Origin of the sequence: Methyloligella halotolerans, from assembly GCF_001708935.1 — a bacterium.
Classification (GTDB): domain Bacteria; phylum Pseudomonadota; class Alphaproteobacteria; order Rhizobiales; family Methyloligellaceae; genus Methyloligella; species Methyloligella halotolerans.
The window spans coordinates 225,147-336,910 of sequence record NZ_MASI01000002.1 but is presented as its reverse complement, the minus strand read 5'-3'; the positions used below and the strand labels follow the sequence as shown (position 1 = coordinate 336,910).

The following is a 111,764-nucleotide window of genomic DNA, read 5'->3' as shown; positions in this document are numbered from 1 at the left end:
AGCCGATCGTTCCCCCAGAACAGCTCCTCGCCGATGGTGAAGGACGGCGCGCCGAAGATTCCGAGGCGGCAGGCTTCGTCGGTGTCCGCACGGAGATGCGCCTTGTTCAGATCGGTGCAGGACTCCGCCATCACCGCCTCCGCATCAAGGCCGAGCTTTTCCAGGATCTCCGCCAGCACGTGATCCATGCTGATGCATTTCTTCTCCACGAAGTTCGCCGTGAAGACTGCCCGCGTGAAGTCCGGCGTCCAGCCGTCCTCCTTGCCCGCCCGCGCGATCCGGGCCGCTTTCAGACCGTTTTGCGGAAACGCCACCGGGGGCAAGGTCAGCGGCAGATCTTCCGCTTCGCAGATCCGCTCCAGATCCCGCCACATATAGCGACCCTTCGTGGGGTAGAGATTGAAGGGCGAATCCGCCCAGCCGTGGTTCGCGAAGATCGGACCGAGCAGAAACGGCCGCCAGTTCACCGTGACGCCCACGTCTTCGGCCAGCGGCGCAATCCGCATCACGGCCGGATAGGAATATGTGCTTGCAAATTCGTACCAGAAATCGAGGCTTGGCATCGTCAATCCACCTATGTCATGCCCGGTCAGAGTTGCCGGAGACGCCCCGCCTGCCAAGCCGGCGAAGCGACGCGCCCATATCGTTGCAGCGACAGTCTAGAGCCGAATCGAGACCGAGCCGACCATGATTACCCGCACCGTCTTCCGCATTCTTTGGGTGGTCGTTTCGTTCCTCTTCGCCTCGGGGATTGCGCTCGCCGTTCTGTTGCTGCTCGGCGCGCTCTGGGTCGGCGACGAGCTTCGCCAGGCCGCGCCCCACGATTCGATGATGCAGCAAGGCGGCGAGGTCTTCGGCCTGGTGATGTTCACCGCAGCCATCGCCCCCACCCTCACCGTATTACCGGCCCTGATCGCCGTGGTGATCGGTGAGGTGCTGAAATTCCGCAGCTGGATGTACTATGTGATCGCGGGCGGCATCTCGCTTCTGGCCGTACCGCTTCTCGTGGGCACGCCCGGCGAACTGTCGACTCTCCCGCCTCCCCAGGCGACCGCCATCTTCGCCACGGCCGGTTTCACCGGCGGCTTTGTCTACTGGCTCATCTGCGGCCGGGGGGCGTGACGCGGCTTGCCATAGTCCCCGGCCGTCATTGCCGGGCTTGACCCGGCAATCCAGGGGCATCGTCTCCGAATCCGCCGCTCTGGATGCCCGGCTCAAAGCCGGGCATGACGCAGAGAACGCGGATCGCTTGCCCCGCCCGCCCAGTTTCCTATAAGTCCCGCATCTCATTCCGCGACGAATTTCAGAAAGCGTGTCCATGGCCGATCAAGACATCAAGAAGGTGGTGCTCGCCTATTCCGGCGGCCTCGACACCTCCATCATCCTCAAATGGCTGCAGGAGACCTACGGCTGCGAGGTGGTGACCTTCACCGCCGATCTCGGCCAGGGCGAGGAGCTGGAGCCGGCACGCAAGAAGGCGGAGATGTTCGGCATCAAGGAGATCTTCGTCGACGATCTTCGCGAGGAATTCGTCCGCGACTACGTCTTCCCCATGTTCCGGGCGAACGCGGTCTATGAAGGCGTCTACCTGCTCGGCACCTCCATCGCCCGGCCTCTGATCGCAAAGCGCCAGATCGAGATCGCCCGGGAGACCGGCGCCGATGCCGTGGCTCATGGCGCGACCGGCAAGGGCAACGACCAGGTGCGCTTCGAGCTCGCCTATTACGCCCTCAACCCCGACATCAAGGTGATCGCACCCTGGCGGGAATGGGATTTCGTCTCCCGCTCGGACCTGATCGAGTTCGCCGAGAAGCACCAGATTCCGGTCTCCAAGGACAAGCGGGGCGAGGCGCCCTTCTCGGTCGATGCAAACCTTCTCCATTCGTCGTCGGAAGGAAAGGTGCTCGAGGATCCGTTCGAGGCGCCGCCGGAATATGTCTTCCAGCGCACGGTGTCGCCGGAGGACGCCCCCGACAAGGCGACCGAGATCACGATTGGGTTCGAGAAAGGCGACGCCGTCTCCATCGACGGCAAGCGCATGAGTCCGGCTGAGATCCTGACCAAGCTCAATGCGCTCGGCCGCGACAACGGCATCGGCCGCGTCGATCTCGTGGAGAACCGTTTCGTCGGCATGAAGTCCCGCGGCATCTACGAGACCCCGGGCGGCACCATCCTGCTGCCGGCCCACCGCGCCATCGAGAGCCTGACATTGGATCGCGAAGCTGCCCATCTGAAGGACCAGCTCATGCCGCGCTACGCGGAGCTGATCTATAACGGCTTCTGGTTCTCGCCAGAGCGCGAGATGCTGCAGGCCCTGATCGACAAGAGCCAGGAGCATGTCGAGGGCGAAGTCCGGCTGAAGCTCTATAAGGGCAATGTCATCGTCACCGGCCGGCGGAGCGACAAGTCGCTCTACGCCGACGACCTCGTGACATTCGAGGACGATGCCGGCGCCTACGACCAGATCGACGCCAAGGGCTTCATCCGCCTCAACGCGCTGCGGCTGCGCACGCTGGGCAAGCTGCGGGATAAATAGACCTGCGCCAGTTCAAGGCGCGCCCGCCCCAACTTCTGTGTCATCACCGGGCTTGTCCCGGTGATCCACGAACACGGAATGATGGATTGAGCACAGGGGTCATGGATGCCCGTCACAAGGGCGGGCATGATGCTGATGGTTGGACCGCCTCAGCAACCTCGGCAGCTACGGCAAACTTGGTGAACTACTCCGCCGCCGCGACGGCTTCGGCCAATCGGCCCTCGCTGTGCTTGCAGGCGACCGGGTTCATATCGACTTCCGGAAGTTCGCAGAGCCCGCCGCCGAGATAGAGGTGATGCCAGAGCTGGGTGGCGACCACGCCGCCGAGCCCGAGGCTGGCGAAGGTGGCGAGCTTTTCGTCCCCCTTGGCCAGAAGCTCCTGGTCCCGCAGCACCCGGGCCGCATTGAAATAGCCGGTGCGCCGCAGACTCTCCGGGCTCAAGAGGTCCCGCACGAAAACCGGCGGATCGGCCAGGAAAGTCTCCGCCAGCGGCGCCCGGAACATGTTCTTCGGCCGATGGGCGATCTGCTGGGGTAGAATGCGCTCCGCCGCCTTGCGCAGCACGTATTTGTCGCCCCGGAGCCCGTGCAGCTTCCATTTCGGATGCAGCTTCGAGATATAGGCGATGACGTCCTCGTCGAGGAACGGGTAGCGGACCTCCACGCTGTTCGCCATGGCCACCCGGTCGCCCTTCTGGCTGAGCAGCAGCCCCGGCAGATGCACCTTGTAGCCGAAATAGAGTGAGCGGTTCAGAGGATGCCAGCGCTTCATCCGCTCCAGGTCGAGATCGATATCCTCATAGGCCACATGCCCATCGAGCCGGTCCCACATGTCGCCGCTGTAATAGCGGTCCCGCGCAGTCGAAACGAGATTGTAGAGCAGCGACTGAGCATGTGGGCCGCCGATCATGGAATCGATATGAGCAAACTCGGAAAAGCTGTGGTCTGGGGACTGGATCTTGCGGGCAATCCGGCCCAGCAGCACGCTGGGGCGAAAGCCGTCGCCGATATCGAGTCTCCGGCCCGCCTCGCGGATCTTGAACCAGACATAGCCGGCGAGCCCTTCGTCGGACCCTTCCCCCGCGACCACCGTCTTGTAGCCCTGCTCGCGCACACCGTGCGACAGGGCCACCAGGGCCGCGCAGGATGTATCGAGCACCGGCGCCTCGGCCCCGGTCACAAGCCCGGCATAGTTCTCCGAAAGCACGTTGGCTCCGGTCTCGACGATGGTCTGCTTGCCGCCGATCGCCGCGACGGCCTCGGCCGCCTTGTCGCTTTCGTCGAGCTCCGTCCCCGGCACCTGCACTGTAAAGCTCGGCAGCGGGCGCCCAAGCACCTTCGCCGCCATGGCCATCACGTAGGCTGAATCCACCCCGCCGCTGAGATAGCCGACCACCGGAACGTCCGCCCGCAGCCGAAGATCGACCGCACGCTCGAAAGCCGCTTCGAACCCATCCACGGCGGCGGTCTCGCCCGGGTCGTACTCGTCGCCCCAATCGGGGAAATCAAAATCCCAATAGCGCCGGATCTGCGGCTCCGCGGCCCGGCCGCTTCCGTCGAGGGCGATCCGCAGATACTTGCCGGGCGGCACCGATTGGACGCCGGCGAACGCCGTGCGCGGGGACGTCAGCGCGAAGAAGGTGAACATGTGGTCCAGGCCGCGCACATCGGCTTCCGCAGGAACCTCGCCGGAGGCGAGCAGCGCCTTGATCTCGGAACCGAAATAGACGGTGTCGCCCTGGCGGGTCCAGAACAGCGGGCAAATGCCCACCCGGTCACGCGCCATCAGCACCACGCGCTTCCGGAAATCGACCAGGGCGAAGGCGAACTGCCCCTTGAGGAACTGGAAGAAATCCTCGCCATACTCCTCGTAGAGATGGACGATGATCTCGCTATCCGTATGGGTGCGGAAGACGTGGCCCTTGGCCTCGAGTTCGGCTCGCCGCTCCCGGAAATCGAACAGCTCGCCATTGCAGATCACGGCGATCTCGCCGTCTTCGCTGAACAGCGGCTGGCGACCGTCCTCCAGCCCCACGATGCTTAGCCGGCGATGGCCCAGCCCCACGCCGGGCGCGAAATGGAAGCCGCTATCGTCGGGGCCGCGATGGGTAAGCATCGCTGCCATTCGGGCGACTTGATCGCGATCGATCTGCCGCCGCCCCTTAAGGTCGATAATTCCAGTTATGCCGCACATAGAAACACGCTCAAAAAATTGCGCCGTGGAGCCGGTCGCTCCGCGACGCGCAATACAAAGTCGTCCATGAAATTCCGGCTGGCCAACCGTATTCGCCACCCGCTGTCGTAAGCCGCCAGCATGCCCGACTTGGCGAGGCAATTCTACGGTCACAGCATCGAATCGAGCGCGTTTAGTGGAAAACAAAAAGGGCGAGCGTAAGGCTCATTTCGCGAAATGAATCAATGGGCCCGCCAGCTCATCCCTCAGTCCATTTCGACTGTGGATTTCAGGTTTTCGCCGAGCTTGGGAGGCTCGCCTGTCGCGCGCGCCTTTTTGAATTCGTAGGCCGCCACGGCGGAGCTCTTCGGCCCGTCCCAAAGCTCAGCCCGCTCCGGCTCGAAGCGGATCACCCTGACATTGGGATCGCTTGGGCCGCCGGGCCACCAGGCGGTCTGCTCCTTGTTCCAGAGCTCTTCGGCCTTCCTAGTGTCACGAAGGGTTTCGGCCCGGCCGGTGATCGACAGATAGGCCTTGTCCTCCTCCGACACGAAGGTCAGGCAGATCTCGTGATGCGCCGCGATCTCATCGTCCTTATGGCCGCGGACATCGGTGAGGAACCAGATAAGCCCCGCATCCTTGTCCGGCCGCGCCTCCAGCGGCCGGCCCCGGAGCCCGTGGTCGAAGCGGGTCACCATCATGCAGATGAAGGCCTTGCCGACGATCTCCCAGACGCGGTCGTCGTGCTTGTCCTGTTCGCTCATATCGCCTGAACACCTCGGCGCAGCCTTTGGTTTCAAGCCGGGCGCGACGCTGCGCAGGAGACACTGGCTTCGCTCCCCTCGGCGTGACGGTGGGAAATCAACCTGCGATAGCAACCCGGGAGGTTGAGACGCCGCATTGCATGCTCGCGCCACCCTCTATATATGGCTGGCAAAGACAGGCGCGGGTCCGGCAAGCGGGCCCGCTTTTTGGTTTAGGGCCTCATGCAGCTACGCAACATCGCCATCATCGCCCATGTCGACCACGGCAAGACGACCCTGGTCGACAAGCTCCTCCAGCAATCCGGCTCGTTCCGCGAGAACCAGCGCGTCGCCGAACGCGTGATGGACTCCAACGATCTGGAGAAGGAGCGCGGCATCACGATCCTCGCCAAGGCCACCTCGGTGGTTTGGAACGACACGCGGGTCAATATCGTCGATACGCCGGGCCACGCCGATTTCGGCGGCGAGGTCGAGCGCATCCTCAACATGGTGGATGGCGCCATCGTCCTGGTCGATGCCGCCGAAGGCCCCATGCCCCAGACCAAGTTCGTGGTCGGCAAGGCCTTGCAGGTCGGCCTCAAGCCCATCGTCGCCATCAATAAGGTGGACAAGCCCGACGCCCGCGTCGACGAGGTGGTCAACGAGGTCTTCGACCTGTTCGCCGCCCTCGACGCATCCGACGAGCAGCTCGACTTTCCCATCATCTACGGCTCCGCCAAGGAAGGCTGGATGGCCGAGAGCGAGGAAGGACCGAAGGATCAGGGCATGGGCCCGCTCTTCGACCTGGTGCTGCGCCACGTGTCTCCGCCGCAAGTGGAGGACGGCCCCTTCCGCATGATCGGCACCCTGCTCGAAGCCGACCCCTATCTCGGCCGGATCATCACCGGCCGCATATCCGCCGGTACCCTGAAGCCGAACCAGAACGTTCACGTCCTCAATGCGGACGGTCGTGTCGTCGATCAGGGCCGCGTCTCGAAGATCCTGGCCTTCCGCGGTATCGAGCGGCAGCCCGTTGAGGAGGGGGTCGCCGGCGATATCGTCGCCATCGCGGGTCTCACCAAAGGCACCGTCGCCGACACCTTCTGCGATCCGCAGGTCACCGAGCCGATCCAGGCCCAGCCCATCGATCCGCCGACCGTCTCCATGACCTTCATGGTCAATGACAGCCCGCTCGCCGGCACTGAGGGCGATAAGGTCACCAGCCGCGTGATCCGCGATCGTCTCATGAAGGAGGCCGAGGGCAACGTCGCGCTCCGCATCTCCGACACCACCGAGAAGGACAGCTTCATCGTCTCCGGCCGTGGCGAGCTGCAGCTCGCAATTCTCATCGAGAACATGCGCCGCGAGGGTTACGAGCTCGGCGTATCGCGCCCGCGCGTGGTGCTGCGGAAGGACGATTCCGGTCAGGTGCTCGAACCGATCGAAGAGGTCATCATCGACGTCGACGAGGAGCATTCCGGCGCCGTCGTCCAGAAGCTATCCGAGCGCAAGGCCGAGATGTCGGAGATGAAGCCCTCCGGCGGCGGACGCCTCCGCCTCGTCTTCCACGCCCCCACCCGCGGCCTCATCGGCTACCAGGGCGAGCTTCTCACCGATACCCGCGGCACCGCGATCATGAACCGTCTGTTCCACGGCTATCAGCCCTTCCGCGGCGACATCCCGGGCCGCCGCACCGGCGTGCTGATCTCCACCGAGAACGGCGAGGCCGTCGCCTACGCCCTGTGGAACCTGGAAGATCGCGGACCGATGATGATCGAGCCGGGCTGGAAGGTCTATCAGGGCATGATCGTCGGCGAGCACACACGGGATAACGATCTCGAGGTGAACGTGCTGAAGGGCAAGAAGCTCACCAACATCCGCACCACTTCCAAGGACGAGGCCGTGAAGCTGACCCCGCCCATCCGGATGACCCTGGAGCGGGCGCTGGCCTGGATCGCCGACGACGAACTGGTCGAGGTCACGCCGAAATCGATTCGCTTGCGGAAGCAGCATCTCGATCCGAACGTCCGCAAACGGGCCGAGCGCGCCAAGGAAGCCGGGACGGTCCCTGCGTAATTACGCCTCACCCGGAGCCGATATGGTAAATCGGTTGCCGGATTATCCCGAAAATCGTTGCTTGGTTTTCACCAGTTGACCGGGACCATCTCCCAGCCGTTCGGGATCTTCGCTCTTATGGGTTGGCAAATTGATGCCGCGATTTACCTGCGGCCCCGATTGCCGAACCAACCCATAAGAGGACTTCCAATGTTCAAGATCACGACCTTCTCCGCGATCCTGGCTATCGCCGGCACGCTCTCCTTCTCCCATGCCGCCCTTGCCGACGAGGACATTCCGCCGTCCGACGAGGCGGTGAAGAAGATCGAAGAGACCCTCGCCAAGATCGGCTGCAAGGGCGGCGACTACGATGCCGAGAAGTCCGGCATCTACGAGATCGATGACGCGGAATGCGATATCGGCCCGTACGACATCAAGCTGGATGAGGACTTCAATATCCTGGTGATGTCCCGCGACTGAGGAACGAATTCATCGATATTTTCGATGATGCGGAGGGCCGGGCAGCCGATGTCCGGCCCTTTTGCGTGAGAGCGCCTCCTGCGCGCAAGTCAAGCACGCATTGTCTTTGCGAATCGTCGAAGCAGTGGCTAATCTTCACTTATGGAGACGAAGGTCGCGCAGATCCGAAGAGGGCGTCCTGACGATTCGCCCAAGCTCGCGGAAGTCTATGCAGACGCATGGCGCGGCGCCTATCAGGGCATCATTCCCCATAAGCAGCTCGAACGCATGATCGCTTTGCGCGGCCCCGGATGGTGGGACACCGCCGTGGTCCGCAAGAACGCAATGCTGGTCCTCGACTTCGGTGGCGAGGCCTTGGGCTATGCAACTTATGGACGCAGCCGGCTTCGCCGCTCGGCCTTCCAGGGCGAGATCTACGAGCTTTACATCCATCCCATTTACCAGGGTCTCGGCTTCGGCGAGCAGCTGTTCTCCGGCGCGCGGAAATGCCTGGCAAATGCGGGCGTGAAAGGGCTTGTCGTTTGGGCTCTCGCGGACAACGACGCGGCTTGCAGCTTCTACCTGAACCGCGGCGGGGAGCCTGTGGCGGAAGGCACCGAGCATTTCGGCGACGCTACCTTGCGAAAGATTGCCTTCGCTTGGAGGTAATTTTTTAACCAGCCGCTAACTGCCTCAATTGGTCTGGTCTTAACACAACGCCTCTATAAGCGCTCATTGGCTTGCGGCTATGGGAGCGCTTCGTAAATGCCTGACTTTGCTGGACGTGACCGGCTGATAATGATCGGCCTTGTCATCCTCGGCCTGCTGACGGTCGTGGCGGGCGTTTTGACCGGACGGACGACTCTTCAGCACGTCCTCCAGACGGATGCGCGCGACGCGACCATCAGCTGGACGAAGGTGGTCGACACAAGCCTTTCGAAAAGCGGCAAGCTCGACAACGAGGTTCTGGGGCTTCAGACCCGCGTCTTGGCCCCCGATGCCTTGGCTCAGCACGCCAATTCGGTCGCCAGCGCCGACGTCTACGATCTTCATAAGACCGACCCTCGCGGCGGTGGTCTTGAAAACCTCATGCTCGACTGGATCGGCAATAACGGCGCCAGCAACCCCGACGATTACGTGAGCCGCCTCGACGGCTTCGCCATTCTGTCGCCCAACCGCAAGTTGCTGGCCACAGGCGGGAACTTCGACGGCAAGTCCTTCGCCGAGGCCTTGAAGGACCCGGCCGCGCAAGCCGGGCTCGATCAGGCGATCGAAACCGGACATCTGCAATTCTCGGACGGTTTCGACAGCGGCCCGGCCGAACCCCTCGCCTTCGTTCCGGTGCGCTCCCAGGACGGCAGCCTGGATCGGGTCTACGCGTTCCGGATCGATCAGCGCGCCGCGGCGGATATGACCGACACCGCCCTCACCGTCGTGAGCTTCGCCACCAGCCTGCTGATCGTCATGGGCTTCTCCGTTCCGGCCGCTATCGCCTCCCGGCGCATTCGCGAGCGCTGGAAGGCTGAGGACCAGATCCGCTTCCTTGCCCTGCACGATTCCCTCACCGGACTGCCGAACAGGCTCCAGCTGCGGCAAACCCTTGATCGCGCCGTCAGCCGGTGCGCCCGCCATGGGACCTATATGGCGGTCCTCTGTCTCGACCTGGACCGGTTCAAGGATATCAACGACACCCTCGGTCACCCCACCGGCGATCTGCTGCTGCAAGAGGTTTCCGCGCGCTGCGCACCAATGTCCGTGAGGTCGATCTCGTGGGGCGCCTCGGCGGCGACGAGTTCGCCATCGTTGCCGAACAGCTCGAGACGCCGGAGGACATCCTCCCCATGGCGCGGCGGATCACCACCGCCCTGAGCGAGACCTACGATCTCGATGGCCACGAAATCGTCAGCTCCGGCAGCATCGGCATCGCGATCGGGCCCGACGACGGCACCACCGGCGACGAGCTGCTCAAGAACGCCGACCTCGCCCTTTACCGGGCGAAACAGGACGGCCGGAACACCTTCCGCTTCTTCGAACCCTCCATGGATGCGGCCCTTCAGAAGCGCCGTCGCCTCGAGAACGATCTCCGGGTCGCCGTTCGAAAAGGCGAGCTGCGCGTCGAGTATCAGCCCCAGTTCGATCTCCAGTCCGGCGAACTGACCGGATACGAGGCGCTCGCCCGCTGGCGGCACCCGACCGACGGCGACGTTCCCCCATCCGTCTTCCTTCCACTTGCCGAGGAGACCGGGCTCATCGCGCCTATCGGCGAATGGATCCTGCGGACCGCGTGCCACTACGCCACCACCTGGGACGACGACGCAAAGCTCGCGGTCAATCTCTCGCCGGCGCAGTTCAAGGTCCAGAACGTCGTCGCCATGGTGAAGCGTGTGCTTGAGGAAACCGGTCTCGACCCGTCCCGCCTCGAGCTGGAGATCACCGAGAAGCTGCTCCTTCAGAACACAGATTCCGTTGTCGCCATGCTGGAGGCCCTCGACCAGCTCGGCGTCTCCATCGCCATGGACGATTTCGGCACCGGCTATTCGAGCCTCAGCTATCTCACCCGCTTCCCCCTCAAGAAGATCAAGATCGACAAATCCTTCGTCGAGTCCCTGGGCCAGAATGCCGAAGCGGGCGCATCGTCAGCAGCATCGTGGGGCTGGGTAAGTCGCTCCACGTGACCATTACGGCGGAAGGCGTCGAGAACGCAGCCCAGGCCGAGACCCTGCGCCAATGGGGTTGCAATCAGGTTCAGGGCTTCTACTACGGCGCGCCGGAGGACGAGGTCCCGGAGCACGGCGCGCGGGAACCAAAATCCTCCCTGGTCGCTTGAAATAAGCGAACCTCGCATCCCCCGCCCACGGCCCGATCATGAATTCGCCTTCTGGACGGGAAACAATTCCCGCTCCGGGCTTGTGACCGGGCAAGTCAAGTCTTAGAACGGCGGTGGCGCCCTGCGCGCCGAGTGAATCTCTCCTCAAAGCAACGCGCTTTCGACAATGTCAGACCAAGATATGAAGATCGCGGTGCTCGGCGCTGGCGGACGCATGGGCCAAGCCCTGACCCGGGCTGTCGCCGAGACGCCCGGATGCACCGTCGCCGGCGGCGTCGAGCAGCCGGGTTCGGAGTTCATCGGCAAGGATATCGGCGAGGTGGCCGGCCTTGAGCCCCTCGGGGTCACCATCACGGACAACCCGGTTCCGCTCTTCGCCGAGGTCCAGGCCGTCCTCGATTTCACCAGCCCCAAGGCGACCGTAGAGTTTGCGGCACTGTCGGCTCAGGCTCGCATCGTGCACGTGATCGGAACGACGGGCCTCTCGGACGAGGACGTCGATGCCCTGAAGGCGGCGAGCCGTCACGCGACCATCATCCGGGCGGGCAATATGAGCATGGGTGTGAACCTGCTCGCGAACCTCACGGAGAAGGTGGCGAAGGCTTTGGACGAAAGCTTCGATATCGAGATCGTGGAGCTGCACCACCGGCACAAGAAAGATGCTCCGTCGGGCACGGCCCTGATGCTCGGCGAAGCGGCCGCGAAGGCGCGAGGCGTCTCTCTCAAGGAAAAGGGCGTGTTCGCTCGCGAAGGCCAGACCGGCGAGCGCGGCGAAGGCGATATCGGCTTTTCCTGCATGCGGGGCGGCGACGTGGTCGGTGAGCACAAGATCGTCTTCGTCGGTCCGGGCGAGCGCATAGAGCTCGGCCATATCGCCACCGACCGCGGCATCTTCTCCCGCGGCGCCGTGAAAGCCGCGTTATGGGGCTTCGGCAAACCGCCGGGCCTCTATTCGATGGCCGACGTTCTCGGATTGTGATGCGATGACGGAAAGGCTGAAAAGGACGCTGGTGCTGGTCCGCCACGGACAGAGCGAATGGAACGAAGCGAACCTTTTCACCGGTTGGCACGATGTCGCCCTCACGTCGCTAGGCATAAAGGAGGCCCAGCGGGCGGGGAAGGCGCTGAAGATCCACGGGTTCCGTTTCGATCTCGCCTTCACGAGCGCTCTACAGCGCGCGAAGAACACCTGCCGGCTGATCCTCGACGAGCTCGGCCAGCAGGATATTCCCGTCATCGAGGATGCTGCTCTGAACGAGCGCCACTACGGTGACCTCTGCGGTCTTAACAAGGCCGAAGCCGCCGAGCGCTGGGGCGAGGACCAGGTCCGCACCTGGCGCCGCAGCTTCGAGGCGACGCCGCCCGGGGGCGAAAGCCTCAAGACCACGGCGGAGCGGGTGATACCCTTCGTGGAGACGAGCATCCTGCCAGAGGTGGTCTCCGGAAAATCTGTGCTGGTCGCCGCCCATGGCAACTCGTTGCGGTCGCTCATCATGGAGCTGGAGGGAATGAGCCCCGAGCAGATCGAGGAGCTGAGCCTCGCCACCGCCGTTCCGCGTATCTATCGCCTCAACGAGGACGGCAGCATCGCCAAGCGTTACGACCTCAAGGACGAGGAATAGCTAGCGCGCCAGCCGCGCCGCTTCCCATCCCAACAAGACTCTCTTGCGCACCAGCCCCCAATGATAGCCGGTGAGCGACCCCCCATGGCCAAGCGCCCGGTGGCAGGGCACCACGAAGGACAGCGGATTGCGGCCGACCGCCCGACCCACCGCCCGCGCCGCGCCGGGGCGTCCGATCGCCTCGGCGATCCGCCCGTAGCTCGTCACCTCCCCCGTCGGCACCTGCATGAGCTGCCGCCAGACCCGCAGCTCGAAATCCGTCCCGATCAGGACGATCTGGAGCGGCTCTCGATCCGGCGAGGTTTCCCCGAACAGTCCCACCGCGGTGCGTGCGGTCGCGGATTGATCGTTCACATAGTCGGCACGTGGCCAGCGCCGCCGCATATCCTCGAAGGTCTCGGCACGGACGGCCGCGTTGTCGCAGAAGGCCAGGCCCACCAGCCCGTGGCGCGTCTGCATCAGAAGCGCTTCGCCAAAGGGCGAGGCGTGAAATCCGTAAGCGATGGTGAGCCCGGCGCCGGCGCGGCTATAAGCCCCCGGCGTCATCGCCTCCTGGGTCACGAAGAGGTCGTGCAGACGGCTGCCGCCGGAGAGCCCGACGGAATGCGCCGTCTCCAAGACGCTCGTTCGATCCCGCAGCATCTCCCGCGCGCGATCCAGAGTCAGGGCCTGCAGGAAGGTCTTCGGGCTGACACCCGCCCAGCGCTTGAAGAGCCGCTGAAAATGCGACGGGCTCAGCCCGACATGGCGTGCGACCTGCTCCAGAGACGGCTGCTCCTCCGCGTTTTCCGTGACGAAACGGACAGCGGCCGACACCCGCTCGTAATCCGACAGGCTGCCGGTGAGCGAATGCGGGGTCGTCTTTACCATTGGGATCGATTGGGGTTGGGTCAGCACGGCCATCTCCTGATGAGCGTGAAGCCTAGGAGCGGGAGGCCGGCGAAGCGACCCGAAACTTGCGCAGAGAATTCAGGGTGGAGGAATGGGTGGAGAGCTCCTAGGCGCGGGTCCCCTCGGCGATCGCCGAGCGGAGGGCTCGGGCGAATTCGTCCCGTTCCTCGTCCGTGAGGAAGGCGCCGAAGACGAGCTTCTCGCCATGGCTTGCCAGCGACATCTCGCTGCAGAGCCCCACCCGCGGCTCCACCGCGACCCGCACCCAATACGGATTGAAAGTCCAGGCCTGCGACCGGCCCGAAGGCTGCACCCGCGTCACCGTCAGGGCATCGTCGGTGAGATCCACGGTCTCATGCAGCGCCCGGCCTTATAACTGGCCCGGAAGGCGAAGTAGATCAGCGCTACGTCCAGGCCGAAGAAGCCCATGATCGGCCAGGCGCCCATGATCCAGAACATCAGCCCCGCGGAAAAGCTGATCCCGGACACGAAACACATCAGAACAAGAAACCCCATCGGGCCGAGCGACCGGTTGGGCGTCAGCAACGCCCGGAACCGAGACTCCTCTTGAGCCTCGAATTCCCCTTTTGGCGGGAATTCCTCTTGAGACGTCTGGGACGGGTCTGTCATAGCTCTTAGCTAGGCACCATAAGATGCCTCCTTGCCGAAATTAGGTAGAAGACCGAGCGTGGCGGTTCAACCCAAATCAAATCAGCAGGACGAGGCGAAATCGCCGCGGGAGGCTAGAAAAGCGCCGAAAAAGGCGAAATCCCGCCGGGCGAAAGTCTATCGGTCCAAACTAAGCAAGCTCCAAATCGAGGAGATGTTCCGCCGGTTTCAGGAGATCGATCCGGACCCGCGAAGCGAGCTCGAATATTCAGATCCCTTCACCTTGCTCATCGCCGTGGTGCTTTCGGCCCAGGCGACCGACGCCTCGGTCAACAAGGCGACGCCAGGCCTGTTCGCCATGGCCGACACGCCGGAAAAACTCGCCGGCCTCGACGTTGAGCAGGTGATCGACAAGATCAAGACCATCGGACTCTTCAGGAGCAAGGCCAAGAACATCGTCGCCCTGTCCAGAACCCTCGCCGAAAACTATGGCGGCGTGGTGCCTCAGGATCGGGAAGCGCTCGAAGCGCTCCCCGGCGTCGGCCGGAAGACGGCCAATGTGGTCCTCAACGTCGCCTTCGGACAGCCCACCCTCGCCGTGGACACTCATATCTTCCGCGTTTCCAACCGGACCGGTCTCGCGCCCGGCAAGACACCCCTTGATGTGGAGCTATGCCTGGAGAAGGTCGTGCCCGACCGATACAAGCTCCACGCCCATCACTGGCTGATCTTGCATGGCCGCTATATCTGCAAGGCCCGCAAGCCCGAATGCTGGCGCTGCGCGATCGCCGATATCTGCCTTTTCAAGCCGAAAACCCCCGCGCCAATCGCAAAATAAGGAAACTTGAATCGATCTTCCGAAAAGGATTTTCAGATTCCGCCCCTAGCCTGCGCGCAGCTGGATGTTTTGACCTTTCGGAGACGCTTCGATGTTCCCTTCCCTGCGCAATCTTCTGTGCGTAACTGCGGCGGCCTGCCTGGCTTTCGCCCCTACGGCCAATGCCTGCACGAGCTTCCTCATCAAGACCAAGGACGGTGACCCGATCTACGGCCGCACCATGGAGTTCGGCATCCCACTGAAGTCGAACCTCGCCGTCATTCCCCGCGGCATGACCTACGAAGCGAGCACCGCGCCCGGCAAGAAGGGCTGGAGTTGGACCGGCAAATATGCCGCCACCGGCATGAACTGGCTCGGCACCCCCGATCTCGTCGATGGCATCAACGAGAAGGGTCTCGCCGGCGGAATGCTCTACTTCCCCGGTTACGCCGGCTACGTGGATCCGAAAGAGGCAGACCTGCAGAAAGCCATTGGGCCCTGGCAAGTCCTGACCTGGGCGCTCACGAACTACGCAACCGTCGATGAGGTGAAGAAGGCTCTCGCCGATATTCAGCTCGCCAATTTCGCACCGCCTTTCGATCTGGGCGGCCTGAAATCGATCCCGCTTCACTTCACGCTGCACGATGCGAGCGGGAACTCCATCGTCGTCGAGCCGGTGAATGGCGAGCTCAAGGTTTACGATAATCCGCTGGGCGTTCTCACCAACTCGCCGACTTTCGATTGGCACCTGACCAATCTGCGCAACTACGTGAAGCTTACGCCCTATCCGGCCGAACCCCTGAAGATCAACGGTCAGACCATCTCATCGTTGGGCGTGGGCAGCGGCATGCTGGGCATTCCGGGCGATTCCACTCCCCCGTCGCGCTTCATCCGCGTGCTCGCCTACTCGATCTCCGCCGCGGTCCAGCCTGACGCCGAGAAAGCGGTCAATACGGCCGAGCACATCCTGAACAACTTCGATCTGATGGAAGGCTATTCCCGCCCCGACACCGCCGCGCCCGACGATATCACCCAGTGGAGCGTGATCGCCGACACGAAGAACAGGATCTACTACTTCAAGACCTACGAGGATCAGACCCTGCGCCAGATCAATATGGATGACTTCGATCTCGACGCCAAAAACCTGGTGGAGATCTCCATCGATCAGGTCAACAAGATCCCGACGGTCCAGCCGCCGAAGGACAAGGACTCCGCGAGCCTGCAGTAAACGCAGCCTCGTTGTGGACCGAAGAAGGGCCGTGCCGCGAGGCGCGGCCTTTTCCTTTTTGCCGGGTTTCGGAGCACCGCCGAGAGGGAAAAAAGTTCAATCGAGATAATTAGAGCGCTCGAAGCAGCAAAGATATTTACTATCATGTGGTTAGGTGGCGTCCGGTTTTATTATTCCCATGTCCGGAGCGACTGAAATGCGATCCACCTTTCGCAGCCTCGCGTGCCTCACGGCCGCTGTTTCCCTTGCCTTTGCGCCCGCCGCAAATGCCTGCACAAGCTTCCTGATCAAAACCAAGGATGGCGACCCGATCTACGGGCGCACCATGGAGTTCGCTGTCCCGCTCAACTCCGAGGTTGTCGTGGTCCCCCGGGGCTACGCCTACGAGGCGGCGACCGAGACCGGCAAGGGCGGCTGGACGTGGAAGGCGAAATACGCCGCCACCGGCATGAACGTGGTCGACACGCCCTTCATCGTCGATGGCATGAACGAGAAGGGCCTCACCGGCGGCATCCTCTATTTCCCGGGCTATGCCGGCTATACTCCCCCCGATAAGGCCCATGCCGAGAAGGCCATGGGTCCGTGGCAGTTTCTGAGCTGGGCGCTCACCAACTTCGCCACCACCGCCGAGGTCAAGGCAGCCCTCGCCGATGTTCAGCTTGCCGACTTCCCCCTTCCCTTCGATGTGGGCGGTATCAAGTCCCTGCCGCTGCACTACACGCTCCACGACACGGAGGGGAATTCCATCGTGATCGAGCCGGTCGACGGTGAGCTAAAGGTCTACGACAATCCGCTCGGCGTGATGACCAACTCGCCCGGCTTCGACTGGCATCTGACGAACCTGCGCAACTACGTGAAGCTCTCGCCGTTCAACGCACCGCCTCTGAAGATCGATGGCGAGTCCATCGCATCCTTCGGCCAGGGCAGCGGCATGCTCGGCGTGCCGGGCGACCCGACCCCGCCCTCGCGCTTTATCCGTGTCCTGGGCTACGCCATCTCGGCGGAAGTCCAGCCCGACACCGATAGCGGCGTCCGTATGGCCGAGCACATCGTCAACAACTTCGACATCCCGGCCGGCTTCGTCCGCGAAGGCGAAGGCGTCAACGAGATCACCGAGTGGTCCACGATCGCCGACATGACGGGCAAGCGCTACTTCTTCAAGACCGAGGATTTCCAGGCGCTCCGCCAGGTCGATCTGAACGATTTCGACCTCGACGCGAAGGAGATGGTCACGATCCCGATCGGACAGACCTACGAGATCCCGAAGCTTGACGCCCAGACGGGAAAAAAGGCCGCCAGCGCCCAGTAGCGGTACCGGATCGGGGGCCGTGCCATTCCGCGCGGCCCCTTTCCATGGCGTTTGTCCCGCTGGCTGCAGAATGCCTATGCCGCCGGCAATCCGATCCGCTTGCGCATCGCCATCTGCTTGAACACATGCACCATGAAGGCCGTGGCAAAGAGCGGCGTCAGCAGGTTCAGGAGCGGCACCGAGGCAATACCCGCGATCAGCAACCCGCACAGGAATACGTAGAAGCTGTTCTGCTTCCGGAAGGCTCTAGCCTCGGCGATGGGCATGTATCGCATGGCCACCATCTCGAAGAACTCTCGCCCGAGCAGATAGCCGTTGCCGACGAAGAAGGCGATCAGGTTCACCCCTGGTACGATCAAGAGCAGCAGTACGAGAATGTTCACGCCGATCACGACGAAGAAGAACTTTATCGCCAGCCAGATGGAAATCCCCACGGGGAGTTCGTCGCCGGGGGGCTGTTCCGGGTAGTGCTGCTTCTCCACCTCCGCGGCGATATCGTCGAGATAAAGCCCGACGATGAGAGACGAGACCGCCGGGATCAGGAACATCGACCCGACCACAAGGGCGAGCCCGCCCAGCACCTGGATGGAGTCCTCGATCCAGCTTGGCCATTCAACGAAATAGCCGAACACCCACTCCAATCCGACGATCATCAGCACGAGCAGCAGGATCGTCAGCCCGAGCACCTTCAGCGCGACGGTGCGAAAGGGCGGGGTGAGCAGGTCGCGAAAAGCTTCGAGTGCAGCGTTTATCATAAGCGGTTCCGTTTTCTTGGCGGGGGCGACTATAGTGCTGGCCGCTATCGGCACCACCCAATTAGCCGAACCATCCACCCGACAATTTAGGAAGGGAAAGCTCTGAATGGAGAACCGTGAGTATGATGTCGTCGGTATCGGCAACGCCGTGGTCGATGTGATCGCCCGTGTCGAGGACTCCTTCCTCTCCAAGCATGACCTTCAGAAGGGTTTCATGCAGCTGATCGAGGAAGACGCCATCGAGAACCTCTACAGCGACATGGGCCCCGCGACCGAACGGTCCGGCGGGTCCGTAGCCAACTCCATCGCGGGCCTTGCCTCGTTCGGTGCCAAGGTCGGCTTCATCGGCAAGGTCGGCCACGACCAGTTCGGCGAGGTGTTCCGCCACGACATCACCTCCCTCGGCGTGGCCTTCGAAACGCCCTCCGGCGATATCGGCACAGGCCGCTGCCTCGTCATGGTCACCCCCGACGGCGAGCGCACCATGAGCACCTTCATCGGCGCCGGCACCGGATTCACCGCCGCCGATCTCAGCAAGGACATGATCGGAAAGGCGAAGATCGTCTTCCTCGAAGGCTATCTGTTCGATCAGCCCGAGGCCAAGAAGGCCTTCCACGAGGCGGCCCGCATGACCCGCGAGGCCGGCGGCAAGGTCGCCCTGAGCCTGTCCGACGCCTTCTGCGTTGACCGCCATCGCGACGATTTCCTGAAGCTCGTGAAAGAGGGCGCCGACATCGTCTTCGCCAACGAGAAGGAGGCGACCGCGCTTTATGAGGTGAATGACTTCGACGATGCCGCAAAGAGCATGGCCGCCGATTGCGAGCTCGCCGTCCTCACGCGCTCCGAAGACGGCTCCATGGTCTTTGCCGACGGCAACCCCGTGACCATTCCGCCGGAGCATGTCGAGAAGGTCGTCGACGTGACCGGTGCGGGCGATCTCTACGCTGCGGGCTTTCTCTACGGCCTCTCCCGGGGCGAAACCTTGGAGAGCTGCGGCCGACTCGGCAGCCTCGCCGCGGCGGAGATCATTTCCCATCTCGGCGCCCGCCCCGAGATATCCCTCAGAACCTTGGTGAACCGCGCCTGATAACGCCCTCGGATCTTGTGGCGGAATTATCACTCTCAGCCGAAATTTGCGTTGTGCCAGTTACGTTTACCCGATCGCGCAGTTATTCTGACAGGCTAGATGGGCGAGGAGGGACGATTCATGCTGCGATTCGGGAAGATCATGGCTGGGCTGGCGGGCGTTGCCGCGCTGGCCGGGCTGGCGTATCCCGCCGCGGCCCAGGACTACAGCATGCCGGGCGTCGCCACCACGAAGGTGGGCGAGGCCGAGCTGTCAATCGGCGGCGGCCTGAGCAGGCTCGACCTGCCGGACATCCGTTTCGGCTATCGCTCTGGTCCTAGTGGCAACCGCGAATACGCGAACAGCAACGGTTTTGAGGACGAATTTGGCGGCTCGTTGACCGGCCAGCTCGTCATTCCGTGGGGCTCCACCACCGCCCTTGCCCTGGGCGGCTTCTGGAGCGGCATCGATCAGGATAAGGGCGTCCGCTGCGAGGCCAACGGCGTTCAGAGCTGCGAAGCCAGTAACCTGACGGGCGTGAATGCGAGCGCCCCGGTCGGCGTCGATCTTCGCGAGCGGGCCAAGCGGGATGTCGATCACTGGGGCACCCAGCTCGAAGGCCGCTATTACATGCAGGGCGCGCCGGGCAATGCCTTCGTCAATACGAGCTACGTCGCGCTCGGTGGCGATATCCGCCAGATCAATCAGGACACGCGCATCAATTTCAGCACCCTGAGCGGACTGGATGCCGGCTCCTACAAGGAATCGCTGGATACCGACTATTACGGTGCCTACGTCGCCATTGGCGGCGAGTATCACCTGCCGTTCTTCGAGAACTTCAAATCGGGGCTGGGGCTGGAATCCGGCTTTAAGGCCTATGCCGGCCTCTATGCCGTGGACAGCGATTACAACGGCCGCGTCCCGGGCAACAGCCTCGGGCTCTCCACCGACGATACTGCCTTCATCGGCGGTCTGACCCTGGAGACCCGCAAGCAGTTCACCCCGCGGACCAGCCTCTCCCTGGAAAGCACCTACGAGTACATCTCCTGGGTGCCGGAGATGCAGTACTCCAACTCGAACACCGGCCAGTCGACCACCATCGACGATACCGACGCCTTCGCCAGCCGCACCATGCTGCGCCTGAATGTCGGCCTCGGCCCGGACGGCCTGTACTACAAATAAGGCAAACGGAGAGGTGGCGCTTCTATAGCTTGCGGAGCGCCACCGTCTCGACCGCGTGATCGGCGCCCTTGGTGAGGATCAGATCGGCGCGCTGCCGGGTCGGCAGAACATTCTCCCGCAGATTGACGAGATTGATCTCCCGCCAGATCGACAGGCCGGTCTGACGCGCTTCCTCGTCGGAAATATCCGCGTAGCGATGGAAGTATGAGGCCGGATCCCGGAAGGCGGTCTGCCGGAGCCTCATGAAGCGCTCCATGTACCAGCTCTCGATGAGCTCCTCTTCCGCATCGATGAAGACCGAGAAATCGAAGAAATCCGAGACGAAGGGAATCGCCTCGCCGTCCGACGGCAGCTTCTTCGCCGGCTGGAGCACGTTCAGCCCCTCGACGATCACGATGTCGGGCCGCTCGATCTCGATCGCCTGATACGGCAGGAGATCGTAGATCAGGTGGGAATAGACGGGCGCCCGCACCTTCGACCGGCCGGATTTCACGTCGGCGAGAAAGGTCAGCAGCGAGGAGAGATCGTAGCTTTCCGGGAAGCCTTTACGGTTGAGGAGACCCTTCTCCTCCAGCACCCGGTTCGGATAGAGAAACCCGTCCGTCGGCACCAGATCCACCTTGGGATGGCTGGGCCAACGGGACAGAAGCGCTTGCAGCACGCGCGCCGTGGTGCTCTTACCCACCGCCACGCTCCCCGCCAGGCCGATGACGAAGGGCATCTTGTTCTGAGGCTTGCGCAAGAACTCGACACTCGCCCGATGCAGGGTCTGGGCTCCCTCGACATAGAGATTGAGCAGCCGGCTGAGGGGCAGGTAGATCTCGACCACCTCGTCGGCGGAAACCCGCTCGATCAGGCCGCTCAAGCCTTCCAGCTCGGCATCGCTCAGAGGCATCGGAGTGTCGGCCCTGAGCCCTGCCCACTCCTCGCGGGAATACTCAGCGAACGGCGAAAAATCGACTGTGGGACGCGGATTCATATAGCGGGAGCCGGATTAGCGGGTTGACCGCCGCTGCTTCTCTTCGATGCCGGAAGTGCCGACCCGCGCTTCCAGTTCCTTCAGCACGTCGGCCACGTCGATATTCCGGCACTCCAGCACCACGAGCAGATGATAGAGCAGATCGGCCGCCTCGCCCGTGAGCGCCTTGTCGCTTTCGGACATCGCGGCGATCACCGTCTCCACGGCCTCCTCGCCGAGCTTCTTCGCCGGCTTCAGCGGCGCGCCATCGATCAGCCGGCGCGTGTAGGACACGGCCGGATCGGCGCTGCGCCGCGACCGGATCGTTGCGGCGAGATCTTCGAGAATGCTGCTGCTCATGGGGCGCTCATACACCGGAATGGGGCGATGGGAAATGGGGTGCGGCGTCAAACGTCGAGCCGCATGGCAAGGCCGGCCTCGGCCATATGCTGCTTGGCTTCGCTTATCGAATACTCGCCGAAATGGAAGATCGACGCGGCAAGGACCGCGCTGGCGTGCCCGTCCCGCACGCCCGCGACCAGATGATCCAGATTGCCGACGCCGCCCGAGGCGATCACCGGCACCGAAACCGCATCTGCGATAGCCCGCGTCAGCTCCAGATCGAAGCCCGCGCGCGTACCGTCCCGGTCCATGGAGGTGAGAAGGATCTCGCCGGCGCCGAGAGCCACCACCTCGCACGCGTATTCGATCGCGTCGATGCCCGTGGGTTCGCGGCCACCATGGGTGAAGATTTCCCATCGCGGCGCCTCGCCATCGGCCGAAACACGCTTCGCATCGATGGCGACCACGATGCACTGGGCGCCGAACTTCTCGGCCGCTTCCTTCACGAAATGGCGGTTCCTCACCGCCGCCGTGTTAATCGAGACCTTGTCGGCGCCGGCTTCCAGCAGCTTGCGGATATCGTCGACCGTGCGCACCCCGCCCCCGACCGTGAGCGGCATGAAGCAGCGCTCCGCCGTCCGCTCGACCACGTCGAAGATGACGTCGCGATCCTCGTGACTGGCGGTGATATCGAGAAAGCAGAGCTCGTCCGCACCGGCCGCATCGTAGGCCGTTGCCGCCTCCACCGGATCGCCCGCATCCTGAAGATCGACGAAATTGACGCCCTTCACGACGCGCCCGTCCTTCACGTCCAGGCAGGGTATGACACGCACTTTCAGCATTCCGGGAGCATTACGACGAATGGGCGCGCCGATCTAGCGGCGATCGCGCAGAAACTTAAGGATCCAGGTCAACGCGAAGACCGCGCAGAGGATGCACAAGGCAGTGAAGCCGATCGGGACCGTCGCGATGCCGAACCAGCCCATCATCATCAGAGTGTAGAGGCCGTGCCCGTAATCCTCGCCGCCGATCATGCAGGGCTGGATGGAGCCTTCATTGAGGCTGCAGCCGTAGTAATCGGCGACAAGACCCGCGCCCATGGTGACCCATAGCGGCGCTCCCGCGATGAGCACGATCAGGAAGAACAGGATGAGGAACCATTTCAGGCTCATGCCGGCTAACCCGCTGCCCTGGAGATCAGGCCTTCCCAGATTTCTACACCGCGACCGTGGCGCGGCGTAGAAGACCATGACCCCCAGATCCCTGTTATCCCCAGCCCGGCCACTGCCGGACAGGGCTGGATCGACAGGGCTGAACGGACCGCCCTATGATTCCTCGAGAGGGCGAATCGATGGAATTGATCGACACCATCTTCGGTGTGACGGGGGATACGACCTGGCCGCAGGAATGCGCCCGGGCGGCCGTCATCTTCTTCTATGGGCTGCTTCTCATTCGTCTCGCCGGCCGCCGGACCTTCGGCCAATGGTCGGCCCTCGACGTCATCGTCTCCGTTACCGCCGGCTCCGCCTTGAGCCGCGCCCTGACAGGCAACGCGCCCTTGGGCGGCACCATGGCGGCCGTCACGGTTCTCATGGGGTTGCATTGGCTGCTGGCGCAGATCGTCTCCCGCAACAAGGCCGCTGCCAGCATCCTTGAGGGTAACCCGATCGTGTTGGCGAAGGGCGGCAAGTTGAGCCAGCCGGAATGCCATCGCCACGGCGTTTCCCACGCCGATATTTTGGAGGCGCTTCACGGCGCGGGGCTGGAGAGGGTCAATCAAGCCAGGCTCGTGACCCTTTCGCCCAACGGCGTGATCACCGTTATCCCTGGAAAGGCGGCCTAGGCGCGCTTCGCGTCCGCGGCGGCAATCAGCTCCAGCGCGCGGTCCACGTCGAGCCGGCCGTCATACAGCGCGCGGCCCGCGATGGCCCCCTCGAGCATCTCGAATTCCGGCTGAAGCAACCGCTCCACATCGTCCACCGAGGCGAGCCCGCCGCTGGCGATGATCGGAATGGAGGTCTGCTCGGCCAATTCCTTGCAGGCTTCCAGATTCAGACCCTTCAGCACGCCGTCCCGGGCAATATCCGTGTAGATGATCGCCGTCACGCCCGCGTCCTCGAACCGGCCTGCGAGCTCGGCCGCGGAAAGCTCGCTCGCCTCCGCCCAACCTTCGATAGCGACCTTGCCGTCGCGCGCATCGATCCCCACCGCAATTTGGCCGGGGAATTTCTTGCACGCCTCTTTCACCAGATCCGGATCGCGCACCGCCGCGGTCCCGAGAATGACCCGGGACACGCCCCGCTGGAGCCACATCTCGATGGTGGCGAGATCGCGGATGCCGCCGCCGAGCTGGGTCGGAATATGGATGGCGTTCAGGATCCCTTCCACCGCCTCGCCGTTCACCGGCTTGCCTTCGAAAGCGCCGTTCAGATCGACGATGTGCAGATAGCGGAAACCCTGCAGGGCGAATTGCTCGGCCTGGGCGATGGGGTCGGCATTGAACACCGTGGCCTTGTCCATCTCGCCCTGGACCAACCGCACGCATTCGCCGTCTTTGAGATCGATCGCGGGAAATAGGATCATGGCCGCCATTTCAGGAAATTCTTGATCAGGGAGAGGCCGAGCTTCTGGCTCTTCTCCGGGTGGAATTGGCTGCCGGCGATGTTGTCCTTCGCGACCAGCGCCGTGAGCGGCACACCGTAATCGGTCGTCGCCACCAGCGCATCCGCGTCGCTCGGCACGAAATGATAGGAATGCACGAAATAGGCGTGCAGCCCCTCCGGACCGGTCTCGATCCCTTCGAGCAGCGCATGGGGCTTCTGGGACTGCAGCGTATTCCAGCCCATATGAGGGATCTTCAGTTCCGGCTTGCCCGTATCGATGGCCCGCACCTCGCCGGAAAGCCAGTCGAGGCCCGGCGTATCGCCATGCTCAAGCCCGCGCGTGGCGAGCAGCTGCATGCCAACGCAAATACCCAGGAACGGCTTTCCGTCCGTGTGCACCGCCTCATCCAGCGCTTCCACCATGCCATCCACGGCCATGAGTCCGGCACGGCAATCGGCGAAGGCCCCGACACCCGGCAGCACCACACGCTCGGCTGAACGCACGTCGTCCGGATCCGACGTCACCTTGATGGCGAGATCGGAGCCGCTTTCCTTGGCGACCCGCTCGAACGCCTTGGCGGCCGAGTGGAGATTGCCGGAACCGTAATCGATGATCGCTAGATGCACGTGATGAACTCTTCGAACGTCAGGCGTTGGGGAAGGAGCCGATGATGCCGTCGTCGGCAGCGCCGCCGGACACGGGCTGGCCTTTCCCGCTCATCTTCGCCGCGGCCGCTCTCGCAGCGCTAGCTTTCCCGGCCGTGGTTGGCTTGCCCGTATCGACACTACGCCCGCGCGCCGCTGATCGGGTAGCCAATCCGAGAAGAACGCCGCTTCCGCGCGTTCCCGATTGCCGCCGATCACCATGCGAACGAGCTGATAGCCCTTCCGCTCCAACGAATAGCGGCGCAGACCGTTCGCCTCCAAAGCGAAGAAAATCATATAGCCGAAACCCGCCCAATCACTGATCGCGGTTCCGACATTGCTCATGGACAGCAACAGATCCAGGACAACGAAGCCGCCTAGATAGAGCACCAGCACGAGCCACATGCGATGGTAGATCAGCCAGAGCGGCGCCACGAAGAGCGCCGGCCAGCTGAACCCGTCCTTCACGAAGACGAGGCTGTCGGCCCGCTCCACCAGATCGGCGGCAGGTTCGTCGGGCTCGTATACGGAATAGAGCGCCACGCGCGCGGCTCCCTTTCGGTCGATGCGAAATCTCTAAAGCCGGCCCTTGGTCGAGGGCACGCGGCCGGCCTGCCGCTCGTCGATCGAGACGGCATCGCGAAGCGCCCGCGCCAACGCCTTATAGCAGGTCTCGGCGATGTGATGGTTGTTCTCGCCGTAGAGATTCGTCACATGCAGCGTGATCCCGGCGTTCTGGGCGAAGGCCTGGAACCACTCCCGGAACAGCTCCGTGTCCATCTCGCCGATCTTCGCGCGGGTGAACTCCACATCCCAGATGAGATAGGGACGCCCGGAGACGTCGAGCGCCACACGGGTCAACGTCTCGTCCATGGGCAGATAGCAGGACCCGTAGCGGGTGATGCCCGTCTTGTCGCCCAGGGCCTTGGCCACTGCCTGGCCCAGCGCGATACCGGAATCTTCCACCGTGTGATGCTGATCGATATGCAGGTCGCCCTTCGCCTTGAGGGTGATATCGATCAGGGAATGGCGAGCGAGCTGCTCGATCATGTGGTCGAAGAAACCCACCCCGGTCGCCACATCGTAGGCGCCGGTGCCGTCGAGATCGACGCGCACGGAAATCTCCGTCTCCTTGGTGGAGCGGTCGATCTCTGCACGGCGGGGCGTATCGCCCCCAATATCGTCTGCCGGTTTCTGCATAGTCGGAATGATAACCCAAACGTCTTAGCAAATTGGTATCCAGCCGCATTCGCTGGTACCCCTTTGCCGCATGGTCTAGGCCTTGAACCGAAAAATTGCCATCCCATATCGCGAGACATCATGACGAGTCCCACTGACTCCTCCCCCCAAATCTGGCACGGAACCACCATTCTCACCGTTCGGAAGGACGGCAAGGTGGTGATCGCCGGCGACGGACAGGTCTCCCTCGGGCAGACCGTGATCAAGGGGAACGCCCGCAAGGTGCGCCCCCTCGGCAACGGCCAGGTAATCGCTGGCTTCGCCGGGGCGACCGCGGATGCGTTCACCCTGTTCGAACGCCTCGAGAACAAGCTGGAGCGCTTTCCGGATCAGCTGAAGCGCGCCTGCGTCGAGCTCGCCAAGGATTGGCGGACCGACCGCTATCTGCGCCGCCTGGAGGCGATGATGATCGTCGCCGACAAGGAAGAATCCCTCGTGCTGACCGGCACCGGCGACGTGCTCGAACCCGACAATGCCGTCATGGGTATCGGCTCCGGCGGCAACTATGCCTATGCCGCGGCGTTGGCTCTTCTCGATACCGATCGAAGCGCCGAGGAGATTGCCCGCAAGGCCATGGAGATCGCTTCGCGCATCTGCGTCTACACCAACGACTCCGTTGTCGTCGAACAGCTGGACGCGGTTACCTGAGGACATTTCAGACCCCGCCATGCCGGCTCCGCCTAGGCACGGCGCAGTAGAGTAAGGCCGATATGAGCGACTTTTCACCCCGCGAGATCGTATCCGAGCTGGACCGGCACATCATCGGCCAGAAGGACGCCAAGCGCGCCGTGGCCATCGCCCTGCGCAATCGCTGGCGCCGCCAGCAGCTCGAAGGCGAGATGCGCGAGGAAGTGCTTCCCAAGAACATCCTGATGATCGGCCCGACCGGCGTCGGCAAGACGGAGATTTCCCGCCGCCTCGCCAAGCTCGCCAACGCCCCCTTCATCAAGGTGGAAGCGACCAAGTTCACCGAGGTCGGCTATGTCGGTCGCGACGTGGACCAGATCATCCGCGATCTGCTGGAAGCCGGCATCTCCGTGGTGAAGGACGTGAAGCGCAAGGAGGTCGAAGCCCGCGCCCAGCTCAATGCCGAAGAGCGGGTGATCGACGCTCTGGTCGGCCATGGCGCCAGCGCATCCACCAAGGAATCCTTCCGTCAGAAGCTGCGCTCCGGCGAGCTCGACAAGAAGGAGATCGACATCGAGGTCGCCGACAACAGCTCCGGCATGCCCTCCTTCGAGATCCCCGGCATGCCCGGAAGCCAGGTCGGCATGATCAATCTCAACGACATGCTGGGCAAGGCCATGGGCGGTCGCACCAAGTCCCGCCGGGTCACGGTCGAGAATAGTTTCGATCTCCTCATGGGCGAGGAATCCGACAAGCTCATCGACACCGAACAGATCCTCCAGGAAGCCATCAAGCTCGTGGAGAATGACGGCATCGTCTTCCTCGACGAGATCGACAAGATCTGCGCCCGCACCGAGCGCGCCGGCGCCGATGTCAGCCGCGAAGGCGTGCAGCGCGATCTGCTACCCCTGATCGAAGGCACCACCGTCGGCACGAAATACGGGCCCGTGAAGACAGACCATATCCTGTTCATTGCTTCAGGCGCCTTCCATGTCGCGAAGCCTTCGGACCTTCTGCCCGAGTTGCAAGGCCGCCTGCCCATCCGGGTGGAGCTGCGGGCGTCGACCGCGAGGATTTCCGTAAGATCCTCACCGAGACCAAAGCGTCGCTGGTGAAACAGTACGTGGCGCTCATGGCGACCGAAGGCCTGGAGCTTCAGTTCACCGACGATGCCATCGACGCCATCGCCGATATCGCGGTGGAGGTGAACACCAATGTGGAGAATATCGGCGCCCGCCGCCTCTCCACGGTCATGGAGCGCATCCTGGACGAGGTCTCCTTCACGGCCTCAGACCAGAGCAACCAGACCCTGGTGATCGACGCGGCTTACGTGAAGCAGCATATCGGCGATCTCGCCAAGAACGCCGACCTCTCGAAGTTTATTTTGTAGGGTCTGTGCTCTCGTCCAGCCTCTGAGTCATCACCGGGCTTGTCCCGGTGATCCATGAACACCGAGTCGAGATCGCTAACACAGAGGGCATGGATGCCCGCCACAAGGGCGGGCATGACACTCCACCAAGGAGCTGGAGCCTGTACTCGGCACGAGTGTCTCCTTACCGCACCCGCCGAAGCCGCACATAGAGCGCGCCGGCGCCGCCCAGGCGCTGGGGCGCTTCCGAGAAGCTGACCACGACGGATGCGAGATCCGGCTGGGTCAACCAGCCCGGCACCTGCTGGCGCAAGACGCCCCGCGGCTCTTCCATATAGAAATTCTCGGATGTCGATTTCGCCGTGCCCTTGCCGGTGATCACCAGAACATGACGAAACCCCTTGGCCTGGGACTCCATCAGGAACCGGCGCAAGGCCGAATGGGCATGGCGCTGCCGCATGCCGTGAAGATCGAGCTTCGCCTCGACGGGAAGCCTGCCCTTCTCCAACTTGCGCGCGGTGCCGCGGTCCAGCGCGATCGAGGCAGGTGCCGGCGGGCCGGGCTTTGCCGGAGGCTTCATGAGCGACGGCTTCGGGGCGGCCGGCGAATCTTCCGGGTCTTTGAGCGTCTTGGATGCACGGATCTTGGTGGGCGGCTTCGGCAGAGGGGCTGCGCGAACGTCCCGCTTCTTCAGCGGAACGACGGTCCCGGCGATCTTGTCCCAGAGCGAAGCGTCGTCGTCTTCGGTGTCGGGAAGGTCCGGGCCGCCTTTTGGTTTTTTGCCCATGGTCTTGCCCTCGGCGAATCGAACTCTCCGGGCGGCAAGGCCTTAATTGGCGGTCTGGGTCGCGACGAGCTTCCAGTTCGGATCGCGCGAAGAGATCTCGCGGGCGAAGGTCCAGATGTCGTTCACGTCGCGAACGGTCTCCGGATCGCCTTCGATGATGTCGCCGTCGGAATCCCGCACCAGGGTGATGAGCTCGCTGGTGAAGCGTACGGTGATCTGCTCGACCCCCTGCTTCACCTCGGCCTCGATGATATCGGCCTTGTTGATAGCGATTAGCGAGGTCTCGACCCGCTCGCCGCGCTCCTGGCGTTCGGACATGCTGCGGCGGAAGCTTTCGAACACCTCGTCGTCGACCAGCTGCTGCAGCGTGGCCTCGTCCCCTTCGGCGAAGGCGCCGATCACCATCTCATAGGCGACTTTGGCCCCCTCCAGGAACTGGTCCGGATCGAAGGTCGGGTCGGCCCGCATCACCTCGGTCAGAGCCTTGGCGAGTTCGCTGTCTTTCGGTGCATGGTCTTCCAAGCGTGCCTCGATATCGGCGGCCGAGGGCTGGGACTCGGCCTCTTGCGCAGGAGCCTGATTGCGGCTGCGCGGCAGATCCACGACGGTATCGCCCGGTTTCTGCGGTCCGACGGAATTCTCGCTCGGAGAATAGGGATCGTATGGCGGGCGCTCGTTCCCGGTGCGTCTTCCCAGAACGCTGCGGAGGCGCCAAAAGATCACCACCGCCAGCACGAGGAAGAGCAGGGTATAGATGTCGAAGACTTCACTCATCGTTTGCCGTTACCCGCTTGTGGGAAAGGAGCCCGCTCACTTCGCGAGAGGCATATCAACTGATATTGGAACTCACGTAAGCTTTTGCCAGCGGAACCTTAGAATTCCGTATCGATAAGACCGGCTGACAGGCATTTTTTGCAACTTACGGCATCGCTTCCCGCGCGCCAACCTCAATCGGGACTTCGTCGCACCCGTGGCGAGGCGGTGTCAAACCGCTCCGGACCTGCGCGGGATGTCATTTGCGGCCGTCTCGCGACCGTGCTAGCGACAGCGCAACGCGCCGCCGGGCGGGAATGCGACCCTCGGCTGCGACCCGAAGAAAGCGATTTGAGGCACTATCACCGATGGCAGACGAGACGCAAGCTGGCGAAGGCGCCAAAGAAGCAGGCCAAGGCAGCCAGCAGGTCACGCTCAACGTTCTGGCGCAATACATCAAGGACATGTCCTTCGAGAGCCCGAACGCGCCCAAGACCTTGCAGCCGGGCAAGACCCAGCCCCGGCTCGAAGTTTCCGTCAACGTGCAGGCCTCAGGCGTCGGCGAGGATCTCTACGAGGTGGTGCTGAGCCTCGAGGCCCACGCCAAGACCGACGACGACGTCGTCTACAATATCGAGCTGCTCTATGGCGGCATGTTCCGCGTCAAAGGCGCGAGCCAGGAAATGCTGCAGCCGATCCTGTTCATCGACTGCCCCGCGCTCCTGTTTCCATTCGCCAGGCGTGTCATGGCCGATGTCAGCCGCGATGGCGGCTTCCCGCCCCTGCTGCTCGATCCGATCGATTTCCGCACCCTCTACCGCCGGAATCTCGAGAACGCCCAGAAGGAAGCGGGCTCCGGCCCCAAGAACTGAGCCCCTGACTGCAAATCTGCGGCCGGTCGCGAGCGTCTCGCTTCGGAAGACCGGACTAGAGCCGGTTCCAGAGGGCGTTTTCGCCGAGCGTCTCGATAAAGGCGGCATGGGCCTGCGCTTCGCCTGCGCTGAGCCGCGACGGCAGCGGCGCAGGTCTTGCGGTCGCAACCGGTGCGATGCCGCCGATCGGACTCTCCTCACCGCTGCTCACGGCAAGCTCAAGCCTGGCCTGATGTCCGCCGACCAGCTCCACATAGACCGAGGCGAGCAGCTTGCAGTCGACGAGAGCACCGTGATGCTTCTCGCGGGCGGAGAGATCGACCCCGTAGCGCTTGCATAGCGCATCGAGGCTTGCCGGCGATCCGGGATGCCGCCGCCGCGCCAGGGCGAGCGAATCCACGACATTCTCCCACGCCAGCAGCATCCGCTCGCAGCGCTCGAACTCAGCGTTGAGAAAGGCGAAGTCGAACGGCGCGTTGTGCATGATCAGCCGGGCGCCTTCGACGAATTCGAGTAGCTCGTCCGCCACGTCGAGAAACAGCGGCTTGTCGGACAGGAAATCCGCCGAAAGCCCATGCACCCGATAGGCCTCGTCCGGCATGTCCCGCTCGGGGTTGATGAAGCGATGCCACTCGCGCCCCGTCGGGATGCAGTTCAGAAGCTCGATGCAGCCGACCTCGACGATCCTGTGCCCGTCCGCCGGCTTAAGACCCGTCGTTTCCGTATCGAGAATGATCTCGCGCATAAATCGTCCCGCTGAAAATCTAGCTCTCCAGCCGCCCCCGCAGCTTCTCCCAAACCGCGCCCTCGCGGCCGCGCAAATCGTCGATCACCTTATCGACCTGACGCGCCACGTCTTCCAGGCTACCGCCCGTGTCCACAACGAAGTCGGCCCGTGAGCGCTTTTCCGAATCGGGCATCTGCCTGGCGAGCAGCGCCTCAAACTTTTCCTCGCTCATGCCCGGCCGTGCAAGCACCCGTTCCCGCTGGGCCTCCGACGGCGCGCTGACCACAACCACCGCATCGACACGAACCTCCGCGCCGGCCTCGTAAAGAAGGGGAATTTCGAGCAGCACCATCTCGGCACCCCGCGCCTCCTCCTCGCGCAGAAACTCGAGTTCGCGCTTCACGACCAGCGGATGGATGATCGCCTCCAGCTCCCGCAGTTTTCCCGGGTTTCCGGAAACCTGCTTGGCCAGGAGCCCGCGATTGACCGTGCCCCCCGGCGCCACGCCGGGAAAGGCGGCCTCAATTTCGGCGACCGCTTCTCCCTCATAGAGATCGTGCACGATCCGGTCGGCATTGCAGACGGGAATGCCCCGCTCGGCGAAACAGGCCGCCGTCGTGGTCTTTCCCATACCGATAGAACCTGTCAGTCCGATCACCAGCATCAATTTTGCCCGGATTGCAGATCGGCGACCACCATCGCCCGGAGTTCCGGCGTCACCTCGGGCCGCACGCCGAACCAGCGTTCGAACCCCGGCACGGCCTGATGCAGCAGCATGCCGAGCCCATCGACCCCCACATTGCCCCTCCGGCGGGCCTCCGCCAGGAGCGGGGTCTCAAGCGGCGTATAGACAATGTCCGCTACGACCGCATGGCTCGGCAAGGCGTCGAGCGCGAGTTCGAGCGGCGGCTGTCCAATCATGCCAAGGCTCGTCGTGTTGACCAGAAGATCGCACGCCGCGATAGCGCTCGCTGCCTCGTCCCACGCAACCGTCTCGAGCATCTCGCCGAAGCTTTCCGCCAAGCTCCGGCGCGAGCTTTCGTGCGGTTGGCGATCACGATGTGCGCCACGCCCGCCTGCTGCAGCCCATATATAATGGCGCGGGCCGCACCGCCCGCTCCAAGGATGACGGCCGTCGCGCCCTTCAGCTTAAGCGCCGGTGCCGAAGCCTTGAGATGGGTCATGAATCCGTAGGCGTCCGTGTTGTCCGCCTGCAATCGCCCGTCGGAGGTGAACCACAACGTATTCGCCGCACCGATGGCCCGCGCCGCAGGATGGGCGTTTGCCGAAAGCCGAAGCGCCTCTTCCTTGTGGGGCAGCGTGACGTTGCATCCCGCAAAGCCCTGCGCCCTCAGCGTGGACAGGAACCGCTCCAGCTCCTCGGGCGGTACGGCGATCTTCTCGTAGTCGCCGTCGATGCGGTAGTCCTGCAGCCAATATCCGTGGATCATCGGTGAGCGGGAATGCTCGATTGGCCATCCGATAACGCAAGCTTTGATCATACCGGACCGGTCATCCCTCGATCACGTTGCGCGCGCGAAGCTCCGCCAGGAGAGGCAGCAGCGGCAGGCCGAGGATCGAGAAGTAATTCCCTTCGACCTTTTCGAACAGCTGAACGCCGAGGAACTCGAGCTGGTAAGCCCCCACCGATCCCAGCACCTGCTCGCCGGCCGCCGCCAGATACCGCCCGATGAATTCCGGGCTGAGGGTCCGCATCGTCAGCCGCGCCACATCCGTATAGGCCCAGACGGCTTCGCCGTCCTTGGCCAGCGCCACCGAAGTATGCAGCTCATGGGTTTTGCCCGAAAGATCGAGCAGAAGCCGGCGGGCGTCTTCCATATCGTCCGACTTGCCGATGATCTGATCGCCCAGCGCCAGCACCTGATCGCCGCCGATCACGTAGGCTTCCTTGGCCAGATCGCTGATCGCTTCCGCCTTCGCCCGCGCCAGGACCTCGGCCACGTCGCCCGGACGCAGCAATTCCTCGCCGCTGATAGCCTCGCGCATCGCCGCTTCGTCCAACCCCGGCGCCTGGAGAACGACATTCAGCCCCGCCGCCTCGATCAGCTTGGCGCGGGTCTGGCTGGAGGAGGCGAGAATGAGAGGCGGGCGATTATTCTGTAGGAAGGAGGTCATGCTTCGAGCACCGGATCTTCGCGGTCGTCATAAAGTCTCAGGATGGCCGCCGCGGTCTCTTCGATCGACCGCCGCGTCACATCGATGATGGGCCAGCGATGGCGCGCGCAGATCTGCTTGGTCTCGGCGATCTCTGCGGCGATCGCATCGCGGTCCACATAATCTTCTACATGGGATTTAAAATGCTCTAGCACCCGATTGTGACGGACTTGGGCGATCCGGTCGGCCGAGGCGATCAAACCGACCACCAGGGCACGTTTCACGCTCTCCAGCTGGGGCGGCAGGGGTATCCCGCGCACCAGCGGCACGTTCGCCGTCTTGAACCCGCGATTGGCGAGATAGATTGAGGTCGGCGTCTTCGACGTCCGGCTGATCCCCACCAGCACGATATCCGCATCGTCGAGCCGCGGCGGCAGATTGCCGTCGTCATGCATCATGGAGAAGTTCAGCGCCTCGATGCGGCGGAAGTAATCCGCATCGAGGGCGTGCTGCGCCCCCACCGACGGTGTCGACGGCGTGCCGAGATAGGATTCCAGAACCTGGAGAATGGGAAGCAGCGCCGGCACGCAGGGCACGTTTACTCGGCGGCAGGTTTCTTCGAGCGCATCGATATGCTCCCGGTTGACCAGGGTATAGAGCACGATACCGGGCATCGCCTCGATATCCCGCAACACCCTGTCGAGCTCGCGACGCGTCCGGACGAGGGAGTGCACATGCTCCACCGCCCGAAACTGGGAGTACTGCACCCGGGCCGCCTTCGAGATGGCGACCAGGGTCTCGCCGGTCGCGTCGGACACCATGTGGAGATGGAAGCGGGTCGGGATATCCGTGTTCATATCTTTGGATAACTGTCTAACGACTCCGGAACAATGAGCCGGTCGTCCGAAAGCGTCCAAACTCGCTCATCACTTGCCCGCAGATTTGTTCACAGATTCGCATACGTGGAAAATTTGTGTCGGTTTTCCCGAGTCTGAAAAAGCGATTTTCGCTCCCCATATCCCCACAGGACAGGTCCACATCCCGCACCGGGACTCTTCAACACCATCCTCAAGCCCCCGGAGGCTTGGCAAAGCGGCAATTTTCGTGCGAACACCGCCCCGCCTGTCCACAAGCGTCTTGCAGCCGTCACGGTTCGACCCGGCCGCTTGTGCAGCCTGGCGTTAATACTCCGGGGACGAAGCGGAATGTGCGCAACCCCCAGCCTAAAAGAAGAAGAAGCAATCTAAGAGAATCTTTCTCTCTCTTAGTTTAAGGAAAGCCATGCTCGACACCCAATCCACGAACAACCGGCTGCTCCGGGCCCTCAAGGGAGAGCTCACCGAGACTCCACCCCTCTGGCTCATGCGCCAGGCGGGACGCTATCTGCCGGAGTATCGTGAGATCCGGACGAAGGTCGGTTCCTTCCTGGAGCTCTGCGGAACGCCGGAGCTGGCTGCGGAGGTAACGCTCCAGCCTTTGCGCCGGTTCGACCTCGACGCAGCCATCATCTTCTCCGACATCCTCATCGTGCCGTTCGCCTTGGGCCAGCAGGTGGAGTTCGTGAAGGGGGAAGGGCCGAAGCTCGATCCCATCACCGACGGCAAGGCCATCGCCAAGCTTGAGCGGAAAGCTGCCGGCGACACCTTCGCGCCCGTCTACGAAGCGCTTCGGCGGGTGCGCGCGGAACTCGATCCCGACACCGCCCTCATCGGCTTCTGTGGGGCGCCCTGGACCGTCGCCACCTACATGATCGCCGGCGGCGGCAGCAAGGATCAGGCGGAAGCCAGGGCGCTCGCCTATTCCGATCCGGAGGCCTTCGCCGGCCTCATCGATCTTCTCGTGGACGTCTCGGCGGGTTATCTCATCGAGCAGGTCAAGGCCGGCGCCCAGGTCCTGCAGATTTTCGATAGCTGGTCGGGCAGCCTGGCCGAGGACGAGTTCGCCCGTTGGTCGATTGGCGCCACCAAGGCTCTCGTCGCCAAGGTGAAGGCGGAAGTCCCGGATGTTCCGATCATCGGATTTCCGAAAGGCGCCGGCCCGTCGGCGATTCCCTACGCCCGGCGAACGGGGATCGATGCGATCGGCTGCGACACCAGCCTTCCCCTCCGCTTCATCGCCGACAACCTGCAGAACCTCATGCCCGTCCAGGGCAATCTCGATCCGGTGCTGCTGATGGCCGGAGGCGAGCATCTCGATCGCCGCGTTGGTCAGATCCTCGAAGCACTGGGGGACCGGCCCTTCGTGTTCAACCTCGGCCACGGCATTTTGCCCCAGACGCCGCCGGAACATGTCAGCCGGCTTGTGAGCCTCGTCCGAAGCAAGTAAGCCTATGGCTCGCACGGCGGGGGAATCACGGTCTTCCGCTTCGTACGACCGACGGCAACAGCGACTGGGATCCCGATGCTGATCGCCTACATCAAGGCCTTCCACGTCATCGCCATCATCGCCTGGATGGCGGGGCTCCTCTATCTGCCCCGGCTCTTCGTCTATCACGCGGAGGCCGGCGCCGGCTCGCCCCAATCCGAGACCTTCAAGGTCATGGAGAAGCGGCTCTACCGCTACATCATCAATCCGGCGATGATCGCCTCGTGGATCCTCGGCCTCATCCTCGTCTACTACGTGATCGACTGGTCCCGGGATTACTGGTTTCACGCGAAGCTGACCCTGGTGATCCTGATGTCCGCCTACACGGGCATCCTGGGCAAGTGGACACGGCAGTTCGCCAATGACGAGAACACGCGCTCGCCGAAATTCTACCGGATCGCCAACGAGGTCCCGACCGTCCTCATGGTGCTGATCGTCATCTTGGTGATCGTGAAGCCGTTCTAGGGCGAAAATTGCAGCCCATCCGGGTCTTTTGAGGCCCTGCACGCCGCAAACCTGTTCCCGAATGGGATAAACTCTGCTATAACGCGACTCGCATCCGATCCGGGGCCACGTTATCCAACCCGGAAATTTCAAGAAAAATCGGGTTTTCCGGAGCGGTGCAGGCGCCAGACCTGCTTTTCCCGCTTAAGGTCAATTCCTTTCCTACCGCGACACTTGGGATCGAACTCGGATTCCTCCTTCCACAAGGTGTCACCTCCCAGAACCACTTACCGCTTCCCTTGGAGTTAGCAGCGCATGCAGGAAATGAAGCTGCAAGATTTGAAAGCAAAGACCCCCACCGAGCTTCTGAGCTTCGCTGAGGAGGTTGAGGTCGAAAACGCGAGCTCGATGCGTAAGCAGGAGCTGATGTTCGCGATCCTCAAGCAGCTCGCAGCCCGCGACGTGGACATCACCGGCACCGGCGTGGTCGAGGTCCTGCAGGACGGCTTCGGTTTCTTGCGCTCCCCGGACGTGAACTATCTTGCGGGCCCCGACGACATCTATGTCTCGCCCTCCCAGATCCGCCGGTTCGGCCTACGAACCGGCGACACGGTAGAAGGGCAGATCCGGAGCCCCAAGGAAGGCGAGCGTTATTTCGCGCTGCTCAAGGTCAACACGATCAATTTCGAGGAGCCCGACAAGCAGCGCCACAAGATCCACTTCGACAACCTGACCCCGCTCTATCCGGATGAGTGGCTGCAGATGGAAGTGGACGATCCCACCCGGAAAGACATGACGGGGCGCGTCACCGATATCGTGGCGCCCCTGGGGAAGGGCCAGCGCGGCCTCATCGTGGCTCAGCCGCGTACCGGTAAGACGGTGATCCTCCAGAACATCGCCCATTCGATCACCGCCAATCATCCGGAATGCTACCTGATCGTACTGCTCATCGACGAGCGGCCGGAAGAAGTGACCGACATGCAGCGGTCGGTGAACGGCGAGGTGGTCTCCTCCACCTTCGACGAGCCGGCATCCCGCCATGTCCAGGTCGCCGAGATGGTCATCGAGAAGGCGAAACGCCTGGTCGAGCACAAGCGGGACGTGGTGATCCTGCTGGATTCGATCACCCGCCTCGGCCGCGCCTACAACACCGTCGTTCCGTCTTCCGGCAAGGTGCTGACCGGCGGCGTCGATGCCAACGCCCTGCAGCGCCCGAAGCGCTTCTTCGGCGCGGCGCGCAATATCGAAGAGGGCGGATCGCTGACCATCATCGCGACGGCGCTGATCGATACCGGCAGCCGCATGGACGAAGTCATCTTCGAAGAGTTCAAGGGCACGGGTAACTCCGAAATCGTCCTCGACCGCAAGGTGGCCGACAAGCGCGTCTTCCCCGCCATCGATATCGCCCGCTCCGGCACCCGCAAGGAAGAGCTCCTCGTGCCGCCGCAGCAGCTCAAGAAGATGTATGTGCTTCGCCGCATCCTGAACCCCATGGGAACGCAGGACGCCATCGAGTTCCTGCTCGACAAGCTGAAGCAGACGAAGAGCAACGACGAGTTCTTCGATTCCATGAACACCTAATCCGGAATATTTCCTGCCCTCCCGCTATGCGGGGAAGGGCCTGGAACAACCGAGCGCAGAAGGCGGACGGCTTTGGGCCGACCCGCCTTTTTTCTTGCCAAAACGTCTCTTTCGACACGCCGACCCATGGAAAGTCAGGGTGAAATCCTGGTATTCGTGTGGTGTTTCGCCCGTTGAGGAACAGAATGTCGCAGTTTAATCTTGAGTACTATGGTGAAGATCACAGCGAATACGGAAGTGATCAAGAGATAGGCACGATTGATCAATATATAGTCAGTCGAAAGGGTACGGACGTAAGAACTCCGCAAGGTCTGGTGCACTAGCCTGTGCGTGACGCTATGGGAGAAAATATGCGTTACGACCTGCGAAGCGAGCGGCCGGGCTGGTGGATCCCGCTGCCGATCTTGGGAGCGGCGCTCGTCGCCGTGCTGGGCACCCAATCGGGCGGTATCGTCTTGGGATTTGTCGGCTCGGCCTCTGGCGCGCTGTTGGCCGGCTGGGCGATCAGCCGTCGCCTTAGGATCGTGGCGATGGCGACCGAAAGAGCGGCCGCCGGCGATCGCTATGCAGAAATTCCCAACCAGCCGCCCGGACCCCTCGACGACCTCTCGAAGGCCATCGCCAATCTCAGAGCGGCCGCTCACGAAGCGGACGCCCGCGTGGTCGATCAGCGGAGGCGGGAAGCGGAAGCACGCCTCCATTATGCGGGCCGCAGCTTCTTCACGCATCAGTTTCGCTCCACCGTCGATCAGGTCACCTTGGCGTTCAACCAGGGAATCGATCACATCGGCCACACCGCTGCCGAGCTCTCCACCCAGAACCGCCATATGCACGAGCAAGTGGAGGCCGCAACCCGTTCTGCCGCCACGGCGGGCGCGGACGTTCATGCTCTGGGCGTCGCGGCCCGGGAGATCCTCCACCGCATGCGGCTTTCGGCTGGAGACGTCGCCGAGTCCCGAGAGGTGAGCCAGCGCGCGGTAGGCGATATCGCGAAGGCGGACGAGACGGTACGCAGTCTTGCCCAGGCTGCAACCCGCATCGGGGAGGTCGTAGGTCTCATCCAGACCATTGCGCGGCAGACCTCGCTCCTGGCCCTGAACGCCTCCATCGAGGCGGTGCGCTCGGGCGAAGCGGGCAAGGGCTTCGCCGTGGTGGCCAACGACGTGAAGCGCCTCGCCACCCAGACCGCCCAGGCGACCAACGACATCTCCGCGCAAGTTCGTGACATCCAGGGCGCGGTGGAGGAGACCGCCGCGGCGCTGGGTCAGGTCACGGGAAGTGTCGGCCGTATCAACGATGCGAACGCGCTCCTCCGGGAGGTCCTCGAAGAGCAGACCGCCGAGCTTGACGAGGTTGCCAGTCACGCGAGCGGCGTGGCCCGCCAGATCGCAAATGCGCTTCCCGGGATCGGCGCCGCCGTCGGCCATGTCGACAATGCCAGCCAGAAGGTCATTGGAACGGCCAAGGATCTTATTGGACAGTCTCAAGGTCTGGTCTCGACCGTGGGCCGCTATTTCGCCGACCTGGAGAGCGGGGCCATCAAGATCGGCATTCTGCATTCCCTCTCCGGGACCATGACGGCCAGCGAGCGGCCGCTCCAGGAACTGCTCGTCATGATGATCGAGAAATGCAACGCCGAGGGCGGCGTGCTCGGCCGGCCTCTCGAGGCGGTGATCATGGACCCGCGCTCCGAGCCCAAGCGATATGCCGAGCAGGCCAAGACGCTCATCGAGGAACATGGCGTGGCGGCCATCTTCGGCTGCTGGACGTCGGCTTCGCGGAAAGAAGTTCTGCCGGTGGTCGAGTCCCTCGACAGCCTCCTCTTCTATCCGAGCCAGTATGAGGGCGAGGAGGAATCGTCCAACATCTTCTACACCGGCGCCACGCCGCAGCAGCAGGCGATCCCGGCCGTCGACTACCTCTTGTCCCAAGGCAAGCAGCGCTTCTTCCTGCTCGGTACCGAAACCATCTATCCGCGCACGACCAACGCGATCCTCACCGCCTATCTCCATTCGAAGGGCATCAAGCAGAGCGCCATCGCCGAGCACTACACGCCGTTCAATCATCGGAACTGGGAAGACACCGTCGCCTGGATCAAGTCCTTCGGTGCGGCGGGCGATGCGGCGATCGTGACGACGGTGAGCGGCGATGCGAACATCTATCTCTTCAGGGAGCTTGCCGAGCAGGGCGTGACGGCCGCGTCGATCCCCGCCATGACTCTGTCGATCGGCGAAGCGGAGCTGCCGGCTCTCGCGGGACCTGAGCTCTCCGGTCACCTCGCGGCATGGAATTACCTGCACGAGATCGACTCGGCCGAGAACCGGCGCTTCGTGAATGACTGGCGCCGCTTCTGCGGTGCGCCGAACGTCGTCACCGACGATCCCATGGAAGCGACCTGGATCGGCTTCCATCTCTGGACCAAGGCGGTCGAGAAAGCCGGCACGACCGACACGGCGTCCGTGCGCGATTCCCTTTCTGGAATGCGGCTCTTGGCGCCCAGCGGTTACGAGGTCGTCATGGACGAGACCAACCACCACCTCCACAAGCCGGGCTTCATCGGCCGCATGACGTCGGACGCCCGCATCGTTCCCGTCTGGCACAGCGAGGGCCTGTTGAACCCCCGCCCCTGGAGCCCATGGCTCCTGACCGATACGAGACGCACGCCCTCTCGAAAGACCGAAGCAGCTCCCCTGGCGCTGGCCGGCTGAACCTAGACCGGCCGCACTTCGCGAGCCGTCTTGATGGCCTCGACAAGCTTCGCAGGCTCCGTGACCAGCGGCGAGCAGAGCGGACCGACGCAGACATAGGCGGTCGGCTTTCCATCGACCGCCGTCTTTCCGTGGGCTGGCGAGCTCTCCGGCAGCGCGGCATCCTCGCCGACGGTTTGCACCACCGCACCTGGCAGAGAGACCGCCCGCAGCGCATCGCGAAAGCCACTTGCGCTCCCGGGCTCCGGCTCCACAAGGACAACATGCGCCGGCGCCATCGCATCGATCGTGGCCGTCAGAAGACCGGCATGGGCGACGGCGTTCTGGGCGGCGGCGCCGGAGAAGAAATTCAGGATCGCTTCCGCCCGCTCCCGGTAACGCTCCTCGCCGGTCCACAGATAGAGCGCCATGAGGTTTCCGATCATTGTCGGGTTGGCGTTCGGCGTCGCGTCGTCATGGGCGTTGAGCGGGCGCACGATCAGATCGGTCGTATCGTCTGCGGCGAAATAGTAACCGGCCATCTCGTCGGCCCAGTAGTGGCGGTCAAGCACATCGACCCACCCTCTCGCCCGGTCGAGATACTCGGTCTCGCCCGTCACTGACGCCAGCGCCAGAGCGGCGCCGATCATATTGGCGTAGTCGGTCGCCGCTGCCGGGGCCTTCGCCTTGCCGTCCCGATAGGCGTGCAGCAGACGCCCGTCGATCTCCATCTTCTCGCACACGAAATGAAAGGCTCGCTTGGCCGCATCGATCCAAGCATCCTTCCCGAACGCCTCTCCAGCCCGCGCTAGGCTCGCGATCATCAGTCCGTTCCAATCGGCGAGCACCTTATCGTCGAAGCCGGGCCGTACCCGCTCGGAGCGTTTGGCGAAGAGCTTTGCGCGTATCTCGGCGAGCTTCGCTTCCACGTCTCCTTCCATGGGCTCGATGGCGTCGAGGCGATTGAGGATCGATTTGCCCTCCCAGTTTCCGCCGACGCGGACATCGTACACGCCGCAAAACAGCACCGCCTCTTCCAGCTCCAGCGCCTCTTCGATTTCGTCCTTGGTCCAGACGTAGAACCTGCCCTCCTCGCCTTCGCTGTCCGCATCAAGCGAGGCGGCGAAACCGCCCCCGTCGACGGTCATCTCGCGCTGCAGCCAGCCGATCGTCTCGGCGATCCGCGCGGCATAGAGCGGCGACTTCGTTTCGCGCCAGGCTTCCGTCATGAGGTCGAGCAGGAGCGCGTTGTCGTACAGCATCTTTTCGAAATGCGGCACGAGCCATTTGTCGTCGACCGTGTAGCGAGCGAAGCCGCCGCCGAGATGATCGTAGATCCCGCCTTGCGCAATATGGTCGAGGGTAAGCCGGACGGCGGCGAGGGACTGGTCGTTGCCGTAGCGGAGACCCGTCCGCCAGAGGAATGAGAAGAACGAGACCTGCGGAAATTTCGGCGCGCCCTGCAACCCGCCATTCTCCGGATCCACCGCCTGCGCGAACCGGCTGGATAGGTCCTCCAGCAGCGGTTCGTTCGGCGCGCCCGCCTTCTGGGGCGCGGTCGGCTGCAGACGCTGTTTGAGGGCGTCGGCATTCTGCCGGATCTTATCGGGCTCCTCCGAATAGATGCGGGCGATTTCCTTCAGCACATGGGTGAAGCCGGGCCGGCCGAAACGCGGCTCCTTCGGAAAGTACGTTCCGCCCCAGAATGGCTCGCCGTCGGGTGTGAGGAACATCGTGAGTGGCCAGCCCCCCTGCTCGCCGAGCTGATGCAGCGCTGTCATGTAGACCGTATCGACGTCCGGCCGCTCCTCGCGGTCGACCTTGATGTTGACGAAGAGCTGGTTCATGACCGCGGCGACCTGGTCGTCCTCGAAGCTCTCATGGGCCATGACGTGGCACCAATGGCAGGCCGCGTAGCCGACCGACAGGAGGATGGGTTTGCCCGTCTCCTTGGCGTGAGTCAGCGCGTCGTCGCCCCACGGCCACCAGTGGACAGGATTGTCCTGATGCTGCAGCAGATACGGGCTGGTTTCCGCGCCAAGGCGGTTATGGGGTGTAGCGTCTGTCATGATGCTCCTGTCGTGAATGGATTGAGGACAGGGTAACCTCTGCCGCGCTTCAGTTGGGCTCTCGCGACGAAAATGAATTGCCGCTTCGAATGAAGACCACCGACACCATCATCGCCCTCGCCAGCGGCCAGGGCCGTTCGGCGATCGCCTTGCTGCGGATCTCCGGACCTGCCACCGGCGACGTGGTGACCGCGCTCTCGGGCGGCCTTCCCGAGCCGCGATACGCCGCCTTGAGGAGACTGACAGACCCCGCCACCGGTTCCTTGCTAGACCGCGGTTTGGTCCTCTGGTTTCCTGCGCCTGCGAGTTTCACCGGCGAAGATATGGCAGAGCTCCAAATCCATGGCGGGAGGGCGGTAACGGCGAACGTGGTTAATGCTTCGTTAACGTGGCCCGGTGTGCGGCTGGCGGAGCCTGGTGAGTTCGCGTCCCGTGCCTTCGAGAATGGCAAGCTCGATCTCAGCGCTGTGGAGGGATTGGCCGATCTCATCAACGCGGAAACGGCCGCCCAGGCGAAGCAAGCGCTGACCCAAGCGGAAGGGTCCCTGCGGACGCACGCGTCTGATTGGCGAATGCGTCTCCTCCGCGCTCAGGCCCTCGCCGAGGCGAGCATCGATTTTTCTGACGAGGACGATGTGGCGGGCGATGCGATGGCCCAGGCAAAGGGCGAGGCAGCCGCCCTTCTCGAGGAGCTGACAGGCGAGCTTCAGAAGCGTTCGGGGGAGCGCCTTCGTGACGGCTTCCGTATCGTCATTGCCGGACCGCCCAACGCTGGGAAGTCGAGCCTTCTGAATGCCATTGCCGCGAGGGACGTCGCCATCGTATCGGCCGAGGCGGGCACGACGCGGGATCTGGTGGAGGTCCATCTGGATCTCGACGGTTTGCCTGTGATCCTCACCGACACGGCCGGCCTTCGAGAAGGGGGTGGAGAGATCGAATCTGAAGGTATGCGGCGGGCCCGGTCCCGCGCTGCCGAGGCCGATCTGGTGATCTGGCTCATCGACGCCACCGACCCGCAGCCCGACCCGCCGAGCGATTTGGAAGCCCTCTCCCCCCTTCCCGTCCTGAACAAGATCGATCAGGCAGACGGCCCGGGTGGTTCGGATGCGATTGCTATCTCTGCCAAGTCCGGTACCGGCTTGGAGAGGCTACTGGACGTGTTGAAGGACCGCGCCGGTGAGGGTCTCGAAGCGGCCGGCGAGCCGCCGGCCATCACCCGCGCCCGCCACCGTACCGAGATCGAGGCCGCGGCGTCCGCCCTGGGGAGATTCATCGAGGAGGACTCTGCCGCGGAACTCGCTGCGGAAGAGCTTCGCGTTGCGGGGCGTCATATTGGCCGGCTCACGGGCTATATCGATGTTGAAGAGATCCTCGGCGCCATCTTCGGTGAGTTCTGCATCGGAAAATGATTCACGTGAAACAATCCGTGCAGACCGGTCCCGAATGATTCACGTGAAACATCGCCTCAGCTGGACGCCGGCGCCTTTTCCCGAAGCCGCTTCTCGATCTCAACCGCCTTCAGGGTTTCGATGCGCGCCGCGACCCACCATTCGTTTCCGAACGGATCTTTGAAACCGCCGCGACGGTCCCCGTCCCCGGCTTCCATCGGCGGTGCGATCTGCTCCGCCCCGTGGGCATAGGCGGTCGCGAACGTGCCCTCCAGATCGGCCACGTAGACATGCAACATGGTGTGACGCGCCGGGTCCTGCTCCGTTGCGCCGCCGACCATCACCCCCGAATTCCCGATGCGGACTTCGGCATGCATCACCGTCCCGTCCGGGCGATGGATGCGCATGGCCTCCGTCCCCCCGAAGACCGTGCGAATGAAGTTGATGAGGCGATCCGGATCGCTCACCACGAGATAGGGTTGAAGCACGGGTGTCCCCGGCGGCAGCGTATGTTTCACCATTCAGCGTTCCCCTTCCGACCGAAGCCTCCAGCTTAGCAACGGTCAGGCGAATGGCGCCTGCGAAAATTGCCGCAAACCCCGGCTGCAAACGGCGGCTGATTGTATCGGGTGCCGCAACGCGCTATCTCCTGCGCTAGATCCCTTGAGACAGACGAGATGGCGTTCGACCCATGATCCGGGACGACCAGCGAATGGACGAGAAGAGCAGCTTCGACGTCGTCGTTATCGGCGGCGGCCATGCCGGCTGTGAAGCCGCGGCCGCTGCCGCGCGCATGGGCGCGCATACCGCGCTGCTGACCCATAAGCACTCGACCATCGGAGAGATGTCCTGCAATCCTGCCATCGGCGGTTTGGGCAAGGGGCATTTGGTCCGTGAGATCGATGCGCTTGACGGCCTCATGGGCCGCGTCGCCGACAAGGCGGGCATCCAGTTCCGGCTCCTCAATCGGAGTAAGGGCGCCGCCGTGCAGGGCCCCCGTGCCCAGGCCGACCGCAGGCTCTATCGCGAGGCCATGCAGGCTGCGATCGCGGAGACGCAGAATCTCGAAGTGATCGAGGGCGCCGTCGATGACGTGATCGTCCAGGATGGCCGCATCGCCGGCGTCATCACCGAAGACGGTCGGACCTTCCGAGCGAAGGCCGTGGTCCTGACCACGGGCACCTTCCTGCGCGGGCTGATCCATATCGGCGAACAGAAGATCCCCGCCGGCCGTATGGGCGAGGCCCCTGCCCTCGGTCTGTCCGAGCGGCTCTACGGGCTCGGTCTTCAGATGGGCCGCCTGAAGACCGGCACTCCGCCCCGTCTCGACAGGGATACGATCGATTGGTCGAGGCTCGATGTTCAGGCAGGAGACGAGCCGCCCGTTCCATTCTCATTCCTGACCCAGTCCATCCAGACGCCCCAGACCGTTTGCCACATCACCTACACCACCGAAGAGACCCACAAGGTCATCGCCGCGAACCTAGATCGCTCCGCCGTCTATTCCGGTGATATCGAGAGCGTCGGACCGCGCTACTGTCCGTCCATTGAGGACAAGATCGTCCGCTTCAAAGACCGGGCCGCGCACCAGATCTTCCTCGAGCCCGAAGGTCTCGACGACGACACGATCTATCCGAATGGCATCTCGACGTCGCTTCCGGAGGAGGTGCAGCACGCCTTCCTGAGGACGATCCCGGGGCTCGAGAATGTTCACGTGAAACGGCCCGGCTACGCCATTGAGTACGACTATGTCGATCCGCGGGAGCTGCGCGCCAGTCTCGAAGTGAAGGCCGCGCCGGGTCTCTTCCTGGCCGGGCAGATCAACGGCACGACCGGATACGAGGAGGCGGGCGCGCAAGGCCTCGTCGCCGGCATCAACGCGGCGCTGACGGCGCGCGGACAGACCGAGCCCTTCATCGTCACCCGCGCCGACGGCTATCTCGGGGTGATGATCGACGACCTGGTGACCCGGGGTGTCAGCGAGCCCTATCGTATGTTCACCTCCCGCGCCGAATACCGCCTGGCCCTTCGCGCCGACAACGCCGATCAGCGCCTCACACCGATGGGCATCCGCATCGGCTGCGTCGGAGAAGAACGCGCCGCCGCGTTTGAGCAGAAGCGCATGGCGCTGACCGACGGCGAAGCTCTTCTGAAGTCCCTCGTCATCAGCCCAAGCGCGGCGACGAAGGCGGGACTGAAGCTCAATCAGGATGGCAAGAAGCGGAGCGCCTTTGATCTTCTGTCTTATCCGGACATCTCGTTCCGCGACCTCACCGCGCTTTGGCCGGAGCTGAATAGCCTCGATCAGACGATTGCCGAGCAGCTGGCCACTGACGCCCGGTATGCCGTCTATCTCGCTCGCCAGGAAGACGACATCGCCGCCTTCCGCAAGGATGAGGCTATCGCGATCCCGCCGGACTTCATGTACGAGACCATCAGCGGTCTCTCCAACGAACTGCGCGAGAAGCTGCAGAAACGCCGGCCGGAAAGCCTCGGACAGGCGGCGCGGCTCGACGGAATGACGCCCGCCGCGCTGATGCTGATCCTGGCCCATGTAAAGCGCCAGGCGAAGGCAGCGAAAAGCGCGCCCGCCGAAGCGAAATCCGCGTGAGCGAAGACATCTCTGCGGCTTCGGAATCCACAGCCGCTGTGGACGGTCCCGATGCCTTCGCGAAAGCCTTTGATGTTTCACGTGAAACTATCCACAGGCTGGAGCGCTATCTGGAGCTCCTCCACGAGTGGCAGAGCTGGACGAATCTCGTCGCAAAATCGACGCTTCCCGACGTCTGGACGCGGCATTTCGCCGACTCTGCCCAGTTAACTTCGCTTGCGCCGCAAGCCCGACTCTGGCTGGATTTGGGCTCTGGGGCGGGCTTCCCCGGACTCGTGGTGGCGATCCTGAAATCAGACGAGCCGGACTTCCAAATGCATCTGATCGAGAGCAATCAGCGGAAATGCCGCTTTCTTCAAGAAGTCGCCGATGCGACCGAGGCCCCTGTGGAGATCCATCCCGTGCGGATTGAAAATTTCCGCAGAAGCAGCCTATCTGAAGCACCCCAGGTCATCTCCGCCCGCGCGCTCGCGCCCCTGCCCAAATTGCTCGGGCTCGCTGAGCCGCTCTTCGGAGACGATACACGAGGGCTGTTCCTGAAAGGCCGGGATGCCGGCAAGGAAATTGAAGACGCAAAGGCCGAGTGGCGTTTCGAAAGCGAAACCCATCCGAGCCTCACATCCAAGGAGTCGAGCATCGTGGACGTGTCCGGTCTTCGAGCCATTAACCGGAAGGCGGCCCGCCGATGATCGGCTTTCCCAAATTCGGCGGCGGCGGAAACGGATCCGCACCGCGCACCCGCGTTCTGGCCCTCGCCAATCAGAAGGGCGGCGTCGGCAAGACGACGACGGCCATCAATCTTGGCACTGCCCTCGCCGCGGTCGGCGAACGCGTTCTCATCATCGACCTCGACCCTCAGGGCAATGCGTCCACGGGCGTCGGCGCCGAGGACCGCACCGTATCCACTTTCGAAGTCATGAGCGGGACCGGCACCCTGAAGGATGCGCGCTTCCAGACGACCGTTCCCGGACTGACAATCTCCCCGGCCACGATCGATCTGATGGCATTCGAACGCGAGACGGGCATGGCGAGCGGACGGCATTATCGTCTGCGCGACGCAATCGCGGCCATGACCGCCGCCGAGGATCCGGAGGAGCGCACCACCTATGTGCTGATCGACTGCCGCCGAGCTTGAACCTTCTCACGGTGAATGCGCTTGCCGCGGCAGACGCTGTGCTCGTGCCGCTCCAGTGCGAGTTCTTCGCTCTCGAAGGTCTGGCCCAGCTCCTGAGCACGGTGGAGGAGATCCGCGGGCGCCTGAACCCGAAGCTCCACATCCATGGCGTGGTGCTCACCATGTACGACCAGCGCACCGCACTCTCCGACCAAGTGGTCGACGACGTCCGCCGGGTGCTCGGCGACAAGGTCTATTCGACGGTCATTCCGCGCAATGTTCGGGTCGCGGAATCGCCCTCTCACGGTAAGCCGGTGCTGCTCTATGATTACCGCTGCGCCGGCAGCCAGCCTATATCAAGCTCGCCTCCGAGGTGATCGAGCGTGAGCGGCGGATGCGGGCGGCATGAGACGGCGGCAAGTGAAGTCAGTTGCGGCGTAGAGGATCGCCCCGGAAGAAGGTTCTCGGGGCAAGCGGAGGAGACGCCGGTTCGGCGGCAAGAAGATCATGACAGCGAGCACTCAGAAGAAGCGGCTGGGCCGGGGCCTGACCTCCCTGCTGGGCGACGGCGTCGAGGCCGATTTCACCAAGATCGAAGATCAGCGCATGCTGCCGCTCTCTTCTCTGAAGGCGAGCAAGTTTAACCCCCGCCGTCATTTCGACGACGAGCATCTCGCCGAGCTCACGGATTCGATCCGCGAGCGCGGCCTCGTGCAGCCGCTCATCGTGCGTCCGAAGGAAGGCAGCGACAGCTACGAGATCGTGGCGGGCGAGCGGCGCTGGCGCGCGGCACAGAAGGCGAACTTGCATGAGGTGCCGGTCGTCATTCGGTCGCTGACCGATCAGGAATCGGTCGAGCTTGCCATCATCGAGAACGTCCAGCGCGAGGACCTCAACGCCATCGAGGAGGCGGAGGGCTACCGCTCCCTCATGGACGGCCACGGCTATACCCAGGAGGATCTCTCGCGGGTCATCGGCAAGAGCCGCAGCCACCTCGCCAATACCCTGCGCCTGCTGAAGCTGCCGGAAGCCGTCCGCCGCTATGTCGCCAACGGCGACCTCTCCGCCGGCCACGCCCGCGCGCTCATCGGCCGCCCCGATGCGGAGCTGCTTGCCGCCCGGGTCGTGAAGGAAGGGCTGTCGGTCCGCCAGACCGAAGCGATGGTCCAGAATGCCGGCCAGTCTAAAGGCGGCTCAGGCAAAGCCGCAAAGGCGAAAGACCCCGACACCCGGGCCGCCGAAGAAGAGCTGAAGGAAGTTCTCGGCCTCAAGGTGGAGCTTAGGCCCGGCAAGGGCGAGAAGGGCGAGCTTCGCATCCGCTACGCCACCCTCGAGCAGCTGGAAGACGTACGATCGCGCCTTCTCCGATAGCTAAGTCGTTGATTTAAAACAATAAAGTCACTATCGCGCACGTAGCGCGAGGACCAGCCTCTCCGCGTGGGCCTGTTCCAGCGGTGGCGAAAGGCGTGCCTTCATCACCGCTTCCTGGATCCGCGGCAGCGCCGCCTGGAGCCGCTGCGCCCCCCAGCGGCGGCTATCTCGCACGAAAGCGTCCCGGCGCTTGAAATGTATGGGGGGCCGAATTTTCCGGAGCGCCGACTCGGCGGAGCCGCTGGACGATTCCGCAGCGGCGACCATGTGCAGCTTTGTGAAATGCCGTCCAAGCGCGGCCAGCGCCACCTGGGGCGGCGTCCCTGCCCCGGCCAGCCTGGAAAGCTGGCGGATGGCACCGCGGGAATCGCCCGCGCTCACGAGATAGACGAAATTCTCCACGGCCACTTCGGCGCTGTCGCCGACCACCGCGTCGATATCGTCGGGTCCGATCCGGTCCTTACCGCGAGCGTAGAGAATGAGCTTGTCGATCTCCGAGCGCGACAGAGCCTGATCGGCGCCGAGCCGGTCCATCAGGTAGCTGCGGGTCTCCCGATCGATATTGAGCTTGGCGGCCGACAATTCCTCATCGATCAGGGCGCCGAGATTTCTCTCTTCCGCATAACAGGGAAGCGCGGCGGCGTGCGGCAACTTCTCGAACAGCTTGCGAATCGCGGAGTCGGGACGAAGGTTGCCGGCTTCGATGATGAGCGCCGCTTCCGGGGGTTCGGCGAGAGCGGCCTTCAACTCGTCCGGATTGAGCCGCGCGCCGGCTGCCACGCGCACGACCTTCCGGTCGGAGAACATGGGCATTGTCCCGAGCTCGACCGAAAGACGTCCGTCCATCTCGGCGAAGTCGCGATCGTCCAGACGGATAACCTCCGCCTCGACGGCCCCATGTGCGAAATGCTTCTGCAGCGTTGCGGCCCGCTCCGAAACCAGCCCGGTGTCCGGTCCATAGACGAGCACTGCCCTGCAGGAAGGATCGGGCGATTTGAGAAACCGGGAAACGCCGGAAGATTTGACGGCGACCATGAAATGCGCCCCGGACTTCGGGATCAGGTCGAGGTGGCGAGATAAGCCGCGATCTGGGTGCGGATACTCTCCGCCACCGTGTTGGCGGCCCGGTCCTCGGCATTGTACTGGGCCCGGACGTGGAGAACGTCTTGTCGTAACGGTCGTAGGCGGCCCGCCCGATGGCGCTGCCGCGATGCATGACCTGATTGTCGGCGATGTTGATGAGCTCGTAGGAGGCCTGCAAGGTCACCACCTCACCCGTCGCATCGCCGCTCCGGAGCACCATCTCCTTGGTCACATTCTGACGGAGCACGATGTTGAGCTTGTACCGGCTCGGCGCCTTGTATCCGCCGCCCGTCGTATCGAAGATGAGCTCGTTGCGCACATGCTGCCCGACGCGGCCCGGAATCGGCGAGATCTCCACCGCCGCCATCATCGCTTTGGTGGATTCGCCGCTGGCGGAGGTGCCGTAGAGCGGGCGAACTCCGCCGCAGGCGCTCAAGGCGAGCCCGGCCCCGGCCAGCAAGGCAAGCGTCAGCGCCGTCCGGCCCAAAGCGCGAATGGACCGGCCGCGGATTTCGCGGGATGTATGGCGGTTACGCCACGACATTGACGATCCTCTGCGGCACGACAACGATCTTCTTGATTTCCCTGCCCCCGATGGCGCGCGCAACATTTTCCAGTTTAAGCGCTGCTGCCTCAATATCTTCTTTTGAGGCGTCTCGTGCAATCGTCAATTCGTCTCGCCTCTTGCCGTTGACCTGCACCGCGATGGTCACCTGGTCGTCGACGACCAGCGCCGGATCGGGCGACGGCCAGGATTCTTCGGTCAAAAGCCCGTGATGGCCGAGCATGGCCCAGCATTCTTCCGCAAGATGCGGCACCATTGGGGCAGCCAGTCGCGCGAGTGTCCTCGTTGCCTCGCCGAGCGCGAAATGCATCCCGGCATCAAGCGACTTGCCGGCCTTGTTCAAGGCGGCGGAGAGGGCGTTCGACAGCTCGTAGATCTGAGCCACCGCGGAATTGAAGCGGAGATTCTCGATCGAGGCTGTCACCGCCGCAATCGTCTTATGGGTCGTGCGCCGCAGCTCCGCCGCCGTCTCGCTGATGTCTTTCGGTACGTCGGACGGCGCATCGCCCAGGGCCGCCACCTCGCCGGTCATCCGCCATACGCGCTGCAGGAAGCGATAGCTGCCCTCGACGCCGGATTCCGTCCACTGGATGTCCCGCTCCGGCGGCGTGTCGGACAGCATGAACCAGCGGGCGGTATCGGCACCGTACTGGCCGACGATCTCCTCCGGACCAACCGTGTTCTTCTTGGATTTCGACATCTTCTCCAGGGCGCCGATGGCGATTTCCTCGCCGGTCTCGGCGTGGACCGCCTTGCGGTCGCCCTCGCTGTCCTCGATGCGCACCAAGCCGGGCTCGACCCACTGGCCGTCCTTCGTCCGGTAGGTTTCGTGGGTCACCATGCCTTGGGTGAACAGCCCGGCGAACGGCTCGTCGAGCCCCACATGTCCGGTGCGGTGCATGGCCCGGGTGAAGAAGCGGGCGTAGAGCAGATGCAGGATCGCGTGCTCGATGCCCCCGATATACTGGTCGACCGGCAGCCATTCGTCGGCCACCTCGGGCACGGTCGGCGTTTCCGCCCGCGGCGCGGTGAAGCGGGCGAAGTACCACGACGAATCCACGAACGTATCCATGGTGTCCGTCTCGCGCCGTGCATCGCCGCCGCAGGAGGGGCAGGTCACGATCTTCCAGCTCGGATGATGATCGAGCGGGTTGCCGGGCTTGTCGAACGAGACGTCGTTGGGCAGCTCCACCGGCAGAGTGTCCTTCGGCACCGGAACAATCCCGCACGTCTCGCAATGGATCATCGGTATCGGGCAGCCCCAATAGCGCTGCCGCGAAATGCCCCAGTCGCGTAGGCGGAACTGGATCTTGCGTTCGCCCTGTTGGATGTTGCGCACCGTCTGCTGCTCCAGCCGATCGCTCATCGCGGCTTTGGCGGCCGGCACATCCATCCCGTTCAGGAAGTCGGAATTGATCATGGTGCCGTCGCCCGTATAGGCCTCGTCGCCGATGGCGAAACTCCCCTCGTCCTCATTCGGCGGCAGCACAACGGGCGTGACCGGCAAGTCATATTTCCGGGCGAATTCTAGGTCGCGCTGGTCGTGGGCCGGACAGCCGAAGATCGCGCCGGTGCCGTATTCCGAGAGAATGAAGTTGGCGATGTAGACGGGCAGGGTGGCACCCTCGATCACCGGATGCGCCACGCGCACGCCCGTGTCGTAACCCTGCTTCTCCAAGGTCTCCAGCTCCGCCGCGCTCGTGCCGTGGCGCTGGCATTCGGCGATGAAGTCGGCCGCCGTCTTGTCGGCCTGGCCGACCGCGCTCGCGAGCGGATGGTCCGCGGCGATGGCGAGGAAGCTTGCCCCGAACAGCGTATCGGGCCGGGTGGTGAAGACCTGGATCGTGGGTACGTTTTCGGGCGCCGTTTCGGCGATCGTTTCGAACAGCACCAGCATGCCCTCGGACCGGCCGATCCAGTTCGACTGCATGAGCCGCACCTTCTCCGGCCAGCGCTCCAGGGACTCCAGCCCTTCAAGCAGCTCGTCGGCGAATTCGGTAATCTTGAAGAACCACTGGGCCAGCTCGCGCTGCTCGACCGGTGCGCCGGAGCGCCAGCCCTTGCCGTCGATCACCTGCTCGTTGGCGAGCACCGTCTGATCCACCGGATCCCAGTTCACCTTGCGCGTCTTCCGCTCCACCAGCCCGGCTTCGAGCAGATCGACAAACAGGCTCTGCTGCTGGGCGTAGTATTCGACGTCGCAGGTGGCGAGCTCGCGGGACCAGTCGATGGAGAACCCCATCAGCTTGAGCTGATCGCGCATGGTCGCGATATTGTCGTAGGTCCATTCGCCTGGATGGATGCCGCGTTCGATGGCCGCGTTCTCCGCCGGCATTCCGAACGCGTCCCAGCCCATGGGATGGAGCACGTTGTGGCCACGGGCGCGCATGAACCGAGCCACCACGTCGCCCATCGTGTAGTTGCGCGTATGGCCGATATGGATGCGCCCCGACGGATAGGGGAACATCTCCAGGACGTAATATTTCGGCCGCGGGTCCGCCTCATCGGCAGCAAAAACCGCAGATTCGTCCCACTTTTCCTGCCAATAGCGCTCCCGCGCCGCCGCGTCGTAACGCTCCGCTGCCATGCTATTTCTGTCCGTCGATCAGCATTGAGATTTGCCGGGCAATCGACCCTAAATGAGCCGGGCGGTCAAGCTGCGGCATCGCTCCGCGATAAGCGGAGTAGGTGTCTGGCCAATCTTCAGCCGTCATCCCGGCGGAAGCCGGGATCCAGTAGCCCTGCCTCCACCTATCAACCTTCTCTGTCGTCATTGCCGGGCTTGACCCGGCAATCCAGAGCTGCTTGCTCCATGCCAGACGCCCTGGAGCCCGGTTCGAGACCGGGCATGACGCCGAGTAGAACGAGACATGTCTTCCGCCTCATCGACACAGAGCACCATCGCCAGCCGCCTGGCTGAAGTCCGGGGCGACATCGCCACCGCTGCGAAGACGTGTGGCCGCGAACCGGAAAGCGTGAAGCTTATCGCGGTCTCAAAGACCCATCCGGCCGAAGCGGTCGAGGAAGCGATCGCCGCTGGCCAGCGCATCTTCGGCGAGAACCGCGTCCAGGAAGCGCAAGGCAAGTTCCCCGAACTCAAAGAGTGCCACCCAGACATCGAGCTCCACATCATCGGGCCGCTGCAATCTAATAAGGTGAAGGACGCCGTCGCCATCGCCGACTGCATCCAGAGCGTCGACCGGGAGAAGATCGCGAGGCACATTGCCAAGGAGATGGAGGAGCAGGGGCGGACCCCGAAGCTTCTCGTCCAGGTGAACACCGGGGAGGAGCCGCAGAAGGCGGGCATTCCGCCGGCCGAGGTGGCCGACTTCGTGAAGATGTGCCGCGACGAGCTGGGCCTGGAGATCGCCGGCCTGATGTGCATCCCGCCCCTGGATGAGGAGCCGGCATTGCACTTCGCCCTTCTCGACAAGCTCGCCAAGACCCTCGACCTGCCCGAGCTCAGCATGGGGATGAGCGGCGATTACGAGAAGGCCGTGCAGTTCGGCGCCACGTACGTACGCGTCGGCACCGCCATCTTCGGCGCCCGCGAGTACCCTTGATGACTGAGACTAGCCGCGGACTTCGATCCGGGTCCCCGGCCCGACTTCGCGGAGCAGCGCCAGAAAGTCACGTTTCGAAAGAGCGATACAACCCTCGGTAGGTGTGTATTCCGGCCGCGCGAGATGGATGAAGACCGCGCTGCCCCTGCCGCGCACCCGGGGACAGTCGTTGTAACCCATGACCAGAACCAGATCGTAGAGATGGTCCTCGCGTTTCAACGTCTCGGCGCTGCGGGGGCTGGGAAGAGCGATCATGCGATTGTAGTTCCGGTCGTCGGAGTCGTCGCTCCAGCCGTCGCTTGCCCGGATTGCATGAACGGGAATGAGGGTACGGGGCCGCATCACCCGGTCGTCGCGATAGAGCAGCTGGCGAAGCGGGAACACGCCGAGTGGGGTGAGGCCGTCGCCCTCCCGCTTCAATACGCCCAGACCTGATCCACCGAGCGCGCAAGGTCGTACACCGTTCGACAGATGAACCAGCCCCTTCGATTGCTCCCCAGGCGCGCGCGTCACCAGGATTCGCTTTTGAACCATTTGATTATCTGACCCCTAGTATCCCCAGTAAGGCGGTCCGCCGCGCTTGTTCCCGCGGTCCGCTCCGCTTACAACTCACAGGATACGTCAACGAAAACCGCAGAATCACATGAGCAATGCGCGCAGAATTCTGATCATCGACGATGACGAAGGCATGCGCGACTCGTTGAGCGAGCAATTCGCCCTCCACGACGAGTTCGAAAGCCTTCTCGCCGAGACCGCCACCGAAGGTCTCAAGCGCGCCAAGGAGGAGCATGTCGACCTGGTGCTTCTCGATGTCAATCTTCCCGATCTCGATGGCCGCGAGACCTGCAAGCTGCTGCGCCGCGGTGGCTTCAAGGGTCCCATCGTCATGCTGACGGGGCAGACCTCGGATGCCGACACGATCCTCGGCCTCGATGCCGGCGCCAACGATTACGTGACGAAGCCCTTCAAGCTCGCTGTGCTTCTGGCCCGCATCCGCGCCCAGCTCCGCCAGCACGAGCAGAGCGAGGATGCCGTCTTCACCATCGGCCCCTATAGCTTCAAGCCTGCCGCCAAGCTTCTCGTCGACGAGGGCGGCGACAAGATTAGGCTGACCGAGAAAGAAACCTCGATCCTGAAATATCTCTATCGTGCCGGTGAGCGGGTCGTCACACGAGATGTCCTGCTGCATGAGGTCTGGGGCTACAACGCAGGTGTCACCACCCATACCCTGGAGACCCATATCTATCGCCTGCGCCGCAAAATCGAGAAGGACCCGGCCCAGAGCGAGATCCTGGTGACGGAGACCGGCGGCTATAAGCTGGTGCCTTAGATGGCGCTGGCGATCGGCTTCCTCCTCTTCCCGGATGTACAGCAGCTCGACCTCACCGGGCCTTACGAGGTGTTTGCCTCCTTGCCCGGTGCTGAGCTCTATCTCGTCGCGAAGGATCCCTCCCCGGTCCGCACAGCCACCGGCCTCGTCCTCCAGCCGACCGTTTCGATGTCCGACAGTCCGCAGCTCGATATCGTCTGCGTGCCCGGCGGTCGCGGCGTGAATGCGCTCCTGACCGACGAACAGACTCTCGCCTTTTTGCGCGGCCAGGCGGACGGCGCGCGCTACGTCACTTCGGTCTGCACTGGGGCGCTCGTTCTCGGCGCCGCGGGATTGCTCGAGGGGAAACGGGCCACCACCCATTGGAACGCTCTCGATCTCCTGAGCGATTACGGCGCGGAGCCCGTGAATGCGCGCTACGTGATCGATGGCAATCTGGCGACCGGCGGCGGCGTCACGGCGGGGATCGATTTCGGCCTGGCGTTGGCGGAAGAGATCGCCGGCCGTGAAACAGCCGAAGCCATCCAGCTTCAGCTCGAATACGCGCCGGCCCCGCCCTTCGATTCGGGATCTCCGGAAACGGCGTCAAAGCCGGTGGTGGAGAAGGTCAAGCAGCAGACCGCCGCCATCCGCTCAGAACGAGAGGCCTTAGCAAAGGAATATGCTGAGCGCCGGTAGCCAATGAGATCGCCGATCTGCCGGGGCGCGCTCAGTCGATCGCGAAATCCGTGATCACCGGCACATGGTCCGACGGCTTCTCCCAATCGCGCGCCTCGCTCGCCACGGTCATCCCATGGGCGGCATCGCCCAGCGCAGGTGTTGTCCACACGTGGTCAAGCCGGCGCCCGCGATTGGATTTCCGCCAGTCCCGGTTGCGATAGCTCCACCAGGTGAACAGCTTCTCTTCCGGCGGAACGTGACGGCGCATCACGTCCACCCACTCGTGGGCGGCCAGCACCCGGTTCAGCCGATCCACCTCGGGCGGCGTATGGCTGACCACCTTCAGAAGCTGCTTGTGCGACCAGACATCGGTCTCAAGTGGCGCGACGTTCAGATCGCCCACCAGGATCATGCGGTTCCGGTCGCGGTTGCCCAGCCCTGAGAACCAGCTCTCCATCGCCTCGAGATAGTCCAGCTTGTGTTTGAACTTCTCGTTCACCGCCGGATCCGGGATATCGCCGCCCGCCGGCACATAGAGGTTATGCACCTCGACCGGCGAAGGTCCCGCCGGTCCGTCCAGCTTCACCGACAGGTGGCGCGCATGACCCCGGCCGCAGACATCGCGCATGTCGCCGGGGCTGAACGGGATCTTCGAGAGAATGGCCACGCCGTTATAGCCCTTCTGCCCACACACCGCGATGTGAGGAAAGCCCAGTGCCTCGATGGCCGCGCGCGGGAACTGCTCCTCCACGCATTTGATTTCCTGCAGGCACAGAATATCCGGAGCATAGGCGCGGTTAAGCCGCTCGATCAGGTCGAGCCGCAGCCGCACAGAATTGATGTTCCAGGTGGCGAGGCGAAACTGCATGATGAAGACGCTCCGGCGGGAAAGGCCCGACGTCTCTAGACCGGCGCAGCGGGTGCTGCCAACCCGAAGCCTATAATTCTGTGGATGATGTTGGGGAAAGCCGGTGGACTAAAACGCGCGAAAGCTCTTCAGCGCGCGCGAAACCAGCTGATTGCTATCGAATTCGCCAGCCGCGGCCAAGGCCATGATCTTTTCGCCCAGCAGAGAACGAAGATCGCCATCGGTCGCTTCGTCGGCAGTGAAGCCCGCTGCGCTCAGCTCCAGCCATGCAGCGTCGAAGGCCTGCTGAACGAGGTCGAGCTTGTCGGAGTCGAAAGCCTCCGAATAAGAAGCATCGTAAATGCTTCCGTCGGGGGGGAACGTGGAAGCCATTGCTCTTACCTGGTTGCGGCGCCGTGTTGGGCAAATCGCAGAGACGGGGGAACGGCAACCGCTGCCCCAAACCTTAACAGGTTGGGGCTCCTGAGTCTGCAAACCATTTGCGACACCCTGGCGCCCAGCAAAAGCAGGTGCGATATCTCTCGAGCCCGAAGCTGCAACGGCTTGTGAATGCACTTGAGTTTCGAGCGCCGGAGGGCAGTCAAATCCAGCACGGCGTCACCCAGGGCCGCCGGGCGGCACGCCACGACGAACACATCCACATCCAGCGCTGATTGGAAATTCGGCTTTGAAGGGTCCCCAAAAGGAAAGCGCCCGGCCGCTGCGCATGGCCGGGCGCTAGAAGCGCTTACTCAGCGCACGCACCGGGAGGGACGCCGGTGCGAGCGACCACATCTTCGGCTAGACGGGGGGGCACTACCGATTTGACGACGTGGTCGCTTCTTCGGCAGAAATAATGGGCGTTGCGCCGTTTTTCAACGCGTACCTTAGAAAAACTTTAACGTGGCGTTAAAGTGATCGAAGAAATTCAATAACAGTCTGATTCCTCAACAGAAAATTCAGCCTGTTTTCTTCAAGCTTCCGCCTGGCGCTCCCAATATCCCTAGCGATATGGGTTGAAGGGCTGCTGCTTGGACTTGAAGAAGTCCGCCGCCACCTTCCGGCCCGGCGCGAGATCGTCGAGCGTAACCTGGGTGGTCAGACCTTGGGCGTCGGTGATCACCCACTCCGAGAGCTGAAACTCCGGAGCGGTTTCGAAAACCAGCTTGATCGCGCCGCCTGTGCCGCCCTTCCGGTCCTGCAGCTGAATTGCGACCTCGTCCTTGCCACGCGAGACGCCGAGCACGTTTGCGTCGCGCCCTAGATTCACGTCGTCCGCCAGCAGAAGCCGGAACGGCGTAGACTTGAGCGGATATTTCTCGATCGTCTTGAGATCGGAATCCTCGATGGCGAGGAACGCGCCGTCGGAGACGATCTTCAGCGGGCTCGGCGGCGCATAATCGAAGCGCAGCTTGCCTGGCCGCTTCACGTAGAAGCGGCCCGTGGCGACCTTGTTGTCGGAATCGATCTGCCGGAACGTACCCTGCAGGCTGTCCATCTCGTTGAAGTACTGGTTGACGCGCGCGATCGCCTGCTCGCGCTCCGCGCCGATCAGGGGACGGGGACCCGATTCCTCGACGGCAGCTTCCCAGCCGGCGCCGGCATCGGCTTCGGCATTGTCGATCTCGCCCGCAGGCGCTTCAGCTTCGACGGGCGGTGGCGGCGGAGCTTTGTCGGGTTCGATGGGCGGAATGTCCTGCGCGGGGCGCAGCGCGTTTGCGCCGCCTTCGCCGGAGGCCTCGCCCTCGGCGGGAACTGTCCCCGTCGCCGTGGCGCGCGGCTTTTTCGGCGCGGATTTCGGCACCACGGTGGTGCCCTGATCCTGCGCCAGCGCGGAAGCGCCGGGAAGCGCAAGGCATAGGGTCGCGGCGAGGCTGGCGGACAGCCAGCGGTATCGGCGGTTCATTAAGGATCCCCTCAGGCCCGTGCCGGGAACTCACACGGTCAATCGATAAATGATTCCGCCAAAAAGGGTCAACTTCGAGGCGAGGGGCGCGGCAAAAAACCTTTCAAGCCGCCCCACGCCGATCAATAGGGCGCTTCGGCCTCGTCTCCCACCAGAATCTCGCGCTTGCCGGAGCTGTTGGCCTCGCTGATGACGCCTTCCTCCTCCATGCGTTCGATCAGGGTTGCGGCCTTGTTATAGCCGATGCCCAGTCGCCGCTGGACATAGGAGGTCGAGGCCTTCTTGTCCCGCAGCACCACGTCGACGGCCTTGTCGTAGAGCTCGTCGCCGGAATTCGAGTTGCCGGGCCCGCTGCCGCCGCTGCTTCCGGCGCCGTCACCGTCCTCGTCCTCATCGGCATCGCTGTCGTCGGTTACCGCATCGAGATAGGCCGGCACGCCCTGCTTCTTGAGATAGCGAACGACCTTTTCGACCTCGTCGTCGGTGACGAAGGGTCCGTGCACACGCATCACGCGGCCGCCGCCCGCCATGTAGAGCATGTCGCCCTGGCCGAGCAGCTGCTCCGCGCCCTGCTCGCCGAGGATGGTGCGGCTGTCGATCTTCGAGGTGACCTGGAAGCTGATCCGGGTCGGGAAGTTCGCCTTGATGGTGCCCGTGATGACGTCGACGCTCGGCCGCTGGGTCGCGGTGATGAGGTGAATGCCCGCCGCACGCGCCATCTGCGCCAGGCGCTGCACGGCCGCCTCGATATCCTTACCCGCGACCATCATCAGGTCGGCCATCTCGTCGACGATCACGACGATATAGGGCATCGGATCGTAGTCCATCTCCTCTTGCTCGTAGATGGCCTGGCCGGTCTCGCGGTCGAAGCCGGTCTGCACCGTGCGGGTCAGTACCTCGCCCTTGGCTTCCGCCTGCAGCACCCGCTTGTTGTAGCCTTTGATGTCACGGACGCCGAGCTTGGACATGCGCTTGTAGCGCTCCTCCATCTCCTTCACCGTCCATTTCAGGGCGACCACCGCCTTCTTCGGATCGGTCACGACCGGCGCCAGAAGATGCGGAATCCCGTCATAGACGGAGAGCTCGAGCATCTTCGGATCGATCATGATGAATTTGCACTGGTCCGGCGACAGCCGGTAGAGCAGGGACAGGATCATCGTGTTGACGCCGACGGACTTGCCCGAGCCGGTCGTGCCCGCGATCAGAAGATGCGGCATGCGGGCGAGGTCCACGACCACCGATTCGCCGCCGATATTCTTGCCGAGGCCGAGCGCGAGCTTGGCGTCGGTTTCCTGGAAATCCTTGCTCTCCATGAGCTCGCGCAGGAAGACCGTCTCCCGGGTCTCGTTGGGAAGCTCGATGCCGATGGCGTTCCGTCCGGGGACGACCGCGACGCGGGCCGCGATCGCGCTCATTGAGCGGGCGATATCCTCCGCCAGGCCGATGACCCGCGACGACTTCGTGCCGGGCGCGGGCTCCAGTTCGTAAAGGGTGACCACCGGGCCGGGCCGCACATTCACGATCTCGCCCTTCACGCCGAAATCCGCCAGCACGCCTTCCAGCATGGCGGCGTTCTCCTGCAGCTCCTCGTCGGACAGGTCGTTGGAGGCGGCCGAACGGGGCCGCTGCTGCAGAAGCTTCAGGGCCGGCGGCGTATAGGGCGTGTCCATGGAAGGGAACCGCTTGGCGATCCGCCGTTTCGGCTCCTCCTCCTTGCGATGGGTGATCTGGACGCCGGTAACGTCGTCGCTGCCGTCATCGTCCATGTCCTCGTCGTCGTAGCCGCGCTCCTCGACATAAGGCGGCTCTTCATCTTCGTCCTCGTCTTCTTCGTAGGCCGGCTCCGTGTAGGCACCGGCGCCCATGAGGTCGAAGGTGGGCTCGATCCGGCCGTCGGGATCGCCCGGCGCCTTGGGCAGGGGCGGCGCACGGCGGGCTTTGGCCGCGAGGATGTCTACGGGCTTCTCGTCGTCCTCATCGACTTCGTCATAGTGAAGAGAAGCGTCTCTCTGAAGGGCGTTCCGCGTGCCGCGCGGCGCCTCTTCCCATTCCGGCTCTTCATCCTCCTCCTCGTCCTCATCCCATTCGGGTTCTTTGGGCGTAAGGGCGCGCTTCACCTTCGCCGAGGTGTGCATGGTAGCGTGCAGCGCCGCACCCAGCGAAGCATTGGCCCATTCGCCGGTCCGGCTGGCGGTCGGCCCCCAGAGGGCGATCAGGTTGGAGAGCTTGGTGCCGCAGGCGAACAGCAGCAGCCACGTGCCGAAGATCAGGAAGCCGAGCCCGGCCACGAAGGAGATCGCGGCGCCCGGCAGAAACGGTCCGATGATGCCCGCTGCGGCGACCAGCACCTCGCCGATGATGCCGCCGAGCCCGCTCGGCAGAGGCCAGCTCTTTGGTTGTGGCAGGGCGGAGAATGCGCCGGCAAGCAGCACGACGGAGACAGGCCAGGCCAGAAGCCGCGAGCGGCGGCGATTCGGCACGGTCCCGAAGATCAGATGCCAGCCCCAGGCGGCGAGCGGCAGGAACAGCAGGATCGATGCGAGACCGACCGACTGGAAGGTGATGTCCGCCAGCCCCGCGCCCCAATGGCCGAGCACGTTGTTCGGCGTGGTGCGCGTCGCGTTGTTGAGGCTTGGATCGGTGACCGACCAGGTGGCCAGGCTGGCCCAGGCCCCGCAGGCCAGGACCAGGATCCCGAGCCCGTATCCGCTCATCAAGAGTTGGCGCAAACCCGACTGGACCGCGCCGGGCAAAAGCCGGCGTTCCGCCTTACGACCCCGTACTGCCATAAACTAACCCAATGTGGTGACGATCCGTGCCAGCCCCTCGCGCGTGACGTCAGCACCATGCACAAGCGCTGCCCGCACATGGTCCTGGCCCGGATTTCGTCCGTTTAAGTCCTCGCGGGCGAGATACCCACCCGGCAGCACTTTGACACCACATACTTTCCAAAGGGTTTTCGCGGCGGCCTCTCCGCCGCCCGCGGCCGCCATATCGAGCCACAGGAAGAATCCTCCCTTAGGCCGCTCATAGCCGAAATGCCCGCCGAGGATTTCGTCGGCGATAGCGAAATTTTCCGCGTAAATCCGCCGTCCGGCGGCCACATGGGCCTCGTCTGACCAGGCAGCGGTCGCCACCGCCTGAAGCGGCAGAGGCGTTTGGGGACAGGCCACATTGCGGAACCGGCCGAAACTGGCGAGGAAGTCCGAATCACCTGCGACGAAGCCCGAGCGGAGCCCCGGCAGGCCCGAGCGCTTGGACAGGGAATTGAAGCTCAAAACGTTGGAAAAGCTGCCGTCTGCGGCGAATGCTACCTCCAGCGCACCCGCCGGTGGTGTCTCCGTGTAGATCTCCGAGTAGCACTCGTCGGCAAACAACAGGAAATCGTGCCTCCGCGCCAGCGCCACCGCCTTCTCGAGATAGGCACGGTCCGCGACGGCGCCTTGCGGATTGGACGGCGAGCAGAGATAGAAGGCGATGGTCTGGCTCAGAAGACCCTCGTCCAGCGCATCCAGATCCGGCAGAAAGCCCGTCTCGGCTTCCGAATCGAGGAAAACCGGTTCCGCGCCGCTGGCCGCGGCTGCCGCAGCATAGGCCTGATAGAACGGGTTCGGGATCAGCACCGCAGGATTGCAGGCCTTCGGCTTCCGCGCCCGCGCGGGAAAGATCGCGGAAAACAGCCCTTCCCGCGAACCGTTTAGGGCCAGCACATGAGCGCTCGGGTCGATCTGCCCCGCAAGATTTGGGTAGCGTTGTCCGAGCCAGCGGGCGATAGCGGCCCGCAAATCCTCCGTCCCCCCAATGGGAGGATAGCGGGTGAAATCCGCTATCGTCTCGTTCAGCACCGGCTCCACGAAATCCGGCAGCGGCCCTTGCGGCTCCCCCAGCGAAAAATTGATCGGTTCCGCGCCCGGCGAAATCCCGTCCAGCAGCCCGGAGAGCTTCTGAAACGGCGATGCCACCAGCCGGTCGAGGGAAGTCAGGGTCGGAATCGAAGTCGGTGAGGCCATAAAGGCGGTGTTACGGCCTCATCGAACGCCCGGCAAGCCGTTTGCATTGGTGGGTGCGTCGCCGGACCTGCAAAGGACCGAGCTTGTCGGAAAGCCTTTCGGGCTTAGGGGGTCTATGAATTTCGGAATGAAAATGATCGCCCCGACAACCACGGCTGTCATCGCAAAGATGAGGACAACACCAGCCGCGACGTCCTTGGCGCGTTTGACGGCCATGCTGCGTTCCGGGCAGACGACATCGCAGAGATACTCGATTGCTGTATTCAGACATTCGGCGGCTAGAACGCTCGCAATGGCAGCGATCACCCAAAGCCATTCCCCTGCATCCAAGCCTACGGCGGTACTCGCAAGTACGGCACCGGTCGCCGCCACGAGATGAAAGCGCATATTGGGTTGAGTGCGGACCACAAAGGCCAGCCCTTCAACTGCGAAGCTAAAGCTCCGCAGGCGCGTCGCTCCCCCTCGGCGCCATGTCGGACCGATTGGCTCAAGCGCGCGATCAGGTCCCGGCGTCACGGTAGGAGCAGGGCGCCACGCAACGCCACTGGAAGGGATTGAGTTGGTCCGCCGCCGTAGGCAGCGCGCCGCCATGACAAACGGCGTGAAAAGGACGATGAGAAAGGCACAGCAAGCCATACGCTACACTCCAGCGGGCGTGATCGTGAATGACGTCCGACCTTGCACGGTCAGTGGCACAGGAAGTTCGCCGGCCTTGTCGGCCTTCAAGGATTGGCGGCCGGTTTCGGCGCCCGAGAGAACGCAAGTCTCTCCCGGCCGGAAACCCGCGAGGCGCAAATTCGCATGACCTCCCGAACCATGAGGAAGCAGCACGACGGAGATCCCCTCCTCAATTTGGCGCGCACGAACGACATTGACTGTCTCAAAGGGTGCGTGAGCTAGCCGTGGTCCCAGCCCTGGTTTAGTGGGAACACAAGCGAGCCTAGCGAGGGCGTGGTGGCCGCCGACGCGTGCCATGAGCTCCATGGCATGAGTCCAAACGGAAACGTCGTGCCGATGGATGGCGCCGGCATCGGCCACTGCAGGGTGAACAGTATCCAGTCGTTCGAGGAGCATCTCGCCCATTTCGGTGTCTCCGAGCTCGAACGCCGCAGCCGCAGACGCAGCCCAGCCACCTGAACGCGTGAGGCCGTAGTTCCCGGTATCGATGGGCCAGAAGGCCCGCCGAAGTCCGCGCTCGCGGACATCCTCTCGCGCGCGGCACCACAGCCGCCGGGCAAGTGAGGGGGACAATGAATTGAGGAACAGGCAGGGCAAAGTCTGCATCACCGCGCCTCCGACCGCAGGGGGAGCGAATCCCGTCAAAGCGGACCGGAACGCGATCAGCGTGCCGTCAGGGCGTATGAAATCTCTGAGCAAATTATGATGGAAACGATCCTCCACGCCCGACCAACGGCGCGTGCCGTAGACAGTATCGCCAGCCTTCAATCCGACCGCCGCTATCATATTGCACAGAGGATAGATCCAATTCGGCTCACAAGCCTGGAGGCCGTAGGGGGACCGGCGATAGCCGTCAGCCAGGGTATCCAGCAGGTCCGGCAGGCTGTAGTCGAACATCTGACCTGAAGGGTAAGCAAAACTGAGAGGACCGGTCGTGCGGTCATGCCCGCCTGTAGCATTCCGGCCCAGCGCGAGCTGAGCGGCTACGAAGCCAGATAGCATGATGTTGTCGCGCAAGATCGGATCACGCCCGAGGCATAGATTTCCCCAGGCGTTCTCCGCACGCCAATACGACCAGACACGGTAGGCTTGGACTTTGTCGGCGAGTCGGCTTTGGGCATCCTGGAGATATCCATCGAATGCTGGGAGGAACTCCGCTTGCGCCAACGACAGCGCGTAGGACATGAAGTTGAGCTGATAGCGAATGGCGCCGGTCTGGAACTGATCGCGCCGGTCGAACCCATCGAAGCTCTCTCTTTCCTGCAGGGCTCGATCCAGGATCAGGCGCATCAATTGCGCGGTTGGCTCTGTAAGTTCGCGAGCGATTGACGTCGGCTCCGCCGCCGGTACGGAAAACAACGATTGAACAGGTACCTTTGACGGGGCCGAGGCGTAACTTTGCCTCCACGCGAGGTAACCCGTCGTAGCCACCGCGCTAAGCGGTAGGAGCGCGTGTACGGGCGACAGAGCCGTGGCCTCTCCGCCTCCTGAGACGGTCGCCGACCAAATCGCCGTCCCCAGCCAAGCCGAAGGCGGGGCGATCACGTTTCCCGTCGCAAGCCAAAGCCCCAAGCACGCCGCGAAAATAAAGAGCGCCATAGCCGTTTGCCATAGCGACCCCGCCAATGTGGTCCAGTCACCGAACTCGGAGATCAGAAACCCGGCGCCAGGAAACGAAAGGCCAATACCAAACGAGGCGAGCGCAGCAGAGCCCGCCGAGAAAGCGAGGGCCGCGCCGAACAAGGCAAAGACTGCATGGAGCGCTACGAACCGGATCCGACGTTGAGTGGCAACGGAGAGTGCCGACCAGCGCGATCGTGCGGGCGTGAAGATGGAAGACCAATTGCTTTGTAATGCAAAGTTATTGGACGGCATTGCAGCTTCGCCCCCCTTATCAGTTGTTCTCTGAGCGCACCGGACGTTAGAACAAAGAACTTTGCGATGTAAAGTGAAAACGTGGTAGGTCCCGATGCCTTGTTCCTGTTCCCCGACAAGGCGGGCCGAAGGGCTCCCCGGTTCGGACATCGCGAAAGTGGCGGCGGACCGCGAGACGATCTTTGACGGGACCCTGAAATAAAAAAGGCCCCGGCTTTCGCCGGGGCCCGAGGTTAGAGCTCACAGTCAAGGGAGGAGGAGACCTGGGCTCTACCAATCTTGTTGTTTGCGTCCCGGCCCCGAAGGGCCGGGAAGCCTGCCTACTGAACGGTCTCGCCGTGCAGATTGATGTCGAGACCCTCGACCTCAACGGCCTCGGAGACGCGCACACCGAACAGGATGTTGCAGACGATCAGGATCACGAAGGTCGCCAGCGCCGACCACACGATGGTGGCCAGGATGCCGACGAACTGGATCCAGATCTGACCGACATTGCCTTCCAGCGCGCCGGGCGTGCCGCCGATCGCTTCGACTGCGAACACACCGGTAAGCAGAGCGCCGACGATACCGCCGATACCATGGACGCCGAAGGCATCCAGGGAGTCGTCGTAGCCGAGAGCCCGCTTCACCGTGGTGGCGAAGAAGAAGCAGATGATGCCGGCAGCGATACCGATCCACAGCGCACCCATCGGGTCCACGAAACCGGAAGCCGGGGTGATGGCCACGAGGCCGGCGACCGCACCGGAGATGATGCCCAGGACGCTGGGCTTACCGTGCACGATCCACTCGGCGAACATCCAGGACAGCGCCGCGACCGCGGTGCAGATCTGGGTGACGGCCATGGCCATGCCGGCAGTCTCGTTGGCGGCGACGGCGGAACCGGCGTTGAAGCCGAACCAGCCGACCCACAGCAGAGAAGCACCGACAACCGCATAGACGAGGTTGTACGGAGCCATGTTCTCTTCGCCGTAGCCCAAACGCTTGCCAAGGAAGATCGCGCCCACCAGGCCGGCAATACCGGCATTGATGTGCACCACCGTACCGCCGGCGAAGTCGAGCACGCCCTCCTCGGAGAGGAAGCCGCCGCCCCACACCCAATGGGTGATCGGCGCATAGACGATGATCTGCCAGAGGATCATGAACAGGACCATCGAAGAGAACTTCATGCGGTCTGCCCAGGCGCCGGTGATCAGGGCCGGGGTGATGATCGCGAAGGTCATCTGGAAGGTCATGAACACGGTCTCAGGAATAGTGCCCGACAGGGAGTCGAACGCCATGTCCTTGAGGAACACGTTGCTGAGGCCGCCCACATAGTCGTTCAGGGCGCCGCCATCGCTGAACGCCAGCGAATAGCCGATCACGAACCACACCACCGTGCCGATACAGCACGTGGCGAAGCACTGCATGATCGCAGCGAGGATGCTCTTCTTGCGAACCATGCCGCCGTAGAACAGCGCCAGGCCCGGAATGGTCATCATGAGAACGATTGCCGTGGATGTCAGCATCCAAGCGGTATCGCCCGTGTCCAGCGTTGGCGTCTCCTCCTGCGCCAAGGCCGGTTCGATATGAAGGAGCGCCAACGCAGCAACCACTGCTCCGGCCCCCCAGAGATATTTCTTAAGGGTTGTCATCACTACCCTTCCCCTTGCTTAGAGTGCTGCTTCGTCAGTTTCGCCAGTCCGGATGCGTACCGTCTGGTCGACCGGCGTGACGAAAATCTTGCCGTCACCGATCTGCCCGGTCTTCGCCGCCGCCACGATGGCGTCGACGGCCTTGTCGACGGAAGCGGCAGGAACCGCGACCTCGATCTTGATCTTGGGCAGAAAGTTCACGGCGTATTCAGCGCCCCGGTAGATTTCCGTATGGCCTTTCTGCCGGCCATAACCTTTGACTTCCGTCACGGTCATGCCCTGCAGGCCAAGCTCGGTCAGCGCTTGCCGCACTTCGTCGAGCTTGAACGGCTTGATGATTGCCGTCACCAACTTCATTTCGATAACCCCTCCATCTTGCGGCCTCTCAAATACAAAAATTGCCGTTGCCGGCTCGGTCGTTCGGCCGCGTGAACCCGGAAACACAGTCAAACCGCGTGCCAACTCGACACCAATTCGACAACTCGTTGGGTTTAATACATTTTTAAGACGCGTTACGCGGCCCACTAGGAGTCTACCCCAGGGTGTCTGCTCACAAAACAGGCAAATGATCCATTTTGCACACGTCTTGTGCAAAACTATTGGTCACTGCGCTCACGGATGAGGCCCTCTTGGGTTGTCGAGGCGACGAGCACACCATCCTGGGTGAAAATCGACCCGCGGCAGAACCCGCGAGCGCCGTATGAGCTGGGGCTGTCCTGGACATAGAGAAGCCATTCGTCGGCCCGGAATTCCCGGTGGAACCAGATGGCGTGGTCGAGGCTCGCAAGCATCAGCTGCGGGTCGAAGACGAACCGCCCATGGGCGATCAGCGCCGTGTCCAGCAGCGTGAAATCCGAGGCATAGGCCAGCAGGCACTGGTGCAGGGGCAGCTGGTCGCTGGTCTCCAGGCGGCGGAGATCGCCGCTGGCCCGCATCCAGACGCTCTGGGCCGCCGCGTGGCCGCCCGGCTCCAGATAGCGGATCAGGTCGACGGGCCGTAGCTCGATGGGCCGCTCGCCCTTCCAATAGGCGCGCATCTCCGGCGGCAGCTTCTCCATCAGGGAATGCTTGAGCTCGCTTTCGGTGGGGCAGTCGTCGGGCGCTGGCACCTCCGGCATCCGAGCCTGGTGCGACAGCCCCTCCTCCTTGCGGTGGAACGAGCACGCCATGGAGAAGATCGGCTTCCCGTGCTGGATCGCGATCACCTGCCGCGTGGTGAAGCTCCTGCCGTCCCGCAGGCGGTCGACCTCATAGATGATCGGCACTTTGGGGTCGCCCGGCCGCAGGAAATAGCCGTGCAGAGAATGCGCCGTGCGGCCCTCCACCGTCCGACAGGCGGCGACCAGCGCCTGACCGATCACCTGACCGCCGAACACCCGCTGCCAGCCAACCTGGGGGCTGCGGCCCCGAAAGAGATTGACCTCCAGGGTTTCCAGATCGAGGACGGAAAGAAGCGTATCGAGGGCACGGCTCATGCAGTATGACCTTGTCTTGCTAAGATGATCCCACGCCGGAAGCCCGGATCTCCGGCAGCGAAAGAGTCTCTGAAGTCCGGTATAGAGTGAAGCAGAACAGCGTGACGTCCAGCAACGGTCCCAATGCCGCAAACCACAAACGCAGCGATGTCCTGATCGCGGGCGGCGGGTTCGTCGGCCTCAGCCTTGCCCTGGCGCTCGCCCGCCTCGCGCCCGCCGGGTTCAGGGTGACCCTCGTCGATCGCCGGCCCCAGGACGCCGAGGTCGGCGATGCCCGCGCCTCCGCCCTGACCGCCGCCAGCCGAAATCTTCTCGACACCCTCGGCGTCTGGCAGAAGATCGAAAGCGTCGCCCAGCCCATCGAGCAGATCGAGATCACCGATTCGCCCCTCGATGCGAAAGGTCCTCGCCCCAGCTTGATCGGGTTCGACAACGCCATGGAGGCGGGCGTTGGGCGAAATGCCGGATCGAGCGCTTATGTGGTCGAGAACGGCCCGCTGCTCCGCGCTCTGGCTGAGGCGGTGGCCGCTGAACCGGCGATTTCCGTCCTCGCGCCGGACGCCGTTGACGGCTTCAGCTGCACCCCGTTCGCCATCGCCTGCACGCTGGAGAGCGGCGAGACGATCGACGCCTCCCTTCTCGTGGCCGCCGACGGCCGCCGTTCGAAGCTCCGCGAGCAGGCGGGCATCAAGACAGTCGCCTGGGATTACGATCAGCGCGGCATTGTCACCACGGTTGCCCATGAGCGGCCCCATGGCGGCAAGGCCATCCAGCATTTCCTGCCCGCCGGCCCCTTCGCGATGCTGCCCCTGACGGGTAACAGGACCTCGATCGTGTGGAGCGAGGACAAGGAGGAGGCGGCCCGCGTCATGGCCCTCGACGAGGCCGGCTTCCTGGCGGAGCTTGAGAAGCGATTCGGCAACCAGCTCGGATCTCTGACGCTCGCCGGCCCTCGCCAGGACTTTCCGTTGAGCCTGCATCTCGCCCGCAGCTTCACCGCACCCCGAATGGTGCTTGTCGGCGACGCGGCCCACGGCGTCCATCCGCTGGCAGGGCAGGGCCTCAATATCGGCCTTCGCGATGTGGCCGCTCTCACCGAGGTGCTGGTCGACGGGGCGCGTCTCGGCCTCGATGCGGGCGACGCGGCCCAACTCGAGGCCTATGCCCGCTGGCGCCGCTTCGACAGCGCACTCTCGGCGCTGGCCATGGATATGATGAACCGGCTGTTCTCGAACGACAGCACGATCGCCCGCGCTTTCCGCGATTTCGGCTTAAGCGTCGTCGAACGCCTGCCCGGGGTGAAGCGCCTCCTGGTGCAGGAGGCCGCGGGTGGCACGGGTCGCCCGCCGAAGCTCCTGCAGGGCAAGCCGCTTTAGCGTTCGCCACAGCGGTTCTGGCCGCTCAGGAGAGTCTGGCCACACCTTCGCCCGTCATGTAGCGGTGCTCGGGGTGCAACGCCGAGCCTCGAACCGTGCGGCCGTCAGCACTTTGGCGCTGCGCCCGCCTAATCCTCTTCGATCTTTCGGGCCTCTTCCGGCAGCATGATCGGTATGCCGTCGCGGATCGGGTAGGCGAGCCGGGCGGCCCGGCTGATCAGTTCCTGGGCTTCGGCGTCGTAATCGAGCGACGTCTTGGTGAGGGGGCAGACCAGGACCTCGAGCAGCTTGGGATCCAGCGCGGCGTGCGCGCTCTCTTTGTCTTGGGGCATCGGTTCGATCGGGGCTAGGCGCCTCGTCCTCATCTGCTGCGGCGGGGTCTATTGAAGAGACGTGCCGCTGTCGTCGTCCCTCGTGGCCAGCTCCATCTCCGCCAGCGCCACCAGCGCCTCGGCCCGGGCCTTCAGGTCGGGCGCCTCGAGCAGGGCCTGCTTCTCCTCCGCGCCATAGGGGCTGAGAATCGACAGGGTGTTCACCAGCCGCTCGGTGCTGGCGCCGTTGATCCGGTCCCAATCCGCGTTCAGTTGATTGACTTCCAGATAGTGGCGCAAGGTGGAGATCAGCTCCGGCCGGTCGACCTCGTCCTCGCCGTAGCCGGCCTGGAAGTCCTGGGCGTAGGCCGCGAAATCCGGTCGGCACATGCGAAAGCTGAAATCAGAGCTGATCTCTTCCACCCCGAACCGCGCGATGCCGGTCAGGGTGATCAGCACACGGTCGTCACCGAGCTCGCTGAAAGCGGTCAGCCGGCCGGCGCACCCGGTGCTGCGCAGGGTGAACCCCTTGCCTTCCGGAGACTCGCCCTCGCCCGCATTCGCGTCCGGTTGAACGATGCCGATCACACGGTCGTTCCGCAGGGCGTAATCGACCAGTTCGAGATAGCGCGGCTCGAAGACGTTCAGGGTCAGCGCCGCCCGCGGCAGCAGGATCGCGCCGCGCAGAGGAAACAGCGGCAAGATCTCCGGAATATCCGCCGGAGAGCGGTAGTGATCGGTCAGCCCATCCGTCACGAAGGTGCTTCCTTTTTCCCAAGCCTAGACGAATAGCATCGAGGAGAGCTTCTGCCGGCCCTTCGCGGTTGCCGGATCTTTCGGCCCCCACGCCTCGAAGAATTGCAGTAGCTGCTTGCGCGCGGCATCGTCGTTCCACTCGCGATCGCGCTGGAAGATCGTCAGCAGCTCATCCACCGCGCCCATATGATCGCCTTTGCCGTTCAGGGCGAGGCTCAGGTCGAAGCGCGTCTGATGATCCTCCGGCTTGGCCTCCAGGGTCTCGCGGAGCGCGTCGATATCGCCGGTGTCTTCGGATTTCTGCGCCAGTTCGAGCTCGGCCTTGGCGCTCGCCACGGCCGATTCGTTCGCCTTCTCCGGCGGCACCAGCTGCAGGGTCTGCTCAGCGCGGACTAGATCGCCGGCCTTCACGTAGCATTTCGCCAGGCCCGCCACGGCCTGCATGTTCTCAGGGTTCTCCTGCATCGCCTGGCCGAACATCTGGGCGGCGATGTTCACCTCGCCGGCGGCGAGCGCCTCCTCGGCGGCCTCGAGATCCGCCATGCCCTGATCGTCGGCCCCGATCAGCCTCGCGATAAAGGCCTCGATCTTGGATTCCGGCATGGCGCCCATGAAACCGTCGACCGGCTGTCCGTTCTTGAAGGCGAATACGGCCGGGATGGATTGCACGCCCATTTGCCCGGGAATCTCCGGGTGCTCGTCGATATTCAGCTTCACCAGCCGCACCTGGCCTTTGGCCGCCCGCACGGCCTTTTCCAGCACCGGGGCGAGCTGCTTGCAGGGGCCGCACCAAGGCGCCCAGAAATCCACCAGCACCGGCACGTCGCGCGATGCTTCCACCACATCCGTCACGAATTCCGCGGTCGTGGTGTTCTTGATGAAGCCCCCCGCTCCAGGGGCCGGCGTGCCTTCCGTGAGGATAGGGCCGTCCATACTCATGATCGTCTTGCCTGCCATTTGTCTTGAAGTGCCGGGCCGCCAAAATGGTCCGCGAGGCCCGTTTTGCAACCGGGCACGGCAAGAGTTTGGCGAAGCCTGATTCAAAGAGTTTGGCGAAGCCCAATTCGGAGCGTTCGGCAGACCACGCTCGAACACGGCGATGGACGGCGCAGAATGGGTCTTCCGGCAAGGCGGGCCGTGCGCGCCGGAGGGGATGAGAGTTTCGCCTTGTCTGGCTGACCCCTATGGACAAGCCGCAACCGATCCACTAAAACCCGCCTTCCAGCCAGCGATGCCGTCACCGGCCGCGCGCTGGACGCTTAAGCGGGCGTAGCTCAGGGGTAGAGCACAACCTTGCCAAGGTTGGGGTCGTGAGTTCGAATCTCATCGCCCGCTCCATTTTCCAAAATCGACGGATCTTTCGGACGCTTGGCGGCGTGTTTCTTCGCCGGCCGTGCCCATTCGCTTGCCTATGCCCGGTCTCCGGGTAGTCTCTGGCGGAATGGACAAGACCAAACCCAAAGCGCGTGCTTCGGCGGAACCGAAGGGCGCCGTGAAACGGCCGTTGCTGGAGCCGGGCGCGCCGGAAGCGGTGAGCGCAGACGCTCCTATCGCCCAGCGGATCGGAGACGTGCTTCGGCGCTACCGCAAGAACCACAATCTGACATTGAGCCAGCTGGCCGCCGGCGCGAACCTGTCGGCCGCCACCCTGAGCCGCATCGAGACGGGCAACATCGCGGCGAGCTTCGAAAGCCTGGAGCGGCTCTGCCAGGCGGTCGGCATCACTCTTGCTGATCTATTTGCCGAAGTAGAGCAGCCACGCGGCGGTGCTCGGCTCCTGAAGCCCGACCAGCAGACCAAGGTCACGCGGTCGGGCAGCGTCCATGGCCATGTCTACAAGCTGCTCTCTCATAGTCGCGGCCCAGACCGCCCCTACGAGAGCTTCTTCATCACCATGGATAAGGACAGCGATGTCTATCCGCGCTTCCGGCATCCGGGGACCGAGATCATCTACATGCTCAGCGGCTCCATGGACTACCGCTACGGCGAAGAGATCTACTGTCTTGAGGCGGGCGATGCCTTCACCTTCGCCGCCCATGTCGAGCATGGGCCTGAACGGCTTCACACCGATGAGATCGCGCTCCTGTGCACGATTATCTACGACAGCTGAGCCCCTCTCGAAGCAGGTGTTGACATCGCCCGAAAATTGCATCTCACTAAATAAACGTACGCAAGATGCAAATCTGCAGATGCGGGGATCGGCTCAACCATCCCCGCAGATGCGACACCAGGAGGGCTCCAAACTATGCTGACGCTCACCGAAGACCAGATCGAACAATACCGCCGCGACGGGTTTCTGATCGTCGACAACATCATCGGCGAGGACGCCGCGGCCGCGATCCTGTCCCGCTACGAGCCGCTCTTCGAGAAGGGCGAGTTCGAAACCGGCGTACGCCCGGACGAGGTGAACCTGCCCCAAGGCGACAAGCCCTACACCAAGCAGATCTGCAACGGCTGGCGCGCCGACCTGACAGTGGCCCGCAGCGTCATGGATGCCGGCATCGGCGAGGCCTGTGCCAAGCTCGCCGGCTGGGACGGCGCCCGCCTCATGGTCGACAATCTGCTCTGGAAGCCGCCGGGCGGCCGGCCCATCGGCTTCCATCAGGACAGCATGTATGCCACCTGGTTCGACAAGCCCGGCATGGCGAGCTGCTGGATCGCGCTGGACAAGACCACGGCGGCGGGTGGCACGCTGATGTATCTGCGAGGGTCCCACAAATGGGGCGAGGCCCAGCCCATCATGCAGTTCCACGGTCCCGAGGACGATCTGAAGGAAGCGCGCGAATGGGCAGAGTCTCAAGGCTATGAGATCGATATGGTGCCGATCGAGGTGCCGCCGGGCGGCGGCGCCTTCCACGACGGCTGGCTCTGGCACGGCAGCCGCGTCAACACCATGGATGTGCCCCGGCGCAGCCTCGCCATCCATATGGTCTCGTCGGATGTGAAGTTCGCGCCGGAAAATTTCAGCGTCGGCAATGGGCCCATGTATGGCCGGTATATGCGCTTCGGCTCCAACGAGGTGGAGGAAAGCCACTTCCCCATCACCTGGCGCAACGACGGCTATCGCACGCCGGGCCTCGACGAATACGTCACCCGCGGTCCCTTCGTGGCGGCAAGCGCCGCGTAGCGCGGATTTCTCACCGGCCGATATAGGCTGCGAGCTCGTCCGTGGTGCCTTTCGGGAAAGCCTGTTTCAGGTGATCGAGAAAGGCAGCCACCCGGGCACTGAGCAGACGCCGCGAGGGATAGAGCGTCCACAGCGCGATCTCCGGGGCGACCGCGTCGCCCCAATGGGCCAACGTTCCCTCGGCCAGATCGTGGCTTACGAGCGAGATTGGAAGACGCGCGGCGCCGACGCCGGCGCGGACCCCATCGCGGACCATGATGAGCGACGACAGCGTCATCACCGGCTCGATCGCGATATCCTCATCCCCATCCGATCCTTTGACACGCCATGACGAACCGTCGTTCGCCGACCTGACGATCGCCGGGACCGCTTTGCCTTCCGCGGGCCGGGCGAAATCGGGGTGCCCGACCACCACCAGCCGGTCCCGCAGGAACGTGCGGCCGACCAGGCTTTCATCCGGAGACGGATTGACCCGGATCACCAGGTCGTAGCCTTCCTCGATCATGTCGACGGGACGGTCCTCCGTGGTGACCTCGATCCGCACGTCGGGATATTTCAGCGCGAACGAGGCCGCGAGCCGGCCCATTGCGGTTTGCGAGAACAGAAGCGGCGCGCTGATCCGTAAGCGTCCGCGCGGAGTCTGTCCGCCGGATGCGATCGCCGATGTCGCCTCGTCGAGTTCATTGAGCAGCGTGTGCGTGCGCTCGAATAGCGCGCGCCCTTCCTCGGTCAGCTTCAGCGTCCGCCCGCCACGCTCGAACAGGCGGATGTCGAGGCTTGCCTCCAACTCCGCGACCCGGCGCGAGAGGGTGGCCTTGGGGCGGTGGGCGGCGCGCGCTGCCTTTCCGAACCCGCCATGGCGGGCGACCAGGTTGAAATCGGCGAGTGCGAGGAGATCCATCTGTTCCACCGTTGAGACAGTCTGTCCAGATATAGCGGCTATTCGCTCGCCAGTGGATCACTAATTTCTGGGGTGTCTTCTAACCCCACGGAGTGATCCCAATGACCATCCTCGTAACTGCCTCTACCGGCCGCGTCGGCCGCAAAGTCGTCGATCAACTGGTCCAGCGCGGCGCCAAGGTCCGCGCCCTGACCCGCGATCCCGCAAAGGCCAACTTCCCGGCCGGCGTCGAAGTCGTTCAAGGCGATATGCTCGACATCGACTCCATGCGTGCGGCCTTCGAAGGCGTCAGCACGCTATTCCTTCTGAATGCCGTCACCGGCGACGAATTCACCCAGGCGATCCTGACCCTGAACCTTGCCCGCGAAGCCGGCGTGGAGCGGGTCGTCTACCTCTCGGTGATTCACGCCGACCGCTTCGTCAACGTCCCGCATTTTGCGGTCAAATCGGGCGCCGAGCGCATGCTGACGGCCATGGATTTCAGCGCCACCATCCTGCGTCCGACCTACTTCATCGACAATGAGGTCATGATCAAGGATGTGGTCCTGGGCCACGGCGTCTACCCCATGCCGATCGGCGGCAAGGGCCTCGCCATGGTCGACGCGCGCGATATCGCCGAGGTCGCCGCGATCGAACTGATCCGCCGCGACCAGGCGGCGGAAAAGCTGCCGATCGAAACGATCAATCTCGTGGGCCCCGACACGCTGACCGGCGCGGATGTTGCCGCGATCTGGTCGGAGCTGCTCGGCCGCAACATCGTCTATGGCGGCGATGATCCCACCGCATTCGAGGTGAACATGGCCAGCTTCATGCCGAAATGGATGGTTTACGAAATGCGCCTGATGGCCGAGCGCTACGTGAGCGACGGGATGATCCCGGAGGCGGGAGATGCCGAACGGCTGACCCAGATACTGGGCCGCCCGCTTCACAGCTATCGTGATTTCGCCGCCAAGATCGTGGCGGATGCCGCCTAGACGTCCACCGGCGCCGCGGTCCGCCCCGCGGCGCCGAATACCTGCAGGTAACGCTCGATCTCTCCCCGGTCGCCGGTGGCCTTTTCCGGATTGTCGGAGAGCTTCACGGCGGGCCGGCCGTTCGCCTCCGTCACCTTGCAGACCAGCGAGATGGGATCAAGCGCATGGCCCCCGTCGGGGTCGCATCCGCGAAAATCGTTGGTGAGATTCGTCCCCCAGCCGAAGCTCATCCGCACCCTGCCGTGGAAATGGCGATAGACCTCTTCGATGGTGTCGACATCCATTCCGTCGGAAAAGATCAGCAGCTTCTCTTTTGGATCGCGCCCCTTCTGCTTCCACCAATCGATGATCTCCTCGCCCGCTTCGATAGGCGGCGCGCTGTCCGGCCGGAAGCCGGTCCAGTCGGCCACCCAGTCCGGCGCATTGCGCAGGAAGGCGGCGGTACCGAAAGCGTCGGGAAGGACGATCAGCAGATTGCCGCTGTATTGGGACTGCCAATGCTCCAGCACCCGATAGGGTGCCTTGGCGAGTTCGGCATCACTCTTCGCCAGCGCCGCCTCCACCATGGGCAGCTCGTGGGCGTTGGTGCCGATCGCTTCGAGATCGGCGTCCATCGCCAGAAGCGTGTTGGAGGTTCCGATGAACCGGTCGCCGAGCCCCTCCTTTAGCGCCTCAACGCACCAGCGCTGCCAGAGAAAGCTGTGCCGCCGCCGCGTTCCGAAGTCCGACAGCTTGAGGTCGGGAAGTTTGCTGAGCGCGATCACCTTCTCCCACAGCTTCGCCTTGGCCCGGGCATAGAGGACGTCGAGGGCGAAACGGCCGTGCGCTTCCATCGCGGCCCGCGACCGCAGCTCGCTGATGATGGCGAGCGCCGGCACCTCCCACATGGTCGTGTGGGTCCAAGGCCCGTGGAAATGCAGCTCGTACTGGCCGTCCGCTTTGGAGAGCTCGTATTCGGGAAGCTGGAAATCCGCGAGCCAGGCGATGAACTCAGGCCGGAAGATCTGCGTCTTGCCGTAGAACGAATTGCCGGCGAGCCAGATCAGCTCCTTGTTGGAGAAGCGCAGGGTCCGCGCGTGATCGAGCTGGGCGCGCAGCTCGTCCTCGTCGATGATCTCGGCGAGCTTTACCGACGACGACCGGTTGATCAGCGAGAAGGTCGCCGAGACGTCCGGATGAACGTCCCGGATCAGCTGCAGCATCAGCAGCTTGTAGAAATCCGTATCCAGCAGGCTGCGGACGATGGGGTCGAGCCGGAAGCCGTGGTTATAGGTGCGGGTCGCGATGTCGGTGAAGGCCATAACCCGACACTTGCCCGATCACGGGACGAAGGCAACGGGGGGGGGGGGTGACGCAAGCCCGCTCGCCTCGCATTCACAACAGCTACAGCCGAGAGCAACAACAAGGTTGCAAGTCCCGTTTCGACAACTAATCTAACAAAAATCTAGCAGGGCGGACTAATCTGTTCGGAGGGAAAATGCCGCGGAAGGAAACGTCGTGGGAAGAAGCGATACAACACGTTTTGAGAGATGCAGATGGTGCTCTGCATTACTCAGAGATTGCAGAACGCATAGTTTCCAACGGCCTACGCAAATCGGTCGGAGCAACCCCCTCCGCGACGGTGGCATCGTACTTAAGCACTTCGTTACGGGATCGAAACTCGCCGTATCTACGAGTGGGCAGAGGCGAATATGCTCTTCGCGATACCGTGCAAAGAAAGACAGCACCTTCGAATCAACCCTCCGAGCTTGAAAAGGAGGATACAGAAGCCGGAGCACTCCAATCTTTCGGAATGTTCTGGAAGAGAGAGAGTCGATTGGAAGGCGAGTAATCCTAAGCTCTTAGGCAAACAGCAAGCAGGCGCCTCTGATGTAGACTTCTCGAGCCAAGTGGGGGTGTATCTCCTACATGACGGTGTGCGCGTGATATATGTCGGGCGTGCCTCAGATGCGTTGGGAGCGCGGCTACGCGCTCACACATCGGATCGTTTGGAAGGTAGATGGGATCGATTCTCCTGGTTCGGACTGCGAGCCGTGGACGAGTCGGGGCGACTGGTGAGTTCCGACGCCTCTTGGAATCCATCTGTCGTTCTAGACACGATGGAAGCACTTTTGATCGAGAGCTTGGAACCACCTCTCAATCGAAAGCGAGGTGATAACTTTTCTGGATTGGAATACCTCCAGGTCACCGACCCAGCTTTCGAACGACTGAATAAGAAGAGGCTGCTGGCCGAACTTGAGGCTAAGATCTAACGAGCCCAAGGTGCCCGAATTGTAGTTAGTTTTACATCTCCAAACAGATCTTCCCGAAATGCTTGCCCGCCTCTTCATAGGCGAAGGCGTCGGCGATCTCAGCCAGGGGGAAGGTCTTGTCGATGACCGGCTTGATGCCGGTGGCGTTCAGCGCATCCACGAAGTCGAGCTGATGCTTGCGGCTGCCGACGATCAGACCGAGGAGCTGGATCTGCTTCGCCATCAGCAGCATGGTCGGCACCTCGCCGCTGCGACCGGTCAGAATGCCGATCAGCGCGATATGACCGCCCACCCGGCAGGCCCGGATCGACTGTTTGAGCGTAACGGGGCCGCCCACCTCGATGACGTGGTCGACGCCGCCGCCGGACCATTCGGCCACCGCCGATCCCCATTTCTCGTCCCGTTGATAGTTGACCGTGAAGTCGGCCCCGAGCGCCTTCGCCTTTTCCAGCTTCTCGTCCGATGAGGAGGTGATGGCGACACGCGCGCCCATGGCCTTGGCGATCTGCAGCGCATAGATGGAGACCCCGCCGGTGCCCAGTGCCAGCACCGTATCGCCGGCCTTCAACCCACCATCCACCACGAGCGCGCGCCAGGCTGTGAGCCCTGCCGTGGTGATGGTCGCACCCTCTTCGTGGCTCCAGCCATCCGGCGCCTTCGTGAACCAGCTCGCCGGCGTCACGACCGCCTCGCGGGCATAACCGTCGATCCCGTCGCCCGGCGTGGAGGAGAAATCGGCGATGGTCGGTCCGCCGTCGAGCCAGGGCGGAAAGAAGCAGGAGACCACATGATCGCCGACGGCGAATTCGTCCCCCCCTTCGCCGACTGCCTCGACCACACCTGCGCCGTCCGACATGGGGATGCGGCCGTCCGCCGTCGGGATGCCGCCCGCCGCCACCGCATAGTCGTGATAGTTCAGCGAGCTCGCGTGAAGCTTCACCCGGATCTCGCCTTTCGCCGGATCGCCTGGAGCATCCATGTCCACGAGTTTGAGACGATCGAGACCGCCGGGCTTCTCAATAGTGATGGCCTTCATGGGGATGTCTCCTTTGCGTGGATGGGACGAAACGTTCGGTGGGTTGGTTTGAAGATGAGGTCCCGCTGGTGAGAATGCAAAGTCTGGCGGCTTGTCCCAGAACCGGCCTGTAAAGTTCTGTGCGGCCAGCGTCGCGGTTACCTCCTTGTGCCTTCTTGCGGGCTCGTGCCGGTCTTCCCAATTTCGGCGCACCATGAGCAAGACAGACCAGACACAGACCATCGAATTCGGCCTCGACACCTTCGGCGACGTGACCCGGGGCGCCGACGGCAGCGACAAGCATCAGGCGCAGGTCATCCGCGATGTCGTGGAGGAGGGCGTTTACGCCGATTCGCTTGGCCTCGACTTCATCGGTCTCGGCGAGCACCATCGCGACGACTTCGCCATCTCTTCGCCCGAGGTGGCGCTTGCGGCCATCGCGGCGCGGACCGAGCATATCAAGCTCGGCTCGGCGGTGACGGTGCTATCCTCCGACGATCCGGTCCGCGTCTATCAGCGCTTCGCAACGCTGGACGCGGTCTCGAACGGCCGCGCGAGGTGATTCTGGGCCGCGGCTCCTTCACCGAATCCTTCCCGCTCTTCGGCTACGAGCTCTCCCAATACGAGAAGCTCTTCACCGAAAAGCTGGATCTCTTCGCGAAACTCATCGAAGGCGGCCCCGTGACATGGGAGGGCAACACCCGCGCCGGCCTCACGGATCAGCGCGTCTTCCCCGAGATCGAAAACCCGCCGCTCAAGACCTCCATCGGCGTCGGTGGGAGTCCGGAATCCGTGGTTCGCGCGGCCCGCTATGGCCTGCCCATGATGCTGGCTATCATCGGTGGCGATCCGGTGCGCTTCCGCCCCTATGCCGATCTCTATCGCCGAACCCTGGAGGAGATGGGCAGGCCGCAGCTCCCCATCGGCGTTCACTCCCCAGGCTATGTCGCCGAGACCGACGAGCAGGCCCGCGAGGAGCTTTGGCCTCACTACAAGGTGATGCTCGACCGTATCGGCCGGGATCGCGGCTGGCCGCCTCTGGAGCGGGATCGTTTCGACGCAGAAGCCGATTCTGGGGCGCTTAATGTGGGCTCGCCCGAGACGGTCGCGAAGAAAATCGCGCGCACCATCGAGGCTCTCGGCATCTCACGCTTCGACCTGAAATATTCCGCCGGCACGCTGCCCCACGAGAAGCTCATGCGCTGCATCGAGCTCTACGCCACCGAGGTGGTGCCCATGGTCAGGGAGATGCTGGCCGACGCGGGCGCTCAGCCGGAGCTCGCCTCGCCGTCGATGGAATAGTGGATCGGCTTGAACGCGTAGTTGTTCGATTGGAGCGCGGAACAGGCCGTCAGCCCGACGATGAGGTCCATCTGGGCTTCCACCACGATCTTGTCGCCGGCACGGCTTTTCGGCGCTTCGACGGTGAATGCGCCGGTCTCGCCGTCGATCTGCACGTTCATGAAGATGTTGAAGGCGACCGGGATCTGGTCCGCCTGAATCCCGAACGGCGCCAGCGCCTCGGCGAGATTGCCGAAACAGCCGCGATGGGGATCCTCGTCGCCATAGATGATGCGGAACGTGTCCTTGGAGCAGGGCGTGAGCAGGAAGTCGTGCCGGCCGACGTCGTCCTCGACGATCCGCAGCATAACGTTCGAACAATTGGAGTAGATCGGGTCGCCCGTGGTGAGGAACAGCTTCGAGGCATAGTCGAGCGACCGGCCCGACGAGATCGCCTCGCGCGGATCGGACTGAGCGAAGGCCACCATGTCGGAGACCTGTTCCCCTTCGGGATCGATCACCGTCAGCCGCTGCCCCTTGGCGAGCCGAAAGGCGGTGCCGGTGCGCGGCGCAATAATCTCAACCATGATCTTCAGACACTCTCGGGCTGGACGTCCTTGCGGCCGGCGAACGGGCATTCCCAGCCCGGCTCCACCGCCCGGCCGCTATACTGCCGAGCTTCCGATATTTCGCCATGAGTGGCCAGCATGGGGTTCTGCGAGCCGGCCAGCGCGACGTCGCGCGCGACGATGGAGTCGCGCAGCTTCTCATAGCGCCCCTGGCGACGCAGCTCCTCGAACTGGTCGTGCAGGTTGAACACCATCGCCGGCGTTTCGAATTGCCGCGCGGGCCGGCTGGCGTTGGGGTGAAGACCGACCACGAAGAAGGCCTCGCCCGCGAAGCTCAGCGAGAAATGCGGATCTTCCGGGTCGGCACTCACGCTCTCGTCGGTTTCGTAGCCGAGGGCCGCGTCGCCGTCGCTTAGCGACTGGAGCCTGGTCCAGAGGCAGGTCTCGAAGTCTTGCTCGCTGAGGTGCCGCGGCCCTTCGAAGAGGATCGCCAGACTCTGGAAGAGCAGACGATTATCCCGGTATGTCCTGACGAGCTGTCGGAGAGTGTGGAGGATATCGGCGTCGTCGCTCGCGTCCCGTAGATCGCGACCGACGAAAACCGACATTTGATTCCGCGAAAGAGCGGACTTCGCGCCCACGCAAGGGAAGTCGGGTTGCCGGATGAACCGGCGAAAGCGCTCTGGCAGGGAAGACTCTGTACGAAGCATTCCCACTCAACCCGCGGCCCCTCGCGAAAGTTTCTGAACCGCGCGGTTATTTACGCCTTCTCGACCGAAACGTGCTGGGCGTTCATCTTGGCCGTGCCGAATGCCGTGAGGAAGGGGACGTCCGCTGCGTCCCGGCCCACACCGATCTTCGCCATGCCGCCTTCCTCGGCCATGCCCGTGGGGTCCACCAGATGCCATTCGCCGCCGATGAACACCTCCGCCACCGCATGGAAGTCCTGGGGCTCGACGCCCAGCGCGTAGACGCTTGCGATCCTCGCCGGAATACCGGCCGCGCGCACGAAGGTGATCATCACATGGGCATAGTCGCGGCAGATACCCTGCCGCCGGACGAAGGTATCGAGGGCGGTCGTCTCCGAGGTGCTGACGCCGGGCACGTAGCTGAGATGATCGTGGATCCAATCCCGCATCGCTGTGACTTTCCGGCCGCCTTCGATGTCGCCGAACTCGGTCATGACGAAGGTCTTGAATCGGTCCGACGGGCAATAGCGCGACGGCAGGGTGTATTGCACGGTCTCGCCGGGCAGCTGATGGGGCGGCACGACATCGAGATCGTCGCAATGGGCCAGGATGCGGTCGATCTTCACCGTGGATTTGTAGTCGACCTTCAGCTGGCCCTGGAGCCGCAGCCAGATACGCTCGCCGATATCGTCCAGCGCGGGCACGCGGGCGAAATATTCGGTCTCCGAGATATCGATATGCGCCGCTTCGATTCGCTGCTCGGGGATGGCCGCCGCCTCGAGCTGCAACAGCACATCGGTGGGCTCGTCGAATTGATAGTCTAGGCTGGAATGGATGGAGAGTTTCATAGGTCCGGGGCTTACCTTGTTATTGTGAGAAACGGATAACGCCGCCGCCGGTAGTTTGCTCCACGAAGGTCCTGGATGAATCGAAGAATGATCTTGGATGAATCAAAAGAGCCGGCCCGGCGAAGGCTACGCCGGGCCGGCTCTAGAACAGCAATTGCTGGAACGCTAGCCGTGTCTTCTGGTGTTAGGCCGAAAGCGCCGTCTCGGTCTTCTTCAGGCTCGGATAGTCTACATAGCCTTCCGCGGCGCCGCCGTAGAAGGTCTTGCCGTTGGCCTCGTTATACGGCCCGCCGGCGGCGATCCGCTCCGGCAGATCGGGATTTGCCAGATAGAGGCGGCCGAAGGCGATCGCATCCGCATCGCCATCCGCCACCCAGCGCGCGCCTTCCTCCGGCTCGAACTCGCCATTGACGATGAAGACCCCGTCGAAAGCCTTGCGCATGTCCTTCGCCAGGGCATCGCCGAGATCCCGGTCCGCACCCTTGCTCGTATGCCCGTTCGGCCTCACAACGTGCAGATAGGCGAGACCCTTCCCGGAAATCGCTTCCGCGGCCGCGACATACGTACGCTCAGGATCGTCGTCGAAGCTCTTGCCCGGACCGCCCATGGGCGATAGCCGCACCCCGATCCGCTCCGAAGGGAGCTCCTCGCGCAAGGCATCGGTGATCTCGACCAGAAGGCGCAGCCGGTTCTCCAGCGACCCGCCATAAGCGTCGTCGCGCTTGTTGACGGACGTGCGCAGGAACTGGTCGATGAGATACCCGTTGGCCGCATGGAGCTCCACGCCGTCGAACCCCGCGCGTTTCGCGCAGCGTGCCGCATGGCGGTAATCCTCGATCAGGCGCGGAATCTCTTCCAGCTTCAAGGCCCGCGCCTCCTGATGGGGCGCCATCGGCCCGCCCTCGATATAGTCTCCGACGAAGGCCTGTCCTTCCGGCGTCCATTCGCTCGAGGAGACCGGCTGCCCGCCGTCGGGCTGGAACACGGGGTGGGAGATCGCGCCGACATGCCAGAGCTGGCAGAAGATTCGCCCGCCGGCGTTGTGAACGGCTTCGGTCACCAGCTTCCAGCTTTCCACCTGCTCGTCGGTGAAGATGCCGGGGGTCCAGGCATAGCCCTGTCCCTCCTGGCTGATCTGGGTGGCTTCGGAGACGATCAGCCCGGCGCCCGCGCGCTGCGCGTAGTAGAGGGCGTGAAGCGGCGTCTGGCTGTGGCCGGGATTGGTTGACCGCGCCCGGGTCAGGGGCGCCATGACGATCCGGTTGGGCAGGGTAAGGTCGCCCATCTTGAGCTCGCGAAACAGCGGGGCAATGGACTCGTCCACGGACATGAAGAACTCCTCAAGCAGAAAATCTGGAAAGACCCGGGCCGGGGAGGGATTCCGGGTATGCGTCGAAATCGGTCGCTCCAGGCGAGATAGGTGCGGAGCGGCACGCTTCAAGGAAAGCAGACCGAACGGTACAGATTGTAGGCTTCAGGCGCCAGCCTTCCTTTGTCGGGCCGGCGCCGCGGCAGGAGGGTCTTCCCATCCGAAGACACTGCGGCCGCCATAGCTGTGAGACGCAGACTCACCGACTCGATCCGGCAGTGCGTAGACGACGGCTCCCGAAACTGTGGCCCGGTCACCCGCCGCTCGGCCCGAGAAGGCGAACGATGGTGGCGATCGTATCGCCGGCAATTTTCTTCTGCCGACCCTTTGGAATGTTCAGCTTCCGCGCCAAGCTACCCTCCAGCATGAGGGTCGCGAGGCCGTGTGCCATAGCCCAGCACCCAACCGCGACCTGCCGTTTGACGGCTTCGGGTTGGTCGGCAAACGCCTCGCCAATCCTGTCAACAAGCTCGGAGAACGCTTCGTCCTCGCGCTTTCGCGCCTCCGGATGGTTGTCGAGCGGGACCGCGTCGGCCCGAAACATGGCTTGGAAATAGCCAGGATAGCGTAGGGCGAAATCCACATAGGCCTGGCCCATCGCCTCGACGGCGCCGCCCGGCTCCGCTGCGTGGCGGGAGGCGGCGCGCTCCAGAGAGTCGCCAAGCTTCTCAAAGCCGTGCCCGGCCACGGCGGCCAGAATGGCCTCACGATCGGAAAAATAGTGATAGGGCGCCTGATGGCTGACCCCGGCCTTGCGGGCGACCTCCCGCAAGCTGAGCCGGTCCAGCCCTCCCTCGGCAATCAGCTCCACGCTCGCATCGAGCACTTTCTGGCGAAGATCTGTGGCGGGTCTCATCCGCAACACCTGACATTGCGACTTGACAGTGTCAAGCCATGATTATAAATAGACACTGTCAAGTTAATCAAACTCGAGAGGAGAGACTCAAATGAACGCTTTCACCACGCATGCGGCTTTGCCGTCGGACGGTTCCGTCAGCGGTGTCGATGCCGACCGCTTCCCCTTCATGCTCGTCACGAGCCTGGCGGGAAGCCTGATCAGCCTGCTGGCGGTCTGGTTATCGACCGCCGCCGCCTTCTCCCCGGCCTTCGTTGCCTAGTTCCACCTGACGAACCCTCCCGCAGCGGTTGGGAGGGGCGTCACGCCCTTAAAGGATGCCTTCGATGAACACGACCCAAGAAACCGGGACAGACACCCCGGAGACAGACGCCGCGGTCGCCATGCGGGCGACCCTCGCGAAGCAGCGCGCAGCCTTCCTCCGGGAAGGACCGCCACCGCTTCAACAACGCCGCCGAGACCTCACCAAACTGAAGGAGGCCATCCTGTCCCGTCAGGATGCTTTCGTCGCGAGCCTGGATGCGGATTTCGGCCATAGGGCCCGTCAGGAATCTCAGATGCTCGACCTCGGCAGCGGCGTTGGCGCCATCAATTATCTGCATGCAAATCTGCGGCGCTTCATGCGTCCCGAACGACGTCGCGTCGCGGCGGTTTTCAAGCCCGGCTCCGCGGAAGTCCTCTATCAGCCGTTGGGCGTCATCGGTGTCGTCGCGCCCTGGAACCTTCCGCTCTCCCTGTCTCTGACGCCGCTGGCTACCGCGCTGGCCGCCGGCAACAGGGTGATGCTGAAGCCCTCGGAGCTTACGCCTGCGACGGCCGAGCTGGTCACCGCCATGATCGACGAGATCTTTGATGAAGAGCAGGTTGCAGTGGTGAACGGGGATGCGGAGGTCGGCCAGGCGTTCGCGAGCCTCGCCTTCGACCACGTCTTCTTCACCGGCAGCATCCCGGTCGGCAAGGCCATCATGCGGGCCGCGAGCGAGAACCTGGTCCCCACCACACTGGAGCTCGGTGGCAAGTCGCCGGTGATCGTCGCGGACGACTTTCCGCTCGAGACGGCGGCACGGCGGGTCGCTTACGGCAAATGCGCCAATGGCGGCCAAATCTGCACCTCACCCGACTATCTGCTGCTTCCGAAGGCGAAGGTCGGGGCGTTCGCCGCCTCCTTCCGGCAGCAGATCGAGACACTGTATCCCGACGTTCCGGAAAATCCGGACTTCACCGCCATCGTCAACGACCGGCATTTCCAGCGTCTGTCCCGGCTGGTGGAGGATGCCAGGAGCAAGGGTGCGAACGTCGTGGAGATGGGCGGCGCGGACTCCGGTCGCAGCCACCCGCGCACCTTCCCGCCGGTCATGCTGCTCGGCGTCACCGAAGATATGGCGGTCATGCAGGAGGAGATCTTCGGCCCGATCCTGCCCGTCGTCGTCTACGACCGGATTGAAGACGCCGTCGCTTATGTAAATGCCCGGCCGCGTCCCCTGGCGCTCTACTTCTTCGGAAACGATCCGGAGGAGCAACGTCTCGTCCTGGACCGGACAACTTCCGGCGGCGTGTTGATCAACGACACCATCCTGCACTACGCCCAGGACGACCTACCCTTCGGAGGCATCGGTCCGAGCGGCATGGGGTCGTATCACGGCATCGAGGGCTTCCGGACGATGAGCCACGCGAAGAGCGTGTTCAGGCAGGCGCGCTTCAATCTCGTCGACCTGATCCGGCCTCCATTCGGTGGCGTGTTCGACTTCCTCATGAAATTTATGCTGCGCTAGGCAGCTAAGGGGGCACGGCCTAGCGACCGTGCCCCTGTTTTCTCGCAGAACCATTGGCGCCAAGCGGGCGGGACGCTCTCGCGCCCTCTGGAGATTTCTCCCAGCCGAACACGCTACGCCCGCCATAGCTGTGAGACGCTGTCCGCTCGCTCTCCATGAAGGTCTCGAAGGAGGGACCGCCCGCGCGCCGCTCCAAGTCGCGCGCCTGGGCATCGAGGCGCTTGATGGCCGAAAGCCGCTCGTCGTTGCCGAGCTTGGCCTTGTGCAGCGCATCCCTGAGGACGGCCAGGGTCTTGTCGTAGACCCGCGTCGGCACAGGATAGGGATGCCGGTCCTTGCCGCCATGGGCGAACGAAAATCGCGCCGGATCGGAGAAGCGACAGGGCGCGCCGTGCACCACCTCGGCGACCTGGGCCAGAGAGAAGACCGTGCGCGCGCCGACCCCCGGCACCATCAGGAGATCGGCGAAATCCTTCGGTCCCGCATCGGCCGCCGCGGCCAGCGCCCCGTGCAGCCGGCGCAACACGACATCGCCGGCGCGCACATCGTGATGTTCCGGCATCACGAGATGGGGCAGCATTCCTTGCGCCGGCTGAGCCGCTGTCTCCGTCAAACGCCGGAGCGCCGCCACCTCGCCGACGATTCTGTCCGGCCCGAGATCGCTGAGCAGCGAAAGCTGGCCGGTCCGCGAAGCGTCCGCTCTACGATCGGTGAGATTGACGATCTCGCCCTGGTTTTTGCCGTCGATGGCCGAATGGGGCGCGTCAACGAAGCTTTTCAAATCTTCCGAGAGCCAGTGGTACCGGCGAGCCTGGCGCTTATCGCCGTTCATGCCCTGCTGCACCACGACCCACTGGCCGTCATCGGTGACGATGAAACCGTGTAGATAGAGGTCGAACCCATCCTGACGCCCGCGCTATCCACCTTGGCGACCAGCTTGCTCGTCTTGCCGAGCGCGCCGCCGTCCAGCCCGACACGATCGCCGATATCGAGGAGTTCGCCGGGCGTGGCCCGGGAATGCTTGCCCCGCCCGCCGCAAACATGGATGCCGAGCTCGCCAGCGATGGGGTTGAGCCCGCGCTTCAACGCGCCGATCACCGAGGTGGTGATGCCGGACGAGTGCCAGTCCATCCCCATGACCGAGCCGAAAGACTGGAACCAGAAGGGATGGGCCATCCGGCGCAGGAACTCGTCCCGCCCGTATTCGTGCAAGATAGCCTGCGCGATCACGGTGCCGAGCTTGGTCATACGCTGGCCGAGCCAGGCGGGGACTCGCCCGCCGTGGAGCGGCAGATCGGCGCTGCCGGCGCGTCTCGCCATGGTGAAATCCCTTGTGCCGCGATTGCGAACGAATGCGGAACGAAATATCATGATTCCGCTGCCCGGTTCCAGCGTCGCGCGGGGATCGCGGCGGGCACGCAGGGACCCTTGGAGAGATGCTAGAGCCGGTTGGCCATGTCCGAATACGTGTCTGAAAACGCGTCCGAAGCCGCCATCCGCAAGATCCTCCATATCGATATGGATGCGTTCTTTGCGTCCGTGGAGCAGCGCGATAATCCCGAGCTGAGAGGCAAGCCCGTGGCGGTCGGTCATGGCGCCGCCCGCGGTGTGGTTGCGGCGGCCAGCTACGAAGCCCGGGTCTTCGGTGTCCGCTCGGCCATGCCGTCAACCACAGCCTTGCGCAAATGCCCGGACCTGATCTTCATCAAGCCACGCTTCGACACCTATCGCGCCATCTCGAAAGAAATCCGCGAGATCTTCGCCGAATACACGCCGCTTATCGAGCCGGCGTCTCTCGACGAGGCGTATCTGGACGTTACTGAAAACCGCCGGGCGATCCCGACGGCGACGGAGACGGCGCGGGAGATCCGCAAGCGCATCTCAGACGAGACCGGCCTCACCGCATCGGCCGGCATCTCCTACAACAAGTTCCTCGCCAAGCTCGCTTCAGGCCAGCGCAAGCCCAACGGCCAGTTTGTGATCCGGCCCGGTCAGGGCATGGCGTTCATCGCCTCGCTACCGGTGGACAAGTTTCACGGCGTCGGCCCGGCGACAACACGGAAGATGAACGGCTTGGGCATCTTCACAGGCGCTGATCTGGTCGCCATGGCGTTGGACGATCTCAACCGCCATTTCGGTAAGGCGGGCCGCTGGTACTACACCATTGCCCGCGGTGAGGATGACCGCCGGGTCACCCCCAACAGGATCCGCAAATCCTCCGGTACGGAGCGGACATATGCGGAAGACCTCATGCATCTCGCCGCCGTGGACGAGGCGCTCGGTGCTTTGGCGGAGAAGGTCTGGGAGTGGTGCGAGAAGAACACTGCCTTTGGCCGGACCGTGACGGTGAAGGTGAAGTATGCCGATTTCGAGCAGATCACCCGCAGCCACAGTCAGCCGCAGATCGTCGCCAGCCGGGACGCGCTCTACGAGATCAGTCGCATGCTGGTGCGCCGCGCCACCGTCGGCGAGAAGGGGATCCGGCTTCTGGGCGTGACCGTCTCGGGCTTCCCTCTCGAAGTGGCCGAATCCGATGGCGAACACCAGCCCCAATTCGACCTGCTGGCGGATTGATCCGATAGAACGCCGCCGGGCGCCCGGTCTTGTGCATCGCGTCTCGGCTTTCTAGATGGCACGTGCCAGCGCGCCGCTATTCCGACCAAGGAGCTCTCATGACCAATCCTCTCCACGTCCTCGTTATCGTCACCTCCGCCGCAACCATGGGCCAGGGCGGAGAACCGACGGGGCTCTGGTTCGAGGAGCTCACCACGCCCTACTACGCCTTCGTCGATGAGGGAGCCGACGTGACCTTGGCCTCCATCGAAGGCGGCGAGGCGCCAATCGATCCGCGCTCCCTGGAGCCCGAAGGCGGCACGCCGGAAAGCGTGACCCGGTTCAAGCGGGATGAGGAGGCCTCCGCGGCCCTGAAGAACACCAAGCCCATCTCCGAGGTCGATGTCTCCAAATACGATGCGGTCTTTCTGCCCGGCGGTCACGGCACCATGTGGGATCTGCCCGAGAGCCAGACCCTGGCCGACCTGCTGACAAAGGCCTGGGCGGACGGAAAGGTCGTCGCCGCCGTATGCCACGGGCCGGCGGGTCTCGTGAACGCCAAGGACGAGAACGGCGATCCGCTGGTGAAAGGCCGCCGCGTCACGGCCTTCACCAATAGCGAGGAGGTCGCCGTCGACCTGAAGGACAAGGTGCCCTTCCTGCTGGAGGACCGGCTGAAGGAGCTCGGCGCGAACTACGAGAAGGCCGGCGACTTCCAGCCATTCGCAGTTGTCGATGGTCGCCTGGTGACCGGGCAGAACCCGGCCTCGTCGGCGGAGGCCGCCAAGCTTACTCTGGAAGCGGTCAAGCAGACCGCCCCGGCCACCAACTAGGCGGGCTCACTCACCCGGTTCATGATCGTGTCGAAGGCCGATTTGAAGCGGTCGAATCCGTGCGTGCCGCCGTTCACCAGCTTGCGGGCGGTGTGCAAGTCACGTCGTCCGATCGCCGCGCGCACGGAGTCCTCCTTCTTCTTCAGGAAGCAGGCGAGAATTTTTCCGGCGACGGCGCCGTCATTCGCCAGTTCGGGGTCGCCCTCAAGATCGACGGCGAGCTCGGCTCCGATCGTGGCGTAGTTGTATCGCCCAGTGAGCTGGATAAAGCCGCGACCCTTGTAGCGTGGTCCATCGCCTCGGCGGGTATTGCCCAGCATTCGGCCTCTCGACGTGCCGGCGTCGTAGAGATCGAAGGGTGTCGACCGGGTGTTGTAACGGCTCCGGAATTCGCTGATCGGCTTGAAGCCTGCGCTCTCCGCGTTGATCGTCCCCAGCGCCATGGCGATCATTTCCGGATCCAGGAGTTCGAACTCCTTCAATCCATCGCGCACATCGGGCCAATACCGGTCGATATTGCCGCGCGCGCTCGGATGAAAGGCGGGGTAGATGTCCCGGGGCTCGATTCCGGCGCCCCTGTCTCTTTCATCCGCAACGAGATCGGCCAGATCGGCCAAGTCGAAGAGAGTGTCGCTCTTATTGCTCCCGGCCGCTCCAGATAGGAGCCATGGACGTGGCCGTCGGCGATGCCGTCATCCTCCAGGGAGATCTGCGACCACAACCCATCCCGGCCCATCTCATAGACGAGCGTATCGAGCGGAAGCAGCTTGATGATGTCGAATTCGGTGCCCGGCCCCGACCTGAGCCGCAAGCCTGATCGGGAGATCACCCGGTAGCGGCCCGCGCCATTGGTCACGGCTTCGGCGAAAACCTCGGCAACCTCGTCGGCGATCTCCGGCCCAACGCTTTCGGGATCGATCCCCTCGGCCAGTTGACCCGGCGGCAGATCGATCTGGAAATGCATGCTGTCCTTCAGCGTGCTCCAATCGCCGCCCCACTGAAATACGCGGCGGCCTCCCACCGTCTTGATGGAGAGGATGTCGGCGATCATTGCCGGCGTCATATCCGTGTCCGCCGTCCCGGCGCGCACCTCGGCCGCCCGCTCGGCCTGGGTGGGCTTATCGGAATAGCGGACGTCCCGCCGGCCCGGATGATCCCGGTAAGGGTTCGTGTTCCAGTTGATATCGAGCGCGATCCCGTAGGAATGGAGACTCCTGCCGTTGCCGCCGGTGATCGTGCGGCAGTTGTAGGAATCCGTGTCGCCGGGCCGGAGACTGTATCGGTGGCGCTTCAGCACCGTCGCCAGAGCGTGGAAAGCGTCCACCGATTCCGGCGCCACCAGGATGCTGTCCTCGCAGAAATCGATGCGGGTCATGTCGTCCCGCTTGCATTCGTATCGGCGCCACCAATTTCGCAGTTCGCTTGTCGAAGCCATGATTCTCACCCCCGGCTCGTCTGGGACTAGAACGTCGAGAAGATACAACTATAAAGCGATACAGGGCGTGTAGAGCAACTTATTCGTGCACAGGGTTGCAATGCCCGTCGGTTCCGCGCCCGAATAGGTTCTGGGGCCTGCTGAAAAATTTTCGCGCCTCACCCAAGGATTGCCTTCGCACCCGCGTCTCACGGTAATAGGCATCGGCCCTAGGCCGACCTGTTTGAAAACTTCGCTGGAAGCGGGCTGTTGGTCGAAACCGAAGCAATGGGATGCGAACGAAGCGATAGCGCTCTCGTCGCTGCCGCGAAGGATGGCGATCGCGCCGCCTTCGCGCAGCTACTGGAGCGCCACTACGGCCGCATTCACCGCATCGCCTGGCGCAGCATAGGCTCGCCGGAAGATGCCGAGGATATCGCCCAGGACATCTGCTGCGCGCTGGTCACCAAGCTTGTCGGCTTCCGTGGCGATGCGAAATTCACCACCTGGCTGACCGGCGTCGCCCTCAACGCCTGTCGCGACCACCTCCGCCGCAGGCAAAGCCAGAACCGGTTGATGCAGGGCGCTGCGAATCTCGCAGCTCTCACGCCCGGACCGGACGGGCGCGACCTCTATCGGAGGAGCTGGATCGCCTCCGACCTCGCCGCTCTCGACGACACGTTGCGGGAAACCGTCATCCTCGTCGCCGGCGAGGAAATGAGCCATGCCGAGGCCGCGGAAGTGCTGGGCGTGGCCGAATCCACGGTCTCGTGGCGCATGCATCAGGCCCGCCGCAAGCTGAAGGAAGAACGGAGCGACGAAGATGGCTCCTGAGAAAGACGAAGACATGATCCGCTTTCCCGAGACCCCGCAGCCGCAAAGGAAGGCGACGGCGATCGAGGAGGCGCTGAAGCGCTTCGACGAAGAAAATTCCGATCGCGTCCAAGGATCGGATGAGGCGCCGCGTCTCAAGCATCGGATGGCACCCACAACCCCGCCATCGCGAAAGGGCTTGAAGATGCACTCGACCACTTACTCCACGCCACCGAAGCGAAGCGCTCTCCACCGTCAACCTCTGATCGCCGCTTGCGCGATGCTGCTCGTGGCCGGGGCCGGCTCTTGGCTCTATTGGCACGATCCAAGCTTGCGCGATCCTCTCGCCCAGCGGGAGACGGTCTCCCCTGACGAAGATGCCGGCACGGCAAAGCCCGAGCTTGAAGGGAAAGCGCCGCCGGCTGCACCCGAACCGAAGGCATCTGCCGAAACCGATCTCGCGGCATCTGAGCCCCAGCCGACGCCTCCTCCCATCGCCAATGGTGTTTACGACCGCGGACTGCCCGGCGAGGCAAGAGGATTTGCCGTGCCTCAGGCAGCACCCAGCGCGGAAGGCTATGCTCAGAGCTACGCCCCGCGAACACGTGCGCTCCTGCCGGATCAGATTATCAACTCGGCGGAGCCTTTCGGCAGGGACAAGTTCGACGGCGAGCCGGAGAGCGGCTTCCAGATCACCGCGGACGATCCGGTCTCGACCTTCTCCATCGATGTCGATACGGCGTCCTACTCCTTCGTCCGTTCCTCCCTCGACCGCAACGTGCTTCCTCAGCGGGACGCCGTGCGCACCGAAGAACTGATCAACTATTTCGACTACGGCTACGCCCCGCCGAAATCCGCCGAGGAGCCTTTCGCCACGGATGTCGCGATCTTCCCGAGCCCGTGGGCGGAAGGTCGCAAGCTGATCCGCATCGGTATCCAGGGCTATGAGATCGCCGGTACCGCCCGGCCGCGCGCGAACCTCGTCTTTCTGGTGGATACCTCTGGCTCCATGCAGGGACAGGACAGGCTCCCGCTCCTGAAGCAGTCTCTGTCCATGCTGGTCGATGAACTGAGGCCCGAGGACAAGGTCGCCATCGTGACCTACGCGGGCAGCGCCGGTACGGTGCTGGAGCCGACGAGCGCGAAGGACAAATCGAAGATCCTCGCTGCCCTCGACCAGCTCGCATCCGGCGGCGCGACCGCAGGCGGCGAAGGCATCCGTCAGGCCTACAGCCTCGCCCAGCGCAATTTCGAGAAGGATGGCGTGAACCGCGTGATCCTGGCGACCGATGGCGACTTCAATGTCGGCATCACGAACCAGGACGAACTCAAAGGCTTCATCGAGCGCGAGCGCGACAAGGGCATCTTTCTCTCCGTGCTCGGTTTCGGCCGCGGCAACTACAACGACGCGTTGATGCAGGCGCTCGCCCAGAACGGCAACGGCGCCGCGGCCTACATCGACACCATGAACGAGGCCCGTAAGGTTCTGGTGGACGAGGCGAGTTCGACCCTCTTCCCCATCGCGAAGGATGTGAAGATCCAGGTCGAGTTCAATCCGCAGACCGTCGCCGAGTACCGGCTGATCGGCTACGAGACTCGCGCCCTCGCGCGCGAGGATTTCAATAACGATCAGGTCGATGCGGGTGAGGTCGGCTCCGGCCAGGCGGTCACCGCACTCTATGAGATCGTGCCGGCCGGCGGACCGCGCCTGAACGAGCCGCTTCGCTATGGCGATGCCGAAAGCACAAAGCCTACCGATGACGAAGCCGGCGAATACGGCTTCCTGAAGCTTCGCTACAAGCGACCCGATGCCGATAGGAGCAAGCTGATGGAAACCCCCATCGACCGTGGAGCAGAAGTGGAGAGTTTCGAGGCAGCCCCCGAAAGCGCCCGCTTCGCCACGGCCGTCGCCGGCTTCGGTCAGCTCCTGCGCGGCGGCAAATACACCGGCACCTTCGGCTACGATGACGTGCTCAAGATCGCGAACGGCGCAAAAGGCAGGGACGAGTACGGCTACCGGTCGGAGTTCACCCGGCTCGTCCGCGCCGCCAAGACGGCGAAAGCGCTGCCCGAGCAGCGGTGACTCAAGCGCGTGCTTGGTCTTTCCGAATCTGCTTCACAACGGTCGTCATCACCGGGCTTGTCCCGGTGATCCATGAACACGTCGGGTGAAGTTCTGGCACTGGGGTTATGGATGCCCGGCACAAGGCCGGGCATGACGGCGGAGCGAGTGGCCGCTCCTTCCCCGTTACTCCTCAGGCAAAGCTTCCTGCGAACCGCCCTCCAGCTGATCCTCCGCATCGTCTTTCAGCTTGGTGCCGGAAAGACCGAGCTCGAAGGCGCGCGCCGTGAGCCAGGCGATCTTCTTCGCCGCCTCCTCCGGGCTGATGCCGCCTTTGCGGATATTGGAGATGCAGTTCCGGTCGGCGTCGTTCCGCCCCGGCTTCGGGTCGTAGGTCAGATAGGCGCCGAGGCTGTCCGCCGCCGAAAGACCCGGCCGCTCCCCGATCAGGATCACCGCAAGCTTCGCGCCGAGGGCCTGGCCGATCGGATCCGACAAGGCCACCCTGCCTTGTGATGCCAGCACGATCGGCGCGATATTCGCATCCTTCGGCAAATCGCCGATCAGCGCCTTGGCCGTCTCCGCCCCATAGGTGTTCACCGCATGGGCCGAGAGCCCTTCCGAGATGATGATGACGATATCGTACCCGTCGCCCTCCTTCATCTCGGTCAGGAACTTCGCCGAGTCGCCGCTCAGCTTCCGGCCTAGATCGGGACGCCGCAGGTAGGTCGCCCGGTCTTCCGCCTGGCTCTTCACGCGAACCACCGGAAGCCCCGTGTCGGCCAGCGCCGTCTCCAGGGCTGCCTCATCGAACTCCGCATGCACCGCATCCCGGGCCCGCGCGTGAGCCTCGGCAAAGTCGAGATGAGCCGATGTCGGCAAGCCGGCCCCGAAACGTCCCAGCCCGATCCGCGCGTCCGTGTAGCGCTTTAGGGGTGCAAGCGGATGGCCCGAGGGCGCGACGCGTTTTTTGTCGGTCGGGACGGGTTTGTCGGCCACCTAGGCGGCCTCCAGATCGGCCTTGCCGAGGAGCCGCGCGGAGTCCTCGTGGCTCTGGGGAAGCAGATGCCCGGTCTCGTCGAAGAGCCCGACCCGGCGCATCCAGTCTTCGAATTCCGGCGCCGCCTTCAGGTTCAGCACTTCGCGGATATAGGCAGCGTCGTGATAGGAGGTGGACTGGTAATTCAGCATGATGTCGTCCGAGCCCGGCACACCCATGATGAAGTTGACCCCCGCAACGCCCAGCAGCGTCAGCAGATTGTCCATGTCGTCCTGATCGGCCTCGGCATGGTTGGTGTAGCAGACGTCCACACCCATGGGGACGCCGAGCAGCTTGCCGCAGAAATGATCCTCCAGCCCGGCCCGGATGATCTCCTTGCCGTCATAGAGATATTCCGGCCCGATGAAGCCCACCACCGTGTTCACCAGCAGCGGCTCGTATTCCCGCGCCACCGCGTAGGCCCGCGCTTCCATGGTCTGCTGATCGATGCCGTGATGGGCGTCCGCCGACAGAGCCGCGCCCTGGCCGGTCTCGAAATACATCACGTTATTGCCGACCGTCCCGCGGTCGAGCGACAGCGCCGCTTCCCGCGCTTCCTTCAGCATGGCGAGATTGATGCCGAAGGACGAGTTGGCCTTCTGGGAGCCCGCGATGGATTGAAAGACGAGATCGACCGGCGCGCCGCGCTTCATGCAATCGATCGCCGTGGTCACATGGGCCAGCACGCAGGACTGCACCGGGCACTCCAGACGTAGGCGCAGCTCCTCGATCAGCTCCAGCAGGCGCCGCATGGCGGCCGGGCTGTCCGTCGCGGGGTTGATGCCGATCACCGCATCCCCGCAGCCGAACTGCAGCCCGTCCACGATGGAAGCGGCCACGCCCTTCGGATCGTCGGTCGGATGGTTCGGCTGGATGCGCACGGAAAGATGTCCGGGCAGGCCCACTGTCGTGCGGAACTTGCTGACCACGGGACGCTTCCTGGCCACCGCGATGAGATCCTGGTTGCGCATGATCTTGGAGACGGCGGCGACCATCTCCGGCGTCAGGGCCCATTTCAGATCCGAGATGGCGTCGGTGGTCGCATTTTCCGACAGCAGCCACTCGCGGAACTCGCCGACCGACCAGTTGGAGATCGCGGCGAACGCGTCCCCGTCGTGCTGCGCGTAGATCAGCGCGGAGACTTCGTCCTCGTCGGGATCGATCAGCGGTTCGTCGAGAATGTCCTGAAGGGTCGTATCGGCGAGGCGCCGCTGCGCCTTCACCCGTTCTTCCTGGCTCTCCGCGGCGATCTCGGCCAGGAAATCGCCGGAGCGCGCAGGCGAGGCTTTGGCGAGAAGTGTCTTGAGCGGTTCTGACTGACCCATGGTGTCGTCCTCGAAAGGTCTAACGACCGACGCCGGAAATGGATGCATCCCCCAATAGGAAACCACGAATCCGTGGAAGCTCAAGCGGCAATCTCGCGCAGAATGCTCAAACTCCCGGCATGAGCGCGCCTCCAGATCCGCCGCGCGATTGACAACGATGATCGAACGCGAGGGCGGAATTGCAGTAGGATGGACCGAAATCCGATCCGTCTGCCCATCCGTTCTTGCGGGACCGCCGTGGCCTTCACCCTTCGCCAGCTGCAATATTTCGTTGCCGTCGCCGACAAGGGCAGCATCTCCAAGGCGGCGCAATCCCTGTCCATTTCCCAAAGCGCCATAACGGAAGCGGTCAAGGAGCTGGAGCGCGATCTCGGCGTGACCCTGTTCGAACGCCATTCGCGCGGGCTGAACATCACCCATAAGGGCCACCAGTTCCTGCGCCATTCGACCGGTATCCTCGCCCAGGTCTCCGATGCCCGCCATGCCTTCAGCCAGGACGAGAACACGGAAGGCGGCTCTCTCCATCTCGGCGTCACGTCCCTTGTCGCGGGCTATGTGCTTTCCGATATCCTCGCCCGATTCCAGCGCGCCTTTCCGGCTGTCGAAGTCACGGCCATCGAGGATAGCGGCGAGTATCTCGAGCATCTTCTGATCGGCGGCGAGCTCGACGTCGCCATCACCGTGATATCGTCCTTGCGCGACCGGCTCGCCCTCCAGGCTGAGATTCTGGAAGTCTCGCCCTACCGGCTCTGGCTTCCTCTCGGCCACCCCCTGAGCACGGCCGAGAGCGTCCAACTCACCGACATCACCGCCGAACCCCTGATCATGCTCAACATGGAGGAGATCGAGGAGGCGACCGCCAAGCTCCTAAGCGCCCTGGGCACCAAGCCCCGGGTCGCTTTCCGCACCCGCTCCGTGGAGGCCGTCCGCAGCCTTGTCGCGACAGGCGCCGGCGTGGCGCTCCTCCCGGACCTCGTCTACCGGCCCTGGTCCCTGGAAGGCGACCGCATCGAAAGCCGGGACGTCTCCGGCCGTTTGCCGGTCGTCCAGGTCGGCATCGTCTGGCGGAAAGGCTCCCCCTTGCCACGGGCTGCCCGCGATTTCATCGGAGTCGCCCAAGCCCAGCGAATGCTGCGGTAGCGCGGCTGCGCTGGCTTTCAACCTTCCCTCCTCGACCGTCCCCCTTCTAAACGAAGAGATTGGGTATCGGAAAATCCGATACCGCCGTTCTTTTAATTGAATTTGCGAACGCGGCTTGGGGGCGTACCCTTTGGACCCAGGATAACGAGCGTACCCGCAATACGGGTGCCGCAAGCTGGGAGACGTTGCGTATGAACCGTTTTTTCAAGAGCTGCACGGCCCTCGTGGCCATCACGGCCTTCATGGGTCAGACCACCGTCGCGTTCGCGGCGGCCGATATGGTCAAGGAAATCGGCGAAGGCGAGGGTGAAGTCTCCATCGTCGCCTGGCCGGGTTACATCGAGCGCGGCGAGACCGACAAAGGCTATGACTGGGTCACCAAATTCGAGGAGGAGACCGGCTGCAAGGTCAATGTGAAGACCGCCAACACCTCCGACGAGATGGTCGCCCTGATGAACGAAGGCGGCTTCGATCTCGTGACCGCCTCCGGCGACGCCTCGCTCCGCCTTGTGGCCGGCGAACGCGTCCAGCCCATCAATGTCGACCTCATCCCGAGCTGGAAGACCGTCGACGACCGTCTGAAGGATGCCCCCTGGCATACGGTCGACGGCACGCATTACGGCGTGCCCTATCAGTGGGGCCCGAACGTGCTGCTCTACAATACCGACGTCTTCAAGGAAGCGCCCAAGAGCTGGAACGTGGTGTTCGAGGAGCAGGAGCTTCCCGACGGCAAGTCCAACAAGGGCCGCGTCCAGGCTTACGACGGTCCCATCTACGTCGCCGACGCCGCGCTTTATCTGATGAAGCACAAGCCCGAGCTCGGCATCGAGGATCCCTACGAGCTGAACGAGGAGCAATACAAGGCCGCCCTCGATCTCCTGCGTGAGCAGCGCAAGCTCGTCGGCCGTTACTGGCACGACGCCATGATCCAGATCGATGACGTCAAGAACGAAGGCGTGGTTGCCTCCAGCTCTTGGCCGTTCCAGGTCAACCTGCTGAAGAGCGAGGATCAGCCCGTCGCCTCCACGATCCCGGAGGAAGGCGCCACCGGCTGGGCCGATACCACCATGATGCATGTAAATGCCGCCCATCCGAACTGCGCCTATAAGTGGCTCGAGCATTCCCTCGACAAGAAGGTGCAGGGCGATCTCGCCGCGTGGTTCGGCTCCGTGCCGACCGTTCCGGCCGCCTGTAAGGGCAATGAGCTCCTCGGCGAGGAGGGCTGCGCCACAAACGGCTTCGACGATTTCGAGAAGATCAGCTTCTGGCGTACCCCTGTCGCCGATTGCGACAGCCAGGACGAGTGCGTTCCCTACTACCGCTGGGTCTCGGACTACATCGGTGTGATCGGCGGACGCTGATCCCGACGCTCGGGTCGGCGGGCCGGACGTCCAGGCGAACGAGCCTGAAGGCATCCGGCCCGCCCGCCGCGCCGAGACTTCTGCCAAACGTTCCGTGCAATCCGCGAAGGCGAGCACTGCCGCTGTGACATCCGCCGTCAGCTTCATAAACGTCTCTCGCCACTACGGAGAGATCCGCGCCGTCGATGGGCTCGACCTGGAGATTCGTGAAGGCGAGTTCTTCGCTCTCCTCGGCCCGTCGGGGTCGGGCAAGACGACGTCTCTCCGCCTGATCGCAGGCTTCGAGCGCCCGACCACCGGCCATATCGAGATCTTCGGAGAGCGCGCCGAGGGCATCCCGCCCTATCGCCGGAACGTCAATACGGTGTTCCAGGACTACGCCCTCTTCCCCCATCTCTCGGTCATCGACAACGTCGCCTACGGGCTGAAGATGAAGGGTGTGTCGAAGAACGAGCGCCGCGCCACCGCCGAAGAGATGCTGGAGCTGGTGAAGCTTCCCGGTTACGGCGACCGCAGCCCCGCGAAGCTTTCCGGCGGCCAGCGCCAGCGGGTCGCTCTCGCCCGGGCCTTGGTCAACAAACCCAAGGTCCTCTTGCTTGACGAGCCCCTGGGCGCCCTCGACCTGAAGCTGCGCGAGCAGATGCAGGAAGAGCTCAAGGATCTCCAGAAGCGCCTAGGCATCACCTTCGTCTTCGTCACCCACGATCAGGGTGAGGCGCTGTCCATGGCCGACCGCATAGCCGTCTTCGACAGCGGCCGTATCCGGCAGGTCGGCACTCCTGAAGACATTTATCGCAAGCCCCGCTCGCGCTTCGTCGCCGATTTTGTCGGCTCGTCGAACGTGCTGCCGCCTGAGTTCACCGAGCGTGTCGCCGGCGAACGCTGCTGGTCGAGCCTTCGCCCCGAGGCTGTGCGTCTGGTGAAGTCCGGCGGCCACGAGGCGACCCTGGTCTCCAGCAGCTATCTCGGCTCCCAGTACCGCTGCGTCTTCGATGTCGGAGGGCGCGAGATCAACGCCCTCATTCCTGCCGGCGCCAAATTGCCGGCGGAGGGCGACGAGGTGCGCATCTCCTGGAACAAGTCGGATCTGCATCTGATGGAGGATGAAGCGTGAGCACCGCGAACGCAGCAATCCTCCCGCCACGTTCCGGTCCGTCGGGCGCTGCATCGGATGCGTTTTGGCGCCACCCGACGCTTCTGCTTTTCCTGCTGCTGACGCCGCCGCTGCTGTGGCTCGGCATCGTCTATCTCGGCTCGCTCCTCGCCCTGCTGGCCCAGAGCTTCTTCTCCATCGATCATTTCACGGGCCGGATCGATTACAGCTTCACCCTCGACACCTACCGGGAGCTGTTCACCACACCGGCCAATATCGACATCATCGTCCGCACGGTGCTGATGGCCGCGAGCGTCACCATCGCCTCGGCCATCATCGCATTTCCCATTGCCTACTACGCCGCCCGCTACGCCCGGGGGAAATGGAAGGCCCTGTTCTATCTCGGGGTCATGCTCCCGCTCTGGTCGAGCTATCTGGTGAAGATCTACGCCTGGAAGCTGATCCTAGCCCAGGAAGGCATCCTCAACTGGATCTTCCACAAGCTGCATCTCTACTGGCTGATGGATGCGTATCTCTCGCTTCCCGTGATCGGCGGGCATTCCCTCTCGATCAGCTACACCGGCACCTTCCTGGTCTTCGTCTATATCTGGCTGCCCTACATGATCCTGCCGCTCCAAGCCTCCCTGGAGCGCGTGCCGGACAATCTGCTGGAAGCCTCCTCCGACCTCGGCGCGAAGCCGAGCGAGACCTTTTGGAACGTCATCTTCCCCCTGGCGCTTCCCGGCGCCATTGCTGGCTCGATCTTCACCTTCTCCCTGACCTTGGGCGATTACATCGTGCCCGGCGTCATCGGCTCTTCGCGCTATTTCATCGGCCAGGTCGTCTACGCCCAGCAGGGCACGGCGGGGAATATCCCACTCGCCGCCGCCTTCACCATCGTGCCGATGGTCATCATGGGCTTCTATCTCTGGATGGCGAAACGCATGGGGGCTTTCGATGCGCTCTGACCCCAACACGCGGTCGCCCCTGACCCTCAAGATCGCCGCTGCGGCAGGCCTGCTCTTCATGCACCTGCCGATCCTGCTGATCTTCGTCTACGCCTTCACCACGGAGGAGAAGTCCTATCAGTGGCCCCCCCCGGGCTTCACGCTTCGCTGGCTGGAGGTCACATGGAACCGCGCCGATGTCTGGCAGGCGCTCTGGCTCTCCGTGCGCGTCGCCGCCGTTTCCACCGCGGGCGCGCTCGTGCTTGGCACCCTTTGCGCCGCCGCCGTCTCGCGCAGCAAGTTCTTCGGCCGTGAGTCCATTTCGCTTCTGGTGATCCTGCCCATCGCTCTGCCGGGCATCATCACCGGTATCGCGCTCCGTTCGGCCTTCAACCTGGCGGACATTCCCTTCTCGTTCTGGACCATCGTGCTGGGTCACGCCACGTTCTGCATCGTGGTCGTCTACAACAACGCCGTCGCCCGTTTCCGCCGCACCTCCGGGAATCTGATCGAGGCCTCCATGGACCTCGGAGCAAACGGCTTCCAAACCCTGCGCTACGTGCTCATGCCGAACATCGCCACCGCGCTTCTCGCCGGCGGCATGCTTGCTTTCGCCCTCTCCTTCGACGAGGTCATCGTCACCACCTTCACCGCGGGCCAGCAGGCCACCCTGCCGATCTGGATGCTGGAAGAGCTGGTCCGTCCGCGCCAGCGCCCCGTCACGAACGTCGTGGCCATGGTGGTCGTCCTCGTCACATTCCTCCCGATTCTCGCCGCCTACTACCTGACCAAGGGCGGCGACAATCTCGCTGCACGCGAGAAATAACCCCCTTAAGGAGGCCCAAGATGGATACCAAAGTAGACACGTCGACCGTCGATACGGAGATGCTCATCGGCGGCAGCTTCGAGGCTGGCTCCGAAACGGCGGAGGACATCATCGACCCGAAGACGGGCAAGGTGATCCTCCACATTCCGGAAGCGTCCGAAGCCCAGGTCGAAAAGGCGGTCGCCTCGGCGGAGAAGGCATTCAAAACCTGGTCGCGCACGACGCCGCAGGAGCGCTCCGGCTACCTCCTCAAGATCGCCGACGCCCTTGAGTCCCAGGCCGAAGCCTTCGCCAAGCTCGAGGCCCTGAACTGCGGCAAGCCCATCAACGAGGTGACCGGCGAGGAGATCCCGGCCATCGTCGATTGCTTCCGCTTCTTCGCAGGCGCCGTCCGCTGCATGCCGGGCTCCACCGCCGGCGAATATCTTGAGGGTCATACCTCCATGATCCGCCGCGATCCCATCGGCATCGTCGGCTCCATCGCGCCGTGGAACTACCCCCTCATGATGATGGCCTGGAAGATGGCGCCGGCCATCGCAGGCGGCAACACCATGGTCTTCAAGCCGTCGGAGCAGACGCCTCTAACCGCGCTTCGCATGGCGAAGATCCTCGCCGAGGTTCTCCCCGAAGGCGTCGTGAATATCGTGCTCGGCCGCGGCGAGACCGTCGGCAACGCCCTGATCAATCATCCCAAGATCAATATGATCTCGCTCACGGGCGACATCGCCACCGGAAAGAAGGTGCTCCAGGCCGCCGCCAAGTCGGTCAAGCGCACCCATCTGGAGCTCGGCGGCAAGGCGCCGGTCATCGTCTATGACGACGCCGATCTAGAGGCCGTCGTCGAGGGCCTGCGCATCTTCGGCTACTACAATGCCGGCCAGGACTGCACCGCCGCCTGCCGTGTCTATGCGGGAGATAAGATCTACGAGAAGCTGGTGGCCGAACTGTCCGACGCCGCCGGCAAGATCGTCTACGGCGCTGAGGACGACACCACCAACGAGATCGGCCCGCTGATCTCCGCGCGCCAGCGCGAGCGCGTCGCGAGCTTCGTGGAGCGTGCGTCGGAACAGAGCCATATCGAGATCACCGCGGGCGGCAAGCCGGGCGATGGCGGCGGCTTCTTCTATCAGCCCACCGTCGTGGCGGGCGCGCTCCAGTCCGACGAGATCGTGCGCCGCGAGGTGTTCGGTCCGGTCGTCTCGGTCACCCGCTTCAAGGAGGTCGACGAAGCCGTCACCTGGGCGAACGACTCCGACTACGGTCTCGCCTCATCGGTCTGGACGACGGATATCGGCAAGGCCATGGAGACCGCCGCGCGTCTCCAATACGGCTGCACCTGGATCAACACCCATTTCATGCTCGCCAACGAGATGCCCCATGGCGGCATGAAGCAGTCGGGCTATGGCAAGGACATGTCCCTCTACGGGTTGGAGGACTACACCGTCGTCCGCCACGTCATGATCGCCCACTAAGGAACGTGGTGGACAGCAGGAAGCGCTATTCGTCTTCCCCGACCGGCGACGGCCGGCCGAAGGCGGAGAGCGCCTCCTCCATCAGTTCGAGACGGTGGATCACCGGCGACCACAGCCGGTCCTTCGGCACGATGTCGGTGAGCGGCGGCAGATCCCGCAATGCGCTCTGAGGCCCGAAGGACCCGCGCGCCGCAAGCGTGTCGCAACGATCTGCGATCAGCAGGATACGCTGACTGAGGGACTCTGGCGGCTCTTTCGCCCCTTTTCGGATCGCGTTGGCCATGGCCTCGGCGAAGAGCAGCGATGACGCATAGAGCCGGATCGCGTGTCGCTCGTAGCGTGCTGCCAACTCCTGGACCTCCGCCGCTGCCAGACGTCCGCGCAGCGACCAGCGCGCATCCGAGCGCGCGGCCTTGATGCCCGTGCCGAGCCCGACGAGATCCGCATGAGCCAGAGAAAGCGAGTGGAGCGCCGCGTTGGCTTCCTCCGGATCCTCGTCGGAGAGCGCCTTGGCGCAGCTCCGCAAGCCGCCCGATAAATCCCGGAGCAGGCGCTCCGCGATCTGGTTGATGCTCCGGATCGGGTCGGGGGTCATCACCACTTGGCTGAAGAAGAGGCCGGACAATGCTCCCACCACCACGTCCATGAGGCGCACCACGCCTGCGGTCTCCGCGCCGATCGACAGGACCAGCACGGCCGAGACGCCGGCTTGGATGGGGACCACGGGGGGCGCGCCGAAAGCCGAAGCCAGCAGGATGGCCAGGAAGGTTGCTGCCATCATGCGAAACACCGGCAACGTATCCGGCGCCAGCAGCGCGATCTGGCCCACCACGATGCCAACCGCGACGCCGGTCGTCAGACCGGCCGCCTGGCGCACATGGTTCGGCAGGCCCGGCGACAGGCAGACGATGGCGCTCACCGCCGCGAACACGGGCGTGGGATGGCCGAACAAGAGGTGCGCGGTAAACCACGCGATGCCCGCAGCCGCGCCGCAGGCCGAGGCCTCTTTCAGGCCGTCCCACCAGCGTGTCCGCAGGTTCGATGTCCAAAGGCTCGTGTCGCTCACCCGGTCCTCTCAGCGCATGGCGTGGCCGTCCTCGCCGAGAGTACCGGGGAATCGTGAAGAGACGGGAAAGACGGGGAGCGGCCGGCGTCGATCGGACGGGGCGAACCGTTTGCCGCGTTTCATGACTTCGAGTGAATGATCGGCCCGTGCGCGGGAGCAGCGCTGGTGCTGCGGTCAGATCTTCCGGGCGACGAGATCGATCAGCGCCGACATCCCGTTATGTCCTTTGCCCTCGTGGATCTCCGCGTCGTAGGCCTCCAGCCGCAGCACCTCGAGGGAGGCGAACTCCTCCCAGAGCAGGGTTTCGGTGTACATATTCTCGGGATAGGGAGGCCCGCCCGTGCCGTATTCGATCTGGTCCGGCCGGTAACCGTGCAGCAGGAGGATGCCGCCTTTCCGCAAACTCCGCCGCAAGCCGTCGAACACGTCCTTCCGCTCATCGGGAGCGAGGAATTGGAAGAAGATGCCGGCCACCACGTCATAGACGTCGTGCTGCCAGTCCCACGCCGTGATGTCGCCGACGCGGTAATCGACCTCCACGCCACGCTCCTCGGCGAGTTTCTTGGCTTTCTCGACGGCGACCTCGGACCCGTCCATGGCGGTCACTTCCATGCCCCTCTCGGCCATGAACACGGAGTTGCGGCCTTCCCCATCGGCGATGGAGAGTGCCTTCCGGCCGGGGCGGAGATGCTGTGCTTCCCGCTGCAGAAATGCCGACGGTTCCGTGCCATAGAAATATCCGGGCTGCCGGAATCTCTCATCCCACATGATGCTGTCTCCTTGCCGCTATTGCCGATGTCGCAGCCAGCCTAACGCTCCTTGACGCCTTTGGCCGAACTTGATTGAACCCGGGACGGCTTGGCGGAGGAGGAGCGCGGGATGACGGTCACCGGCATGGTTCTGCTCGGCGCGTCGCTGCTCTTTGCCGTCCTCTTCTTCCATCCGAGCCTTCTCAAATCCAGCCGCTGGCGCGCGACGGTCACGCCCCTCGCCTCCATTATCGGATCGGGGTTCCTCGTCGCGGGACCGATCCTCGACCATACCGCAGGCGATCTCGCCTGGGCCGCCATGGCCGGCCTCTGCGCCATCGCCTACTTCTTCGGTGCGGCTATCCGGTACAACATCGTCCATGTCGAGCCGGAGCTGGAAAAGGGTAAGGCAGCCTGGAGCGTCACGACGATCGAGCGGACCGCCGATATCGCCCTGCTCCTCGCTTATTTCGTTTCCGTCGCTTACTACCTCAACCTCTTCGCGGCCTTTGGCCTCAGGCTCGACGACATCACCGCCCAGCTCTGGATCCGCGTGGGGGCGACTGTGGTCATCGCGGCTATCGGCCTGGTGGGACTGCGCGGCGGATTGCGGGCGCTTGAGCATCTGGAGCTCGGCGCCGTGGGACTGAAGCTCTCGGTGATCGGCGGTCTGCTCACGGCGCTGACCTTCGCGACCGTGCTGGCCGTCATGGATGGCAGCTTTGCCTGGGGAACGCCGACCCATCCGCGCGGCCTCAAGGAGGTCGAGATCCTGCTCGGGCTCATCGTGCTGGTGCAGGGCTTCGAGACCTCCCGCTATCTTGGCGCGGCCTACGATCCTGCCACCCGGGTGAAGACCATGCGCTGGGCCCAGTGGATCTCGACGGGCATCTATCTCGCCTTCATCCTACTGGTGACTCGCTATTTCACGGGCACGCTCCCGAGGGAAGGCGGCGAGACGGCGATCATCAACATGCTCGTGCCTCTGGGCGCCACCGTCGGGCCGATGATCATCGTCGTGGCCCTGGCCTCTCAATTCTCCGCCGCCGTAGCCGATATGAACGGGGCGGGCGGCCTGACCTCGGAAACCAGCAAGAAGCGTTTGAGCGTGGAGGTCGGCAACCTGCTCACGGCTGTCGCCGCCATCGCCATCACCTGGATCGCCGATATCTACCAGATCATCGCTTATGCTTCGAAGATCTTCGTGGCGTATTACGCCCTGCAGTCCCTGCAGGCGGCGCTCGCCGCCTGGCGGAACGGCCACCGCTGGCGCGCGGCGCTCTTCGCCATCGGCGTGGTGATCGGCCTTCTGGTCGTTCTGTTCGCGATCCCTGCCGAAGTTTGATCGGGAAGTCTGATCGGGAAGTCTGGTCGGAACGCCGTCCGCGGGCAGTTCGGGGGAGCCGCCGCCAGGACGTCCAATCGTGAGCGCCGTCGAATGCGCATTCTTGATTCATTTCCATAAGTCGAGTAGTCTCGACATATGGAAATGACAGACGCGATCGACGTTTTTTCGAGCTTGGCCCAGGAGACGCGGCTCGAGGCCTTTCGCCTGCTCGTCAGGCACGCCCCGGAAGGCCTGCCTGCCGGCGAGATCGCACGCGCTCTCGACGTGCCCCACAACACCATGTCGACCCATCTCGCCAATCTCGCCCGGGCCGATCTCGTCGAGGCGGAGCGGCACAGCCGCTCCATCGTCTATCGCGCGAAGCTTGGGACCGTCCGGGCTTTGGCGGCCTTCCTGATGAAGGATTGCTGCGGTGGCAAGGAAGAGATCTGCGCCCCGCTGATCGCCGAACTTCAGTCCTGCTGCGGCGCGGGCGCCGCCAGTCAGTAGGAGAAAGACGATGACCGACCGGATTTACAACGTGCTCTTCCTCTGTACCGGGAACTCCGCCCGCTCCATCATGGCGGAAAGCATCTTGCGTCGCGAAGGCTACGGCCGCTTCCAGGCCTTTTCCGCTGGCAGCCAACCCAAACCGGTAGTGAACCCGCTGGCGTTGAAAGTGTTGGAGAGCTTCAACTATCCGACCGATGGGCTCCACGCGAAGAGCTGGGAGGCGTTCGGCAAGCCGGGCGCGCCGGTGATGGATTTCGTCTTCACCGTTTGCGACAACGCCGCTGGCGAGGCCTGTCCCGTCTGGCCGGGCCAGCCCATGACGGCCCACTGGGGCATCGAGGACCCGGCCGCCTTTGACGGCGCGGCGTTCGAAAAGGAAGCCGCCTTCGTCACGGCGCTCCGGTACCTGCGTAATCGTATCTCCATCTTCACCGCCCTGCCCATCAAGAACCTCGACGCGGTCGCCTTGGGTAATCGCCTGCGGGAGATCGGCGAGACCGAGGGCAGCACGACGCGCCGCGAAAGCGCATAGGCGGAACGTCCCGTCGTCAGATAGAGAGAGCACCCCTCATGCCATTCTTCGAACGCTGGCTGACCCTCTGGGTCGCCTCTGCATCGTCGCCGGCATCGCCCTCGGCCATCTCTTCCCGGGCATCTTCCAGGCCCTGGGCGATGCGGAGATCGCCAACGTCAACCTGCCCGTCGCAGTGCTCATCTGGCTGATGATCGTGCCCATGCTGCTGAAGATCGACTTCGCAGCCCTGTCGGAGGTGAAGGAGCATTGGCGCGGCATCGGCGTCACGCTCTTCATCAACTGGGCGGTGAAGCCGTTCACCATGGCGGCGCTGGCCTGGTTCTTCATCGGCTATCTGTTCCGGGACCTTCTGCCGGCGGCCGAGATCGACAGCTATATCGCTGGGCTTATCATCCTGGCCGCTGCCCCGTGCACAGCCATGGTCTTCGTCTGGTCCCACCTGACCAAGGGCGAACCCCACTTCACCCTGACCCAGGTGGCCCTCAACGACGCCATCATGATCTTCGCCTTCGCGCCGATCGTCGGCCTCCTGTTGGGTCTTTCGGCCATCACCGTGCCGTGGGAGACGCTGCTCCTCTCTGTCGGGCTCTATATCGTGGTGCCCGTCATCGCGGCGCAGGTCATCCGCGGCCAAGTGCTGCGCCACGGCGGCGAAGCGGCCCTCGCCAGTCTGCTGAACCGCATCCAGCCCATCGCGCTCTCCGCGCTTCTCGCCACTTTGATCCTGCTCTTTGCATTTCAGGGCGAGCAGATCTTGGCCCAGCCTTATGTTATCGCGCTCCTGGCCGTGCCGATCTTGATCCAGGTCTATTTCAATTCCGGCCTCGCCTATCTGCTGAACCGGATGACCGGCGAGCAGCATTGCGTGGCTGGGCCATCGGCGCTCATCGGCGCGTCGAACTTCTTCGAGCTCGCGGTGGCCGCCGCCATCAGCCTCTTCGGCATCCAGTCGGGCGCGGCGCTTGCGACCGTCGTCGGCGTGCTGATCGAAGTGCCGGTCATGCTGAGCGTCGTTGCCATCGTCAATCGCACGAAAGGTTGGTACGAGCGCGGAGCCCGCCGCTACGTCGCTGCGGACCAGACAAGCTAATTCGCCGCACCCGCTCGCGGAAATGTCATCGCCAGCGTCGTCGTAAGATGCGGACGGCAAGCCTAGTTAATCGGGACCGTCAATCGAATGGGGGAGTCCCATGGTGGAGTCGTCGAACCCCGAGCCTACCGCTCGTCAGGATGGAAGCCGCTACGCGCTCTCCAATCTCTTTCGTACCAGCATGCTGCCGCGCCTCGCGCTTATCGGCGTCGTCCTACTAGCACTCGCCGGCGCGTTCGCAGCGACCGCCGGCTGGTTGTCGCCCCAGCGCCTCACGCCGGAGAAGATCGTCGCTCGCTTTGAGGAATATAACGGCGTTCATCCCGGTTTCCGGCGCAACCATGCCAAAGGCGTCTGCGTCAGCGGCGTTTTCGAATCGAGTGGTGAGGGTGCCGCGATCTCCAGAGCGTCGCTGTTCAGACCCGATGCGAGCGTGCCCGTCTTCGGCCGCTTCGCCCTCGCCGGCGGCAACCCGTTCATGGCGGATAGCCCGGCCGCGGTACGCAGCCTGGCGCTCAACTTCGCCCTCCCCGATCGAGAGCTTTGGCGCACGGGCATGAACGACATCCCCGTCTTCCCGGTGAAGGATGCGCAAGGATTTTATGACTTCCTCGCCGCCACCCGGCCCGATCCCAAGACCGGGAAGCCGGACCCGGCGAAGATGGAGGCGTTCCTGAAGGCTCATCCGGAAGCCCCTGCGGCGCTGAAGCTGATCACGGGCCGGCAAATGGCCGAGGGCTTTGCTGACGCGACCTACAATTCGCTCAACGCGTTCGAGTTCGTCGATGCTCACGGCACCGAGACACCGGTTCGTTGGTCGGTCATGCCCGTGGATCCTCCCAAGCCGGACGCTGCGCCGGAAGAGGGCGAGAACTACCTGTTTGATGCGCTGGCCGGCGAGCTCGAATCCGCACCTCTGCGGTGGCGGCTGGTGGCGACCGTGGGCGAGCCGGGCGACTCGACCAGCGACCCGACAATTCCTTGGCCGGACGGCCGGCGGAAAGTGACCCTGGGCACCCTTACTCTAGACCGGGTCGAGGATGAGGAGCACGGCCCCTGCCGCGACGTCACCTTCGATCCGCTTATCCTGCCCGACGGGATCGCCTCCTCAGACGATCAGATCCTGAGCGCCCGCTCCGCCGCCTACGCGGTCTCGTTCCGTGAGCGCGAAGGCGAGACGAAGGAGCCGAGCGCGGTCGAAATCGCCAATCCCGGGAGCGACGCCAAATGATCACGGAAACCTTCCCCGCCATCTCCCGCGTCTTTCATTGGCTGATGGCCGTCCTGATCCTGGCGATGCTGTTCATCGGCATCGGCATGGTCGCTTCCCTGACCGACTATCACTGGCTGGTCTCCATCCATAAGCCGCTCGGGATTCTGATCCTTATCCTCACGGCCATCCGGCTGATCAACCGCCAGCTCAATCCGCCGCCGCCTCTGCCGGCCGATTTGCCCGCGCCCATCCGGGCCGCCGCAATCGGTTCTCATCTCTTGCTCTACGGATTGATGTTCGCCGTGCCGCTGGTCGGTTGGGCGATGCTCTCGGCGGGCGCCTATCCTGTCTCGCTCTTCGGCGCTTTTGTGTTGCCGCCTATCGCACCCCACGACCCGACCCTCTATGCGGCGCTGCGAACGACCCACACCGTACTGGCGCTGTTGTTCTTTGCGGTCATCCTCGCCCATATCGGCGCGGCCTTGCTCCACGGACTTGTCTTCCGCGACGGCGTCTTCCATAGCATGCCGCGCTGCACCGAATAAAGCCGCCGAAAGAAAGGACCGCATGACGAAAGCCACCATCTATCACAATCCAAAATGCGGCACGTCCCGCAACGTGCTGGCCATGATCCGCAATGCCGGGATCGAGCCGACCGTCATCGAATATGTGAAGACCCCGCCCAACAAGGCAGAGCTGAAGACACTCATCGCCGATGCGGGGCTCACGGTGCGGGAAGCCCTCCGCCAGAAGGGCACGCCCTACGAAGAGCTTGGTCTAGGCGATGAGAGCCTGACCGACGATCAGCTTCTCGATGCGATCGAAGAGCACCCGATCCTGCTGAATCGGCCCTTCGTGGTGACGGATCTTGGGACCAAGCTCTGCCGCCCCTCGGAGACGGTGCTGGATATCCTACCGGGACAAAAGGGCGCCTTCGCCAAAGAGGATGGCGAGGCTGTGGTCGATGAGAAGGGGAACAGGGTCCGCTGACGGGACGGCGACGGCCGGCCTCTAGCCGAGGACCGGCTGTCCGACTGCGCCCAGCGCTCGGCGCTGACGCCGGCGGCCCAGCCTGACGAGCGCCTTGCGGCGGAAGCGGCGGAGTCTCGGATAATCGATCGACAGGATGGCGAGCCCCATTGGGACCGTGAAGACGGGGCCGGGCGGCGTCGGCAGAATGCCTGCGATGATGATGGTCAGCGCCATGCCCACACGCACCGCTTTCCGGCGCGGAACGCGGACGCGTCGGCTGCCGACCCGGATGTAAGACGGAGCTGGTTTCTCCGAATGGCTCATAACGTGAATGACCCTCGCATGGCACGACCGGATTCCGGTCTCGAAATGCCCCCGCCCACGACACCTAATCAAGACCGGTGACTAAAGCGTGACCGAATTTCTATCGATTCCCGCCAAAGATGACGATAACGGGGCATCGCTTGTCGAGATGTAAACATGGCGCAGGGAACTGGGGGTCCGAGCGCGCCAGTGCCGCGAGCTTGCGGAGGGTGCGCACCGTCCCCCGCAATCGCCTCCTCGGCCTGCCGGCATCCTAGGCCGCGGCGGCTTCCTTGCCCTGGGCGTCGAGCGCGGCGAAATCGTCGTCGGAAAGCTCCAGCGAAGCCGCCGCGACGTTCTCTTCCAGATGCTTGACCTTGCTGGTGCCCGGGATGGGCAGCATCACGGGACTGCGCTTCAAGGTCCAGGCGAGCGCCACCTGGCTCGGGCTTGCGTCCAGC

The 111,764-nt window shown here is 63.6% G+C and carries 103 protein-coding genes, 1 tRNA gene and 8 pseudogenes (2 of these 112 cut by a window edge); 56 read left to right on the top strand and 56 right to left on the bottom strand.

Going from position 1 to position 111,764, the window contains the following annotated elements:
• A protein-coding gene (locus A7A08_RS05945) for a 2-hydroxychromene-2-carboxylate isomerase (protein ID WP_069094576.1) crosses the window boundary here: on the bottom strand, window positions 1-563 show its 5' portion. It extends 37 nt beyond the left edge of the window; the window shows 563 of its 600 coding nt (coding positions 1-563); its start codon is at window positions 561-563; its stop codon lies beyond the left edge, outside the window.
• 124 nt (window positions 564-687) lie between these two features.
• On the opposite strand from A7A08_RS05945, the gene A7A08_RS05940 reads away from it, so the two are divergent.
• Window positions 688-1,122: a hypothetical protein gene (locus A7A08_RS05940; RefSeq protein WP_069094575.1), complete on the top strand. Its 435-nt coding sequence runs from the start codon at window positions 688-690 to the stop codon at window positions 1,120-1,122.
• A 196-nt stretch (window positions 1,123-1,318) separates the two neighbouring features.
• Window positions 1,319-2,536, top strand: coding sequence for an argininosuccinate synthase (locus A7A08_RS05935; RefSeq protein WP_069094574.1), 1,218 nt, complete (start codon window positions 1,319-1,321; stop codon window positions 2,534-2,536).
• A 184-nt stretch (window positions 2,537-2,720) separates the two neighbouring features.
• Here the strand turns inward: A7A08_RS05935 and asnB are convergent, their stop codons facing one another.
• On the bottom strand, window positions 2,721-4,730 hold the full coding sequence (gene asnB / locus A7A08_RS05930; protein WP_069094573.1) for an asparagine synthase (glutamine-hydrolyzing): 2,010 nt from the start codon (window positions 4,728-4,730) through the stop codon (window positions 2,721-2,723).
• Window positions 4,731-4,975: 245 nt separating this feature from the next.
• Window positions 4,976-5,473 (bottom strand): pyridoxamine 5'-phosphate oxidase family protein, encoded by a 498-nt coding sequence (locus tag A7A08_RS05925; RefSeq protein WP_069094572.1) that lies wholly within the window; start codon window positions 5,471-5,473, stop codon window positions 4,976-4,978.
• Between the two features lie 222 nt (window positions 5,474-5,695).
• Between A7A08_RS05925 and typA the strand changes: the two genes are divergently transcribed.
• The 6 genes and pseudogenes from typA to A7A08_RS05890 all read left to right on the top strand — a co-directional run bounded on the left by typA (window position 5,696) and on the right by A7A08_RS05890 (window position 12,415).
• Complete coding sequence (gene typA / locus A7A08_RS05920; protein ID WP_069094571.1) at window positions 5,696-7,528, top strand: translational GTPase TypA; 1,833 nt, start codon at window positions 5,696-5,698, stop codon at window positions 7,526-7,528.
• 189 nt (window positions 7,529-7,717) lie between these two features.
• Window positions 7,718-7,987 (top strand): hypothetical protein, encoded by a 270-nt coding sequence (locus A7A08_RS05915; RefSeq protein ID WP_069094570.1) that lies wholly within the window; start codon window positions 7,718-7,720, stop codon window positions 7,985-7,987.
• Window positions 7,988-8,128: 141 nt separating this feature from the next.
• Window positions 8,129-8,635 (top strand): GNAT family N-acetyltransferase, encoded by a 507-nt coding sequence (locus A7A08_RS05910; RefSeq protein ID WP_069094569.1) that lies wholly within the window; start codon window positions 8,129-8,131, stop codon window positions 8,633-8,635.
• A 96-nt stretch (window positions 8,636-8,731) separates the two neighbouring features.
• Window positions 8,732-10,793, top strand: a pseudogene (locus tag A7A08_RS17545) (putative bifunctional diguanylate cyclase/phosphodiesterase).
• 181 nt (window positions 10,794-10,974) lie between these two features.
• On the top strand, window positions 10,975-11,772 hold the full coding sequence (gene dapB, locus A7A08_RS05895; RefSeq protein ID WP_069094699.1) for a 4-hydroxy-tetrahydrodipicolinate reductase: 798 nt from the start codon (window positions 10,975-10,977) through the stop codon (window positions 11,770-11,772).
• 4 nt (window positions 11,773-11,776) lie between these two features.
• Window positions 11,777-12,415, top strand: coding sequence for a 2,3-bisphosphoglycerate-dependent phosphoglycerate mutase (locus A7A08_RS05890; RefSeq protein WP_069094566.1), 639 nt, complete (start codon window positions 11,777-11,779; stop codon window positions 12,413-12,415).
• On the opposite strand, the gene A7A08_RS05885 is transcribed toward A7A08_RS05890, so the two are convergent.
• A complete protein-coding gene (locus A7A08_RS05885; protein WP_069094698.1) occupies window positions 12,416-13,291 on the bottom strand; it encodes a methylated-DNA--[protein]-cysteine S-methyltransferase in 876 nt (291 codons plus the stop codon).
• Window positions 13,292-13,412: 121 nt separating this feature from the next.
• Window positions 13,413-13,804: pseudogene (locus A7A08_RS17295) on the bottom strand (DUF2244 domain-containing protein).
• A gap of 190 nt (window positions 13,805-13,994) precedes the next feature.
• Between A7A08_RS17295 and nth the strand changes: the two are divergent.
• The 3 genes from nth to A7A08_RS05865 all read left to right on the top strand — a co-directional run bounded on the left by nth (window position 13,995) and on the right by A7A08_RS05865 (window position 17,269).
• The gene (gene nth, locus A7A08_RS05875; protein ID WP_069094565.1) at window positions 13,995-14,753 is read left to right on the top strand and encodes an endonuclease III; all 759 of its coding nucleotides are present in this window, start codon (window positions 13,995-13,997) and stop codon (window positions 14,751-14,753) included.
• A 91-nt stretch (window positions 14,754-14,844) separates the two neighbouring features.
• Complete coding sequence (locus A7A08_RS05870) at window positions 14,845-15,960, top strand: linear amide C-N hydrolase (protein WP_069094564.1); 1,116 nt, start codon at window positions 14,845-14,847, stop codon at window positions 15,958-15,960.
• Window positions 15,961-16,156: 196 nt separating this feature from the next.
• A complete protein-coding gene (locus A7A08_RS05865) occupies window positions 16,157-17,269 on the top strand; it encodes a linear amide C-N hydrolase (protein WP_169822932.1) in 1,113 nt (370 codons plus the stop codon).
• Between the two features lie 74 nt (window positions 17,270-17,343).
• Here the strand turns inward: A7A08_RS05865 and A7A08_RS05860 are convergent, their stop codons facing one another.
• Window positions 17,344-18,024: a sulfate transporter family protein gene (locus A7A08_RS05860; RefSeq protein ID WP_069094562.1), complete on the bottom strand. Its 681-nt coding sequence runs from the start codon at window positions 18,022-18,024 to the stop codon at window positions 17,344-17,346.
• A gap of 106 nt (window positions 18,025-18,130) precedes the next feature.
• On the opposite strand from A7A08_RS05860, the gene A7A08_RS05855 reads away from it, so the two are divergent.
• Both A7A08_RS05855 and A7A08_RS05850 read left to right on the top strand, forming a co-directional pair.
• On the top strand, window positions 18,131-19,111 hold the full coding sequence (locus A7A08_RS05855; protein WP_069094561.1) for an adenosine kinase: 981 nt from the start codon (window positions 18,131-18,133) through the stop codon (window positions 19,109-19,111).
• Window positions 19,112-19,231: 120 nt separating this feature from the next.
• The gene (locus A7A08_RS05850; protein ID WP_141693857.1) at window positions 19,232-20,272 is read left to right on the top strand and encodes a hypothetical protein; all 1,041 of its coding nucleotides are present in this window, start codon (window positions 19,232-19,234) and stop codon (window positions 20,270-20,272) included.
• A gap of 22 nt (window positions 20,273-20,294) precedes the next feature.
• On the opposite strand, the gene coaA is transcribed toward A7A08_RS05850, so the two are convergent.
• Genes coaA through A7A08_RS05830 form a run of 4 tightly spaced genes read right to left on the bottom strand, consistent with a single transcriptional unit; the run spans window position 20,295 to window position 22,744 of the window.
• Window positions 20,295-21,251: a type I pantothenate kinase gene (coaA, locus tag A7A08_RS05845; protein WP_069094559.1), complete on the bottom strand. Its 957-nt coding sequence runs from the start codon at window positions 21,249-21,251 to the stop codon at window positions 20,295-20,297.
• Window positions 21,252-21,266: 15 nt separating this feature from the next.
• The gene (locus A7A08_RS05840; protein WP_069094697.1) at window positions 21,267-21,590 is read right to left on the bottom strand and encodes a phosphoribosyl-ATP diphosphatase; all 324 of its coding nucleotides are present in this window, start codon (window positions 21,588-21,590) and stop codon (window positions 21,267-21,269) included.
• 47 nt (window positions 21,591-21,637) lie between these two features.
• Window positions 21,638-22,414 carry an imidazole glycerol phosphate synthase subunit HisF gene (hisF, locus tag A7A08_RS05835; RefSeq protein WP_069094558.1) on the bottom strand — a complete coding sequence of 259 codons (777 nt, stop codon included), beginning with the start codon at window positions 22,412-22,414 and terminating at the stop codon, window positions 21,638-21,640.
• Window positions 22,415-22,447: 33 nt separating this feature from the next.
• Entirely contained in the window at window positions 22,448-22,744 is a 297-nt protein-coding gene (locus A7A08_RS05830) for a hypothetical protein (RefSeq protein ID WP_069094557.1), read from the bottom strand.
• A 179-nt stretch (window positions 22,745-22,923) separates the two neighbouring features.
• Between A7A08_RS05830 and A7A08_RS05825 the strand changes: the two genes are divergently transcribed.
• Window positions 22,924-23,415: a DUF421 domain-containing protein gene (locus A7A08_RS05825; protein WP_069094556.1), complete on the top strand. Its 492-nt coding sequence runs from the start codon at window positions 22,924-22,926 to the stop codon at window positions 23,413-23,415.
• Here the strand turns inward: A7A08_RS05825 and hisA are convergent.
• From hisA to hisB, 4 genes are all read right to left on the bottom strand, one after another.
• Window positions 23,412-24,155, bottom strand: coding sequence for a 1-(5-phosphoribosyl)-5-[(5-phosphoribosylamino)methylideneamino]imidazole-4-carboxamide isomerase (gene hisA, locus A7A08_RS05820; protein WP_069094696.1), 744 nt, complete (start codon window positions 24,153-24,155; stop codon window positions 23,412-23,414). The genes A7A08_RS05825 and hisA overlap by 4 nt on opposite strands.
• Window positions 24,152-24,802 (bottom strand): imidazole glycerol phosphate synthase subunit HisH, encoded by a 651-nt coding sequence (hisH, locus tag A7A08_RS05815; RefSeq protein ID WP_069094555.1) that lies wholly within the window; start codon window positions 24,800-24,802, stop codon window positions 24,152-24,154. The genes hisA and hisH overlap by 4 nt, the downstream gene beginning before the upstream one ends.
• 90 nt (window positions 24,803-24,892) lie before the next feature.
• A complete protein-coding gene (locus A7A08_RS05810) occupies window positions 24,893-25,363 on the bottom strand; it encodes a DUF2628 domain-containing protein (protein ID WP_069094554.1) in 471 nt (156 codons plus the stop codon).
• Between the two features lie 33 nt (window positions 25,364-25,396).
• Window positions 25,397-26,020, bottom strand: a complete 624-nt coding sequence (gene hisB, locus A7A08_RS05805) for an imidazoleglycerol-phosphate dehydratase HisB (protein WP_069094553.1) — start codon at window positions 26,018-26,020, stop codon at window positions 25,397-25,399.
• A 120-nt stretch (window positions 26,021-26,140) separates the two neighbouring features.
• Here hisB and hslV point away from each other — a divergent pair, with 120 nt between their 5' ends.
• Together hslV and hslU are read left to right on the top strand one after the other, a co-directional pair.
• The gene (gene hslV, locus A7A08_RS05800) at window positions 26,141-26,707 is read left to right on the top strand and encodes an ATP-dependent protease subunit HslV (protein WP_069094552.1); all 567 of its coding nucleotides are present in this window, start codon (window positions 26,141-26,143) and stop codon (window positions 26,705-26,707) included.
• 62 nt (window positions 26,708-26,769) lie between these two features.
• Window positions 26,770-28,076: pseudogene (gene hslU / locus A7A08_RS05795) on the top strand (ATP-dependent protease ATPase subunit HslU).
• Between the two features lie 163 nt (window positions 28,077-28,239).
• Here the strand turns inward: hslU and A7A08_RS05790 are convergent.
• Both A7A08_RS05790 and A7A08_RS05785 read right to left on the bottom strand, forming a co-directional pair.
• On the bottom strand, window positions 28,240-28,842 hold the full coding sequence (locus A7A08_RS05790) for a Smr/MutS family protein (RefSeq protein ID WP_069094551.1): 603 nt from the start codon (window positions 28,840-28,842) through the stop codon (window positions 28,240-28,242).
• A 42-nt stretch (window positions 28,843-28,884) separates the two neighbouring features.
• A complete protein-coding gene (locus A7A08_RS05785; protein WP_069094550.1) occupies window positions 28,885-29,616 on the bottom strand; it encodes a Tim44/TimA family putative adaptor protein in 732 nt (243 codons plus the stop codon).
• 347 nt (window positions 29,617-29,963) lie between these two features.
• Here A7A08_RS05785 and secB point away from each other — a divergent pair, with 347 nt between their 5' ends.
• Window positions 29,964-30,467 (top strand): protein-export chaperone SecB, encoded by a 504-nt coding sequence (gene secB / locus A7A08_RS05780; RefSeq protein WP_069094549.1) that lies wholly within the window; start codon window positions 29,964-29,966, stop codon window positions 30,465-30,467.
• 55 nt (window positions 30,468-30,522) lie between these two features.
• Here the strand turns inward: secB and dnaQ are convergent, their stop codons facing one another.
• From dnaQ to A7A08_RS05755, 5 genes and pseudogenes are all read right to left on the bottom strand, one after another.
• The gene (gene dnaQ / locus A7A08_RS05775; protein ID WP_069094548.1) at window positions 30,523-31,212 is read right to left on the bottom strand and encodes a DNA polymerase III subunit epsilon; all 690 of its coding nucleotides are present in this window, start codon (window positions 31,210-31,212) and stop codon (window positions 30,523-30,525) included.
• A gap of 19 nt (window positions 31,213-31,231) precedes the next feature.
• Window positions 31,232-31,858, bottom strand: coding sequence for a dephospho-CoA kinase (gene coaE, locus A7A08_RS05770; protein ID WP_069094547.1), 627 nt, complete (start codon window positions 31,856-31,858; stop codon window positions 31,232-31,234).
• Window positions 31,858-32,696 (bottom strand): annotated as a pseudogene (locus A7A08_RS05765) (shikimate dehydrogenase). The gene coaE and the pseudogene A7A08_RS05765 overlap by 1 nt, the downstream one beginning before the upstream one ends.
• A gap of 10 nt (window positions 32,697-32,706) precedes the next feature.
• Window positions 32,707-33,330, bottom strand: a complete 624-nt coding sequence (locus A7A08_RS05760) for a Maf family protein (protein ID WP_069094546.1) — start codon at window positions 33,328-33,330, stop codon at window positions 32,707-32,709.
• On the bottom strand, window positions 33,327-34,166 hold the full coding sequence (locus tag A7A08_RS05755) for a pyruvate, water dikinase regulatory protein (RefSeq protein WP_069094545.1): 840 nt from the start codon (window positions 34,164-34,166) through the stop codon (window positions 33,327-33,329). Before A7A08_RS05755 ends, A7A08_RS05760 begins: the two co-directional genes overlap by 4 nt.
• Window positions 34,167-34,590: 424 nt before the next feature.
• Between A7A08_RS05755 and hemE the strand changes: the two genes are divergently transcribed.
• The 4 genes from hemE to A7A08_RS15475 all read left to right on the top strand — a co-directional run bounded on the left by hemE (window position 34,591) and on the right by A7A08_RS15475 (window position 40,406).
• Complete coding sequence (hemE, locus tag A7A08_RS05750; RefSeq protein WP_069094544.1) at window positions 34,591-35,634, top strand: uroporphyrinogen decarboxylase; 1,044 nt, start codon at window positions 34,591-34,593, stop codon at window positions 35,632-35,634.
• Between the two features lie 75 nt (window positions 35,635-35,709).
• Window positions 35,710-36,138: a protoporphyrinogen oxidase HemJ gene (gene hemJ, locus A7A08_RS05745; RefSeq protein ID WP_069094543.1), complete on the top strand. Its 429-nt coding sequence runs from the start codon at window positions 35,710-35,712 to the stop codon at window positions 36,136-36,138.
• Between the two features lie 294 nt (window positions 36,139-36,432).
• The gene (gene rho, locus A7A08_RS05740; protein WP_069094542.1) at window positions 36,433-37,698 is read left to right on the top strand and encodes a transcription termination factor Rho; all 1,266 of its coding nucleotides are present in this window, start codon (window positions 36,433-36,435) and stop codon (window positions 37,696-37,698) included.
• A 350-nt stretch (window positions 37,699-38,048) separates the two neighbouring features.
• Window positions 38,049-40,406, top strand: coding sequence for a transporter substrate-binding protein (locus tag A7A08_RS15475; RefSeq protein ID WP_169822931.1), 2,358 nt, complete (start codon window positions 38,049-38,051; stop codon window positions 40,404-40,406).
• Window positions 40,407-40,408: 2 nt separating this feature from the next.
• Here the strand turns inward: A7A08_RS15475 and A7A08_RS05730 are convergent, their stop codons facing one another.
• A complete protein-coding gene (locus tag A7A08_RS05730; protein WP_069094541.1) occupies window positions 40,409-42,454 on the bottom strand; it encodes a thioredoxin domain-containing protein in 2,046 nt (681 codons plus the stop codon).
• Window positions 42,455-42,543: 89 nt separating this feature from the next.
• Here A7A08_RS05730 and mnmE point away from each other — a divergent pair, with 89 nt between their 5' ends.
• Window positions 42,544-43,863, top strand: coding sequence for a tRNA uridine-5-carboxymethylaminomethyl(34) synthesis GTPase MnmE (mnmE, locus tag A7A08_RS05725; protein ID WP_083226490.1), 1,320 nt, complete (start codon window positions 42,544-42,546; stop codon window positions 43,861-43,863).
• Window positions 43,864-43,919: 56 nt separating this feature from the next.
• On the opposite strand, the gene A7A08_RS05720 is transcribed toward mnmE, so the two are convergent.
• The gene (locus A7A08_RS05720; protein WP_069094539.1) at window positions 43,920-44,363 is read right to left on the bottom strand and encodes a VOC family protein; all 444 of its coding nucleotides are present in this window, start codon (window positions 44,361-44,363) and stop codon (window positions 43,920-43,922) included.
• 170 nt (window positions 44,364-44,533) lie between these two features.
• Between A7A08_RS05720 and mnmG the strand changes: the two genes are divergently transcribed.
• The 4 genes and pseudogenes from mnmG (at window position 44,534) to A7A08_RS05700 (ending at window position 48,938) form a co-directional block, all read left to right on the top strand.
• The gene (gene mnmG, locus A7A08_RS05715) at window positions 44,534-46,453 is read left to right on the top strand and encodes a tRNA uridine-5-carboxymethylaminomethyl(34) synthesis enzyme MnmG (RefSeq protein ID WP_245290826.1); all 1,920 of its coding nucleotides are present in this window, start codon (window positions 44,534-44,536) and stop codon (window positions 46,451-46,453) included.
• Window positions 46,450-47,142, top strand: coding sequence for a 16S rRNA (guanine(527)-N(7))-methyltransferase RsmG (gene rsmG / locus A7A08_RS05710; protein WP_245290825.1), 693 nt, complete (start codon window positions 46,450-46,452; stop codon window positions 47,140-47,142). Before mnmG ends, rsmG begins: the two co-directional genes overlap by 4 nt.
• A pseudogene (locus A7A08_RS05705) lies at window positions 47,139-47,976 on the top strand (ParA family protein). The gene rsmG and the pseudogene A7A08_RS05705 overlap by 4 nt, the downstream one beginning before the upstream one ends.
• Before the next feature lie 98 nt (window positions 47,977-48,074).
• Complete coding sequence (locus A7A08_RS05700) at window positions 48,075-48,938, top strand: ParB/RepB/Spo0J family partition protein (RefSeq protein WP_069094538.1); 864 nt, start codon at window positions 48,075-48,077, stop codon at window positions 48,936-48,938.
• A gap of 30 nt (window positions 48,939-48,968) precedes the next feature.
• Here the strand turns inward: A7A08_RS05700 and holA are convergent, their stop codons facing one another.
• A complete protein-coding gene (gene holA, locus A7A08_RS05695; protein WP_069094537.1) occupies window positions 48,969-49,973 on the bottom strand; it encodes a DNA polymerase III subunit delta in 1,005 nt (334 codons plus the stop codon).
• A 296-nt stretch (window positions 49,974-50,269) separates the two neighbouring features.
• On the opposite strand from holA, the gene A7A08_RS16170 reads away from it, so the two are divergent.
• Complete coding sequence (locus A7A08_RS16170) at window positions 50,270-50,428, top strand: hypothetical protein (protein WP_169822930.1); 159 nt, start codon at window positions 50,270-50,272, stop codon at window positions 50,426-50,428.
• Between the two features lie 123 nt (window positions 50,429-50,551).
• Here the strand turns inward: A7A08_RS16170 and leuS are convergent, their stop codons facing one another.
• Window positions 50,552-53,173 (bottom strand): leucine--tRNA ligase, encoded by a 2,622-nt coding sequence (gene leuS / locus A7A08_RS05690; RefSeq protein ID WP_069094536.1) that lies wholly within the window; start codon window positions 53,171-53,173, stop codon window positions 50,552-50,554.
• Between the two features lie 283 nt (window positions 53,174-53,456).
• On the opposite strand from leuS, the gene A7A08_RS05680 reads away from it, so the two are divergent.
• Complete coding sequence (locus A7A08_RS05680) at window positions 53,457-54,149, top strand: YggS family pyridoxal phosphate-dependent enzyme (RefSeq protein WP_069094534.1); 693 nt, start codon at window positions 53,457-53,459, stop codon at window positions 54,147-54,149.
• Between the two features lie 9 nt (window positions 54,150-54,158).
• On the opposite strand, the gene A7A08_RS05675 is transcribed toward A7A08_RS05680, so the two are convergent.
• Window positions 54,159-54,683, bottom strand: coding sequence for a L,D-transpeptidase family protein (locus A7A08_RS05675; RefSeq protein ID WP_083226489.1), 525 nt, complete (start codon window positions 54,681-54,683; stop codon window positions 54,159-54,161).
• Window positions 54,684-54,792: 109 nt separating this feature from the next.
• Between A7A08_RS05675 and A7A08_RS05670 the strand changes: the two genes are divergently transcribed.
• Window positions 54,793-55,479, top strand: coding sequence for a response regulator transcription factor (locus A7A08_RS05670; protein ID WP_069094533.1), 687 nt, complete (start codon window positions 54,793-54,795; stop codon window positions 55,477-55,479).
• The gene (locus A7A08_RS05665; RefSeq protein ID WP_069094532.1) at window positions 55,480-56,157 is read left to right on the top strand and encodes a DJ-1/PfpI family protein; all 678 of its coding nucleotides are present in this window, start codon (window positions 55,480-55,482) and stop codon (window positions 56,155-56,157) included.
• 31 nt (window positions 56,158-56,188) lie between these two features.
• Here the strand turns inward: A7A08_RS05665 and A7A08_RS05660 are convergent, their stop codons facing one another.
• From A7A08_RS05660 to tesB, 10 genes are all read right to left on the bottom strand, one after another.
• Window positions 56,189-57,007: an exodeoxyribonuclease III gene (locus tag A7A08_RS05660; RefSeq protein WP_069094531.1), complete on the bottom strand. Its 819-nt coding sequence runs from the start codon at window positions 57,005-57,007 to the stop codon at window positions 56,189-56,191.
• 108 nt (window positions 57,008-57,115) lie between these two features.
• Window positions 57,116-57,562: a hypothetical protein gene (locus tag A7A08_RS16455; protein WP_141693856.1), complete on the bottom strand. Its 447-nt coding sequence runs from the start codon at window positions 57,560-57,562 to the stop codon at window positions 57,116-57,118.
• Window positions 57,563-57,989: 427 nt separating this feature from the next.
• Window positions 57,990-58,892 (bottom strand): LolA family protein, encoded by a 903-nt coding sequence (locus A7A08_RS05645; RefSeq protein WP_069094528.1) that lies wholly within the window; start codon window positions 58,890-58,892, stop codon window positions 57,990-57,992.
• Between the two features lie 122 nt (window positions 58,893-59,014).
• On the bottom strand, window positions 59,015-61,681 hold the full coding sequence (locus tag A7A08_RS05640) for a DNA translocase FtsK (RefSeq protein ID WP_069094527.1): 2,667 nt from the start codon (window positions 61,679-61,681) through the stop codon (window positions 59,015-59,017).
• A 3-nt stretch (window positions 61,682-61,684) separates the two neighbouring features.
• On the bottom strand, window positions 61,685-62,902 hold the full coding sequence (locus tag A7A08_RS05635; protein WP_069094526.1) for an aminotransferase class I/II-fold pyridoxal phosphate-dependent enzyme: 1,218 nt from the start codon (window positions 62,900-62,902) through the stop codon (window positions 61,685-61,687).
• Window positions 62,903-62,920: 18 nt separating this feature from the next.
• Complete coding sequence (locus tag A7A08_RS17105) at window positions 62,921-63,493, bottom strand: diacylglycerol kinase family protein (RefSeq protein ID WP_141693874.1); 573 nt, start codon at window positions 63,491-63,493, stop codon at window positions 62,921-62,923.
• Between the two features lie 48 nt (window positions 63,494-63,541).
• Window positions 63,542-65,455 (bottom strand): linalool dehydratase/isomerase domain-containing protein, encoded by a 1,914-nt coding sequence (locus tag A7A08_RS05625; RefSeq protein ID WP_141693855.1) that lies wholly within the window; start codon window positions 65,453-65,455, stop codon window positions 63,542-63,544.
• 320 nt (window positions 65,456-65,775) lie between these two features.
• On the bottom strand, window positions 65,776-67,086 hold the full coding sequence (locus tag A7A08_RS05620; RefSeq protein WP_069094523.1) for an ammonium transporter: 1,311 nt from the start codon (window positions 67,084-67,086) through the stop codon (window positions 65,776-65,778).
• A gap of 18 nt (window positions 67,087-67,104) precedes the next feature.
• Window positions 67,105-67,443, bottom strand: a complete 339-nt coding sequence (locus A7A08_RS05615; RefSeq protein WP_069094522.1) for a P-II family nitrogen regulator — start codon at window positions 67,441-67,443, stop codon at window positions 67,105-67,107.
• A gap of 239 nt (window positions 67,444-67,682) precedes the next feature.
• Window positions 67,683-68,561, bottom strand: coding sequence for an acyl-CoA thioesterase II (gene tesB / locus A7A08_RS05610; RefSeq protein WP_069094521.1), 879 nt, complete (start codon window positions 68,559-68,561; stop codon window positions 67,683-67,685).
• 101 nt (window positions 68,562-68,662) lie between these two features.
• Between tesB and A7A08_RS05605 the strand changes: the two genes are divergently transcribed.
• The gene (locus A7A08_RS05605) at window positions 68,663-69,937 is read left to right on the top strand and encodes an FAD-dependent oxidoreductase (protein ID WP_069094691.1); all 1,275 of its coding nucleotides are present in this window, start codon (window positions 68,663-68,665) and stop codon (window positions 69,935-69,937) included.
• Between the two features lie 128 nt (window positions 69,938-70,065).
• Here A7A08_RS05605 and A7A08_RS05600 read toward each other — a convergent pair whose 3' ends face one another.
• From A7A08_RS05600 to trxA, 3 genes are read right to left on the bottom strand one after another with little or no spacing between them, the layout of a single operon-like run.
• Window positions 70,066-70,269 (bottom strand): Trm112 family protein, encoded by a 204-nt coding sequence (locus A7A08_RS05600; RefSeq protein ID WP_069094520.1) that lies wholly within the window; start codon window positions 70,267-70,269, stop codon window positions 70,066-70,068.
• Between the two features lie 48 nt (window positions 70,270-70,317).
• The gene (locus A7A08_RS05595; protein ID WP_245290824.1) at window positions 70,318-71,004 is read right to left on the bottom strand and encodes an LON peptidase substrate-binding domain-containing protein; all 687 of its coding nucleotides are present in this window, start codon (window positions 71,002-71,004) and stop codon (window positions 70,318-70,320) included.
• A 24-nt stretch (window positions 71,005-71,028) separates the two neighbouring features.
• Complete coding sequence (gene trxA / locus A7A08_RS05590; protein ID WP_425348999.1) at window positions 71,029-71,943, bottom strand: thioredoxin; 915 nt, start codon at window positions 71,941-71,943, stop codon at window positions 71,029-71,031.
• Window positions 71,944-72,267: 324 nt separating this feature from the next.
• On the opposite strand from trxA, the gene A7A08_RS05585 reads away from it, so the two are divergent.
• From A7A08_RS05585 to A7A08_RS05575, 3 genes are all read left to right on the top strand, one after another.
• Window positions 72,268-72,342: transfer RNA gene (locus tag A7A08_RS05585), tRNA-Gly, on the top strand.
• A gap of 154 nt (window positions 72,343-72,496) precedes the next feature.
• The gene (locus A7A08_RS05580) at window positions 72,497-73,114 is read left to right on the top strand and encodes a helix-turn-helix domain-containing protein (protein WP_169822929.1); all 618 of its coding nucleotides are present in this window, start codon (window positions 72,497-72,499) and stop codon (window positions 73,112-73,114) included.
• A 135-nt stretch (window positions 73,115-73,249) separates the two neighbouring features.
• The gene (locus tag A7A08_RS05575) at window positions 73,250-74,131 is read left to right on the top strand and encodes a phytanoyl-CoA dioxygenase family protein (protein ID WP_069094519.1); all 882 of its coding nucleotides are present in this window, start codon (window positions 73,250-73,252) and stop codon (window positions 74,129-74,131) included.
• A 10-nt stretch (window positions 74,132-74,141) separates the two neighbouring features.
• On the opposite strand, the gene A7A08_RS05570 is transcribed toward A7A08_RS05575, so the two are convergent.
• Window positions 74,142-75,032, bottom strand: a complete 891-nt coding sequence (locus A7A08_RS05570) for a LysR family transcriptional regulator (RefSeq protein ID WP_069094518.1) — start codon at window positions 75,030-75,032, stop codon at window positions 74,142-74,144.
• Between the two features lie 101 nt (window positions 75,033-75,133).
• On the opposite strand from A7A08_RS05570, the gene A7A08_RS05565 reads away from it, so the two are divergent.
• Window positions 75,134-76,006: an SDR family oxidoreductase gene (locus tag A7A08_RS05565; protein ID WP_069094517.1), complete on the top strand. Its 873-nt coding sequence runs from the start codon at window positions 75,134-75,136 to the stop codon at window positions 76,004-76,006.
• Here A7A08_RS05565 and pncB read toward each other — a convergent pair.
• Window positions 76,003-77,307, bottom strand: a complete 1,305-nt coding sequence (gene pncB / locus A7A08_RS05560; protein WP_069094516.1) for a nicotinate phosphoribosyltransferase — start codon at window positions 77,305-77,307, stop codon at window positions 76,003-76,005. The two genes, A7A08_RS05565 and pncB, sit on opposite strands and share 4 nt — an antisense overlap.
• A 176-nt stretch (window positions 77,308-77,483) precedes the next feature.
• Here pncB and A7A08_RS17540 point away from each other — a divergent pair, with 176 nt between their 5' ends.
• Complete coding sequence (locus tag A7A08_RS17540) at window positions 77,484-77,837, top strand: winged helix-turn-helix domain-containing protein (RefSeq protein ID WP_208430576.1); 354 nt, start codon at window positions 77,484-77,486, stop codon at window positions 77,835-77,837.
• A gap of 452 nt (window positions 77,838-78,289) precedes the next feature.
• Here A7A08_RS17540 and A7A08_RS05555 read toward each other — a convergent pair whose 3' ends face one another.
• Window positions 78,290-79,294: a zinc-dependent alcohol dehydrogenase family protein gene (locus A7A08_RS05555; RefSeq protein WP_069094515.1), complete on the bottom strand. Its 1,005-nt coding sequence runs from the start codon at window positions 79,292-79,294 to the stop codon at window positions 78,290-78,292.
• Window positions 79,295-79,487: 193 nt separating this feature from the next.
• Here A7A08_RS05555 and A7A08_RS05550 point away from each other — a divergent pair.
• Window positions 79,488-80,575 (top strand): annotated as a pseudogene (locus A7A08_RS05550) (LLM class flavin-dependent oxidoreductase).
• Here the strand turns inward: A7A08_RS05550 and A7A08_RS05545 are convergent.
• The 5 genes from A7A08_RS05545 to A7A08_RS05525 form a co-directional block, all read right to left on the bottom strand.
• A complete protein-coding gene (locus A7A08_RS05545; protein ID WP_069094514.1) occupies window positions 80,542-81,141 on the bottom strand; it encodes a DUF1989 domain-containing protein in 600 nt (199 codons plus the stop codon). The pseudogene A7A08_RS05550 and the gene A7A08_RS05545 overlap by 34 nt on opposite strands.
• A 5-nt stretch (window positions 81,142-81,146) precedes the next feature.
• On the bottom strand, window positions 81,147-81,833 hold the full coding sequence (gene gntA / locus A7A08_RS05540; RefSeq protein ID WP_069094513.1) for a guanitoxin biosynthesis heme-dependent pre-guanitoxin N-hydroxylase GntA: 687 nt from the start codon (window positions 81,831-81,833) through the stop codon (window positions 81,147-81,149).
• 50 nt (window positions 81,834-81,883) lie between these two features.
• Entirely contained in the window at window positions 81,884-82,660 is a 777-nt protein-coding gene (locus A7A08_RS05535) for a transglutaminase-like domain-containing protein (RefSeq protein ID WP_069094512.1), read from the bottom strand.
• 184 nt (window positions 82,661-82,844) lie between these two features.
• Window positions 82,845-83,990: an alkene reductase gene (locus A7A08_RS05530; RefSeq protein ID WP_069094511.1), complete on the bottom strand. Its 1,146-nt coding sequence runs from the start codon at window positions 83,988-83,990 to the stop codon at window positions 82,845-82,847.
• A 292-nt stretch (window positions 83,991-84,282) separates the two neighbouring features.
• Window positions 84,283-84,885, bottom strand: coding sequence for a TetR/AcrR family transcriptional regulator (locus tag A7A08_RS05525; RefSeq protein ID WP_083226487.1), 603 nt, complete (start codon window positions 84,883-84,885; stop codon window positions 84,283-84,285).
• A 91-nt stretch (window positions 84,886-84,976) separates the two neighbouring features.
• Between A7A08_RS05525 and A7A08_RS16160 the strand changes: the two genes are divergently transcribed.
• Together A7A08_RS16160 and A7A08_RS05520 are read left to right on the top strand one after the other, a co-directional pair.
• Window positions 84,977-85,147, top strand: coding sequence for a hypothetical protein (locus A7A08_RS16160; RefSeq protein ID WP_169822928.1), 171 nt, complete (start codon window positions 84,977-84,979; stop codon window positions 85,145-85,147).
• A gap of 64 nt (window positions 85,148-85,211) precedes the next feature.
• A complete protein-coding gene (locus tag A7A08_RS05520; protein WP_069094509.1) occupies window positions 85,212-86,657 on the top strand; it encodes a coniferyl aldehyde dehydrogenase in 1,446 nt (481 codons plus the stop codon).
• Between the two features lie 19 nt (window positions 86,658-86,676).
• On the opposite strand, the pseudogene A7A08_RS05515 reads toward A7A08_RS05520, so the two are convergent.
• A pseudogene (locus A7A08_RS05515) lies at window positions 86,677-87,977 on the bottom strand (DUF763 domain-containing protein).
• Between the two features lie 135 nt (window positions 87,978-88,112).
• On the opposite strand from A7A08_RS05515, the gene dinB reads away from it, so the two are divergent.
• Together dinB and A7A08_RS05505 are read left to right on the top strand one after the other, a co-directional pair.
• Window positions 88,113-89,231 (top strand): DNA polymerase IV, encoded by a 1,119-nt coding sequence (dinB, locus tag A7A08_RS05510; protein WP_069094508.1) that lies wholly within the window; start codon window positions 88,113-88,115, stop codon window positions 89,229-89,231.
• A gap of 98 nt (window positions 89,232-89,329) precedes the next feature.
• On the top strand, window positions 89,330-90,043 hold the full coding sequence (locus A7A08_RS05505) for a type 1 glutamine amidotransferase domain-containing protein (protein WP_069094507.1): 714 nt from the start codon (window positions 89,330-89,332) through the stop codon (window positions 90,041-90,043).
• Here the strand turns inward: A7A08_RS05505 and A7A08_RS05500 are convergent.
• Window positions 90,040-90,537, bottom strand: a complete 498-nt coding sequence (locus A7A08_RS05500; RefSeq protein ID WP_208430575.1) for a glycoside hydrolase family 19 protein — start codon at window positions 90,535-90,537, stop codon at window positions 90,040-90,042. The two genes, A7A08_RS05505 and A7A08_RS05500, sit on opposite strands and share 4 nt — an antisense overlap.
• Window positions 90,522-91,478, bottom strand: coding sequence for a M15 family metallopeptidase (locus tag A7A08_RS05495; RefSeq protein WP_069094505.1), 957 nt, complete (start codon window positions 91,476-91,478; stop codon window positions 90,522-90,524). The genes A7A08_RS05500 and A7A08_RS05495 overlap by 16 nt, the downstream gene beginning before the upstream one ends.
• A 267-nt stretch (window positions 91,479-91,745) precedes the next feature.
• On the opposite strand from A7A08_RS05495, the gene A7A08_RS05490 reads away from it, so the two are divergent.
• Both A7A08_RS05490 and A7A08_RS05485 read left to right on the top strand, forming a co-directional pair.
• Window positions 91,746-92,291 carry an RNA polymerase sigma factor gene (locus A7A08_RS05490; RefSeq protein WP_069094504.1) on the top strand — a complete coding sequence of 182 codons (546 nt, stop codon included), beginning with the start codon at window positions 91,746-91,748 and terminating at the stop codon, window positions 92,289-92,291.
• A complete protein-coding gene (locus A7A08_RS05485; RefSeq protein ID WP_069094503.1) occupies window positions 92,281-94,353 on the top strand; it encodes a vWA domain-containing protein in 2,073 nt (690 codons plus the stop codon). The genes A7A08_RS05490 and A7A08_RS05485 overlap by 11 nt, the downstream gene beginning before the upstream one ends.
• Before the next feature lie 165 nt (window positions 94,354-94,518).
• Here A7A08_RS05485 and eutC read toward each other — a convergent pair whose 3' ends face one another.
• Together eutC and A7A08_RS05475 are read right to left on the bottom strand one after the other, a co-directional pair.
• Complete coding sequence (gene eutC, locus A7A08_RS05480; protein WP_083226486.1) at window positions 94,519-95,331, bottom strand: ethanolamine ammonia-lyase subunit EutC; 813 nt, start codon at window positions 95,329-95,331, stop codon at window positions 94,519-94,521.
• Window positions 95,332-96,696: an ethanolamine ammonia-lyase subunit EutB gene (locus A7A08_RS05475; protein ID WP_069094686.1), complete on the bottom strand. Its 1,365-nt coding sequence runs from the start codon at window positions 96,694-96,696 to the stop codon at window positions 95,332-95,334.
• 237 nt (window positions 96,697-96,933) lie between these two features.
• On the opposite strand from A7A08_RS05475, the gene A7A08_RS05470 reads away from it, so the two are divergent.
• The 6 genes from A7A08_RS05470 (at window position 96,934) to A7A08_RS05445 (ending at window position 103,535) form a co-directional block, all read left to right on the top strand.
• Window positions 96,934-97,836 (top strand): LysR family transcriptional regulator, encoded by a 903-nt coding sequence (locus A7A08_RS05470; protein ID WP_069094685.1) that lies wholly within the window; start codon window positions 96,934-96,936, stop codon window positions 97,834-97,836.
• Between the two features lie 191 nt (window positions 97,837-98,027).
• The gene (locus A7A08_RS05465) at window positions 98,028-99,197 is read left to right on the top strand and encodes an ABC transporter substrate-binding protein (RefSeq protein WP_069094502.1); all 1,170 of its coding nucleotides are present in this window, start codon (window positions 98,028-98,030) and stop codon (window positions 99,195-99,197) included.
• Between the two features lie 124 nt (window positions 99,198-99,321).
• Window positions 99,322-100,311 carry an ABC transporter ATP-binding protein gene (locus tag A7A08_RS05460; protein ID WP_069094684.1) on the top strand — a complete coding sequence of 330 codons (990 nt, stop codon included), beginning with the start codon at window positions 99,322-99,324 and terminating at the stop codon, window positions 100,309-100,311.
• Window positions 100,308-101,258, top strand: a complete 951-nt coding sequence (locus A7A08_RS05455; RefSeq protein WP_069094501.1) for an ABC transporter permease — start codon at window positions 100,308-100,310, stop codon at window positions 101,256-101,258. The genes A7A08_RS05460 and A7A08_RS05455 overlap by 4 nt, the downstream gene beginning before the upstream one ends.
• On the top strand, window positions 101,248-102,063 hold the full coding sequence (locus A7A08_RS05450) for an ABC transporter permease (protein WP_069094500.1): 816 nt from the start codon (window positions 101,248-101,250) through the stop codon (window positions 102,061-102,063). Before A7A08_RS05455 ends, A7A08_RS05450 begins: the two co-directional genes overlap by 11 nt.
• A gap of 20 nt (window positions 102,064-102,083) precedes the next feature.
• Window positions 102,084-103,535, top strand: a complete 1,452-nt coding sequence (locus A7A08_RS05445) for a gamma-aminobutyraldehyde dehydrogenase (RefSeq protein WP_069094499.1) — start codon at window positions 102,084-102,086, stop codon at window positions 103,533-103,535.
• A gap of 25 nt (window positions 103,536-103,560) precedes the next feature.
• Here A7A08_RS05445 and A7A08_RS05440 read toward each other — a convergent pair whose 3' ends face one another.
• Both A7A08_RS05440 and A7A08_RS05435 read right to left on the bottom strand, forming a co-directional pair.
• A complete protein-coding gene (locus A7A08_RS05440) occupies window positions 103,561-104,601 on the bottom strand; it encodes an FUSC family protein (protein ID WP_083226485.1) in 1,041 nt (346 codons plus the stop codon).
• 174 nt (window positions 104,602-104,775) lie between these two features.
• The gene (locus tag A7A08_RS05435; RefSeq protein ID WP_069094498.1) at window positions 104,776-105,369 is read right to left on the bottom strand and encodes an SAM-dependent methyltransferase; all 594 of its coding nucleotides are present in this window, start codon (window positions 105,367-105,369) and stop codon (window positions 104,776-104,778) included.
• Between the two features lie 111 nt (window positions 105,370-105,480).
• Between A7A08_RS05435 and A7A08_RS05430 the strand changes: the two genes are divergently transcribed.
• The 7 genes and pseudogenes from A7A08_RS05430 to arsC all read left to right on the top strand — a co-directional run bounded on the left by A7A08_RS05430 (window position 105,481) and on the right by arsC (window position 111,018).
• On the top strand, window positions 105,481-106,695 hold the full coding sequence (locus A7A08_RS05430; RefSeq protein ID WP_069094682.1) for a hypothetical protein: 1,215 nt from the start codon (window positions 105,481-105,483) through the stop codon (window positions 106,693-106,695).
• Between the two features lie 138 nt (window positions 106,696-106,833).
• On the top strand, window positions 106,834-107,187 hold the full coding sequence (locus A7A08_RS05425) for an ArsR/SmtB family transcription factor (RefSeq protein ID WP_069094497.1): 354 nt from the start codon (window positions 106,834-106,836) through the stop codon (window positions 107,185-107,187).
• Between the two features lie 10 nt (window positions 107,188-107,197).
• Window positions 107,198-107,722: an arsenate reductase ArsC gene (locus A7A08_RS05420; protein ID WP_069094496.1), complete on the top strand. Its 525-nt coding sequence runs from the start codon at window positions 107,198-107,200 to the stop codon at window positions 107,720-107,722.
• A gap of 38 nt (window positions 107,723-107,760) precedes the next feature.
• Window positions 107,761-108,815: pseudogene (arsB, locus tag A7A08_RS05415) on the top strand (ACR3 family arsenite efflux transporter).
• A 100-nt stretch (window positions 108,816-108,915) separates the two neighbouring features.
• Window positions 108,916-110,046 carry a catalase family peroxidase gene (locus A7A08_RS05410; protein ID WP_083226483.1) on the top strand — a complete coding sequence of 377 codons (1,131 nt, stop codon included), beginning with the start codon at window positions 108,916-108,918 and terminating at the stop codon, window positions 110,044-110,046.
• A complete protein-coding gene (locus tag A7A08_RS05405; RefSeq protein WP_069094495.1) occupies window positions 110,043-110,573 on the top strand; it encodes a cytochrome b in 531 nt (176 codons plus the stop codon). Before A7A08_RS05410 ends, A7A08_RS05405 begins: the two co-directional genes overlap by 4 nt.
• Before the next feature lie 22 nt (window positions 110,574-110,595).
• Window positions 110,596-111,018, top strand: a complete 423-nt coding sequence (gene arsC, locus A7A08_RS05400; protein WP_069094494.1) for an arsenate reductase (glutaredoxin) — start codon at window positions 110,596-110,598, stop codon at window positions 111,016-111,018.
• Between the two features lie 21 nt (window positions 111,019-111,039).
• Here the strand turns inward: arsC and A7A08_RS05395 are convergent, their stop codons facing one another.
• The gene (locus tag A7A08_RS05395) at window positions 111,040-111,234 is read right to left on the bottom strand and encodes a hypothetical protein (RefSeq protein WP_169822927.1); all 195 of its coding nucleotides are present in this window, start codon (window positions 111,232-111,234) and stop codon (window positions 111,040-111,042) included.
• A 343-nt stretch (window positions 111,235-111,577) separates the two neighbouring features.
• Window positions 111,578-111,764, bottom strand: partial view of an aldo/keto reductase gene (locus A7A08_RS05390; RefSeq protein ID WP_069094492.1) — the 3' end only. Its footprint extends 689 nt past the window's final position; only the last 187 of its 876 coding nucleotides appear in the window; its start codon lies off the right edge, out of view; the stop codon is at window positions 111,578-111,580.

Excerpts from the sequence above, each read along its gene's own strand:
- A7A08_RS05940 (WP_069094575.1), top strand. The coding sequence starts at position 688 with ATGATTACCCGCACCGTCTTCCGCATTCTTTGGGTGGTCGTTTCGTTC.
- A7A08_RS05935 (WP_069094574.1), top strand. The coding sequence starts at position 1,319 with ATGGCCGATCAAGACATCAAGAAGGTGGTGCTCGCCTATTCCGGCGGC.
- asnB (WP_069094573.1), bottom strand. The coding sequence starts at position 4,730 with ATGTGCGGCATAACTGGAATTATCGACCTTAAGGGGCGGCGGCAGATC.
- A7A08_RS05925 (WP_069094572.1), bottom strand. The coding sequence starts at position 5,473 with ATGAGCGAACAGGACAAGCACGACGACCGCGTCTGGGAGATCGTCGGC.
- typA (WP_069094571.1), top strand. The coding sequence starts at position 5,696 with ATGCAGCTACGCAACATCGCCATCATCGCCCATGTCGACCACGGCAAG.
- A7A08_RS05915 (WP_069094570.1), top strand. The coding sequence starts at position 7,718 with ATGTTCAAGATCACGACCTTCTCCGCGATCCTGGCTATCGCCGGCACG.
- A7A08_RS05910 (WP_069094569.1), top strand. The coding sequence starts at position 8,129 with ATGGAGACGAAGGTCGCGCAGATCCGAAGAGGGCGTCCTGACGATTCG.
- dapB (WP_069094699.1), top strand. The coding sequence starts at position 10,975 with ATGAAGATCGCGGTGCTCGGCGCTGGCGGACGCATGGGCCAAGCCCTG.
- A7A08_RS05890 (WP_069094566.1), top strand. The coding sequence starts at position 11,777 with ATGACGGAAAGGCTGAAAAGGACGCTGGTGCTGGTCCGCCACGGACAG.
- A7A08_RS05870 (WP_069094564.1), top strand. The coding sequence starts at position 14,845 with ATGTTCCCTTCCCTGCGCAATCTTCTGTGCGTAACTGCGGCGGCCTGC.
- A7A08_RS05865 (WP_169822932.1), top strand. The coding sequence starts at position 16,157 with ATGCGATCCACCTTTCGCAGCCTCGCGTGCCTCACGGCCGCTGTTTCC.
- A7A08_RS05860 (WP_069094562.1), bottom strand. The coding sequence starts at position 18,024 with ATGATAAACGCTGCACTCGAAGCTTTTCGCGACCTGCTCACCCCGCCC.
- A7A08_RS05855 (WP_069094561.1), top strand. The coding sequence starts at position 18,131 with ATGGAGAACCGTGAGTATGATGTCGTCGGTATCGGCAACGCCGTGGTC.
- A7A08_RS05850 (WP_141693857.1), top strand. The coding sequence starts at position 19,232 with ATGCTGCGATTCGGGAAGATCATGGCTGGGCTGGCGGGCGTTGCCGCG.
- coaA (WP_069094559.1), bottom strand. The coding sequence starts at position 21,251 with ATGAATCCGCGTCCCACAGTCGATTTTTCGCCGTTCGCTGAGTATTCC.
- A7A08_RS05840 (WP_069094697.1), bottom strand. The coding sequence starts at position 21,590 with ATGAGCAGCAGCATTCTCGAAGATCTCGCCGCAACGATCCGGTCGCGG.
- hisF (WP_069094558.1), bottom strand. The coding sequence starts at position 22,414 with ATGCTGAAAGTGCGTGTCATACCCTGCCTGGACGTGAAGGACGGGCGC.
- A7A08_RS05830 (WP_069094557.1), bottom strand. The coding sequence starts at position 22,744 with ATGAGCCTGAAATGGTTCCTCATCCTGTTCTTCCTGATCGTGCTCATC.
- A7A08_RS05825 (WP_069094556.1), top strand. The coding sequence starts at position 22,924 with ATGGAATTGATCGACACCATCTTCGGTGTGACGGGGGATACGACCTGG.
- hisA (WP_069094696.1), bottom strand. The coding sequence starts at position 24,155 with ATGATCCTATTTCCCGCGATCGATCTCAAAGACGGCGAATGCGTGCGG.
- hisB (WP_069094553.1), bottom strand. The coding sequence starts at position 26,020 with ATGCAGAAACCGGCAGACGATATTGGGGGCGATACGCCCCGCCGTGCA.
- hslV (WP_069094552.1), top strand. The coding sequence starts at position 26,141 with ATGACGAGTCCCACTGACTCCTCCCCCCAAATCTGGCACGGAACCACC.
- A7A08_RS05790 (WP_069094551.1), bottom strand. The coding sequence starts at position 28,842 with ATGGGCAAAAAACCAAAAGGCGGCCCGGACCTTCCCGACACCGAAGAC.
- A7A08_RS05785 (WP_069094550.1), bottom strand. The coding sequence starts at position 29,616 with ATGAGTGAAGTCTTCGACATCTATACCCTGCTCTTCCTCGTGCTGGCG.
- secB (WP_069094549.1), top strand. The coding sequence starts at position 29,964 with ATGGCAGACGAGACGCAAGCTGGCGAAGGCGCCAAAGAAGCAGGCCAA.
- dnaQ (WP_069094548.1), bottom strand. The coding sequence starts at position 31,212 with ATGCGCGAGATCATTCTCGATACGGAAACGACGGGTCTTAAGCCGGCG.
- coaE (WP_069094547.1), bottom strand. The coding sequence starts at position 31,858 with ATGCTGGTGATCGGACTGACAGGTTCTATCGGTATGGGAAAGACCACG.
- A7A08_RS05760 (WP_069094546.1), bottom strand. The coding sequence starts at position 33,330 with ATGACCTCCTTCCTACAGAATAATCGCCCGCCTCTCATTCTCGCCTCC.
- A7A08_RS05755 (WP_069094545.1), bottom strand. The coding sequence starts at position 34,166 with ATGAACACGGATATCCCGACCCGCTTCCATCTCCACATGGTGTCCGAC.
- hemE (WP_069094544.1), top strand. The coding sequence starts at position 34,591 with ATGCTCGACACCCAATCCACGAACAACCGGCTGCTCCGGGCCCTCAAG.
- hemJ (WP_069094543.1), top strand. The coding sequence starts at position 35,710 with ATGCTGATCGCCTACATCAAGGCCTTCCACGTCATCGCCATCATCGCC.
- rho (WP_069094542.1), top strand. The coding sequence starts at position 36,433 with ATGCAGGAAATGAAGCTGCAAGATTTGAAAGCAAAGACCCCCACCGAG.
- A7A08_RS15475 (WP_169822931.1), top strand. The coding sequence starts at position 38,049 with ATGCGTTACGACCTGCGAAGCGAGCGGCCGGGCTGGTGGATCCCGCTG.
- A7A08_RS05730 (WP_069094541.1), bottom strand. The coding sequence starts at position 42,454 with ATGACAGACGCTACACCCCATAACCGCCTTGGCGCGGAAACCAGCCCG.
- mnmE (WP_083226490.1), top strand. The coding sequence starts at position 42,544 with ATGAAGACCACCGACACCATCATCGCCCTCGCCAGCGGCCAGGGCCGT.
- A7A08_RS05720 (WP_069094539.1), bottom strand. The coding sequence starts at position 44,363 with ATGGTGAAACATACGCTGCCGCCGGGGACACCCGTGCTTCAACCCTAT.
- mnmG (WP_245290826.1), top strand. The coding sequence starts at position 44,534 with ATGATCCGGGACGACCAGCGAATGGACGAGAAGAGCAGCTTCGACGTC.
- A7A08_RS05700 (WP_069094538.1), top strand. The coding sequence starts at position 48,075 with ATGACAGCGAGCACTCAGAAGAAGCGGCTGGGCCGGGGCCTGACCTCC.
- holA (WP_069094537.1), bottom strand. The coding sequence starts at position 49,973 with ATGGTCGCCGTCAAATCTTCCGGCGTTTCCCGGTTTCTCAAATCGCCC.
- A7A08_RS16170 (WP_169822930.1), top strand. The coding sequence starts at position 50,270 with ATGTTGAGCTTGTACCGGCTCGGCGCCTTGTATCCGCCGCCCGTCGTA.
- leuS (WP_069094536.1), bottom strand. The coding sequence starts at position 53,173 with ATGGCAGCGGAGCGTTACGACGCGGCGGCGCGGGAGCGCTATTGGCAG.
- A7A08_RS05680 (WP_069094534.1), top strand. The coding sequence starts at position 53,457 with ATGTCTTCCGCCTCATCGACACAGAGCACCATCGCCAGCCGCCTGGCT.
- A7A08_RS05675 (WP_083226489.1), bottom strand. The coding sequence starts at position 54,683 with ATGGTTCAAAAGCGAATCCTGGTGACGCGCGCGCCTGGGGAGCAATCG.
- A7A08_RS05670 (WP_069094533.1), top strand. The coding sequence starts at position 54,793 with ATGAGCAATGCGCGCAGAATTCTGATCATCGACGATGACGAAGGCATG.
- A7A08_RS05665 (WP_069094532.1), top strand. The coding sequence starts at position 55,480 with ATGGCGCTGGCGATCGGCTTCCTCCTCTTCCCGGATGTACAGCAGCTC.
- A7A08_RS05660 (WP_069094531.1), bottom strand. The coding sequence starts at position 57,007 with ATGCAGTTTCGCCTCGCCACCTGGAACATCAATTCTGTGCGGCTGCGG.
- A7A08_RS05645 (WP_069094528.1), bottom strand. The coding sequence starts at position 58,892 with ATGAACCGCCGATACCGCTGGCTGTCCGCCAGCCTCGCCGCGACCCTA.
- A7A08_RS05640 (WP_069094527.1), bottom strand. The coding sequence starts at position 61,681 with ATGGCAGTACGGGGTCGTAAGGCGGAACGCCGGCTTTTGCCCGGCGCG.
- A7A08_RS05635 (WP_069094526.1), bottom strand. The coding sequence starts at position 62,902 with ATGGCCTCACCGACTTCGATTCCGACCCTGACTTCCCTCGACCGGCTG.
- A7A08_RS17105 (WP_141693874.1), bottom strand. The coding sequence starts at position 63,493 with ATGGCGGCGCGCTGCCTACGGCGGCGGACCAACTCAATCCCTTCCAGT.
- A7A08_RS05625 (WP_141693855.1), bottom strand. The coding sequence starts at position 65,455 with ATGCCGTCCAATAACTTTGCATTACAAAGCAATTGGTCTTCCATCTTC.
- A7A08_RS05620 (WP_069094523.1), bottom strand. The coding sequence starts at position 67,086 with ATGACAACCCTTAAGAAATATCTCTGGGGGGCCGGAGCAGTGGTTGCT.
- A7A08_RS05615 (WP_069094522.1), bottom strand. The coding sequence starts at position 67,443 with ATGAAGTTGGTGACGGCAATCATCAAGCCGTTCAAGCTCGACGAAGTG.
- tesB (WP_069094521.1), bottom strand. The coding sequence starts at position 68,561 with ATGAGCCGTGCCCTCGATACGCTTCTTTCCGTCCTCGATCTGGAAACC.
- A7A08_RS05600 (WP_069094520.1), bottom strand. The coding sequence starts at position 70,269 with ATGCCCCAAGACAAAGAGAGCGCGCACGCCGCGCTGGATCCCAAGCTG.
- trxA (WP_425348999.1), bottom strand. The coding sequence starts at position 71,943 with ATGAGTATGGACGGCCCTATCCTCACGGAAGGCACGCCGGCCCCTGGA.
- A7A08_RS05575 (WP_069094519.1), top strand. The coding sequence starts at position 73,250 with ATGCTGACGCTCACCGAAGACCAGATCGAACAATACCGCCGCGACGGG.
- A7A08_RS05570 (WP_069094518.1), bottom strand. The coding sequence starts at position 75,032 with ATGGATCTCCTCGCACTCGCCGATTTCAACCTGGTCGCCCGCCATGGC.
- A7A08_RS05565 (WP_069094517.1), top strand. The coding sequence starts at position 75,134 with ATGACCATCCTCGTAACTGCCTCTACCGGCCGCGTCGGCCGCAAAGTC.
- pncB (WP_069094516.1), bottom strand. The coding sequence starts at position 77,307 with ATGGCCTTCACCGACATCGCGACCCGCACCTATAACCACGGCTTCCGG.
- A7A08_RS17540 (WP_208430576.1), top strand. The coding sequence starts at position 77,484 with ATGCCGCGGAAGGAAACGTCGTGGGAAGAAGCGATACAACACGTTTTG.
- A7A08_RS05555 (WP_069094515.1), bottom strand. The coding sequence starts at position 79,294 with ATGAAGGCCATCACTATTGAGAAGCCCGGCGGTCTCGATCGTCTCAAA.
- A7A08_RS05545 (WP_069094514.1), bottom strand. The coding sequence starts at position 81,141 with ATGGTTGAGATTATTGCGCCGCGCACCGGCACCGCCTTTCGGCTCGCC.
- gntA (WP_069094513.1), bottom strand. The coding sequence starts at position 81,833 with ATGCTTCGTACAGAGTCTTCCCTGCCAGAGCGCTTTCGCCGGTTCATC.
- A7A08_RS05535 (WP_069094512.1), bottom strand. The coding sequence starts at position 82,660 with ATGAAACTCTCCATCCATTCCAGCCTAGACTATCAATTCGACGAGCCC.
- A7A08_RS05530 (WP_069094511.1), bottom strand. The coding sequence starts at position 83,990 with ATGTCCGTGGACGAGTCCATTGCCCCGCTGTTTCGCGAGCTCAAGATG.
- A7A08_RS05525 (WP_083226487.1), bottom strand. The coding sequence starts at position 84,885 with ATGAGACCCGCCACAGATCTTCGCCAGAAAGTGCTCGATGCGAGCGTG.
- A7A08_RS16160 (WP_169822928.1), top strand. The coding sequence starts at position 84,977 with ATGAACGCTTTCACCACGCATGCGGCTTTGCCGTCGGACGGTTCCGTC.
- A7A08_RS05520 (WP_069094509.1), top strand. The coding sequence starts at position 85,212 with ATGAACACGACCCAAGAAACCGGGACAGACACCCCGGAGACAGACGCC.
- dinB (WP_069094508.1), top strand. The coding sequence starts at position 88,113 with ATGTCCGAATACGTGTCTGAAAACGCGTCCGAAGCCGCCATCCGCAAG.
- A7A08_RS05505 (WP_069094507.1), top strand. The coding sequence starts at position 89,330 with ATGACCAATCCTCTCCACGTCCTCGTTATCGTCACCTCCGCCGCAACC.
- A7A08_RS05495 (WP_069094505.1), bottom strand. The coding sequence starts at position 91,478 with ATGGCTTCGACAAGCGAACTGCGAAATTGGTGGCGCCGATACGAATGC.
- A7A08_RS05490 (WP_069094504.1), top strand. The coding sequence starts at position 91,746 with ATGGGATGCGAACGAAGCGATAGCGCTCTCGTCGCTGCCGCGAAGGAT.
- A7A08_RS05485 (WP_069094503.1), top strand. The coding sequence starts at position 92,281 with ATGGCTCCTGAGAAAGACGAAGACATGATCCGCTTTCCCGAGACCCCG.
- A7A08_RS05475 (WP_069094686.1), bottom strand. The coding sequence starts at position 96,696 with ATGGGTCAGTCAGAACCGCTCAAGACACTTCTCGCCAAAGCCTCGCCT.
- A7A08_RS05465 (WP_069094502.1), top strand. The coding sequence starts at position 98,028 with ATGAACCGTTTTTTCAAGAGCTGCACGGCCCTCGTGGCCATCACGGCC.
- A7A08_RS05450 (WP_069094500.1), top strand. The coding sequence starts at position 101,248 with ATGCGCTCTGACCCCAACACGCGGTCGCCCCTGACCCTCAAGATCGCC.
- A7A08_RS05445 (WP_069094499.1), top strand. The coding sequence starts at position 102,084 with ATGGATACCAAAGTAGACACGTCGACCGTCGATACGGAGATGCTCATC.
- A7A08_RS05435 (WP_069094498.1), bottom strand. The coding sequence starts at position 105,369 with ATGTGGGATGAGAGATTCCGGCAGCCCGGATATTTCTATGGCACGGAA.
- A7A08_RS05430 (WP_069094682.1), top strand. The coding sequence starts at position 105,481 with ATGACGGTCACCGGCATGGTTCTGCTCGGCGCGTCGCTGCTCTTTGCC.
- A7A08_RS05425 (WP_069094497.1), top strand. The coding sequence starts at position 106,834 with ATGGAAATGACAGACGCGATCGACGTTTTTTCGAGCTTGGCCCAGGAG.
- A7A08_RS05420 (WP_069094496.1), top strand. The coding sequence starts at position 107,198 with ATGACCGACCGGATTTACAACGTGCTCTTCCTCTGTACCGGGAACTCC.
- A7A08_RS05410 (WP_083226483.1), top strand. The coding sequence starts at position 108,916 with ATGGTGGAGTCGTCGAACCCCGAGCCTACCGCTCGTCAGGATGGAAGC.
- A7A08_RS05405 (WP_069094495.1), top strand. The coding sequence starts at position 110,043 with ATGATCACGGAAACCTTCCCCGCCATCTCCCGCGTCTTTCATTGGCTG.
- arsC (WP_069094494.1), top strand. The coding sequence starts at position 110,596 with ATGACGAAAGCCACCATCTATCACAATCCAAAATGCGGCACGTCCCGC.
- A7A08_RS05395 (WP_169822927.1), bottom strand. The coding sequence starts at position 111,234 with ATGGCGCTGACCATCATCATCGCAGGCATTCTGCCGACGCCGCCCGGC.